The 111,892-nt window shown below is 68.9% G+C and carries 110 protein-coding genes (2 of these 110 cut by a window edge); 52 read left to right on the forward strand and 58 right to left on the reverse strand.

Annotated features, from left to right (window positions below):
- The 3 genes from ABIE65_RS02120 to ABIE65_RS02130 form a co-directional block, all read left to right on the forward strand.
- Nucleotides 1-247, forward strand: partial view of a hypothetical protein gene (locus tag ABIE65_RS02120; RefSeq protein ID WP_354075206.1) — the 3' portion only. The gene continues 11 nt to the left of window position 1, outside the view; 247 of the gene's 258 nt are visible here — the last part of the coding sequence; its start codon lies off the left edge, out of view; it ends in the stop codon at nt 245-247.
- A complete protein-coding gene (locus ABIE65_RS02125) occupies nt 244-453 on the forward strand; it encodes an RSP_7527 family protein (protein WP_354075207.1) in 210 nt (69 codons plus the stop codon). The genes ABIE65_RS02120 and ABIE65_RS02125 overlap by 4 nt, the downstream gene beginning before the upstream one ends.
- A 255-nt stretch (nt 454-708) precedes the next feature.
- Nucleotides 709-1,092: a DUF6841 family protein gene (locus ABIE65_RS02130; protein ID WP_354075208.1), complete on the forward strand. Its 384-nt coding sequence runs from the start codon at nt 709-711 to the stop codon at nt 1,090-1,092.
- A 39-nt stretch (nt 1,093-1,131) separates the two neighbouring features.
- Here ABIE65_RS02130 and ABIE65_RS02135 read toward each other — a convergent pair whose 3' ends face one another.
- Nucleotides 1,132-3,042, reverse strand: coding sequence for an ATP-binding protein (locus tag ABIE65_RS02135; RefSeq protein ID WP_354075210.1), 1,911 nt, complete (start codon nt 3,040-3,042; stop codon nt 1,132-1,134).
- 396 nt (nt 3,043-3,438) lie between these two features.
- Between ABIE65_RS02135 and ABIE65_RS02140 the strand changes: the two genes are divergently transcribed.
- The 4 genes from ABIE65_RS02140 (at nt 3,439) to ABIE65_RS02155 (ending at nt 7,125) form a co-directional block, all read left to right on the forward strand.
- Entirely contained in the window at nt 3,439-5,265 is a 1,827-nt protein-coding gene (locus tag ABIE65_RS02140; protein ID WP_354075211.1) for a methyl-accepting chemotaxis protein, read from the forward strand.
- Between the two features lie 140 nt (nt 5,266-5,405).
- Complete coding sequence (locus ABIE65_RS02145) at nt 5,406-5,783, forward strand: DUF1622 domain-containing protein (RefSeq protein WP_354075212.1); 378 nt, start codon at nt 5,406-5,408, stop codon at nt 5,781-5,783.
- A gap of 90 nt (nt 5,784-5,873) precedes the next feature.
- Nucleotides 5,874-6,344: a hypothetical protein gene (locus ABIE65_RS02150; protein WP_354075213.1), complete on the forward strand. Its 471-nt coding sequence runs from the start codon at nt 5,874-5,876 to the stop codon at nt 6,342-6,344.
- Nucleotides 6,345-6,357: 13 nt separating this feature from the next.
- Nucleotides 6,358-7,125, forward strand: coding sequence for an OBAP family protein (locus ABIE65_RS02155; protein WP_354075214.1), 768 nt, complete (start codon nt 6,358-6,360; stop codon nt 7,123-7,125).
- 55 nt (nt 7,126-7,180) lie between these two features.
- Here the strand turns inward: ABIE65_RS02155 and ABIE65_RS02160 are convergent, their stop codons facing one another.
- The 3 genes from ABIE65_RS02160 to ABIE65_RS02170 form a co-directional block, all read right to left on the reverse strand.
- Nucleotides 7,181-8,890 (reverse strand): methyl-accepting chemotaxis protein, encoded by a 1,710-nt coding sequence (locus tag ABIE65_RS02160; protein WP_354075215.1) that lies wholly within the window; start codon nt 8,888-8,890, stop codon nt 7,181-7,183.
- Nucleotides 8,891-9,156: 266 nt separating this feature from the next.
- Nucleotides 9,157-10,596 carry a sensor histidine kinase gene (locus tag ABIE65_RS02165; protein WP_354075216.1) on the reverse strand — a complete coding sequence of 480 codons (1,440 nt, stop codon included), beginning with the start codon at nt 10,594-10,596 and terminating at the stop codon, nt 9,157-9,159.
- 3 nt (nt 10,597-10,599) lie between these two features.
- Nucleotides 10,600-11,319, reverse strand: a complete 720-nt coding sequence (locus ABIE65_RS02170; RefSeq protein ID WP_354075218.1) for a response regulator — start codon at nt 11,317-11,319, stop codon at nt 10,600-10,602.
- Between the two features lie 245 nt (nt 11,320-11,564).
- Between ABIE65_RS02170 and ABIE65_RS02175 the strand changes: the two genes are divergently transcribed.
- Nucleotides 11,565-12,143 carry a Spy/CpxP family protein refolding chaperone gene (locus ABIE65_RS02175; protein WP_354075220.1) on the forward strand — a complete coding sequence of 193 codons (579 nt, stop codon included), beginning with the start codon at nt 11,565-11,567 and terminating at the stop codon, nt 12,141-12,143.
- 125 nt (nt 12,144-12,268) lie between these two features.
- Nucleotides 12,269-12,715 (forward strand): YybH family protein, encoded by a 447-nt coding sequence (locus ABIE65_RS02180; protein ID WP_354075221.1) that lies wholly within the window; start codon nt 12,269-12,271, stop codon nt 12,713-12,715.
- A gap of 7 nt (nt 12,716-12,722) precedes the next feature.
- Here ABIE65_RS02180 and ABIE65_RS02185 read toward each other — a convergent pair whose 3' ends face one another.
- The 9 genes from ABIE65_RS02185 to coxB are packed head-to-tail and all read right to left on the reverse strand — an operon-like array spanning nt 12,723 to nt 20,396.
- Nucleotides 12,723-14,213: a carboxypeptidase M32 gene (locus ABIE65_RS02185; protein WP_354075222.1), complete on the reverse strand. Its 1,491-nt coding sequence runs from the start codon at nt 14,211-14,213 to the stop codon at nt 12,723-12,725.
- On the reverse strand, nt 14,210-14,965 hold the full coding sequence (locus tag ABIE65_RS02190; protein WP_354075223.1) for an SURF1 family protein: 756 nt from the start codon (nt 14,963-14,965) through the stop codon (nt 14,210-14,212). The genes ABIE65_RS02185 and ABIE65_RS02190 overlap by 4 nt, the downstream gene beginning before the upstream one ends.
- 3 nt (nt 14,966-14,968) lie before the next feature.
- On the reverse strand, nt 14,969-15,352 hold the full coding sequence (locus tag ABIE65_RS02195) for a DUF983 domain-containing protein (protein ID WP_354075224.1): 384 nt from the start codon (nt 15,350-15,352) through the stop codon (nt 14,969-14,971).
- Entirely contained in the window at nt 15,349-16,158 is an 810-nt protein-coding gene (locus ABIE65_RS02200) for a cytochrome c oxidase subunit 3 (RefSeq protein ID WP_354075225.1), read from the reverse strand. The genes ABIE65_RS02195 and ABIE65_RS02200 overlap by 4 nt, the downstream gene beginning before the upstream one ends.
- Before the next feature lie 41 nt (nt 16,159-16,199).
- Nucleotides 16,200-16,820: a cytochrome c oxidase assembly protein gene (locus ABIE65_RS02205; RefSeq protein WP_354075226.1), complete on the reverse strand. Its 621-nt coding sequence runs from the start codon at nt 16,818-16,820 to the stop codon at nt 16,200-16,202.
- Nucleotide 16,821: 1 nt separating this feature from the next.
- Complete coding sequence (locus ABIE65_RS02210) at nt 16,822-16,959, reverse strand: cytochrome c oxidase system small membrane protein (RefSeq protein ID WP_354075228.1); 138 nt, start codon at nt 16,957-16,959, stop codon at nt 16,822-16,824.
- A gap of 3 nt (nt 16,960-16,962) precedes the next feature.
- A complete protein-coding gene (locus ABIE65_RS02215) occupies nt 16,963-17,862 on the reverse strand; it encodes a heme o synthase (RefSeq protein WP_354075694.1) in 900 nt (299 codons plus the stop codon).
- A 41-nt stretch (nt 17,863-17,903) separates the two neighbouring features.
- On the reverse strand, nt 17,904-19,535 hold the full coding sequence (gene ctaD / locus ABIE65_RS02220; protein WP_354075229.1) for a cytochrome c oxidase subunit I: 1,632 nt from the start codon (nt 19,533-19,535) through the stop codon (nt 17,904-17,906).
- Nucleotides 19,536-19,586: 51 nt separating this feature from the next.
- Nucleotides 19,587-20,396 carry a cytochrome c oxidase subunit II gene (gene coxB / locus ABIE65_RS02225; protein WP_354075230.1) on the reverse strand — a complete coding sequence of 270 codons (810 nt, stop codon included), beginning with the start codon at nt 20,394-20,396 and terminating at the stop codon, nt 19,587-19,589.
- A 381-nt stretch (nt 20,397-20,777) separates the two neighbouring features.
- Here coxB and tldD point away from each other — a divergent pair, with 381 nt between their 5' ends.
- From tldD to ABIE65_RS02250, 5 genes are all read left to right on the forward strand, one after another.
- A complete protein-coding gene (gene tldD, locus ABIE65_RS02230; protein WP_354075231.1) occupies nt 20,778-22,211 on the forward strand; it encodes a metalloprotease TldD in 1,434 nt (477 codons plus the stop codon).
- A 15-nt stretch (nt 22,212-22,226) separates the two neighbouring features.
- Nucleotides 22,227-22,862: a DUF1289 domain-containing protein gene (locus ABIE65_RS02235; protein WP_354075232.1), complete on the forward strand. Its 636-nt coding sequence runs from the start codon at nt 22,227-22,229 to the stop codon at nt 22,860-22,862.
- 96 nt (nt 22,863-22,958) lie between these two features.
- Nucleotides 22,959-23,852 (forward strand): NAD(P)-dependent oxidoreductase, encoded by an 894-nt coding sequence (locus ABIE65_RS02240; RefSeq protein ID WP_354075234.1) that lies wholly within the window; start codon nt 22,959-22,961, stop codon nt 23,850-23,852.
- 121 nt (nt 23,853-23,973) lie between these two features.
- Nucleotides 23,974-24,921 (forward strand): 2-hydroxyacid dehydrogenase, encoded by a 948-nt coding sequence (locus ABIE65_RS02245; protein ID WP_354075235.1) that lies wholly within the window; start codon nt 23,974-23,976, stop codon nt 24,919-24,921.
- 28 nt (nt 24,922-24,949) lie between these two features.
- Nucleotides 24,950-26,011, forward strand: coding sequence for a 50S ribosomal protein L11 methyltransferase (locus ABIE65_RS02250; RefSeq protein WP_354075236.1), 1,062 nt, complete (start codon nt 24,950-24,952; stop codon nt 26,009-26,011).
- Between the two features lie 7 nt (nt 26,012-26,018).
- Here the strand turns inward: ABIE65_RS02250 and ABIE65_RS02255 are convergent, their stop codons facing one another.
- Complete coding sequence (locus tag ABIE65_RS02255; protein WP_354075237.1) at nt 26,019-26,618, reverse strand: glutathione S-transferase family protein; 600 nt, start codon at nt 26,616-26,618, stop codon at nt 26,019-26,021.
- 88 nt (nt 26,619-26,706) lie between these two features.
- Nucleotides 26,707-27,627: an NAD-dependent epimerase/dehydratase family protein gene (locus ABIE65_RS02260; protein WP_354075238.1), complete on the reverse strand. Its 921-nt coding sequence runs from the start codon at nt 27,625-27,627 to the stop codon at nt 26,707-26,709.
- Nucleotides 27,628-27,776: 149 nt separating this feature from the next.
- Between ABIE65_RS02260 and ABIE65_RS02265 the strand changes: the two genes are divergently transcribed.
- Together ABIE65_RS02265 and ABIE65_RS02270 are read left to right on the forward strand one after the other, a co-directional pair.
- Nucleotides 27,777-28,187, forward strand: coding sequence for a DUF4870 family protein (locus ABIE65_RS02265; protein ID WP_354075239.1), 411 nt, complete (start codon nt 27,777-27,779; stop codon nt 28,185-28,187).
- A 196-nt stretch (nt 28,188-28,383) separates the two neighbouring features.
- Nucleotides 28,384-28,893, forward strand: coding sequence for a hypothetical protein (locus tag ABIE65_RS02270; protein WP_354075240.1), 510 nt, complete (start codon nt 28,384-28,386; stop codon nt 28,891-28,893).
- Nucleotides 28,894-29,073: 180 nt separating this feature from the next.
- Here ABIE65_RS02270 and ABIE65_RS02275 read toward each other — a convergent pair whose 3' ends face one another.
- The 3 genes from ABIE65_RS02275 to ABIE65_RS02285 are packed head-to-tail and all read right to left on the reverse strand — an operon-like array spanning nt 29,074 to nt 31,863.
- A complete protein-coding gene (locus tag ABIE65_RS02275) occupies nt 29,074-29,865 on the reverse strand; it encodes an SDR family oxidoreductase (protein WP_354075241.1) in 792 nt (263 codons plus the stop codon).
- A gap of 36 nt (nt 29,866-29,901) precedes the next feature.
- Nucleotides 29,902-30,618: an arginyltransferase gene (locus ABIE65_RS02280; protein ID WP_354075242.1), complete on the reverse strand. Its 717-nt coding sequence runs from the start codon at nt 30,616-30,618 to the stop codon at nt 29,902-29,904.
- Nucleotides 30,619-30,669: 51 nt separating this feature from the next.
- Nucleotides 30,670-31,863 carry a flagellar motor protein MotB gene (locus ABIE65_RS02285; protein ID WP_354075243.1) on the reverse strand — a complete coding sequence of 398 codons (1,194 nt, stop codon included), beginning with the start codon at nt 31,861-31,863 and terminating at the stop codon, nt 30,670-30,672.
- Between the two features lie 193 nt (nt 31,864-32,056).
- On the opposite strand from ABIE65_RS02285, the gene ABIE65_RS02290 reads away from it, so the two are divergent.
- From ABIE65_RS02290 to ABIE65_RS02300, 3 genes are all read left to right on the forward strand, one after another.
- A complete protein-coding gene (locus ABIE65_RS02290; protein ID WP_354075245.1) occupies nt 32,057-33,259 on the forward strand; it encodes a pyridoxal phosphate-dependent aminotransferase in 1,203 nt (400 codons plus the stop codon).
- A 139-nt stretch (nt 33,260-33,398) separates the two neighbouring features.
- Nucleotides 33,399-34,724, forward strand: coding sequence for an LLM class flavin-dependent oxidoreductase (locus ABIE65_RS02295; protein ID WP_354075246.1), 1,326 nt, complete (start codon nt 33,399-33,401; stop codon nt 34,722-34,724).
- 118 nt (nt 34,725-34,842) lie between these two features.
- Nucleotides 34,843-36,714, forward strand: a complete 1,872-nt coding sequence (locus ABIE65_RS02300; RefSeq protein WP_354075247.1) for an HWE histidine kinase domain-containing protein — start codon at nt 34,843-34,845, stop codon at nt 36,712-36,714.
- Here ABIE65_RS02300 and ABIE65_RS02305 read toward each other — a convergent pair.
- Complete coding sequence (locus ABIE65_RS02305) at nt 36,711-37,823, reverse strand: M48 family metallopeptidase (RefSeq protein WP_354075248.1); 1,113 nt, start codon at nt 37,821-37,823, stop codon at nt 36,711-36,713. The two genes, ABIE65_RS02300 and ABIE65_RS02305, sit on opposite strands and share 4 nt — an antisense overlap.
- Before the next feature lies 1 nt (nt 37,824).
- The gene (locus ABIE65_RS02310) at nt 37,825-38,955 is read right to left on the reverse strand and encodes a YjgN family protein (protein WP_354075249.1); all 1,131 of its coding nucleotides are present in this window, start codon (nt 38,953-38,955) and stop codon (nt 37,825-37,827) included.
- A gap of 275 nt (nt 38,956-39,230) precedes the next feature.
- Here ABIE65_RS02310 and ABIE65_RS02315 point away from each other — a divergent pair, with 275 nt between their 5' ends.
- The 3 genes from ABIE65_RS02315 to ABIE65_RS02325 are packed head-to-tail and all read left to right on the forward strand — an operon-like array spanning nt 39,231 to nt 41,262.
- Entirely contained in the window at nt 39,231-40,151 is a 921-nt protein-coding gene (locus ABIE65_RS02315; protein WP_354075250.1) for a ketopantoate reductase family protein, read from the forward strand.
- Nucleotides 40,151-40,492, forward strand: a complete 342-nt coding sequence (locus tag ABIE65_RS02320; protein WP_354075251.1) for a hypothetical protein — start codon at nt 40,151-40,153, stop codon at nt 40,490-40,492. Before ABIE65_RS02315 ends, ABIE65_RS02320 begins: the two co-directional genes overlap by 1 nt.
- Nucleotides 40,489-41,262 carry an NUDIX hydrolase gene (locus ABIE65_RS02325; protein WP_354075252.1) on the forward strand — a complete coding sequence of 258 codons (774 nt, stop codon included), beginning with the start codon at nt 40,489-40,491 and terminating at the stop codon, nt 41,260-41,262. Before ABIE65_RS02320 ends, ABIE65_RS02325 begins: the two co-directional genes overlap by 4 nt.
- A gap of 293 nt (nt 41,263-41,555) precedes the next feature.
- Here the strand turns inward: ABIE65_RS02325 and ABIE65_RS02330 are convergent, their stop codons facing one another.
- Both ABIE65_RS02330 and aceB read right to left on the reverse strand, forming a co-directional pair.
- Nucleotides 41,556-42,077, reverse strand: coding sequence for a YdcF family protein (locus ABIE65_RS02330; RefSeq protein WP_354075696.1), 522 nt, complete (start codon nt 42,075-42,077; stop codon nt 41,556-41,558).
- 34 nt (nt 42,078-42,111) lie between these two features.
- Nucleotides 42,112-43,731, reverse strand: coding sequence for a malate synthase A (gene aceB / locus ABIE65_RS02335; protein WP_354075253.1), 1,620 nt, complete (start codon nt 43,729-43,731; stop codon nt 42,112-42,114).
- Between the two features lie 127 nt (nt 43,732-43,858).
- On the opposite strand from aceB, the gene ABIE65_RS02340 reads away from it, so the two are divergent.
- On the forward strand, nt 43,859-44,434 hold the full coding sequence (locus tag ABIE65_RS02340) for a sigma-70 family RNA polymerase sigma factor (protein ID WP_354075254.1): 576 nt from the start codon (nt 43,859-43,861) through the stop codon (nt 44,432-44,434).
- Complete coding sequence (locus ABIE65_RS02345) at nt 44,431-45,231, forward strand: anti-sigma factor family protein (RefSeq protein WP_354075255.1); 801 nt, start codon at nt 44,431-44,433, stop codon at nt 45,229-45,231. Before ABIE65_RS02340 ends, ABIE65_RS02345 begins: the two co-directional genes overlap by 4 nt.
- 136 nt (nt 45,232-45,367) lie before the next feature.
- On the opposite strand, the gene ABIE65_RS02350 is transcribed toward ABIE65_RS02345, so the two are convergent.
- Nucleotides 45,368-45,898 (reverse strand): bactofilin family protein, encoded by a 531-nt coding sequence (locus ABIE65_RS02350; protein WP_354075257.1) that lies wholly within the window; start codon nt 45,896-45,898, stop codon nt 45,368-45,370.
- A gap of 459 nt (nt 45,899-46,357) precedes the next feature.
- On the opposite strand from ABIE65_RS02350, the gene ABIE65_RS02355 reads away from it, so the two are divergent.
- Nucleotides 46,358-46,537, forward strand: a complete 180-nt coding sequence (locus tag ABIE65_RS02355) for a hypothetical protein (protein ID WP_354075258.1) — start codon at nt 46,358-46,360, stop codon at nt 46,535-46,537.
- Here ABIE65_RS02355 and ABIE65_RS02360 read toward each other — a convergent pair.
- Complete coding sequence (locus tag ABIE65_RS02360) at nt 46,513-47,145, reverse strand: TetR family transcriptional regulator (protein ID WP_354075260.1); 633 nt, start codon at nt 47,143-47,145, stop codon at nt 46,513-46,515. The genes ABIE65_RS02355 and ABIE65_RS02360 overlap by 25 nt on opposite strands.
- A 179-nt stretch (nt 47,146-47,324) precedes the next feature.
- On the opposite strand from ABIE65_RS02360, the gene ABIE65_RS02365 reads away from it, so the two are divergent.
- The 9 genes from ABIE65_RS02365 (at nt 47,325) to ABIE65_RS02405 (ending at nt 57,366) form a co-directional block, all read left to right on the forward strand.
- On the forward strand, nt 47,325-48,539 hold the full coding sequence (locus ABIE65_RS02365; RefSeq protein WP_354075262.1) for an efflux RND transporter periplasmic adaptor subunit: 1,215 nt from the start codon (nt 47,325-47,327) through the stop codon (nt 48,537-48,539).
- Nucleotides 48,536-51,673 carry an efflux RND transporter permease subunit gene (locus tag ABIE65_RS02370; protein WP_354075263.1) on the forward strand — a complete coding sequence of 1,046 codons (3,138 nt, stop codon included), beginning with the start codon at nt 48,536-48,538 and terminating at the stop codon, nt 51,671-51,673. Before ABIE65_RS02365 ends, ABIE65_RS02370 begins: the two co-directional genes overlap by 4 nt.
- Complete coding sequence (locus tag ABIE65_RS02375; RefSeq protein WP_354075264.1) at nt 51,666-53,138, forward strand: efflux transporter outer membrane subunit; 1,473 nt, start codon at nt 51,666-51,668, stop codon at nt 53,136-53,138. Before ABIE65_RS02370 ends, ABIE65_RS02375 begins: the two co-directional genes overlap by 8 nt.
- A gap of 147 nt (nt 53,139-53,285) precedes the next feature.
- Nucleotides 53,286-54,248, forward strand: a complete 963-nt coding sequence (locus ABIE65_RS02380; RefSeq protein ID WP_354075266.1) for a hypothetical protein — start codon at nt 53,286-53,288, stop codon at nt 54,246-54,248.
- Complete coding sequence (locus ABIE65_RS02385; protein WP_354075267.1) at nt 54,245-54,556, forward strand: hypothetical protein; 312 nt, start codon at nt 54,245-54,247, stop codon at nt 54,554-54,556. Before ABIE65_RS02380 ends, ABIE65_RS02385 begins: the two co-directional genes overlap by 4 nt.
- Before the next feature lie 87 nt (nt 54,557-54,643).
- Nucleotides 54,644-55,186 (forward strand): sigma-70 family RNA polymerase sigma factor, encoded by a 543-nt coding sequence (locus ABIE65_RS02390; protein ID WP_354075268.1) that lies wholly within the window; start codon nt 54,644-54,646, stop codon nt 55,184-55,186.
- Entirely contained in the window at nt 55,170-55,943 is a 774-nt protein-coding gene (locus ABIE65_RS02395) for an anti-sigma factor family protein (RefSeq protein ID WP_354075269.1), read from the forward strand. Before ABIE65_RS02390 ends, ABIE65_RS02395 begins: the two co-directional genes overlap by 17 nt.
- 37 nt (nt 55,944-55,980) lie before the next feature.
- Complete coding sequence (locus ABIE65_RS02400) at nt 55,981-56,697, forward strand: Bax inhibitor-1/YccA family protein (protein ID WP_354075270.1); 717 nt, start codon at nt 55,981-55,983, stop codon at nt 56,695-56,697.
- A gap of 30 nt (nt 56,698-56,727) precedes the next feature.
- On the forward strand, nt 56,728-57,366 hold the full coding sequence (locus ABIE65_RS02405; protein WP_354075271.1) for a DUF2076 domain-containing protein: 639 nt from the start codon (nt 56,728-56,730) through the stop codon (nt 57,364-57,366).
- A 30-nt stretch (nt 57,367-57,396) separates the two neighbouring features.
- Here the strand turns inward: ABIE65_RS02405 and ABIE65_RS02410 are convergent, their stop codons facing one another.
- The 5 genes from ABIE65_RS02410 to ABIE65_RS02430 all read right to left on the reverse strand — a co-directional run bounded on the left by ABIE65_RS02410 (nt 57,397) and on the right by ABIE65_RS02430 (nt 62,425).
- Entirely contained in the window at nt 57,397-58,533 is a 1,137-nt protein-coding gene (locus ABIE65_RS02410) for an epoxide hydrolase family protein (protein WP_354075272.1), read from the reverse strand.
- Between the two features lie 69 nt (nt 58,534-58,602).
- A complete protein-coding gene (locus ABIE65_RS02415) occupies nt 58,603-60,567 on the reverse strand; it encodes a sensor histidine kinase (protein WP_354075273.1) in 1,965 nt (654 codons plus the stop codon).
- 22 nt (nt 60,568-60,589) lie between these two features.
- The gene (locus tag ABIE65_RS02420) at nt 60,590-60,937 is read right to left on the reverse strand and encodes a cupredoxin domain-containing protein (RefSeq protein WP_354075274.1); all 348 of its coding nucleotides are present in this window, start codon (nt 60,935-60,937) and stop codon (nt 60,590-60,592) included.
- The gene (locus tag ABIE65_RS02425) at nt 60,934-61,992 is read right to left on the reverse strand and encodes a catalase family peroxidase (RefSeq protein ID WP_354075275.1); all 1,059 of its coding nucleotides are present in this window, start codon (nt 61,990-61,992) and stop codon (nt 60,934-60,936) included. The genes ABIE65_RS02420 and ABIE65_RS02425 overlap by 4 nt, the downstream gene beginning before the upstream one ends.
- 115 nt (nt 61,993-62,107) lie before the next feature.
- Nucleotides 62,108-62,425 carry a hypothetical protein gene (locus tag ABIE65_RS02430; RefSeq protein WP_354075276.1) on the reverse strand — a complete coding sequence of 106 codons (318 nt, stop codon included), beginning with the start codon at nt 62,423-62,425 and terminating at the stop codon, nt 62,108-62,110.
- 303 nt (nt 62,426-62,728) lie between these two features.
- Here ABIE65_RS02430 and ABIE65_RS02435 point away from each other — a divergent pair, with 303 nt between their 5' ends.
- The 8 genes from ABIE65_RS02435 (at nt 62,729) to phnE (ending at nt 70,959) form a co-directional block, all read left to right on the forward strand.
- Nucleotides 62,729-63,883, forward strand: coding sequence for a Re/Si-specific NAD(P)(+) transhydrogenase subunit alpha (locus ABIE65_RS02435; protein WP_354075277.1), 1,155 nt, complete (start codon nt 62,729-62,731; stop codon nt 63,881-63,883).
- Nucleotides 63,883-64,302 (forward strand): NAD(P) transhydrogenase subunit alpha part 2, encoded by a 420-nt coding sequence (locus ABIE65_RS02440; RefSeq protein WP_354075278.1) that lies wholly within the window; start codon nt 63,883-63,885, stop codon nt 64,300-64,302. The genes ABIE65_RS02435 and ABIE65_RS02440 overlap by 1 nt, the downstream gene beginning before the upstream one ends.
- Nucleotides 64,303-64,309: 7 nt before the next feature.
- Nucleotides 64,310-65,707, forward strand: a complete 1,398-nt coding sequence (locus ABIE65_RS02445) for an NAD(P)(+) transhydrogenase (Re/Si-specific) subunit beta (RefSeq protein ID WP_354075279.1) — start codon at nt 64,310-64,312, stop codon at nt 65,705-65,707.
- Nucleotides 65,708-65,828: 121 nt separating this feature from the next.
- Nucleotides 65,829-66,809, forward strand: a complete 981-nt coding sequence (locus ABIE65_RS02450) for an MBL fold metallo-hydrolase (RefSeq protein WP_354075280.1) — start codon at nt 65,829-65,831, stop codon at nt 66,807-66,809.
- Between the two features lie 100 nt (nt 66,810-66,909).
- Nucleotides 66,910-67,863: a calcium/sodium antiporter gene (locus ABIE65_RS02455; protein WP_354075281.1), complete on the forward strand. Its 954-nt coding sequence runs from the start codon at nt 66,910-66,912 to the stop codon at nt 67,861-67,863.
- A 130-nt stretch (nt 67,864-67,993) separates the two neighbouring features.
- The gene (gene phnC, locus ABIE65_RS02460; RefSeq protein WP_354075282.1) at nt 67,994-68,917 is read left to right on the forward strand and encodes a phosphonate ABC transporter ATP-binding protein; all 924 of its coding nucleotides are present in this window, start codon (nt 67,994-67,996) and stop codon (nt 68,915-68,917) included.
- A 55-nt stretch (nt 68,918-68,972) separates the two neighbouring features.
- A complete protein-coding gene (gene phnD / locus ABIE65_RS02465) occupies nt 68,973-69,962 on the forward strand; it encodes a phosphonate ABC transporter substrate-binding protein (protein WP_354075283.1) in 990 nt (329 codons plus the stop codon).
- A 172-nt stretch (nt 69,963-70,134) separates the two neighbouring features.
- A complete protein-coding gene (gene phnE, locus ABIE65_RS02470; RefSeq protein ID WP_354075284.1) occupies nt 70,135-70,959 on the forward strand; it encodes a phosphonate ABC transporter, permease protein PhnE in 825 nt (274 codons plus the stop codon).
- A 6-nt stretch (nt 70,960-70,965) separates the two neighbouring features.
- Here phnE and ABIE65_RS02475 read toward each other — a convergent pair whose 3' ends face one another.
- From ABIE65_RS02475 to ABIE65_RS02500, 6 genes are all read right to left on the reverse strand, one after another.
- Nucleotides 70,966-73,212, reverse strand: coding sequence for a xanthine dehydrogenase family protein molybdopterin-binding subunit (locus ABIE65_RS02475; protein WP_354075285.1), 2,247 nt, complete (start codon nt 73,210-73,212; stop codon nt 70,966-70,968).
- Nucleotides 73,209-74,192, reverse strand: coding sequence for an FAD binding domain-containing protein (locus tag ABIE65_RS02480; RefSeq protein ID WP_354075286.1), 984 nt, complete (start codon nt 74,190-74,192; stop codon nt 73,209-73,211). The genes ABIE65_RS02475 and ABIE65_RS02480 overlap by 4 nt, the downstream gene beginning before the upstream one ends.
- On the reverse strand, nt 74,189-74,707 hold the full coding sequence (locus ABIE65_RS02485) for a (2Fe-2S)-binding protein (RefSeq protein WP_502918495.1): 519 nt from the start codon (nt 74,705-74,707) through the stop codon (nt 74,189-74,191). The genes ABIE65_RS02480 and ABIE65_RS02485 overlap by 4 nt, the downstream gene beginning before the upstream one ends.
- A 116-nt stretch (nt 74,708-74,823) precedes the next feature.
- Nucleotides 74,824-75,513, reverse strand: a complete 690-nt coding sequence (locus ABIE65_RS02490) for a DUF1294 domain-containing protein (protein WP_354075287.1) — start codon at nt 75,511-75,513, stop codon at nt 74,824-74,826.
- 36 nt (nt 75,514-75,549) lie between these two features.
- A complete protein-coding gene (locus ABIE65_RS02495) occupies nt 75,550-76,221 on the reverse strand; it encodes a response regulator transcription factor (RefSeq protein WP_354075289.1) in 672 nt (223 codons plus the stop codon).
- Nucleotides 76,222-76,272: 51 nt separating this feature from the next.
- Nucleotides 76,273-76,953 (reverse strand): hypothetical protein, encoded by a 681-nt coding sequence (locus ABIE65_RS02500; RefSeq protein ID WP_354075291.1) that lies wholly within the window; start codon nt 76,951-76,953, stop codon nt 76,273-76,275.
- Nucleotides 76,954-77,133: 180 nt separating this feature from the next.
- Between ABIE65_RS02500 and ABIE65_RS02505 the strand changes: the two genes are divergently transcribed.
- The 6 genes from ABIE65_RS02505 (at nt 77,134) to ABIE65_RS02530 (ending at nt 83,725) form a co-directional block, all read left to right on the forward strand.
- Nucleotides 77,134-77,637, forward strand: coding sequence for a hypothetical protein (locus tag ABIE65_RS02505; RefSeq protein ID WP_354075292.1), 504 nt, complete (start codon nt 77,134-77,136; stop codon nt 77,635-77,637).
- Between the two features lie 218 nt (nt 77,638-77,855).
- On the forward strand, nt 77,856-78,590 hold the full coding sequence (locus tag ABIE65_RS02510; protein ID WP_354075293.1) for a fimbria/pilus periplasmic chaperone: 735 nt from the start codon (nt 77,856-77,858) through the stop codon (nt 78,588-78,590).
- Nucleotides 78,591-78,680: 90 nt separating this feature from the next.
- Nucleotides 78,681-81,077: a fimbria/pilus outer membrane usher protein gene (locus tag ABIE65_RS02515; protein ID WP_354075294.1), complete on the forward strand. Its 2,397-nt coding sequence runs from the start codon at nt 78,681-78,683 to the stop codon at nt 81,075-81,077.
- Between the two features lie 10 nt (nt 81,078-81,087).
- A complete protein-coding gene (locus ABIE65_RS02520) occupies nt 81,088-81,975 on the forward strand; it encodes a hypothetical protein (protein WP_354075295.1) in 888 nt (295 codons plus the stop codon).
- Between the two features lie 90 nt (nt 81,976-82,065).
- Nucleotides 82,066-82,494 carry a hypothetical protein gene (locus ABIE65_RS02525; protein WP_354075296.1) on the forward strand — a complete coding sequence of 143 codons (429 nt, stop codon included), beginning with the start codon at nt 82,066-82,068 and terminating at the stop codon, nt 82,492-82,494.
- 280 nt (nt 82,495-82,774) lie between these two features.
- A complete protein-coding gene (locus ABIE65_RS02530) occupies nt 82,775-83,725 on the forward strand; it encodes a class I SAM-dependent methyltransferase (protein ID WP_354075297.1) in 951 nt (316 codons plus the stop codon).
- Nucleotides 83,726-83,743: 18 nt separating this feature from the next.
- Here the strand turns inward: ABIE65_RS02530 and ABIE65_RS02535 are convergent, their stop codons facing one another.
- Both ABIE65_RS02535 and ABIE65_RS02540 read right to left on the reverse strand, forming a co-directional pair.
- Entirely contained in the window at nt 83,744-84,700 is a 957-nt protein-coding gene (locus ABIE65_RS02535) for a polysaccharide deacetylase family protein (protein ID WP_354075298.1), read from the reverse strand.
- Nucleotides 84,697-85,548: a formyltransferase family protein gene (locus ABIE65_RS02540; RefSeq protein ID WP_354075299.1), complete on the reverse strand. Its 852-nt coding sequence runs from the start codon at nt 85,546-85,548 to the stop codon at nt 84,697-84,699. Before ABIE65_RS02540 ends, ABIE65_RS02535 begins: the two co-directional genes overlap by 4 nt.
- A 169-nt stretch (nt 85,549-85,717) precedes the next feature.
- Between ABIE65_RS02540 and ABIE65_RS02545 the strand changes: the two genes are divergently transcribed.
- Nucleotides 85,718-87,073: a surface carbohydrate biosynthesis protein gene (locus tag ABIE65_RS02545; RefSeq protein WP_354075300.1), complete on the forward strand. Its 1,356-nt coding sequence runs from the start codon at nt 85,718-85,720 to the stop codon at nt 87,071-87,073.
- Between the two features lie 4 nt (nt 87,074-87,077).
- Here the strand turns inward: ABIE65_RS02545 and ABIE65_RS02550 are convergent, their stop codons facing one another.
- A complete protein-coding gene (locus ABIE65_RS02550; protein ID WP_354075301.1) occupies nt 87,078-87,794 on the reverse strand; it encodes an acylneuraminate cytidylyltransferase family protein in 717 nt (238 codons plus the stop codon).
- Between the two features lie 125 nt (nt 87,795-87,919).
- Between ABIE65_RS02550 and ABIE65_RS02555 the strand changes: the two genes are divergently transcribed.
- Together ABIE65_RS02555 and ABIE65_RS02560 are read left to right on the forward strand one after the other, a co-directional pair.
- On the forward strand, nt 87,920-88,936 hold the full coding sequence (locus ABIE65_RS02555; RefSeq protein WP_354075303.1) for a class I SAM-dependent methyltransferase: 1,017 nt from the start codon (nt 87,920-87,922) through the stop codon (nt 88,934-88,936).
- A gap of 49 nt (nt 88,937-88,985) precedes the next feature.
- A complete protein-coding gene (locus ABIE65_RS02560; RefSeq protein ID WP_354075305.1) occupies nt 88,986-90,689 on the forward strand; it encodes an ABC transporter ATP-binding protein in 1,704 nt (567 codons plus the stop codon).
- Here ABIE65_RS02560 and ABIE65_RS02565 read toward each other — a convergent pair.
- A complete protein-coding gene (locus ABIE65_RS02565; RefSeq protein ID WP_354075306.1) occupies nt 90,686-91,366 on the reverse strand; it encodes a uracil-DNA glycosylase in 681 nt (226 codons plus the stop codon). The genes ABIE65_RS02560 and ABIE65_RS02565 overlap by 4 nt on opposite strands.
- Nucleotides 91,363-92,061 carry a TetR/AcrR family transcriptional regulator gene (locus ABIE65_RS02570; protein ID WP_354075307.1) on the reverse strand — a complete coding sequence of 233 codons (699 nt, stop codon included), beginning with the start codon at nt 92,059-92,061 and terminating at the stop codon, nt 91,363-91,365. The genes ABIE65_RS02565 and ABIE65_RS02570 overlap by 4 nt, the downstream gene beginning before the upstream one ends.
- A gap of 77 nt (nt 92,062-92,138) precedes the next feature.
- Between ABIE65_RS02570 and ABIE65_RS02575 the strand changes: the two genes are divergently transcribed.
- The gene (locus ABIE65_RS02575; protein ID WP_354075308.1) at nt 92,139-93,215 is read left to right on the forward strand and encodes a TauD/TfdA family dioxygenase; all 1,077 of its coding nucleotides are present in this window, start codon (nt 92,139-92,141) and stop codon (nt 93,213-93,215) included.
- 80 nt (nt 93,216-93,295) lie between these two features.
- Here ABIE65_RS02575 and ABIE65_RS02580 read toward each other — a convergent pair whose 3' ends face one another.
- The 18 genes from ABIE65_RS02580 to ABIE65_RS02665 all read right to left on the reverse strand — a co-directional run.
- Complete coding sequence (locus ABIE65_RS02580; protein ID WP_354075310.1) at nt 93,296-94,240, reverse strand: type II secretion system F family protein; 945 nt, start codon at nt 94,238-94,240, stop codon at nt 93,296-93,298.
- A gap of 12 nt (nt 94,241-94,252) precedes the next feature.
- Nucleotides 94,253-95,251 carry a type II secretion system F family protein gene (locus ABIE65_RS02585; protein ID WP_354075311.1) on the reverse strand — a complete coding sequence of 333 codons (999 nt, stop codon included), beginning with the start codon at nt 95,249-95,251 and terminating at the stop codon, nt 94,253-94,255.
- Nucleotides 95,230-96,984 (reverse strand): TadA family conjugal transfer-associated ATPase, encoded by a 1,755-nt coding sequence (locus tag ABIE65_RS02590; protein ID WP_354075313.1) that lies wholly within the window; start codon nt 96,982-96,984, stop codon nt 95,230-95,232. The genes ABIE65_RS02585 and ABIE65_RS02590 overlap by 22 nt, the downstream gene beginning before the upstream one ends.
- An 8-nt stretch (nt 96,985-96,992) precedes the next feature.
- Nucleotides 96,993-98,192: a CpaE/TadZ family protein gene (locus ABIE65_RS02595; protein WP_354075314.1), complete on the reverse strand. Its 1,200-nt coding sequence runs from the start codon at nt 98,190-98,192 to the stop codon at nt 96,993-96,995.
- Nucleotides 98,192-98,884 (reverse strand): CpaD family pilus assembly lipoprotein, encoded by a 693-nt coding sequence (locus tag ABIE65_RS02600; RefSeq protein WP_354075315.1) that lies wholly within the window; start codon nt 98,882-98,884, stop codon nt 98,192-98,194. Before ABIE65_RS02600 ends, ABIE65_RS02595 begins: the two co-directional genes overlap by 1 nt.
- Nucleotides 98,885-98,892: 8 nt before the next feature.
- The gene (locus ABIE65_RS02605) at nt 98,893-100,317 is read right to left on the reverse strand and encodes a type II and III secretion system protein family protein (protein WP_354075316.1); all 1,425 of its coding nucleotides are present in this window, start codon (nt 100,315-100,317) and stop codon (nt 98,893-98,895) included.
- 31 nt (nt 100,318-100,348) lie between these two features.
- Nucleotides 100,349-101,236 carry a Flp pilus assembly protein CpaB gene (gene cpaB / locus ABIE65_RS02610; protein ID WP_354075317.1) on the reverse strand — a complete coding sequence of 296 codons (888 nt, stop codon included), beginning with the start codon at nt 101,234-101,236 and terminating at the stop codon, nt 100,349-100,351.
- A 24-nt stretch (nt 101,237-101,260) separates the two neighbouring features.
- Nucleotides 101,261-101,743: an A24 family peptidase gene (locus ABIE65_RS02615; RefSeq protein WP_354075318.1), complete on the reverse strand. Its 483-nt coding sequence runs from the start codon at nt 101,741-101,743 to the stop codon at nt 101,261-101,263.
- A gap of 328 nt (nt 101,744-102,071) precedes the next feature.
- Nucleotides 102,072-102,254: a Flp family type IVb pilin gene (locus ABIE65_RS02620; protein ID WP_354075319.1), complete on the reverse strand. Its 183-nt coding sequence runs from the start codon at nt 102,252-102,254 to the stop codon at nt 102,072-102,074.
- A 217-nt stretch (nt 102,255-102,471) separates the two neighbouring features.
- Nucleotides 102,472-103,485 (reverse strand): ABC transporter ATP-binding protein, encoded by a 1,014-nt coding sequence (locus ABIE65_RS02625; protein ID WP_354075321.1) that lies wholly within the window; start codon nt 103,483-103,485, stop codon nt 102,472-102,474.
- Nucleotides 103,486-103,494: 9 nt separating this feature from the next.
- Nucleotides 103,495-104,547, reverse strand: coding sequence for an ABC transporter ATP-binding protein (locus ABIE65_RS02630; protein WP_354075323.1), 1,053 nt, complete (start codon nt 104,545-104,547; stop codon nt 103,495-103,497).
- Between the two features lie 78 nt (nt 104,548-104,625).
- Complete coding sequence (locus ABIE65_RS02635) at nt 104,626-105,519, reverse strand: ABC transporter permease (RefSeq protein ID WP_354075324.1); 894 nt, start codon at nt 105,517-105,519, stop codon at nt 104,626-104,628.
- Nucleotides 105,520-105,567: 48 nt separating this feature from the next.
- Nucleotides 105,568-106,515: an ABC transporter permease gene (locus ABIE65_RS02640; protein ID WP_354075325.1), complete on the reverse strand. Its 948-nt coding sequence runs from the start codon at nt 106,513-106,515 to the stop codon at nt 105,568-105,570.
- A 138-nt stretch (nt 106,516-106,653) separates the two neighbouring features.
- The gene (locus ABIE65_RS02645) at nt 106,654-108,258 is read right to left on the reverse strand and encodes an ABC transporter substrate-binding protein (protein ID WP_354075326.1); all 1,605 of its coding nucleotides are present in this window, start codon (nt 108,256-108,258) and stop codon (nt 106,654-106,656) included.
- Nucleotides 108,259-108,472: 214 nt separating this feature from the next.
- Nucleotides 108,473-109,444: a zinc-binding dehydrogenase gene (locus ABIE65_RS02650; protein WP_354075327.1), complete on the reverse strand. Its 972-nt coding sequence runs from the start codon at nt 109,442-109,444 to the stop codon at nt 108,473-108,475.
- 31 nt (nt 109,445-109,475) lie between these two features.
- Nucleotides 109,476-110,279 (reverse strand): DUF4197 domain-containing protein, encoded by an 804-nt coding sequence (locus ABIE65_RS02655; RefSeq protein ID WP_354075328.1) that lies wholly within the window; start codon nt 110,277-110,279, stop codon nt 109,476-109,478.
- Between the two features lie 107 nt (nt 110,280-110,386).
- A complete protein-coding gene (locus ABIE65_RS02660; RefSeq protein ID WP_354075329.1) occupies nt 110,387-111,442 on the reverse strand; it encodes an Ldh family oxidoreductase in 1,056 nt (351 codons plus the stop codon).
- A gap of 40 nt (nt 111,443-111,482) precedes the next feature.
- Nucleotides 111,483-111,892: the end of an amidohydrolase family protein gene (locus tag ABIE65_RS02665; RefSeq protein WP_354075330.1), read on the reverse strand. 625 nt of this gene lie beyond the right edge of the window; the window shows 410 of its 1,035 coding nt (coding positions 626-1,035); its start codon lies beyond the right edge, outside the window — the gene reads right to left on this strand; the stop codon is at nt 111,483-111,485.

Here is a 111,892-nt window from a genome sequence, read left to right on the forward strand (position 1 = left end):
AATCTACCCGACCCAAGGCCGCCCGGCCGCAACGGCCTTCGCACCCGCGAATAACCACAGCCCGCTCGACACCAGCGTGGTCCTGACCTCGGCCCGTGGCTGTATGTCGGACGAGGCCTATCACGGCGTCGTTCTGTCCGCCGCACTGCGGTCCGGCATGACCTACCTGCGCACCCATGCCCCCGCCCTCGCCCAGCGGCTGGTACAGCCGGCCGGCCGCCCCGGTGTCTATGGAGGCACGCGATGAGCCAGGAAAAGTTCGCGTATCGGCATATCTCCTCCATGGAGATGACGCACTACCTGAACGAGGCACGGCGTGAGCGGGCCGAAGTGATGGCGCAGCTGACCGCCCGGGCCGGGAGCTGGATCCGCGGCCTGTTCAGCGGCACGACGCGCGGCCAGTCCGCAGGCCGGAACGTCGACGTCGGTCGTATGGCGGCGCGCGGCCGCTGACATATGCATCGTTTCCGTAACGACCGCAGCCGCACGGGCCGATCCCGCCGGGATCGATTCCCCTGCATCGACCACGGCGGAGCCGCCGGCGCCGCGAACCGACCGCACTGACGGCCGGAGCGCCGACGGCTCCCCCACCACAGAAACTTCTAGGACGCGAAGCGCCCGCCGCCGCCCGCCATTGCGCTCGGCATGCCGCCGCCCGATCCTGCGACCCACCGGCAACGGCCGGTACACGGACGGGAGGAACGCGGCATGGCCCAGGACGCCGCCGTCGCAGCAGCGACGGCCGTACTCGACGCCTTCATGGATGCGCTCAATCGCGGCGACGAAGCCGGGGTCAACGAGGCCTTCAACTTCCCGCACGTCCGCATCGCCAGCGGCCGCGTCGCGATCTTCGAGAAGCGCGGCGACTACGGCCTGGACATCTTCCGGGCGCGCGCCGGCGACGGCTGGCACCATTCCGCCTGGGACGAGCGCAGCGTCATCCAGTCCGGCCCCGATAAGGTGCATTTCGCCGTCGTCTTCAGCCGCTACACGGCCGACGGCCGACGGCTCGGCAGCTTCCCTTCGGTTTGGATCGTGACCTGCGTCGACGGCCACTGGGGCGTCCAGGCCCGGTCGAGCTTCGCGCGGTAGCGAGGCAACCGGTCTCAACCGCCTGGTGTTGCCGCGGCATCAGGCAGCCGAAGCCTCGACGTCGGAACCGGCAGCGTACGGCCGCGGCGCTCGCCGCGCCAACCGATCTGGGGGCAGGGTCACGATGACGGACGTACCGTGGCCGATCCGGCTCCTCACCTCGATGGTTCCGCCATGCTGTTCGACGAGGCGCTTCGTCAGGGAGAGCCCGAGGCCGGTGCCCTCCTGTTGCACTCGCGCGAGCCGGCTGTCCGCCTGCCAGAACGGCTCGAAGAGATGCGCCTGGTCGGCCTCCGAGATTCCGACGCCCGTATCGTCAACCCGAATCTCGATCTCGCCCGCCGCAGTCACCGACGCACCGATCCGAACGGTGCCGTGGTCGGGCGTGAACTTGATCGCGTTGGTCGCCAGATTGAGCAGGACCTGGAGCGTGCGGCGGCGGTCGATGTACGCCGTGAGCGCCTCGTCGCCAAAGACGACGCGGAAGTCGATCCGTTTTGCGTCCGCGCGCGGCCGGAGCATCGTCTGACATTCCTCGATCAGTTGGTCGAGGAGAACCTCTTCGTCGGACAGGACCATCCGGTCGGCCTCGAGCGAGGAGAAGTCCAGTATGTCGTTGATGAGCTGCAGCAGGTGCTGCCCACTGTTCGCAATGTCGTCCACATATTCGCGATAGCTGTCGTGGCCGAGCGGGCCGAACATCTCGCTCCGCATGATGTCGGCGAAGCCGATCACCGCGTTCAGCGGCGTCCTCAACTCGTGGCTCATGACCGCCAGGAAGTCGCGTTTCGCGGCGTCGGCCGCCGTCGCCGTCGCGAGCGCCTGCTGCAACTGGCGTTCGCCCTCCTTTATCGGCGTTATATCGATCGATACGCCGTCCCAGACGGTACTGCCGTCGGGATGCCGCTCGGGGACGGCCTTTCCCTGCATCCAGATCGTACGGCCATCCCGCTCGACGCGATAAACGCATGACCAGGGCACCAGCTTCTCACGCGACTCCGCGATGGAAGCGCGCATGAGGGCCCTGTCCGCCGGATGGACATGACGAAGCCGCGCCATTGCGTCGGCATAGACCTCGTCCGCAGTGACGCCGTAGATGTCGAACACGCTTTCGCTGATGAAAGTGAAGCTCTGCGTGCCATCGGCGTCGATCTTCAACTGGAACACCACCCCCGGCACGTGCGCCGCGATCCGCCTCAGGACCTCGTTTCGCTCACGCGTGGCGCGCTCCCGAAGATATCTATCGGTGACGTCGCTGGTGGTCCCCCGGTAGCCCGCGAAGGCGCCGGTCGGGTCGCTCACCGGCTTGCCGCTGCCGCTCCAGTACAGTTCGCGGCCGTCCCTGAATCGCACCCGGTAGGTGAGGTCATGATATGGCTTCCGCGCCGCGACCTTCTCCTCGAGCAATTCCGTGCCGTCCACGACGAGTCCGATCCGATCGAGCTCCTGAGGCAGAAGACCGATCATCTCCGATTCGGGGATGCCGGTGATCTTCTCGAATCGCGGCGATACATAGGTGTAGCGGCCAGCGGCATCGCGCTCCCACAGCCAGCCGGTGCTGGTCTCCGCGATGTCGCGCAGCCTCTGCTCGCGTTCCATCACCCGCTTGGTCTCGGCCGCGGTGATCCTGTTCAGCGCGTGCAGAAAATCCATCCCGGTCGCGAGGCCGAGATAGGCACCGCGGCGCGTAACCACGAACGCTTCGGGCACCTGATCGCCGGTATTGGTGAAGCTCGCTTCGAGAACAAGAGGCAGCGGCAAGTCGGCATCGACCATGGGCGGTGCCGGATCCATGAGTCGGGTCACCGGCTTGCGATCGAACAATTCCTCCATGAACGGCTTGGCCATCCTCGTCAGAAACTGCGTGCGGTTGACGAGACCGACCGGCGTGCCTCCGTCGGTGACGGCCAATGCCGGCCATTCCGGACGTTCCTTCAGAAGTTCCCGCACCGCGGCGCAACTCTCGGCCGCCGGAACCGAGGGCACGCTTCGGATGATCGAAGTCGCCGTCGTGCCTGGTCCCACACTGGAGAGATCGCGGCCGGAGGGGGTCCCGCCGGCCGGAAGAGAAGGAACGATGGTCACGCTACCTCGCACACGATAGGAATTCTGCCGCCTCGCGCCGGTCGGAAGATGACCGAGGCTGCCCTAACGATTAGTCAACAATCGCAGGATGGGCGGCAGCGCCGGGACCCACCACTACAAATTCTCAGCGGGCCCCCGATGATCAATCGATCAACAGACAAAGTATTGCAGTTTGATTACGGAATGTCTTTTTCACGCTAACGCGCTCTTCAGAAAATACTGGCATAGCAGCGGCAAGTTCTCGTTGGTCCAGGTGTAACAATGTTGTCGCGCATTTTTCGTCGCCGGATCGAGGTCAAGCTCGGAGCCGCGCTGGCGCTCGCCCTGGGCCTCGGCCTGCTTGCGCTCGGCTCGACCGCGCTGGGCACGCTCGACCGGCTCGTTGCAGACTATCGGGTACGCGTGGGCATGTCCGACGCCTTGAACGAAGAGCTCCGCACCGCGATAACCGAGCTGCAGTCCCAGTATCTCGACATCCCCCGGATGCTCGACAGCGATGCGGTCTCCGCCGTGGCCGGTTGGGCGAGAGCCCGACCCGGAATGCAGGAGCGCCTGCACGAAGGGCGCGACGCCCTGGTCGCACGCTACCCCGGACGATCCCAGCGACGGGACGTGCAGAAGCAGGGACAAGTGCTGATCGAGGAACATCCGGACGGCGTGAGCGTCTCGTTCGGGGTCTTCACCAACGGCGCCTTCGCCGAAGCCGTGCGGGAACTGCGTATCACGACCAGCGACCCCGCCCCGATCGCCGCGGAGGCGCGAACCGTCATGGCCGAAGCAGGCGACGCCGGAGCGCTGGAACGACGTCGGCAGATGCTGTTCTCTCGTTTGGCCGACGCCGCATTGGAGGCGGAGGCGGCGCGAAATGCCCTTGTCGGCCGCGTCGACGAGATCAACCGCAAAGACGGCCAGATCATCGGCCACACCGAGGAAGCCCGGCGCCGCATGCTTCTGCTCTCGGTCGCCGTGCTCGCCGCAACGCTTCTGGCCCTGCTGCTCGTGGCCCGGTTCATCGTCATTCGGCCTTTGCGGAGCGCGACGGGCCTTTTGAGAGCGGTGATCGACGGTGCCGAAATCGAAGTGGGCCAGCCGTCGCGCCTCGACGAGATCGGCGACCTGGGCCGCGGCGTCGTCCGCCTGCAGCAGACGCTGGCCGACAACCGCCGGCTGACGCAGCAGCAGTCGGAGGAGCAGGCCGCGCGCGACGCCGAGCGCGCGGAACGTGAGCGCCGGGCACGGGCGTTCGAGGCGGCGACGCTGTCCTTCAGCGAGGTCCTGCGCGATCTGACGCACGGTCTCACCGCTTGTTCGCAGGACATGCAGCGGACGGCACGTGCCATGGCGCACACGGCCGTGGAGACGAAGACGCGGGCCGCGTCGGTACGTCGCGCCGCGGACGATGCGGCCGCCAGCAGCCAGGCGGTAGCGGCCGCCTCCGAGCAGCTGGCCGCCAGCACGCAGGAAATCGACCGGCAGCTGGTGCTGTCGGGGCGCGTCGCCGATGCCGCTGCAACCGATGCGGGGCGCACCAGCGACAGTTTCGGGACGCTCACGCGGGCGGCGGCACGGATCGATTCCATCCGCGGACGCATCGCCGGCGTCGCCTCGCAGACGACCCTGCTGGCATTGAACGCCTCTATCGAGTCCGCGCGCGCCGGAGAGGCCGGCCGCGGCTTCGCCGTCGTCGCGAGCGAAATCCGAACGCTGGCGCAGCAGACGGAGCGCGCGACGGGCGAGATCAGTGACGACGTGCAGTCGATGCAGGCGGCGATGACGGCCGCGCGGGCTGCCGTCGGCGCGATCGGCGGCACCGTCGACGAGATGCGCCAGATCGAGCGCACCATCGCGGCGGCCGTCGAAGGCCAGGGCGCCGCCGTCGCCGAGATCGCGCACAGCATACAGGCGGCGGCGGCCGGGACGAGCGCCGTATCGCTGCACATCGCCGGCGTGGAATCGGACGCGGAGACCACGGAACGCGCCGCGGAGCAGGCGGTGACCGCCGCCGAGGTGCTGGCACGCCGAATCGGGGAGCTTCAGGCCGCGGTGCGGTCCTATCTGGAAGCCGGCAGGGCGGAGTTCGCCGCCTGATCCGCGACGGTCTCGACGCCATGCGAGTCGATGGGGCTAAGTGCGTCGATCGGACGGTCGACGCGGCGGCTCCGTACGATGGGAACGCAAGCGTCGGCGCGGACGTCCTTCACGCATGACGACGTCACGGGAACCACCGCATGGACGAATTTCTCGCGCCGCTGCTGCACTGGATCATCCGTACCCTTGAATGGGGCGGGATCGCCGTCATCGTGATCGGCACCGCGAGCGCCAGCATCGCCTATCTCGGCCGCCAGATGCGTGGCGGAGACGGCGATGAGAACTACCGGACTTTCCGCACCGGCCTCAGCCGGGCAATCCTGCTCGGCCTCGAGTTCCTGGTGGCCGCGGACATCATCAACACCGTGGCCATCGAACCGACGCTCGACAGCGTCGCCGTCCTGGGCGGCATCGTTCTGATCCGTACCTTCCTCAGCATGTCGCTGGAGGTCGAGATCGACGGGCGCTGGCCGTGGCAGCGCTGGCGCGAGCCGCAGAGCGGCGCGGACAAACGGTAGCGCGACCACCGTCGCGACAAATCGCTGCCCACGCGGGGATCACAGGGGCGGCTGCCGGGAACATTCGGCCGTCTCGGCGGTTGTCCCGCCATGATGACCCATCGCGACTTCATCCCCGATACCACCGAGCGCGTGGTGGCGCGCACCGCCGGGCACGTGAACCGGCGCATCGCGCAGCAGATGGAGGCTTCGGTCGCGCGATGCGCGGACCGGCCGGATCGCATCGCGCGGCGGCTCGCCGAACTCGACCGTGAATGGGACGTGGAGCGCGCGCTGGAGGCGAACGCCGCCAGCCTCGCGCTCTGCGGCGTCCTGCTGGGCGTGACGGCCGACCGCCGTTTCCTCGCCCTTCCCGCCCTGGTGACGGCCTTCCTCCTGCAGCACGCGGTGCAGGGCTGGTGCCCGCCGCTGCCGGTGCTCCGGCGCCTTGGCATCCGGACGGCGACCGAGATCGCCCGCGAACGATACGCCCTGAAATATCTGCGGGGCGACTTCGGCGAGCCGCCCGCCGGCGGGACGGCGCCGGAGCGGGCGCGCCGGGCGCTCGCCGCCGCCCACTGAGGAGAAAGAGACCATGCCCAGGCGCCAGACGATTTCCGCCGCAGCCGTCGTCCTGATCGCAGCGGGCTGCACGGGGGCCGGCGAGAGCGGGCCGACGGCGCGGGCACCGGGGGCGCCGGAAAGCACCAAGACCAGCCTGCTCGAGGCGGGCGCCACAGCACTGCAGCGCGACGCGCCCACCGACGCACTCGACGTCTATCTGGTCGGCTTCCATCCCATGAAGGCGGAGCCTGCCCACCAGATGGAGGCGCACCATTTCTGCCGGCAGGTGAACGAAGACTTCATGCAGTGCGCGCTCTACGACGGCAACACCGCGGACGCGAACCTGACCGGCATCGAATACATTGTATCCGAGCGCCTGTTCGAGGAACTGCCGGCGGAAGAGAAGCCGTACTGGCACCCGCACAACGGCGAGATCCTGTCGGGGCAGCTGGTGGCGCCGGGCCTGCCCACCGCCGCCGAACACGAACTGATGCGCGGCAAGATCAACAGCTACGGCAAGACCTGGCACACCTGGGACACCGGCCGCAGCGCAGAAGCGGCATCGCTGCCGCTGGGCGAGCCGAAGCTCGCCTGGTCCTTCAGCCGCTTCGGCGAGGCACGCGAAGGTCTGGTGGAGGCACGCGACCGGCGCATGGGGATCGATACGGAGGAGCGGCGCGCCGCCCGCCAGGATCTCGTGCCCCTCGCCCGCCCGCAGTCGGGCGTGGACGCCCTGAAGGGCCGCTTCGGCGGCGACACCCGGCCGATACCGGGCGTGGTCGCGAAGGACGGTGGCTGATCCGACAGACCGACGCGCGCGCCTGCGGCGCCGAGGCGCCCGGGTGCGGTCGGCGTCAGGCGGCACGGACCTGCGACAGGAAGGTGTCGACCCCGGCCCGGAGTTCGCTCGCCGTCTTCGCGAGTTCCTGCGCGCTGGACAGGACCTGCGCCGAGGCCGAACCGCCCTCGGCCGCCGCCTGACTGACCTGGGCGATCGCACCGTTCACCTCCGCAGTGCCCTGCGCAGCCTGCTGGACGTTGCGGGCGATCTCCTGCGTGGCGGCGTTCTGCTCCTCGACGGCCGAGGCGATGCCTGCCGCCGTCTCGCGATTGTCGGCGACTAGGCGGGAGATTTCGACGATGGCCGTGGCGGTATCCGTGGTGCCGCGCTGGACCGACTGGATCTGCGACGAAATCTCCTCCGTCGCCTTCGCCGTCTGGGTGGCCAGCGCCTTCACCTCGGTCGCCACGACCGCGAAGCCCTTGCCCGCCTCGCCGGCGCGCGCCGCCTCGATCGTCGCATTGAGCGCGAGGAGATTCGTCTGGCTGGCGATCGAGTTGATCAGGCCGACGACCTCGCCGATACGCTCCACGGCGCCGCTGAGCTGCAGCACCGTATCGCTGGTCCGTCCGGCGCTGGCGACGGCAGCGTCCGCCGACTGAGCCGACTGGGCGACCTGCTGCCCGATCTCCTGGACCGATGTCGCCAGTTCTTCGCAGGCCGTCGCCACCGTCTCGACGTTGGTCGACGCCTGGGTCGACGCCGCCGACACGTTCGCCGCCTGCGCGTTCGTCTCCTCGAGAGACGCGGTCAGCGTCTGCGCCGCCGCCTCAAGTTCGGTCGCCGCCGAGGTGATGGTCTGCACGGCGACACCGACGCCCGCCTCAAGGGTGTCCGCCATGGCGTGCAGGGCGCGGCGCTGCTCGTCCCTGGCGCGCGCCTCCTGGGCGACGACCTGCGCCTCCATCTCCTTGGTCCGCAGCATGTTCTCCTTGAAAACCTTCATCGTCTCGGCGACGTCGCCGATCTCGTCGCGGCGGCCGACGCCGAAGATGTAGACCTTGAGGTCGCCCTCGGCGAGGCTGCGCAGGCAGGCGATGGCCCGGCGGATGGGCGCGACGACGCCGTAGCGAGAAATTGCGAAGCCCACTGCGATGCCGAGCACGAGGCCGATGCCCGAGACGACCATCAGAAGCAGGCTGACCTGCTCGTAGGTCGCCGTCGCCTCCGCAGAGATTTTCGCGCCCTTGTCACCGGTAAAATTCACGTATTCGTTGACGGCATTGCGCAGCCCGGTCGCCTTTGCCTTGCTGTCCTGCACCGATGTCAGGATCGCCTTCTGGCTCTCGCCGATCTCGACGCCACCTCCCACCCGCTTCGCGACGGCAAGTGTGTCGTCGAGTTCCGCGGCATACTCGCTCCAGCGTGCCTCGACATCGACGAGAAGTTCCAGCTGGCGTGGGCCGGCGCTGGCACGCACGGCTTCGAGCCGCTTGCTGAACGCTGCGCGTTCCGCTGCGACGGCCTTCTCGGCCTCCGCCACCACCTCGGGCGAGGGATTGGCGGCCAAGCTGAACTCCGCACGGTTCAAAGCCAGCGCGTTCACGATCAGGCCCATGCCCGATTTCATCTCGTCACCGGCCAGTTCGATCTCGTTCCCGGCGCTGTTCATCTGCCTCAGCGCATCCACGCCGACGCCGGCGACGCCCACGACGACGGCGCCGAGCAGGCCGACGATGGCGAACACCTTCGTGGAAATTCGATAGTCAGAAAGCTTCTTCACGACAGCCTCCTACGGCTCAACCTTGGATCTGCAGCGAGCACGTCTCGGCCGTGGTGCGTCGCTTTCCGGAGCAAGTCTTAGGCGGGCTTTCATAACGAGGTGTGAAAAAGAGCATGTCAGATAATCTATGATTGCGGACAATCTGTCCCTGAACCGGTCCAGATCATGAAATCCCGGCCCATGGATAGGCTGTGCGATTTAGTCGCGGGTTTGAGCCGCGTTGCGGAACCGTTCCGGCTTCGACATGGCAACAGGCGCGCGCTGTCCTAAGAGGTACCGAAGCCGCCCTCGGGAGCGGCGAGTGTCACGATCTGCCGCAGCCCACCTTCCGGCCGGTTCTCCAGAGCGATCTCGCCGCCGTGGGCGCGGACGATGGTCTGGGCGACGGTGAGGCCCAGGCCGGTGCCGCCGGTGGCGCGGCTCCGCGACGCTTCGAGGCGGTAGAAGGGTGCGAAGACCTTCTCGTGCTCGGCCTCCGGGATGCCGGGGCCGCGGTCGTCGATGACGACGACGAGCCGGCTTCCGCGGCGTTCTGCGCGCACGTCGGCGCTGACGCCATAGGTTACAGCGTTGCCGATCAGGTTGGCGAAGGCGCGGCGCAGTGCCACGGCGCGGCCCTCCATCGGCAGCGGGCCGGGCACGTCGAGCGTGACCGCATGGCCGCCGTCGCGCACGTTCTCGCAGACCTGGGCGAGCAGCACGGCGAGGTCCAGGCGAGTGCGCGGCTCGTCGCCGGCCTCCTCGCGGACGAAGGCGATGGTCGACGACAGGATCGCCTCCATCTCGTCCAGGTCGCGCAGCATCTTGGTGCGCTGTTCCTCGTCGTCGACGAACTCGGCGCGCAGCTTCAGGCGCGTGATCGGCGTGCGCAGGTCGTGCGAGGCGGCCGCCATGGCGTAGAGGCGTTCCTCGACGAAGCGGCGGATGCGCCGCTGCATGCGGTTGAAGGCCTGGGCGGCGCGGCGGATCTCCTCCGGCCCCTCCTCGGGCAGCGGCGGTGCCGCGGCGTCGCCGCCGAGCCGGTCGGCAGCCGCGGCGAAACGCGCCAGAGACGCGGTGACCCAGCGGGCGATCAGCAGCGCCAGCAGCCCCAGGCCCAGCGTCAGCGCCGCCAGGGTCAGGCCGAGGCTGACCAGCCCGTCGTTCGGCGACCGGTCGCCCTCCAGCACGGCGAACAGGTCGATATAGCCTTCGTCGAGTTCCACCCGGACCTGCAGCCCTTCCGTCTTCGGCGGCGGGCGGCTGCGGCGCCGGTCGAGGCCTCGCTCGGGCCGCCCGTCGCCCCAGGGATCGTCGAGGCCGAGATCGGGCGGTGACGCCGAGGGTTCCGGCGGACGGTAGTAGCCGCGCGAGACGCCGATCCGCTTCGGCACGATCGGCGCCATGACGGTGCGCAGCCGCTCCTCGATCCAGCCGTCGAGCCAGCCCGGTTCCAGGTCTGCCGGCGGCCGCCCCTCGACCCAGCGCACGTGCAGCCAGGGACGGTCGACGGCGCGGGCGCCGCTCGCCCGCAGCTCGGGCGGCAGGCCGGCGACCAGCAGGGCGGCGTTGGCGATGCGTTGCTGCGCCTGGTAGGGGCCACGCCGGGGCGGGTCGCCGAAGGCGCCGCCCAGCGAGAGGCCGGCCGTCACCGCCAGGATCAGCACGACGCCGGCGATCAGCGTCAGGCCAATGCGCCCGGCCAGCGTCCGCGGCAGCAGGCGCACCGATCAGCGCTCCACGGACGGTGTGAACATATAGCCGCCGCTGCGCACGGTCTTGATCAGTTCCGGGCGCGCCGGATCGGGCTCGATCTTACGGCGCAGGCGGCTGACCTGGACGTCGATGCTGCGGTCGAATGGCGAGGACTCGCGCCCGCGCGTCAGGTCGAGCAGCTGCTCGCGGCTGAGCACGCGCTGCGGCCGTTCGGCCAATGCCAGCAGCAGGTCGAATTCGCCGGAGGTCAGCTCCACCGGCTGGCCGTCCGGTCCCGTCAGGGTGCGGCCGCCAGTATCGAGGGACCAGCCGGCGAAGGACAGGACGGAGGCCGGCGCCTCGCCCTCCCCCGCCCGTGGCGCAGCACCCGCGCGGCGCATGACGGCGCGGATGCGCGCCAGCAGTTCGCGCGGGTTGAACGGCTTCGCCACATAATCGTCGGCGCCGACCTCCAGTCCAATGATGCGGTCGATGTCCTCGCCCATGGCGGTCAGCATGATCACCGGCATGTCGGACTTGCCACGCAGCTCGCGGCAAAGGGTCAGGCCGTCGTCGCCCGGCATCATCAGATCGAGCACAACCAGGTCGATGCGCCGGTCGCGCAGGACGGCCCACATCGCTTTCCCGTCGGCGGCGGTCTCCACGCGAAAGCCGTGGCGCACCAGGAAGCGCGCCAGCAGGTCGCGTATTTCGCGGTCGTCGTCGACGACGAGGATCTGCGGCTGGTTTTCCATGAGGGCGATCATACAGGTCCCGCACGGCGCCCGGGCGCCGCTGTGTAACGAAATGTTTCGGCGCCCTCGCCCGCAACGGCCCGTAACAAATATGGCCGTTGGCGCAATGAACCGGCACAGGCCGCACACGCCCCCGCAACGCGTGGCCCCTAATTTCTGCATCGTTGGCATCACGGGAAGGCAACCCGGCACGATGCCAGCCCAACACCGGCGCCAGACGCCGGGGATCACGAACGGAGGACTCCATGAAGCGCATTTATCAGGTCACTGCACTGGCCGGCACCATCCTGGCCGGCGCCGGCGGGCTCGCCTTCGCCGCGGCCGACCACGACGGCATGCGCGGCGAGCGGGGCCGTCCCGGCCACCACCACATGCACAAGGGCGGCCATGGCGGCGGCCATGGCTATCACAAGGTCGGCTACCACAAGGGTGGCTTCGGCCCCGGCTTCTCGATGCGGCACATCGACGGCTCGCTCGCCTTCCTGAAGGCCGAGTTGAAGATCACCGACGCCCAGGAGCCGCAGTGGCAGAAGGTCGACGCAGCGATCCGCTCGGCGGCCGACCGCATGCAGTCCCTGCGCCCCGACCGCGGCGAGCGCGGACCCAAGGCCGAGGGTGCCGAGCGCGGCCCGCGGGCCGAGCGGCAGGAACGTCCGCAGCTGAACCCGGTCGAGCGCCTGGAGCGCATGGAGAAGATGGCGAGTGCGGCCAGCGAGAGCGCCCGCGAAGTCCGCACCGCGCTCGCACCGCTCTACGACTCCATGTCCGAGGACCAGAAGGAGACCGCCGACAAGCTGCTCCGCCGGATGCCGTTCCGCCGCTAACGCGACGGTTCCGGCCGGGCTGCCCGCCCCGGCGCGTTGACTCCCCCGCAAGCTGCGCCGGGGCGGGACACCATCCTTCCATGCTACGCTCCCCGCTCCGGCACCACCGGGACGGGGAGCGACGCATGTTCGGCTTCGACACGCCGCGCGAGGACCACGAGACCATCCGGCGCTGGTTCGCCGACTGGGGTGCGTGCGTCGCGTCGAAAGATTTCGATGGCGCCCGCGCCTATTTCGACGAAGCGGCCCTGGGCTTCGGCACCTGGATGGATATGGTCGAAGGGCTGGACCGGCTCGAGGCCGAGCAGTGGCGCAGCATCTGGCCGAACATCGCCGACTTCCACCACGACACCGACACGCTGCGCAGTGCCGTCTCGCCGGACCGGCTGATGGCGACCGGCATGCTGATCTGGACGTCGACCGGCTTCGAGCAGAACGGCACCCCCTACGCGCGGCCCGGCCGGACGACGGCTGTCCTGGTGCGCGATGCGGTCGACGCACCCTGGCGCGCGATCCACACGCACGTGTCGCTGTTCCGCGGCGTGCCGCAGCGGTCGTACGGACCGCTGTGAGGGCCCGTCAGCCGAGGTAGCGCCGCTCCAGGTGGCGGCGGAACGAGGCCGGGTCGAGCGGCCGGCCGGTGGCGTGCTCGAGCAGGGCGTCGGCCGATCCGTCGAACGACGCGCGGGCATGGACGTGCTCGCGCAGCCAGCCGACCAGCGGGGCGAAGTCGCCGCGGCCGATCGCCTCGCGCAGGCCGGGATGCGCCGCCTGCGCCGCCTCGAACAGCTGCGCCGCTCCCATCGCGCCCAGCGTATAGCTGGGGAAATAGCCCCAGGCGCCGTCGGGCCAGTGGATGTCCTGGAGGCAGCCGCGACGGTCGTCGGGCGGGCGGATGCCGAGGAGCTTCTCCATGCCCTCGCCCCATGCCTCGGGCAGGTCGGCGAGGTCGAGGCTGCCGCCGATCAGCGCCTGCTCGAGCCGGTAGCGCAGGATGATGTGCGCCGGATAGGTCACCTCGTCGGCGTCGACGCGGATGAAGCCGGGCGCCACGCGGATGTTGGCGCGGTAGAGATTGTCGGGCGTCCAGGCCTCGCCGTCGACGCCGAAGGCCTCGCGCAGGAGCGGCGCCACGAAGCCGGCAAATTCCCGGCTGCGGCAGGCCTGCATCTCGATGATCAGCGACTGGCTCTCGTGCACCGCCATGCCGCCATCCTGGCCGACGGGCTGATAGCGCCATTCCTTGGGGAGGCCCTGTTCGTAGAGCGCGTGTCCGGTCTCGTGCAGCACCCCCATCAGCGCCGAGGCGTAGTCGTCCTCATCGTAGCGCGTGGTGATGCGCGAATCGTCGGGCACGCCGCCCGAGAAGGGGTGGAGGCTGACGTCCAGGCGACCACGGTCGAAGTCGAATCCCAGGGTGCGCATCATGCGCTCCCCCAGGGCGCGCTGCGCCGCAACGGGGAAACGCCCCTCGGTCGGCAGCGGCGGCGGCCCCTGGCGGTCGAGGATGCGCGACAGCAGGTCGGGCAGCCAACTCTCCAGGTCGGCGAAGACCGCATCGATCCGCGCCGCCGGGCGGCCGGGGTCGAACTCGTCGAGCAGCGCGTCGTAGGGCGCCAGGCCCAGCCGCTCGCCCTTGGCGACCGCCGCCTCGCGGGTCAGGTCGAGCACCTCGCGCAGATGCGGCAGCAGCGTCGGGAAGTCCGAGTCGGCACGCGCCGTGCGCCAGACCGTCTCGCAGCGCGTGACGGCCCGCGACAGCGCCTCGACGAGCCGGCCGGGAACGGCCGTCGCATGGTCGTAGCGGCGCCGCATCAGGCGCAGGTTCGCCGCCTGCCACGGATCCAGCCGGTCGGCGGCTTCCGCCGCGGCGAGCAGATCGCCGACGGCAGGGTCGGTCTGCATTTCGTGGGCAATCAGGCGCAGCGTGGCGAGCTGTTCGCCGCGGGCCTCCGCACCGCCGGCCGGCATGATCACCGACTGGTCCCAATGCAGCATCCCGAGCGCGCCGCCCACCTTCGACATGCGGGCGAAGCGGCGTTCCAGTTCGGCGTAGCTCTCGGCGCTCATGGCTGCTCCCGTTCGTCGTGCGGCACGGGGTCGGGGTCGCGCCGCAGACCATAGGCCAGATAGACCCCGAGCAGCGTCACGGCCAGTCCGAACCAAGTCATCGCATACTGGAAGTGGTTGCGCGGCAGGTCGAAGCGGTCGCCTGAGGCGATCGGCGAACCTGCCGGCGGCGGTGCCGCCCCGGCAATGGGCGCCGCCGCGACATAGACGTCGGCCACCCCCTGCCCCGGCGGCAGGCCGGCGGCGGCGGCCATCGCGGTCGGGTCGATTCGATACCAGGCGTTACCGGCGGGATCGTTGTCCGGCGTGAAGAAGTTGCCCTCGGGCGGCAGGCGGACGACGCCCTCGATCGCCCCTTCGGTCGGGCCCGCGACGGCCGGCGGCATGTTGCCTCTCCGGTCGCGCGCCGCCATGGGCACCCAGCCGCGGTCGACGATCACCCAACCGCCGTCGGACAGCAGGAACGGCGCCACCACGTGCCAGCCGGCGCGGCCGGCATCGGTACGGCCGCCGAGCCAGAGCAGGGTATCGGGCTGGAAGCGGCCTTCGAGGCGGACGCGGACGAACTCGTCGCGCGGCAGGGCGGCGGCGGATGCCACAGTGACCGGCGGCGCCGACAGCTGCGCCTCGATCCGTGCGATCAGGTCGTCCTTCCACTGGGTGCGCTGCAGCTGCCAGAAGCCGAGCGCCAGGAGGATCGGGACGGAGACCAGGACGAAGAGCGTGGGGAACAGCCCCGGGCGAAACCGCATGGTTCAGACCGAGTCGTCGGGGGCCGCCGTGGACCGGTGCCGGTACTGCATTGCCACGAAGAAGGCCTTGAGGGGCCGCAGCAATCCGACGATCGCGCCGATGATGATAGGCGGCCAGAGGACGAGGTGCAGCCAGTAGGGCGGCTCGAGCTTGGCCTCTGTGATCAGCGCGGCCGGTACGATCAGCGCCCCGATCACGAAGATCAGGATGACCGCCGGCCCGTCGCCGGAATCATGGTGCCTTAGGTCGAGGCCGCAGGATTCGCAGCGCTCGCGGACGGTCAGGAAGCCGTCATAGAGACGGCCCCGGCCGCATCGCGGACACCTGCAGCGCAATGCGGCCTGGAGACTGGACGGGGCGTTTTCGATGTGCCCCGCCCCGCTCACGCGCCGAAGTACCAGTAGACGAAGATGAAGAGGAACAGCCAGACCACGTCGACGAAGTGCCAGTACCAAGCGGCGGCCTCGAAGCCGAAATGCTGCTCGGGGGTGAAGTGGCCTTTCATCGCACGGAACAGACAGACCGCGAGGAAGATCGTGCCGACGATGACGTGGAAGCCGTGGAAGCCGGTGGCCATGTAGAAGGTCGACGAATAGATGCCGTCCTTGAAGCCGAAGGTCGCCTCGTAATACTCCAGCGCCTGAAGGCTGCTGAAGAACAGGCCGAGCGCCACGGTACAGGCCAGACCCTGGATCAGCCCCTTGCGGTTGCCCTCGAGCAGCGCGTGGTGGGCCCAGGTCACGGTGCAGCCCGACAGCAGCAGCACCAGCGTGTTCAGGAACGGCACCTCGAAGGCGTGGAAGACCTCGACGCCCTCGGGCGGCCAGACGCCGCCGGTCGCCTCGGTCGGATACAGCGCCGCGTGGAAGAAGGCCCAGAAGAAGGCGGCGAAGAACATCACCTCGGAGGCGATGAACAGCACCATGCCGTAGCGCAGGCCGATGGCGACGACGGGATTGTGGTAGCCGGCGAAGGATTCGCGCAGGACGCTGCGCCACCAGCCGAACATCGTCGTGACGATCATCAGCACGCCGAGCGCCGCCAGCAACCACGTGCCGCCATGCATGTAGATGACCATGCCGGTGGCGAAGACGCCGCCCGACAGGGCGCCCACGAACGGCCACGGGCTCGGGTCGACGAGGTGGTAGGGATGTTTGGGTTCGCTGTGCCCTGCGGCGTGGCTGTCTGCCATCTTCGGTCTGCTCCGGCTCACATGCTCGCTGATTGCTGGCCTCAGCCGCCGCCGTTCCCGGCCACGACACTGGCGGTCCGCGCTCCGGGCCGATCAGGCTTCGGCTGGCCGGCGTCCGGCGCGGGGTAGAAGGTATACGACAATGTTATGGTGCCGACATCATCCAGATTGCGGTCTTCGGCGATCGCCGGATCGACGAAGAAGGTGACGGGCATGTCGATGCTCTCGCCCGGCTCCAGGCGCTGCTCGGTGAAGCAGAAGCACTGGATCTTGCTGAAATAGAGCCCGGCCTTCTGCGGCGTGACGTTGTAGACGGCCGTGCCGACGATGGGCCGGCTGCTCCGGTTCTCCGCCCGGTAGAAGGCGAGCCCCTGCTCGCCGACCTTCACGCGCACCTCGTGCTGCTCGGGCCGGAAGGCCCAGGGCAGCGCCGGGTTCACGTCGGCGTTGAAGCGGATGACCATCTCGCGGTCGAGCACCCTGCCGTCGGTCGCTTCCGCCACCTGGGTGGTGCCGCCATAGCCCGTGACCTGGCAGAAGAGCTGGTACAGCGGCACCGAGGCGTAGGCCATCATGCCCATGCCGGCGACGATCGCGACCAGCGGCAGCGCCACGCGGGCGTTGCGGCTGTCGATCGGCCTACGGGACTCGGGCGCGCTCATGTCAGCTCCCCATCCTGGCGATCGTGATGAAGTAGAACAGGACGACCAGAGCCACCAGCACGGCCAGCAGCGCGAGATTGCGACCGCGCCGGGCCCGGTGCATCTCCGACCGCGCCGGCTTCTTGCGCTCGTCCGCCATGCCTCAGATCCCCCGGCCGACGGCGCCGTCGACGAGCAGCATCGCGAACAGCAGGAACAGATAGAGGATCGAGTAGCGGAACAGCTGCCGCGCCGCGCGCTCGCCCGTCTCGCGCCAGACGCGCCATGCGCAGAGCAGGAAGATCGCGCCGAGCAGGGCGGCGACGCCACCATAGAGCCAGCCGGCGAGGCCGACGAGGGCCGGGGCGACCCCGAGAGGCGCCAGGATCAGGCTGTAGATCAGGATCTGCCGCCGGGTCTCCCGGTCGCCTGCGACGACGGGCAGCATCGGTACGCCGGCCCGCGCATAGTCGCCGCTGCGGTACAGCGCCAGCGCCCAGAAGTGCGGCGGCGTCCACATGAAGATCAGGGCGAACAGCAGGATCGATTCCATGCTGATGCTGCCGGTGACGGCGGCCCAACCGACCATCGGCGGGAAGGCGCCGGCCGCGCCGCCGATCACGATGTTCTGCGGCGTGCGCCGCTTCAGCCACATCGTGTAGACGAAGACGTAGAAGGCGATGGTCAGGGCCAGCAGGGCGGCCGCGACGTGATTGACGGCGAGGCCCATCACCGTGACCGAGCCGACCGCCAGCACGATCCCGAAGCCAAGTGCCTCGTTCGGTGCGACGAGACCAGCCGGGATCGGCCGCGACTGGGTGCGGGTCATGACCGCGTCGATGTCGCGGTCGTACCACATGTTGATCGCACCGGACGCGCCGGCGCCGACCGCGACGCACAGGATAGCGGTGAGCGCCAGGACGGGATGCAGGTGCCCCGGCGCCAGCAGCATCCCGGTGAGCGCGGTGAAGACGACGAGCGACATCACCCGCGGCTTCAGCAGTGCCAGCATCGCCGAAACGGGCGGGCCGTCCGTGAGGACGACCCGCTGCTCCGTGACCATTCTCGTACCCGTGTCTGCCAAGATGCCCTCTCCAGCGCCCCTCAGTGCGCCGACCCGGCCTTGATCACCGGCAGTTCGTCGAACGTGTGGAACGGCGGCGGCGAAGCGACGGTCCATTCCAGCGTCGTAGCGCCGGCACCCCACGGATTCGGCTCAGCCTTACGGCCGAACTTGAACGTGTAGATCATGATGCCGACGAAGAGCAGGGCGCCCGCGAAGGAAATGTAGGAGCCGAGCGAAGAGACGAGGTTCCAGCCGGCGAACGCGTCGGGATAGTCGATGTAGCGGCGCGGCATGCCCGACAGGCCCAGGAAGTGCTGCGGGAAGAAGGTCAGGTTGACGCCGATGAACGTCACCCAGAAGTGCACCTTGCCCCAGAACTCCGGATACTGGTGGCCGCTCATCTTGCCGATCCAGTAGTAGATGCCGGCGAAGATGCCGAACACCGCGCCCAGCGACAGCACGTAGTGGAAGTGCGCGACCACGTAGTAGGTGTCGTGCAGCGCCAGGTCCATGCCCGCGTTGGAGAGGACGACGCCGGTGACGCCGCCGACGGTGAACAGGAAGATGAAGCCGATTGCCCAGAGCATCGGCGTGTCGAAGCGGATCGACCCGCCCCACATCGTCGCGATCCAGGAGAAGATCTTCACGCCGGTCGGCACCGCGATGACCATGGTGGCCGCCGTGAAATAGGCCCGCGTGTCGACGTCCAGGCCGACCGTGTACATGTGGTGCGCCCACACGACGAAGCCGACGAAGCCGATCGCGACCATGGCGTAGGCCATGCCGAGATAGCCGAACACCGGCTTGCGCGAGAAGGTCGAGACGATCTGGCTGATGATGCCGAAGGCCGGCAGGATCATGATGTAGACTTCGGGGTGGCCGAAGAACCAGAACAGGTGCTGGAACAGCAGCGGGTCGCCGCCGCCCTCGGGCGAGAAGAAGGCCGTGCCGAAGTTGCGGTCGGTCAGCAGCATCGTGATCGCGCCGCCGAGCACCGGCACCGCCAGCAGCAGCAGGAAGGCGGTGATCAGCATCGACCAGACGAACAGCGGCATCTTGTGCAGGGTCATGCCCGGCGCGCGCATGTTCATGATGGTCGTGATGAAGTTGATCGCACCCAGGATCGACGAGGCACCCGCCAGATGCAGCGCGAAGATGCCCATGTCGACCGCGGGTCCCGGATGGCCCAGCGCGGCGGACAGCGGCGGGTAGATCGTCCAGCCGGTGCCGGCGCCGCCGCCGACGAAGGGCGAGGCGAGCAGCAGCAGGAAGGCCGGGACGATAAGCCAGAAGCTGATGTTGTTCATGCGCGGGAACGCCATGTCCGGCGCGCCGATCATCAGCGGCACGAACCAGTTGCCGAAGCCGCCGATCAGCGCCGGCATCACCACGAAGAAGACCATGATGAGGCCGTGCGCGGTGATCAGCACGTTCCAGAACTGCCCGTCGGCGCCGCCGGCGGCGTCGGTCAGGAACTGGACGCCCGGCTCCTGCAGCTCCATGCGCATGATCACAGAGAACAGCCCGCCGATCAGGCCGGCGATCACCGAGAAGATGAGGTAGAGCGTGCCGATGTCCTTGTGGTTCGTCGAGAAGAACCAGCGGACGAAGAAGCCCGGCTTGTGGTCGTGGTCGTCGTGGGCGTCGTGCCCGTGCGCGGTGTATGCCATCTCTGCAGCCCCGTGTGCTTACCGTGCGCCCGGATCAACCGGGCGCGCCTGCTAGCGTGCGTCCATGCCTCCGGCCGACGCGACGCGCCGTTCCGGCATATCGGCCCTCGCGAACTTCTGCTGGGCGTCGGCCACCCATGCGGCGTAGGCCTCCTTCGATACGGCGTGCACCTCGATCGGCATGTAGGCGTGCCGCACGCCACAGAGTTCGGAGCACTGGCCGTAGTAGACGCCCTCGCGGTCGATCCGTACCCAGGTCTCGTTGAGACGGCCCGGCACGGCGTCGAGCTTCACGCCGAACGACGGCACCGTCCAGGAATGCAGGACGTCCGAGGCCGTGATCAGCAGGCGGATGTTCGTGTCCACCGGCAGCACGATCGGATTGTTCGTCGCGAGGAGGCGCGGCTGCTCCGGCTGGCGCTGATCGTCCTCCAGCATGAGGCTGTCGAACGTGAAGTTGCCGTTGTCCGGATATTCGTAGGACCAGTACCACTGCCGGCCGATCGCCTTCAGCGTCAGCTCCGCCTCGTCCGTACGGTCGAGATAGTAGAGCAGCTTGAAGGAGGGAACGGCGATCACGACCAGGATGATCACCGGAATGCCCGTCCAGAGGACCTCGATCAGCGTGTTGTGCGAGGTCTTGGTCGGTTCCGGGTTCCGCTTCTCGTTGAAGCGGACCATCACATAGATCAGGAGCCCCAACACGAAGAGGGTGATCAGCGTGATGATCACCAGCAGCAGGTTGTGGAAATCCGCGATTCGCTCCGCTTGCGGCGTCGCGGCCGGCTGCAGGCCGAGCTCCCATGGCCGCGGCTGCTGTGCCGATGCTGGACCGGCCAGGACGGCGAGAGCCGCCGTCATCAGGACCGTCCGCAACCGATCCGACTTCCGTAGGATCATCCCCTGCGTACCTCTCGATCGCTTATGGTCTCCAGGGCCGAGGGCGTCACAGCCGCGACCCGGAGTGTTCCAACATACGCCAGCAGACCGCCGTATCCGTGCGACCTGATGTCGCTCGATTGTCCGGTCTTGCCACGCCCCGCCCGCCGTCGCCGGGCCGTTCTCACGGTAGCCCAAACGCAGCGCGCACCTATATAACAGGCAGCCGTTGCGCGCCCAAGCCCGAACCAGACGCCCGTCCGCGGCCGGCTGCCGCGTCGGGGCGGCGACTTCGGCAACGGCGGTATCGTCGCCCGATCTGCACACGACCTGCTCGACCACCTGCACCGATACGGGGACCACATGACCTGGATCAATGCGACCGACGAAATCTTCTTCGGCAATACCGGGCTCGACCGCGACCGCGTGACGCGCATCGTCGCGGAGGCGCTCGACGGTGCCGACGACGGCGAGCTTTTCCTCGAGCACGCCGCGTCCGAGAGCCTCGTCTTCGACGACGGCCGGCTGCGCTCGGCCAGCTTCGACGTCAGCCGCGGCTTCGGTCTGCGTTCCGTCGCGGGCGAGGCCGCCGGCTACGCCCACGCCTCCGACCTCAGCGAGGAAGCGATCCGCCGCGCCGCGGAGACGGTGAAGGCGGTGCATGCCGGCCACGGCGGCACCCTGGCCGAGCCGCCGCAGGCGACGAATCGGGCGCTCTACACCGACGTGAACCCGCTTCAGCAGGTGCCCTTCGAGACGAAGGTCAAGCTGCTGGCGGAGATCGACGCCTATGCGCGCAGCCGCGACCCGCGCGTGCGCCAGGTGTCGGTCTCGCTCGGCGGCGAGTGGCAGGCGGTGCAGATCCTGCGTGCCGATGGTCACCGGGTGGGCGACATCCGTCCGCTGGTGCGCGTCAACGTCTCGGTGACCGTCGCCGACGGCGACAAGATGGAGAGCGGCTCGCACGGCGCCGGCGGCCGGCGCGGCTACGACATGTATATAGATCCCGCGCACTGGCACGCCGCGGTGGACGAGGCGCTGCGCCAAGCGGTGCTGAAGCTCGACGCCGTCGCGGCGCCCGCGGGCGAGATGCCGGTCGTGCTCGGGCCCGGCTGGCCCGGCGTGATGCTGCACGAGGCGGTCGGCCACGGTCTCGAGGGCGACTTCAACCGCAAGAAGACATCGGCCTTCGCAGGCCTGTTCGGCGAGCGGATTGCCGCACCGGGCGTGACCGTGGTGGACGACGGCACCCTGCCCGACCGGCGCGGCTCGATCAGCGTCGACGACGAGGGCACGCCGTCGAACCGGACCGTGCTGATCGAGGACGGGCGCCTCGTCGGCTTCATGCAGGACCGGATGAACGCGCGCCTGATGGGCATGCGGCCGACCGGCAACGGCCGGCGCCAGTCCTTCGCGCACATCCCCATGCCGCGCATGACCAACACCTACATGCTGGGCGGCGACCGCGACCCGGCGGAGATCATCGCCTCGGTGAAGCGCGGCCTCTACGCCGTCAATTTCGGCGGCGGCCAGGTCGACATCACCAGCGGCAAGTTCGTGTTCTCCGCCTCCGAGGCCTACCTGATCGAGGACGGCAAGGTGACCGCCCCGGTCAAGGGCGCCACCCTGATCGGCAACGGCGCAGACGCCCTCACCCGCATCGACATGATCGGCAACGACATGAAGATGGACGAGGGCATCGGCACCTGCGGCAAGGAGGGCCAGGGCGTGCCGGTCGGCGTCGGCCAGCCGACGCTGCGGATCGACAAGCTGACGGTGGGCGGCACGGCCGCATAGGCCGGGCGAGCACGCATGGGCAAGAAGAAGAAGATCGCCTCGCCCTGCATCGGGGTCTGCAAGATCGACCGCGCCAGCGGCTTCTGCGTCGGCTGCGCCCGCACGCCGGCGGAGATCCGCCGCTGGAAGCGCGGCGACGAGGATGAGAAGCGTCTGATTCTCGCCGCACTGGCCGGGCGCATGCCGGCCGCGACCCCGGGCAAGCTGCGCACGCATACCGGCGGCTGCCATTGCGGCAACATCGCCGTGGCCTTCGAGACGCGCCGCAAGCGCAAGGCCCTGCGGCCGCGCGCCTGCCAGTGCGGGTTCTGTCGTGCCCATGGCGCGCGCACCGTCGCCGATCCCGAGGGCGCGCTGCGCGTCGCGGTGGCGGACACGGCGCGGTGCAGCCTCTACCGCTTCGGGCTGCAGACCGCCGATTACCTGATCTGCCGCGACTGCGGGGTATACGTCGCCGCCGTCATGCGCGACGGCGACGCGGCGTGGGCGACGCTGAACATCAACGCCCTCGCGGACGCCGCGAAGTTTCCGAAGAAGACCTTGCCCGTCGACTACGACGCGGAGGACGTCGCCGGCCGGGTCGCACGGCGGCGCACGGCCTGGACGCCGGTCATCGACCTCAGCCTGGGCGGGCGGCGGGAGGCCGCCTGAAGCACGGTCGTGGCGTCGTCCCGGCGCCGTCCTCCCCTTGCCGCCGCGGCGGGGCGCGCTGCATAGTCCCGCCGCCGACCAAGGAGGGACGAACGGATGGCTGACAAGAAACCGGTTCTGGGCTTCATCGGTCTCGGCGTCATGGGCAAGCCCATGTGCCGCAACCTGGCTCTCAAGTCCGGAACGAAGGTGATCGCGGCCGACCTGCGGCCCGAGCCGCTCGCCGAACTGGCCGCGGACGGCGTCGAGGCGGCGCAGTCCATCCCCGACCTCGTCGGCAAGTGCGACATCATCTTCCTGTCGCTGCCCGGCGAGAAGGAGGTGCGGCAGATCTGCCTCGGTGCCGGCGGCCTGATCGAGCATGTCCGCGAGGGCCAGACGGTGGTCGACACGAGCACCGCGCCGGTGACCCTGTCGCAGGAACTCGGCAAGCGCTTCGCCGAGAAGGGCGTCGACTTCGCCGACGCGCCGGTGGCGCGCACGCGCCAGGCGGCGATCGACGGCACGCTGGCGATCACGGTGGGCGGCGACGCCGCCGTTCTGGAGCGCATCCGGCCCTACCTCGCCTGCATGGCGAACGAGATCACCCACTGCGGCGGCCACGGCGCCGGCGAGGCGGTGAAGCTGCTGAACAACATGCTGGTGACGATGACCACGGTGGCGCTCGCCGAGGCGGTCACGGTGGCGCGCGAATCGGGCGTCGTATCCGACAAGGTGCTGTTCGAGGCGATGAGCAAGGGTTCGGCCGACAGCTTCGTGCTGCGCAACCACGGCATGAAGTCGCTGCTGCCGGACGACCACCCGCTGCGCGCCTTCCCGGTCACCTACATGCTGAAGGACCTGAGCTACGCCCTCCAGCTCGCCGAGAATGCCGGCCTCAGCCTGCGCAGCGCCAACGTGGTGAAGGGGCTGCTGGAGCGGACGATCGAACTCGGCCACGGCGAGAAGTACCACACGGCCGTCGTGAAGGCGGTCGAAGAGAAGGCCTGAGGAGACCGGGCCGGGGGCGCCTTCCCGGCCCGCGAACCTCGCCCTTGTGCCCTGCCCTTGCGGCGACGATCATCTGCGCCGACTGCCGCGCGCGCCATGCGCGACCGAGGAGAAGCCGCCAATGGACAAGCCCGAACTGCTGGTGGTCGCCCGCCAGCCCGACTATCTGCTCGACGATCTCGCGAAGGATTTCGTCCTGCACCGCCTCGACGTGGCGGCGGATCCCGACAGGCTGGTCGAGGAGGTCGGCCCACGCATCCGCGGCGCGCTCGCCGGCGGCATGAAGGGTCCGGACGCGGCGCTGATCGCTCGCCTGCCGAAGCTGGAGATCATCTCGTCGAACAGCGTCGGCTACGACGCGACGGACGTGCCGGCGGCGCATGCGCGCAACGTCATCGTGACCCATACGCCGGACGTCCTGACCGACGATGTCGCCGATCTCGCCATGACGCTGATGCTGATGATCGGCCGGCGCATCGGCGAGGCCGAACGCTTCATCCGCGAGGGCCGCTGGCCGCAGGGCCCGATGCCGCTCGCCGTGAAGGTCAGCGGCAAGCGCCTGGGCATCGTCGGCATGGGCCGCATCGGCACCGCCGTGGCGCGCCGCGCCACCGGCTTCGGCATGGATATCGCCTATACCGACATCGTGGTAAAGGGCAACGCGCCCTACGCCTTTGTGCCCAGCCTGCACGACCTCGCCCGGCAGAGCGATTTCCTTCTCGTCTCCTGCGTCGGCGGGCCGACGACGCGCGGACTGATCGATGCCGCCGTGCTCGACGCGCTCGGGCCGAAGAGCTTCCTCGTCAACATCGCCCGCGGCACCATCGTGAACGAGCCGGACCTGGTGAAGGCGCTGAAGGAGAAGCGGATCGCCGGCGCCGGCCTCGACGTCTTCTTCGACGAGCCGCACGCCCCGCCGGAGCTGTTCGAGATGGACAACGTCGTCATCACGCCGCACGTCGCCAGCGCCACCAACGAGACGCGCCGCGCCATGGCCGATCTCGTCGCCGCCAACCTGCGCGCGCACTTCTCCGGCCGCCCGGTACTGACCCCAGTGCCGAAGGGGTGATCCGCAGGATGACGAGGGACAACCTGTCGTGAATTCCACGCCCCCGGTGCCGACAGGACGTCCGCAAGACGATCCGCGGGTGATGGTCCATCTCGCGATGGTCATGCTCGCCAAGGACAAGCCCGACGAGGCTCGCCGGCTGGCCGGAAGGGCGCTCGCCCTCGAGCCGCATTGCGGCGAGATCGTCGCGCGGGCGACCGAGGTCCTCAATCGGGCGGTACCCGACTGGCACTTCTCGATCGTCCGCGACCAGGGCCGGAACGACGCCTATGAGACGGCGCTCGTCCGCATGGTGAAGCCGGACGACCTGGTGCTGGAGATCGGGGCGGGGTCCGGCCTGCTGTCGATGATGGCGGCGCGCGCGGGAGCACGGCGCGTCGTCGCCTGCGAGATGATGCCGGCCGTCGCCGAGGCGGCCGAGATCGTCGTCCGGCACAACGGCCTCTCCGACCGCGTGCGGATCGTCGCGAAGCACTCCAAGGACCTGGCCGTCGGGCCGGACTTGCCCGAGCCGGCGGATCTGCTGGTCCAGGAGATCATCTCGAACGACGTTCTCGGGCAGAGCGTGTCACAGGCGATCGAGGACGCGTCGCGCCGGTTGCTGAAGCCGGGTGCGCGCATGATCCCGGCGGCGGCGACCGTCAGGGTGGCCCTGGCGCAGGATGCGCGGGCCGATCGGCGCAGGACAGGACCGGTGTCCGGCTTCGACCTGTCGCCCTTCAACCGGGTGGCGCCGCCAAGATACAGGCTCTCCGCAGACGACGACCGGCTGACGATGCGTAGCGCGCCGGCCGATCTGGCGACTTACGATTTCCAGGGCGGCGGCCCCTTCCCACGCACCTCGCATCGCGCCGAACTGACCGCCGACGGCGGGCCGGTGACCGGAGTCGTGCAGTGGATGCGGCTGCAGATGGACGACGCCGGGGAGGTCTTCTACGAGAACAGGCCCGGCCCCGGCAGCACCTCCGCCTGGGCGGTGCTGCACCACTGCCTGCCGGAACCCATCGAGAGCCACCCCGGCCAGCGCTTCGCCGTGGTCGGCAGCGACGACCGCAAGCGGCTGCTGATCTGGGCCGATCCGATCGACTGAGGCGGCGTCAGACCATCGGCACGTGCCCCGGCTGCGCCGCCACCCGGTCCAGCCAGGCGCGGACGGCAGGATAGGCGGAAAGGTCGAAGCCGCCCTCGTGCGCGACATGGGTGTAAGCGTAGAGGGCGATGTCGGCGATCGTGTAGCGCCCGCCGGCGAACCAGTCGCGCTTCGAAAGCTCGCCTTCCATGACGCCGAGCGCCGCATAGCCGCCCGGCCGCTTCTCGTCGAGCCTGGCGCGATATTCCTCCGGCTGCTTCAGATAGTGCAGCCAGTAGCGCGAGGTCGCGATGTAGGGCTCGTGGCTGTATTGCTCGAAGAACAGCCACTGCATGACGAAGGCGCGCTGCAGCCGGTCCTCCGGCATCCACGGCGTCCCTTCGGCCAGCCAGCAGAGCATGGCGTTCGACTCGGCCAGATGGACGCCGGGCTCGACCTCGAGCAACGGCACCCGGCCGTTGGGGTTCTTCGCCAGGAAGGCGGGCGTGCGCGTCTCGCCGCCCGGAACGTTCATCTCGACCCACCGGTACGGGATGCCGCGCAGCTCCATCAGCAGCCGCGGCTTATAGCAGTTGCCCGACTGGCGGTCGCCGTAGAGCGTCAGCATCGCACCCCTCCCCTGCGTGATGGAGCGATGCTAGCCGCCGCGGGCCGGGCCGCAAACGAGCGTTGCTAATGCCCCGGATCAAAGCCGCTCATGCGACCGCCGCCTGCCGCTTCAGCCACGCCGCATAGGCGGCGAAGCCCTCGGCCAGGCCGATGCGCGCCGCGAATCCGAGGTCGGCCGCCGCGGCCTCGCAGGCGATCGGGCCCTTGGCGTCCTCGCCCGGGAACGGCCCGGAACCGATCTCGATATCGGCGGCGGGCAGCACCTGCCGGACGATGTCGGCGATCTCCCGCAGGGTGCGATGGCCGCCGGGCCCGATATTGTAGGCGTGGCGCGGCAGCGTCTCGGCGAACAGCGCCCGGACGACGCCTTCGACGATGTCGTCGACATGGATGTACTCGCGCATCGCGTCGCCGCCGTGCGGCAGCCGCGTCGGCACGCCCTTCAATGCATCGGTGAGCATGTCCCGCACCAGGCAGTCGGTCGTGCGCCGCGGGCCATAGACGGTACCGAGGCGCAGCGAGGTGCCCTCGAAGCGCCCGCCCGCCACGTAGCCCCGCATGATCGCCTCGCCCGCCACCTTGCTGGCGCCGTACGGATCGTAGGCGTTGAGCGGTGCGGCCTCGGTCACCGGCCGGTCGACCGGCTGCGGTCCGTAGGCGGCGCGCGACGAGGCGAAGACCACGCGCCGCACGCCGAACCCGGCGGCGGCCGCGCACAGGGTCATCGTGCCCTGGACGTTGACGGTGAAGACGTGGTGCGGCCGGTCGTTCGCCACCATGGGGCCGGAAATGCCGCCGAAATGCGCGATGGTCTCGACGCCGTGAGCCTTCAGCACGCGATAGAACGCATGCACGTCGTTGATGTCTGCCGCGGTCGCCGGAAACGGGGCGTCCTTCGCCGCCACCAGGTCCATGCCGACAACCGCGTGACCTTCCGCCGCCAGCCGGCGGGCCAGAGCGAACCCGACCAGGCCGTTGGCGCCGGTGACGAGGATGCTGCCGCTCATGCCGCCACCTCCCGCTCGGGGTCGACGGCGCAGGGTGCGGCATGCGGCTGGCGGGGATCGTTCGGCACGGGCGTCTCCGGGCTGGTTCTTCGCTCTCCTGGACACAAGATCCATGCCATGCTCGGACGGTCCAAAGCCATGGAGAAGTCGTGACCCAGGGACGCATCCGCCCTTCCGTACCGGACGGAGGGTCGAACGGTGGATTGAACGGCGGCTCCGGCGGCGGCCGCGACAGCCGCGTCGTGATGGCGCACGTCATCTATGCGCTCTACGCCCTCGGCCTGTTCACGGTGCTCGGCACCGCCGTCGTCGGCGTGGTTCTGGCCTATTTCAATCGCGACGCGGGATACGGCACCTGGCTGGCCGGCCATGCGCGCTGGCAGATCCGGACCTTCTGGTTCGGACTGCTGTTTTATACGATCGGTGCGATCACGACGTGGATCCTGATCGGCTGGCCGATCCTTCTGTTCACCACCGTCTGGTTCGTCTGGCGGATAGCCAAAGGGTGGCTGCGCCTGGCGCACGGCGAGCCGATCGGAGGTGCCGTCGAAGTGAGCTGACGCGGGCAGGACCGCGCAAGGAAGCGGCAGGCGCGATATTTGCGCCACTGTGCGCCGGGTCACACCGCGCGAGGGGCTTACCACTTGATAAAGCGTGAGTTTCCGCTCATCTTCGGGATACTTGACTAATGTCGAGTAAATTTTCGGTATCTCCGGGCGCAGGGAGCGAGCGGACGATACCGGGGGGAGTTGGGAAATGATCGTGGAGTGGCTGGAGATCCTGGCCGGCGTGGTCGGCGCCATCGGCGTCATCGCGGCCTTCGTCCTGGGCTATCGCGCGCCACGCGCAACCGAGCCGCAGTTCACGCTTCGCATTCAGCCGCGACCCGTCGCGGACAACACCTACCCGGCCTCGCTGATCGCCAGCAATCCCGGCGACCAGCCGATCATCCTGCGCGCGCTGGTCGTGCAGAACCCGGACCGCGGCCTGTTCTTCGTCACCGACCCGTCGCGCCGCAACGGCCCGGACGGCGGCGAGGTCTCGGACGTGCTGGCGATCGACCTGGAGGTTCTGCCGGAGCGTGCCGCGGAGATCGACTTCTATGTCGGCCGCAGCCCGAAGGGTTCGCGCGAGCTGGCGGTCGACGTGGAGTTCTCCAACATCCGCACGCCCTCCGTCGTCCGCTCCGAACTCCTGCGCGCGGCCTTCCCGCGCGGCAGCCGGGAAGCGTCACACGGGTTCAAAGCCCATCCCGGCACCGCGTGATGCGGGTCCTGCAGATGCGTGCCGTGCCGTTCGTCGTCTACGTCGTCGGCGTATTGCTGGCGCTGGGCGGGGGTCCGTCGACCTGAGCCACCCGTCTGGCGGGAAGAGACGGGTCAGCAACGAAAGAGGGCGGCGCCGCCATGCGGTCGCCGCCCTTCGACCGTCCCGGCCCGAAGCCGGTCAGACGACCGGAGACCGCCCGCCATCGACGTTGATCGCGGTGCCGGTGATGTAGGAGCCCGCGTCGGAAGCCAGGAAGGCCGCCATGTTGGCGAATTCCTCGGACGTGCCGAGCCGGCCCATCGGCACCGCCATCTTCTTCGCGAAGTTCGCGATGAACTCCGGATAGGGCATGTCGGGCGCCTCCTTGGCGTGCCGGCGCGCCCACTGGTCGCTGTCGATGTAGCCGGTGCAGAGCGCGTTCACGAGGACGTTGTGGGGCGCCCCTTCGAACGACAGCGCCTTCGTCATCGCCATGCCCGCCGCCCGGGTGACCGAGGTCGGCGCGGAACCGCCGCCGGGCGCCTTCGCACCGACGTTCAGCACGTTGATGATCCGGCCCCACTGCCGCTCGCGCATGCCCGGCAGCGCCAGCCTGATCAGACGGATCGCCGCGAACAGCTTCAGGTCGAAATCGGCCTGCCACACATCGTCGGTGATGTCGTCGAACTTGCCGGTCTGCGACGTGCCGGCATTGTTCACCAGGATGTCGATCTTGCCGAGCGCCGCCGCCGCGGCGTCGAACGTCGCCTTGACCTGGGCCGCGTCGCGCACGTCGCAGGCGAGCCCCACGACCTTGCGGCCCGGGGCATAGGCCTCGATCTCGGACTTGGCCGCGTCCAGCCGTTCCTGCCGCCGCGCCACGATTGCGATGTCCGCTCCGCATTCGGCGAAACGCTTCGCCATCGCCTTGCCCAGGCCCATGCTGCCGCCGGTGATCAGCGCCGCGCGGCCGTCCATCCTGAGTTCCATGTTCCGCCCCTTCTCCTGATTGTGCCGATCCGCCCTTCAGAGCGGTTGCCAGCGGCCGTCCACCAGGGCATCGACCGCGGGGAAGCGCCGCTTGTAGTCCATGGTCGCACTACCGTCGACCCAGTAGCCCAGATAGACGTAGGGCAGCCCGATCATGCGCGCGTGGCCGACCAGCCAGAGGATGGCCTGGGTGCCGAGGCTGCGCCGCGGCTGGGCCGGGTCGAAGAAGCTGTAGGCTGCCGACAGGGCGTCCGCGGTCCGGTCAACGAGCAGGCCGCCGACCAGCGTCCCCTCGACGTCGCGCGTCTCGACCAGCCATGTCTGGACCGGCGAATCCTCGACCATGTCGCGATAGTCGGCGAAGCTCATCTCGGCCATGTCGCTGCTGCCATGACGCTGCCGCTGATAGGCCAGGAACAGCCGGTACTGCTCGCGCGTCGCGCGTGCCGGCAGGACGGCGTAGTGGAGATCCTCGTTGCCCCGCGCCACGCGCCGCAGGGAGCGCGTCGGCTGAAATGCTTCGACGTGGATCCGCACCGGCACGCATTTGCGGCAGCCGCGGCAGGCGGGTCGATAGGCGAAGCCGTGGCTGCGCCGGAAACCGGCACGCGACAGATCGGCGAACAACGCCTCGCCGTCCGGGCCGCCCAGTTCGACGACCAGCTTCCGCTCCGCACCGCCCGAGAGATAGGGACACGAGACCGGGGCCGTCGCGAAGAACTGGTGTATCGGTCTTATGGGGTGGAATTTCATCGCGTCCGCTGTGGCGTCGCCATCAGTGGAACTATAGGGCAGCCCCACGCCCTAGGGAACCGCAGGCTCCCGGCGAACCTCAACCCGCACCACCGCCTGGCGGGCTTCGGCCTGCGGCGCGGGGCCGCGGGCGTCGTTCGTCGGCACCGCCTGCGCGCGCTGCGCCGGCGCCACCGGCACCGCCGCCTGCCGGGACTGGATCTGGCGCAGCAGGGTGATGCTGATCCGGCGGTTGCGCGCGGCGGCGGGATCGGCGGGTACGAGGGGATCGGTATCGGCGAGGCCGGCCACACGCGCGATCCGCGCCCCCGGCAGGCCGAGTTCCACGAGCGCCCGCCGGCTGGCGTTGGCCCGGTCCGCCGACAGCTCCCAGTTGCCGTAGGTCCGGCCGCTGGCGAAAGGCGCCGAGTCCGTATGGCCGACCACGGAAATCTTGTGCGGCAGCTTGCTGACCGCGAGGACGATCTTGCCGAGCAGTTCGCGCGCCTGCGGGTACATCTGGCTGCCGCCGAGGGGGAACATCGCGACCTTATCCTGATCGGCGATCTGGATGCGCAGGCCCTCGGCCGTCTGGTCGATGATCAGGCTCTGCTTGAAGTCCTTGAGTTCGGGCGTCGTCTCGATGGCCTGGCGCAGTTCCTCGACCGCCTTCTCGAACTGCTGCTTCTCGGCGAGCGCCGCCGCACGGGCCGCCGCCTTCGGGTCCATCTCGTCGACCTTCATGTCCCGGGCGCGGCTGCGCGTGTCCTGCGAGTCGCTGCCGTCGTCGAAACGGCGCTGCCGGCGATCGTCGCGATCCGACTCGCTGTCCTGGGAGCCGGCGTCCCGATCCTCGGAATTGTAGCTGCCGTCCCTGTCCGACTCGCCGTCGAACTCGCCGGCCATCTCGCGGTCGCCGCTCTCCTCGCCCTCGCGCTCGGCGACCATCGGGTCCGGCGGGATATCGGAGAAGACGACGGGCGGGCCACCGACCGACGCCATGGCGCCCTCGCTCATGGTCTTGCCGCCCATGACACCGCCGGCACCGCTGCGGCTGTCCGAGACATTGGTCGGCGCGAAATAGTTCGAGATGCCCTGGCGCTGCTGCTCGGTCGTCGCATTCAGCAGCCAAAGCAGCAGGAAGAAGGCCATCATCGCCGTCACGAAGTCGGCGTAGGCCACCTTCCACGCGCCGCCATGGTGGCCGCCGGCCACCTTCTTGACGCGCTTGATGACGATGGTCGCGCCGCCGTTGTCCTTAGCCATCGCGGCCGTCGCTGTATTCGGACTTCGACAAGTGCGGCGATCCCGGGCGCTGCTGTGAACACTGCGCGGCCGGGCGGCCGGCGCGAGCGGATACTGGCGCAAACGGGGTTAAGGGGACCTTTCCGCGTTGCACCAGACCCGGCGCAGGCATAAGGTCCGCGCGTTTCTGAGCAGTCGACTCGAGAGAAAAGCCATGTCGATCGTCGCCAAGCGTCTGTCGCTGATCAAGCCGTCACCGACGGTGGCACTGAACACCAAAGCGATGGAGCTCGCCGCGGCCGGGGAGGACGTCATCGGCCTCGCCGCCGGCGAACCGGACTTCGCCACGCCCGAGAACATCGCGAATGCTGGCATCCGCGCGATTCAGACCGGCGACACCAAATACACCGCGCCCGACGGCCGCCGCGAGCTGAAGGAGGCCGTCTGCCGCAAGTTCAAGCGCGAGAACGGCCTGGACTACAAGCCCGAGCAGATCACCATCGGCAACGGCGGCAAGCACGTCCTCTACAACACCTTCGTCGCCAGCCTCGACCCCGACGACGAGGTGATCATCCCCGCGCCCTACTGGACCTCCTATCCGGACATGGTGCTGATGGCCGGCGGCAAGCCCGTCGTCGTCGCGTGCGGCGAGGAGAACGGCTTCCGCCTGACGGCCGCCCAGCTCGAAGCGGCGATCACGCCGAAGACCAAGTGGCTGATCCTGAACTCGCCGTCGAACCCGACCGGCGCCGGCTACCACTGGTCGGACATGAAGGCGCTGACCGACGTGCTGCTGAAGCATCCGCATGTCTGGGTACTGACCGACGACATGTACGAGCACATCGTCTATGACGGGTTCGAGTTCTGCACGCCCGCCCAGGTCGAGCCGAAGCTGTACGACCGGACGCTGACCTGCAACGGCGTGTCGAAGTCCTATTCGATGACCGGCTGGCGCATCGGCTATGCCGGCGGCCCGGTCGAACTGATCAAGGCGATCGGCAAGGTCCAGTCTCAGTCGACGACCAACCCCTCCTCGATCAGCCAGACCGCGGCGGTCGAGGCACTCGACGGGCCGCAGGACTTCATCAAGGAGCGGGCGGAGCGTTTCCGCCAGCGCCGCGACCTCGTCGTCTCGATGCTGAACCAGGCCTCCGGCCTGACCTGCCGCCGGCCGGAGGGCGCCTTCTACGTCTATCCGAGCTGTGCGGGCACGATCGGCAAGACCACGCCGTCCGGCAAGAAGATCGAGAGCGACGACGATTTTGCCGCCTACCTGCTGGAGGCGGAGAAGGTCGTGGTCGTTCCCGGCAGCGCCTTCGGCCTGTCGCCCTACTTCCGCATCTCCTACGCCACCAAGGACGAGACGTTGGAAGAGGCCGGCCGCCGCATCCAGCGCGCCTGCGCCGCCCTGCGGTAGTTCGCGCCATTTCCCGTGTCATGCCCGGGCTCGACCCGGGCATCCAGGGCCGCAGGCTTGCGCCGGCGGCCCTGGGTTGCTGGGTCAAGCCCGGCAACGACACGTGATAGGCTGAAGCAGGTCGAGGAGCATTTAGCCGATGTCAGCCCGCCAGCTCCGCCTCGGCGCGTTCCTGCGCCCCGCCAGCATCCATACCGGGGCGTGGCGCTATCCCGGCGCCTTCCCGGACGCGAACTTCAACTTTGCGCACTACAAGCGCTTCGCCCGCAAGCTCGAAGAGGGCAAGTTCGACGCGCTGTTCATGGCGGACCACCTGGCGCTGCTGAACATGCCGGTCGACGCGCTGAAGCGCAGCGCCACCTCGACCTCGTTCGAGCCCTTCACCCTGCTGCCCGCTCTCGCTGCGGTGACCGAGCATCTCGGCCTGATCGCGACGGCGTCCACCACCTATGAGGAACCCTTCCACGTCGCCCGGCGCTTTGCATCGCTCGACCATATCAGCGGCGGGCGGGCCGGCTGGAACCTCGTCACCACGTCCAATCCCGACGCGGCGCTGAACTTCGGCCTCGACGCCGACGTCGAGCACGGCGAGCGCTACAAGCGCGGCCGCGAATTCTACGACGTCGTCACCGGCCTGTGGGACAGCTGGGCCGACGACGCCTTCGTGCGCGACGTGGAGAGCGGCACCTATTTCGATCCCGAAAAGATGCACGTCCTGAACCACAAGGGCGAGCATTTCTCGGTGCGCGGGCCGCTGCACATCGCCCGGCCGGTCCAGGGCTGGCCGGTGATCGTCCAGGCGGGCGCCTCGGACGTGGGACGGCAGACGGCGGCCGAGATCGCCGAGGTCGTCTTCACCAGCCAGCGCACCCTGGCCGACGGCCAGCGCTTCCTGGCGGACGTGAAGGGCCGCGCCGCAGCGGCCGGTCGCGATCCCGAGCACATCAAGATCCTGCCCGGCGCCTTTGTCGTGCTCGGCGAGACCGTGGCGGAGGCGCGGGCCAAGCGCGCCCACCTGGACAGCCTCGTCCACTACGACAGCGGCATCGCCTCGCTCTCCGTGGCGCTGGGCACCGATGCATCGAAATTCGATCCCGACGCGCCGCTGCCGGACGACATCCCGGAGACCAACACCTCCAAGAGCGGCCGCGAGCGCGCCATCGCGCTGGCCCGCGCCGAAAGCCTGACCGTGCGCCGGCTGGCGGAACGGATCGGCGGCTATTCCGGCCTGGAGATGACGGGCACGCCGGAGACCGTGGCCGACATGATGGAGGAGTGGCTGGTCGAGCGCGGCAGCGACGGCTTCAACGTCATGTTCCCCTACCTGCCCGGCGGCCTCGACGACTTCGTCGACAAGGTGGTGCCGGAACTCCAGCGCCGCGGCATCTTCCGCCGCGAATACGAGGGGACGACGCTGCGCGAGAATCTCGGCCTGCCGCGCCCGCCGAACCGCTTCTTTCCATAGGCACGGAACGGCCCGCCTCACCGGTCGTTCAAGCATATCGAGTGTCATGGGAGTTGAGATGGGGGAGCGCCGGTCTCCGCCGACGAGTGTGCAGAGCCGCCCGGTCCCGCGCGGGGAAATGGGACGGCGGGTCCGGGAACACGACTGGGACTCGACCACTCTCGGCCCCGCCGACACATGGCCGACCGCCCTGCGCCTCTTGGTCGACCTGGTGCTGGATTCCCGCCAGCCGCGCTTCGTCGCGTGGGGCCCGGAACTCGTATCGATCTACAACGACGGCTACATCCCGATCCTCGGTGACAAGCATCCGGCGGCGCTGGCGCGGCCGTTCCGTGAGATCTGGGGCGAGATCTGGGACGAGTACGGTCCACTCGTCGAGGCGACGCTGCGCGGCGACGCGCAGTATTTCATCGACCAGCCGGTGGCGCTGACCGGTCGGGCGGGCCGGCCAATCAGTTGGTTCACCTTTTCCTGGACGCCGGTGCGCGACTCGGACGGGACCGTGGCCGGCCTGCTCTCGGTGGCGACCGAAACCACGGAGAAGGTGCTGGCGCAGCAGGCGCTGAAGGCCGCACAGGACGAACTTCTGCACCGCAACGAGCAGCGGTACCGTCAGCTCTTCGATTCGATCGACCAGGGCTTCTGCATCATCGAGATGATCTTCGACGCCGCCGGACAGGCGGTCGACTACCGCTTCGTGGAGGTCAACAACGCCTTCGAACGCCAGACGGGGCTCACCGGCGTCGTCGGACGGACGATGCGCAGGCTGACGCCGGGTCACGAACAGCACTGGTTCGACACCTACGGGCGCGTGGCGCGGACCGGGGAGGCGGAGCGGTTCGAACTGCCGGCGGCACAGCTCGGCCGCTATTTCGAGGTCTACGCCTTCCGCATCGGGCCCGCCGAAGACCGGCAGGTCGCCGTCCTGTTCAACGACATCGCCGAGCGCAAGCGGGCGGAGACGCACCAGAACCTGCTCCTCGCGGAACTCGATCACCGGGTGAAGAACGTCCTGGCGGTCGTGCAGTCCATCGTCCGCCAGAGCCTCCGCGGCGGGGACGTGGTCGACAGGGAGCGCCTGGGCGGGCGGCTCTCGGCACTGGCACGGTCGCACCGGCTGCTCGCCGACAGCCGCTGGGAAGGAGCCGTCCTGCGCCACCTGATCGCCGACACGGTGGCAGCCTACCGCGGTGGCGAACCCGACCGTGTGACGCTGACCGGACCAGGCTTAAAGGTCGTCCCCAAGGCGGCGCAGAGCCTCACGCTCGCGTTCCATGAGCTGACGACAAACGCCGCCAAGTACGGCGCCCTCTCCCGCTCCAGCGGAAGGGTCTCGATCGACTGGGAGATGGAGGGCACGGGACGGAGCCGGCAGCTCGTGCTGGCCTGGCGCGAAACAGGCGGGCCGCACATCGCATCGCCCCCCGACCGCCACGGCTTCGGCTCCCGGCTGATCGCGCAAACCGTCAGCTACGAACTGGGCGGGACGGTCGACCTCGACTTCCGGCCGTCCGGCCTGGTCGCGACCATGCGCCTGCCGGTCGACGCGCTGGTCGACAGCCAGCCGGCGCCTCCGGAAGCCCGCACCACCGCACTCACGCCCGCCTCGGGAACTCATGACCCGCTTCCGCTTGCCGGCAAACGCATCCTGGTAGCGGAGGACCAGTATTTGGTCGCCGCGGAGATCGGTGCGGCGATCGAGGACGCCGGCGGTATCGTCCTCGGGCCGATGCCGACGCTCCGCCTCGCACTGCAGGCGGCGGAGACGGAAGCGATCGACGCGGCATCGCTGGACATCAACCTCAACGGGGAGATGATCTGGCCCGCCGCGGCTGCCCTGCGGCGGCGCGGCGTTCCGCTGGTCCTGGTGACGGGCTACGCGTCGAGCCTCGAGATGCCCGCCGATCTGGCGGGCGCGGCGCGCCTCGAGAAGCCCGTGCACGCGCGGCAGATCCTGCACTGCCTGCGCGGGCTTCTGAGCGACGGTTAGCCGCCCGCCTTTTCGCAGATGTCCTTCAGCGCCCGCCACTCCGCATCGGTCAGGATGGGCGGCCCGGCGACCGCGCCTGCCGCCCCCTTCATCCGGTCGAGCCTTTCCGCGCTCATCGGGTGGCTGTCGAGAATGGTTCCCCGGCGCCCGTCGCCGGTGACGCGCACCAAGAGTTCGCCCATCCCCACCGGTGAGCGGCCGAGGGCGGTCATGGCGGCGACGGCGTAGTCGTCGGCCCGCCTCTCGGTATCCCGCGAGTAGGACGCGTCGAGTAGCGAGCGCGCCGCGACGATCACGGCACCGCCGCCGGTCACGTCGCCCAGGAGCAGGCCGAGGACGAAGGTCGTGCCGCCCGTCTGGATCAGACGGCGCATCGCGTCGCGGTGCTGCGCGTGGCCGATCTCGTGCGCGACGACACCGGCGATCTCGTCCGGCGCCTCGGCCTTGTCCAGCAATCCCGCGAACAGGTAGATCCGGCCGCCGGGCAGCGCGATCGCATTGGGCATGTCGGAGGCGAGCACGGCCCCCCGCAACGCCTCGCGCATCGCGTCCGTCGCCCCGCCGGCCACCGCCAGCGTACCGATGAGCTTGTCGAGCGCCGCGCGCCCCGCCGGGGTCTCGCAGGTCTCGCCGCCCAGAATGGCGCGGATCTGGCCGTCCACCGCCTCGCCCAGCCGCGCCTCGACCGCGTAGGGCACCAGGGGCGCCAGCCGGTCGGCAGCATAGGGAATGCCGTAGATCGCCATCACGAGGATCGAGCAGACCGCCGCCAGCGACCAGCCGACGATGCGCCCGGTCTGGCGCCGCTCACCGGCATCGAGGGCGCGGCAGCGCGCCAGAACGGCCCGTACCGCCGCCGGATCCTCGACCTCCAGCCGCGCCAGCATCGGCGCGGTCTCGTTGCGCAGCCGCAGGCGGCCGTGCCCGTCGGCACGCCGCATGCCGTCATAGGGCCAGGATGCGAGCACGGCGCCGTCCTCGACGATCTCCAGCCGGTCCGCGACGCGGAGTTGCACCTGCCGCCTGCGGTTCGACGTGCCGTCGTAGAACACGCCGGCCGGCGCCGTCTGTGCCGTCGCCCCCGTACCGTCCATGTCCATCGGACCCATCTCAGAGACCACCGATGTCGAGCCCGTCGGTGAGCCCCTCGCCCAGCGCATCGACCTGGTCGCCCTGGCCGACGATATCGTCGGCAACCCACAGGTTGTGCACCGTCGTCGTGCCGGCGACCTTCGCCCAGACGTCCCGGTTGAGATAGAGCCGGACGACGATCCCCATGGCGACCGCCATCAGCAGGTAGCCGACAACCGTGCCCAGCAGGAGGAAGGGATGCTGCGCCACGGCGGCGAACCGTTCATCCCCCGCCGGCAGGTCGACCAGGGACAGTGCGGCGAAGAGGACCGCGCCGCCCCAGGCGCCAAGCGCGACGCCCAGGAGGACGTACCACCCGACGACCTTCCAGAAGATACCGACCAGTGCGCCCTTAGCGAGCGACGACTCGAACCGCACGGCGCCGAAGCGGATGCCGCCCACCCACCAGCGCCACTCTATCGCCTTGTAGGCCGCGACGAGGAACGGCAGCGGCACGAGCAGCACACCCGTCGGCAGCAGCAGCCACAGCCACCAGCCCCGCTTGAAGAGGCTGCCGCCGGTGCCGTCGAAGCGCCCTTCCAGCGACCCGTAGGCGGTGTGGCGCAGTTTGTAGCGCTCCAGCGCCGCCTGCCGCCACGGCAGCGCCAACCCCAGCGTCAGGATCGTCGCCAGGCTCCACAGGCCGGCGCGCCAGGCATAGCTCCAGCCCGAGCCGCCCATCGAGAAGCGCAGGCCGCGCCAGACCGTCCGCGTCAGCCGGTAGCGCCGCGCCCGGTACATGGCGAACTGCGAGAAGAGGTAGAAGAACAGGAAGAGCGGGATGCTGGCGAAGCTCTGCAGCCGCTCGGCCTCGATGCCCAGGAGGAAATAGGCGAGGTAAACCGGCAGCAGGATCGCCAGCGCCACCAGAAAGCCAATCAGCAACTCCTTGGCGCGGCCGATATACTCCGCGGCGTCGCCGTCGACCGCCGTGTGCGACCAGAGGTGCCGGCGGATGTCGGTCGCCAGCCAGAAGCGGTAGAAGCCGAGCGTGAGCAGTTCCAGGAGCGCGCCTCGGGTCACCAACCGCCGGAAGACGGGCCGCTGCCCGGTGAAGGCGACGGGATGGGCCGGCGGAGCGGCCGCCGGCATGGGAATCGGTTCGTGCATCGCGGCCTCGCGGGCTGAACGACAGGAGCCGGCACGGCCGCCTCGCGGAAAGGTCTAACCCTTACGATCGATCATCAATCGCACGAAATCATTAACATGGAACCGCACCCGGCGAGGTGTCCGCGTCGCCGTGGCGCAACCGATCCGCGCGATGTGTGACGGAAACACGCCGGGCGGCAGATCGCGCCGGCGCGGCGCGGTCCGAAGGGGTCTTGCGCCCGCGCCGCCGCCCGGGCTTGATTGGGCGCAACAAACGGGATGGAGCGCATCGAGGCATGAAGATTGCGGTCATTGGCGCCGGCGGCGTCGGCGCCCCCTTCGGGATGGCGATGGCACTGGGCGGGCATGAGGTCACCTTCGTCGCGCGCGGCGCCCACCTGAAGGCGATGCGTGAGGAGGGCCTGCGCGTGGAAGGGCCGCTGGGCGACTTCCACCTGCCCGAGACGCGCGCCACCGACGACCCGGCCAGCGTCGGCCCGGTCGACGCCGTGCTCTTCTGCGTGAAGCTGTGGGACGTCGAGAGCGCCGGCGAGGCGATCAAGCCGCTCATCGGCCCCGACACCTTCGTCATTCCCATCCAGAACGGCATCGACGCGCCGGACCGGCTGATGCCGATCCTCGGCAAGGATCATGTCATGGGCGGCGTGGCGCTGATCGGCGGGCTGATCGAGCGGCCGGGCGTCGTGCGCCAGACCGGCAAGATGCGCAAAGTCATCTACGGCGAGCTCGACGGCAGCCGCAGCGACCGGGCCGAAGCGTTCCTGGCGGCATGCCAGGGTGCGGGCATGGACGCGGAACTGTCGGCCGACATCCGCCGCTCGCTCTGGGAGAAGATGGTCTTCCTCGTCTCCCTCTCCAGCGTCACGGCGATCACCCGCCTGCCGCTCGGCATCGCGCGCGAGGACGCGGACCTGCGCGCGCTGCTGCTCGACGTGGCACGGGAGACCGCCGCAGTCGGCGCCGCGGTCGGGGTGAAGCTGGCGGACGACTTCCCGGAGAACCGCCTCGCCTACATGGATACGCAGCCGGCGACGACGATGGCCTCGATGGCCAACGACCTGGTGCGCGGCAATCGGCTGGAACTGCCGTGGCTGGCCGGCAAGGTGGTGGAACTCGGCCGCACCTACGGCGTCGATACACCCGTCACCCGCACGATCTATGCGGCCCTGAAGCCCTATGTGAACGGCAAACCCTGATGTCCCCGAAGAAGAACCCGCTGAAGCTGAACAGCCTACAGCTGAAGACCCTCACCCTGCTGCAGGAGGTGGCGCGCCAGCCCGACCTCACCAGCACGGACGAGGCGACCGGCGAGACCGTGATCCGCTCGCTCCCGCATGCCCACGGCAACCACTTCCACATCGGCCGCGCCGTGGTGATGACCGCCGACGCGACCGGCCTCGGCAATCCCGCCGTCTGGGCGGCGCTGGGCCGCAAGGGCCTGATCCGCCAGGTCGAGAACGGCTATGCGATCACCGCCGCCGGTGCCGAATACGACACCGGCATGCGCGACCAGATCTTCCACGGAAGCGACCATTGAAGCAGACGGCACCGGAGGAGTCGGCACCCGAGGCCTCGGGCGGCGCCGCGACGCACCGCATCGGGCGCCTGCCGCGCAAGCCCGGCACGACCGGCATCAGGCCACGCGACGCCGCGGCCCTGATCCTGGTCAAGCGCGACGGACCGGAGCCGGCCGTGCTGATGGGCCACCGGCACCACAAGCACGTGTTCATGCCGAACACCTTCGTGTTCCCGGGCGGCCGGGTCGACATGGAGGATGCGCAGGTCCCCGTCGCCGCACCGCTGCGCCCGCCGGTCGCCGAGCGGCTGGAACGGCATGCGACGCGGCGGCGCGCCCGCGCGCTCGCCCTGGCGGCGATCCGCGAGGCGTTCGAGGAGACGGGCCTGACCATCGGCCGGCCCCCCGCCGCACCCGTCGACCAGGCGGCACTGGCCGACACGTGGCGGCCGTTCTTCGAGACCGGCCTCGCCCCGGCGCTCGACCTGCTCGACTACGTCTTCCGGGCCATCACGCCGCCCGGCGACGTGCGCCGTTTCAATGCACGGTTCTTCATCTGCGACGCTGCCCATGCGGCAGGCACCCTGGGCGGCAGCGGCGAACTGGTCGACCTGACCTGGCTGCCGATCGGCGAGGCGCTGACCACGCCCAACACGCCGGGGATCACGAAGCGCGTTCTCACCGAAGTGCAGCGCCTGCTTGCCGAATCCGACCCGTGGAACCTGCCGTCGGGCCATGCCGTGCCGCGCTATCACGCGGTCCACGGCCGCGAGCGGATCAGCTACGACTGACGCTGCAAATTTTATCGGCGCCGGTGCCGGGCCGCGGAACCGCGCCCGCCACCAAATGTTAATACGGGTACAAGACCGGCTCGAAAAGTCGCTGGGACCTTCGGCCAAAGGAACCCGGCGAGGCCGCACAGAATTCCGGGCGGGGGAATGGTGTCCCGCTCATCCGCGCCCACGGTCGGGGGCGGAGGCCGGACCGGTCTTTCTACACTTTCTACCTTCCGCCCCGGTACCGCCCGCACCTCTTTCGGCGGGTAGGCCGGGGCGGAAGCGCATTCCGGCCCTGCCCCATCCGTCTAGTCTTCCTGGGGTGCCAGTCCGAGCAGCCTGCGCCGCAGGCGCAACGCATACCAGGCATAGCCAAGCGTCTCCCGGCCGAGATAGTTCAGCCAGAGCCGGTAGCCGACCTCGTCGCGGCCACCTCCCGCACTCTCCCCCTGCCCCTGAATCCCATAGGCCCGGAACGCCAGCAGCGAACGCGGCAGATGCCAGCCATCGGTGACGATCAGCGCCCGCCGCCAGCCGCGCCGGCGCATCAGCGCCGCACAATAGCGGGCACTCTCATGCGTGTTTCGGGCGCAGCGTTCGGCGACGATGGCCGGTTCAGGCACCCCCATCTCGCGTGCGAGGGCGGCCATCGCCTCCGCCTCGGTCGGCGGGTGGCGGCCGAAGCCGCCCGTCACGATCATCGACTGGGCGAGGCCGGCGTGGAAGGCGGCGACGCCCCGCACGACCCGGCGGCGCAGCGCCGGACTCGGCGAACCGTCCCGCCGGACGGCTGCGCCGAGGACGATGATCGTGTCGAAACGGGGCGGTATGGCCGTGCCCTGCGCCGCGTGGACGCGAAGCCGGTCAGGACGCCAGCGTCACCACTCGCTCATAGGCCGGCAAGGTCAGGAACTCGCCGAATTCGTCGGCGGTGACCATGTCGTAGAAGAGTTCCGCCGCCTCGTCGTGCTTGCCGGTCGTCCAGGCGTCCTCGCCGACCTGGGCGCGCATCTTCGCGACCTCCTCGTCGAGCAGCCGGCGCACGAGGGCCGCGTCGATCACCGTGCCGGTCCCCGTGAACGTCGCCTTGTGGCGGATCCACTGCCAGACCTGGGCGCGGCTGATCTCGGCCGTGGCCGCATCCTCCATCAGGTTGTTGATCGGCACGCAGCCGATGCCGCGCAGCCACGGCTCGATGTAGAGCACGCCGACCGCGAGGTTGGTCCGCAGACCCGCCTCGGTGATCTGGCCCTCGGGGATCTTCAGCAGGTCGTCGGCCGTCACGTGGACGTCCTGGCGCTGGCGCGCGACCTGGTTCGGGTTCGGCATCTTGTCGTCGAACGCCGCCTTGGCGATCGGCACGAGCCCCGGATGCGCGACCCAGGTGCCGTCATGGCCGTCGCCGGCCTCGCGCTCCTTGTCGGCCTTCACCTTGGCGAGCGCCTCCTCGTTGGCCTTCTCGTCGCCGCGGATCGGAATCTGCGCGGCCATGCCGCCCATCGCGTGCGCACCGCGGCGGTGGCAGGTCTTGATCAGCAGCTGGCTGTAGGAGCGCATGAAGTGCGTGGTCATCGTGATCTGCGCGCGGTCGGGCAGCACGAAGTCCGGACGGTCGCGGAAACGCTTGATGAAGCTGAAGATATAGTCCCAGCGGCCGGCGTTCAGGCCGGCGATGTGGTCCTTCAGCTCATAGAGGATCTCGTCCATCTCGAACGAGGCGGTGATCGTTTCGATCAGGACCGTCGCCTTGATGGTACCGCGCGGCACGCCGAGCTTCTCCTGGGCGTGGACGAACACGTCGTTCCACAGGCGCGCCTCGACGTGGTTCTCCAGCTTCGGCAGGTAGAAATAGGTGCCGACGCCCTTCTGCTGCCGCGTCTTGACGTTGTGGAAGAAGTAGAGGCCGAAGTCGAACAGGCTGCCCGACATGCGCTTGCCGTCGACGGTCATGTGCGCCTCGGTCAGGTGCCAGCCGCGCGGCCGCACGATCAGGACCGCCGGCTTGTCCGACAGGGCGTAGTCCTTGCCGTTCGAGGGGTCGTGGAACGTGATCGACCCCTTGTTGGCGTCCGCCAGGTTGATCTGGCCGCTGATCAGGTTCGACCAGGTCGGCGTCGTCGCGTCCTCGAAGTCCGCCATGAAGACCTTCGCGCCGGAGTTCAGCGCGTTGATGACCATCTTGCGGTCTACCGGGCCGGTGATCTCGACGCGGCGGTCCTGCAGGTCGGCCGGCACGCCGGCGATCTTCCAGTCGCCGTCGCGGACCGCCTGGGTCTCCTTCAGGAAGTCGGGCAGCGCGCCGCCGCGGATCTTCGCGTCAGCCTCGACGCGGGCCGCGAGCAGTTCCTCGCGGCGATGGTTGAACGTCCGCTGCAGATCGGCGACGAAAGCGAGGGCCTCCGGCGTCAGGATCTCGTCGAAGCGGGGCTCCATCGCCCCCAGGATGGCGACGCCCGACGGCGTCTCGACGGTACTGCCGGCCATATCTCGTCTCCTTGCTCGCGCGTCTTTTCGTTCGGCGGGGCGCAGAAACTATCCGACGGGCCGACATCAAGTCCACTGCGCAAGTCCATCGCGCCCATCGGCCGGGGAACGGCGCGGGAATAAACCGTTGCAGGCGGCGTTAACGGCCCAAGATGATTCCGGGATCACCAATCACACGGCCGGCATGACCGACGGGCAGTTGCGCCAGACGCTCCATCTTCACGTCGTGCGCCTCAGGCGCTACGCGCATGCCCTGGTGCGCGACGCGGACCAGGCCGAAGACCTCGTCCAGGAGTGCCTGGCGACCGCCCTGGCCCAGGCGCATCGCTGGACGCCGGGGACCGACCTGCGGGCGTGGCTGTTCACCATCCTGCACAACCTGCATATCGGCGGGGTCCGCAAGCGTCTGCGCCAGGCGGAGCATGTCGATCTCGAATCGGTGGCGCACCTGCTGCCGCAGGCGCCGGCACAGACGCAGCGGCTGGAGTGGCTGGAAGCGCTCTGGGCGTTCGAGCAGTTGGAGCCGGATCAGCGCGAGGTCCTGCTGCTGACCGCGGTCGAGGGGTTCCGCTATCGGGAAACGGCCGACATCCTCGGCGTCGCCACGGGCACCGTGATGTCGCGCCTGTCGCGCGCGCGGCAGCGGATGCGCGACCTGCTGGCCCAGCGCGGCAAGCCGAACCTGCGTCTGGTGAAGTCATGACCGTCCACGACCGACCGACGGAAGAGGAGATCCACCGCTACGTCGACGGCGTCGCGGACGAGCGCACGGCGGCGCTGGTCGAGCGCTGGCTGGAGGACGAGCCGGCCGACCTGCGGCGCGTCGACGACTATCTCCGGCTCAACGAGGCATTGCACGTCGCCTTCGCCCGAACGCCCGACGGTCCGGCACGGCCGGGCCTCGACAAGGTCGAGCAGCAACTCGCCCGCAAGCTGGCGATCCGCCGCCTGAGCTGGAAGCTGCGCTTCGGCCGGCCGGGACTCGCCATGCTCGGCGGCGCGGCCGTGATCGCGGGGATGGCCTGGTTCGGCTCGACGCTCGTGTGGCACATGCCGCCCGGCTATGCCCACGAGGCCGTCGAAGCGCACCTGCTGTTCGTCTCGGACGACGAGCATCCCGTGGAGATACCGGCGGAGCGGCGGGCGGAACTGACTCGCTGGCTGTCCAAGCGCGTTGGCGTGCCGGTCCCGCTCCCGGACCTGACGGAAGCCGGCTACTACCTGCTCGGCGGCCGCCTCGTCACCAACCATCTGAAGCCGGCGGCACAGCTCATGTATGCGCGCGGCGACGGCCACCGCATCACGCTGTTCATCACGCGGGCGGACGGCGCGCAGGAGACGCTGGCGGAACTGTTCGAGGAGCAGCAGGTGCGCTTCGTCTGCTGGCAGCACGGCAGGGCGAGCTTCGCGCTGGTCGGCTCCGAGGATCCCAATCTCCTTCGGGCCCTCTCGGACCGGATCATGGCGAGCGCGCGCGACACGGAGCAGGCCAGGTCCTGATCGCGCCCCCGTCGGGGATCGGGACCGCCCGCGATCGTCGGCCCCGCCCCTAAAGAGCCCAAACGAAAAGGCCGTCCCTGGGGGACGGCCCTTCCTCGGATCCGATGGCCCCGGACACGGTGCCCGGGGTGCGGTTTCAGCTCTTGAGGGCAGCCGGCTCGACCGGACGCGGCGCCGACGGCGCGGCATCCGCAGACGAGGAGGAAGACGGCGTGGCCGGCTTCTTCGCCGCTTCCTTGCCGAGCACCTCGGTCTCGCCGGCGATTTCGCCGCCGGCCTCGATCGCCACCTGACCGTAGCGGATGTGGCCGGAGACCTTGCCGGTCGCATGGATGGTCAGGCGCTCGCGCGCCGTCAGGTCGCCCTCGAAAGTGCCGCGGACGTGGGCGCTGTCGATCTCGACCTTGCCGACGAACACGCCACCCTCGGCGATCTCGATGATGCGGCTGCGCATCGAGGCCTCGACATGCCCCTCGACGACGAGGGTGTCGCAATCCGCGATCTCGCCCTTAAGCCTTATATTCTTACCGACGATCAGCTTCGCACCCTCCTCCTCGGTGACACCGGGGGTGGGCGCACCCGGCGGGAATCCGGGGCGCGCGGCGCCTTCTCCGGGACCGATGCCACGATATGGGAAATTCGGAGTAGGGGTCTTCGCGTCCGCCATGGGTGCTCCTTGCTGCGTTCCGCGCGGTCCGGCCGCCGGTCCGCCGGTTGGTTCAGCGTCCTGCGACGGCCTGGGAGCCGCACCGACGCCGCCTGCCTGCTGAGACGGCGGCGTCCATTTCGCGCCTTCGTCACCCTCCGACTTACCGCCGAGAGGCTTGCCGAAGAGAGTGGGCTTCTTCATCCGTCAAACTCACTATTTTCGGCCGTCCCGTCGGGTGGACGCGCCCTCCACAGGAACCTCCGTCCGGGGAAAGGCTCCCCTCCGACATGGTCGATTCGATTCTTTGCAGGCCGGCCGGCCCTGGCCCCCGCCACCGACAACCGCAGGCGAATCAAAACAGAAAAATACCGCAGGTGCAATCGAGCCCGGCCAGCACTCGTTAACTTTCTGGGGATCAGTATGGGCGAGCGGGAACTGTCCCGCCCGCTGCCGGTTGGACCGGAGAGGGAGGTTTCGATGCAAGTGTCGTCGCTCCGGGCCACGTCAGCCGTCCGTATGCCCACCCCAGCCGCAACGGCCCGGGCCAGCCGGCCGCCCCGCTCCGGCATGCGCTTCACGCGCGGCCTGCTGATCGGGTCCGCCGCGAGCGGCACCATGTGGGTGCTCATCGGCTATGCGGTGTTCGCCGCACTCTGAGGGTCGTGGCGCAGGCCACGAAAGAACACGTCGATCATCGCCACGATATCCGTCTCGAGGTCATAGGCCTCCGGGTCGCGCAGCGAATCCATGCAGAACCCGTACATGGACGCGTGCAGCGCCTTCGCCGCGATCACGGGCGACACTTCCGGCGCGAGATGGCCGAGCGCGGCAGCGCGCTCCATGATCTCCAGGCTCTTCGCCATGAAGCCGCGGCGCTGCTCGCGCTGACGCTCGGCCGCGCTGCGCAGCTCTTCGACATATTCCGACTTCTGCGAGATGATGACGAAGACGCGCCGGCGGCGTTCGTCGTCCCGGACCGAGCGCATCGCCGAGATGCAGAGGTCGCGTAACGCGTCGAGCGGGCGATCCTCGGTTCCGGCCTGCGCCATCATCTCTTCGAGCGGCAGATCGGCACGCTGATGCATCGCCTGGAAGAGGTCGGACTTGTTCCGGAAATGCCAGTAGATCGCGCCCCGCGTCATGCCCGCGGCGCGCGCGATCTCCTCCAGCGACGTGCGCGACACCCCCTTCTCCAGGAACAGGCTCTCGGCCGCGTCGAGCAGCTGCTCGCGCGTGCGGGCCGCATCTTCCTTCGTTCGTCTCATCGCCGCCTCTCCCTGGTCCTGGTCACCGTTCTATCGCGCTCCCTCGCCATCCCGCCGCCGTAACATCCCGCAACAATGCCTCATATCTGCCGCCTTGAAATATACATGCAGGCATGTATGTTCAACGCCGATGGCTACCGCAGGTGCGAAGGCCACGCCACTTTGTTCGGATTATTTCCATGTCTCCGACGCCGATTTGCCGCGGGCCGCGCGCCCTGACGGCGGCGCTTCTCATCGGGCTTCTCGTCTCCGGCTGCGAGGAGAAGCAGGCGGCCCAGGCACCCGCAGCGCCGCCGCCGCCGCAGGTGGGCGTCTTGAAGGTGCAGCCGCAGAACGTGCCGCTCCAGTTCGAGTATGCGGGACGCACCGCCGGCTCACGCGAAATTGAGGTGCGCGCACGCGTCGGCGGGATCCTGCAGGAGCGAACCTATGTCGAGGGCCAGCGGGTCGAGGCGGGGAAGGTGCTGTTCCGCATCGACCCGGAGCCGTTCAAGGTGGCCCTGCAGCAGGCGGAAGCGCGCCTGAAGACCGAGCAGGCGGTGCTGCGCCAGGCTGATCGAACCTGGGCGCGCGTCTCCACGCTGTACAAGGACCGGGCGGTCAGCGGCCGCGAGCGGGACGAGGCGCAGTCGAGCCTGGAGACGAGCCGCGCCGGCGTCGCCCTCGCCGAGGCCGAAGTGCGCGCCGCGCGCATCAACCTCGACTACACCACCGTCACCGCGCCGATCGACGGCGTCACCAGCCGAGAGGCCTTGTCGGAAGGCAGCCTGGTCGGCACCACCGCCGACAACAGCCTGCTGACCCGGATCACGCAGCTCGATCCGATCTACGTCAACTTCGCCTATCCGGACGCCGAGGCGGCGGCGACGCGCCGCATGATCGACGAGGGTACCTACCGGACGCCGGAGGACCGGCGACTGACGGTCAGGGTCCGTCTCGGTGACGGCTCGCTGCACCCGCATGCCGGCTTCGTCGACTTCACCGACAGCGTGGTCGATCCGCAGACGGGCACGATCCGCGTACGGGCGACCGTGCCCAATCCCGACGAGACCCTGCTCCCCGGCCAGTTCGTGCGGGTGATCGTGGAGGGCATCAGCCGGCCCGACTCGATCGCCGTGCCGGAGCGCGCGGTCATGCAGGGGCCGCAGGGGGCCTTCCTCTATGCCGTCGGCGCCGACGGCAAGGCTCAGGTCAAGCCGGTGAAGCTCGGCCTGTCGACGCCCGCGGGCCGCATCATCGACTCGGGTATCGCCGGTGGCGAGCGGGTGGTGGTGGAGGGCGTGATCAAGGTCAGGCCCGGTCAGCCGGTGAAGGCGGTCGATCCCGGCCAGCTCGCCGCCGCGGAGCCTAAGGCTCCATCGGCGAAGACCACTGAAACCAAGGACGCCCGATGATCTCGCGCTTCTTCATCGATCGGCCGGTCTTCGCCTCGGTCCTCTCCATCGTGGTGGTGATCGCCGGCATCGTCGCAATGCGGGCCCTGCCGATCGCCCAGTATCCGGATATCGTGCCGCCCGAGGTCGTCGTCTCGGCCACGTATCCCGGCGCCAGCGCCGAAGTGCTGGCGACGACCGTCGCGGCACCGATGGAGCAGGAGATCAACGGCGTCGAGAACATGCTCTACATGCGCTCGTCGGCGTCGAGCAGCGGCCAGTTGAGCCTGACGGTCACCTTCGAGATCGGCACCGATCCCGACCAGGCGACCATCGACGTGAACAACCGGGTGCAGGCCGCCGAGGCGCGCCTGCCCGAGGAAGTGCGGCGCCAGGGCGTGACCGTGAAGAAGCGGTCCAGCTCGATCCTGCAGGTCGTCACGCTCTACTCGCCCGACGGGCGCTACGACCCGATCTATGTCAGCAACTACGCGCTGGTGAACGTCCTCGACGAACTGAAGCGCGTGCCGGGCGTCGGCGACGCGTCGCTGTTCGGGGCCAAGGACTATTCGATGCGCATCTGGCTGCGCCCGGACAAGCTGGCGCAGCTCGGCCTGACGCCCAGCGACGTGGCGGACGCCATTCGCGAGCAGAATTCGCAATTCGCCGCGGGTGCCTTCGGCCAGGAGCCGACGGCGGATGCACCGGACTTCACCTACACGGTCACGACGCGCGGCCGACTCGTCGAGGCGTCGGAGTTCGAGAACATCATCGTCCGGTCGGACGAGAACGGGGCTACCCTCCGGGTCCGCGACGTGGCCAGGGTCGAACTCGGCGCCCGCGATTACGGCTTCGCCGCCTCCTACAACGGCAAGCCGAGCATCGCGATCGGCATCTATCTGCAGCCCGGGGCCAACGCGCTCTCCACGACCCAGGGCGTCGCCGACAAGCTGGAAGAGATGTCGGCGCGCTTCCCCGAGGGCATCGCCTACGCCCTGCCCTTCGATACAACCAAGTTCGTCGAGGTCTCGATCGAGGAGGTCATCATGACCTTCGCCGAGGCCATCATCCTCGTCATCCTGGTCGTCTATCTGTTCCTGCAGAACGCGCGGGCGACGGTCATCCCGCTGGTCGCGGTGCCGGTATCGCTGATCGGCACCTTCGCCGGCATGTACCTGCTTGGCTTCTCGATCAACCTGCTGACCCTGTTCGGCATGGTGCTGGCCATCGGCATCGTCGTCGACGACGCCATCGTCGTGCTCGAGAACGTCGAGCGCATCATGCGCACGGAGAAGCTTCGACCGCGGGAAGCGGCGATCAAGGCGATGGAGGAGGTGACCGGTCCCGTCATCGCCATCGTGCTGGTGCTCTGCGCCGTGTTCGTGCCGATCGGCTTCATGGGCGGGCTGACCGGCGAGATGTACAAGCAGTTCGCCATCACCATCGCCGTCTCGGTCGCCATCTCCGGCTTCGTCGCCCTGACGCTCAGCCCGGCGCTCTGCGCCATCATGCTGAAGCAGTCGCACAGCGAGCCCGCCGCGCCGTTCCGCGTCTTCAACCGCTGGTTCGACCGGGTCACGGCCGGCTATACCGCGGGCGTCAGGTTCCTGATCCGCCGGACGTTCCTCGGCGTCCTGCTGTTCGCCGCGCTGATCGGCGTCACGGTGATGCTCTTCAACCGGATCCCCTCGGCGCTCGTGCCGGAGGAGGACCAGGGCTACATGTTCGCCATCGCCATCCTGCCACCCGGTGCGTCGCTGGACCGTACGCAGCAGGCGACGGACGAGATGACGCGTCGCCTGATGGCCCAGCCGCAGGTCGGCCACGTGGTGACCTTCGCCGGCTTCGACCTGCTGTCGCAGTCGCAGAAGACCAGCACGGGCATCTCCTTCATCAACCTGAAGGACTGGAGCGAGCGGCCGGAGCCGTCCGACAGTTCCAGCGCGCTCGCCGGCAAGTTCATGGGGATCAACGCGACGATCCCCGAGGCCATGGTCATCGCCATCAACCCGCCGCCGATCACCGGCATGAGCATCACCGGCGGCTTCGAAGGCTATCTCCAGAGCCGTGGCGGGGCGTCGCCCAAGGAGGTCGCCGACGTCACGGCCCGCCTGGTCGCCGCCGCCGCGCAGCGGCCGGAACTGACCGGTGTGCGGACCACCTTCACGACCAACGTGCCGCAGTACCATGTGGAACTCGACCGAGAGAAGGCGAAGGCGCTGAACGTGCCGATCGACGCCGTCTTCACGACCATGCAGAGCACGTTCGGCAGTCTGTACGTCAACGACTTCACGCTGTTCGGCCGCGTCTTCCGCGTCACCCTGCAGTCGGAAGCCGCGTTCCGCGAGAAGCCCGAAGACCTGCGCAACGTCTTCGTCCGCTCCTCCACCGGCGAGATGATCCCCCTCGACTCGCTGGTGACGGTCGAGCGTGTCATCGGTCCCGATCTGATCGAACGGTTCAACGCATTCACGGCGGCGAAGATCATGGGCGAGCCGGCGGCCGGCTACAGCTCAGGACAGGCCCTCACGGCGATCGAGGAGGTCGCGGCAGAGACGCTGCCCGCCGACTACACGCTCGGCTGGATCGGCTCGGCCTACCAGGAGAAGGCCGCCAGCGGCAGCGCCGCCCAAGCCTTCATCTTCGGCATCGTCATGGTCTTCCTGATCCTGGCGGCGCAGTACGAGAAATGGTCGCTGCCGCTGGCCGTGATCACCGCCGTCCCCTTCGCCGTCTTCGGGGCGCTGCTGGCCGTCTGGCTGCGCGGCCTGTCGAACGACGTCTACCTCCAGGTCGGCCTCGTCACGCTGGTCGGATTGTCGGCCAAGAACGCGATCCTGATCGTCGAATTCGCCGTCCTGTCGCACCAGCGCGGCATGAGCATCGTCGACGCCGCGAACGAGGCGGCGAAGCTGCGCTTCCGGCCGATCGTCATGACCTCCCTCGCCTTCATCCTGGGCTGCGTGCCGCTGGCGATCAGCACGGGCGCCGGCGCGGCCAGCCGCCACTCCATCGGGACGGGCGTCATCGGCGGCATGCTCGCCGCCACCTTCCTCGCGACCTTCATGGTGCCGATGTTCTTCAAGCTGATCGCCGGTGTCGGCGCCAAGCGGGAGGCGCGCCGCGCCCTCCGCCAGGAGCAGGCGCATGCCTGAGCCACGCCCGGTGCGCCTGCGCCGCTCCCCCCTCCTCGGCGGCGTCGCCCTCCTCGTCCTGCTGGCCGGCTGCACCGTCGGCCCCGACTATGAGCGGCCGCAGACCGAGCTGCCCGCCCGCTGGTCCGCCGCACCGTCGGCGAAGGTGGCGGACAGGGCGGCCGGCGCCCCAGCCGTCACCACGACCAGCGTGCAGCCGGACTGGTGGCGGCGTTTCGACGATCCGGTGCTGACCGTGTTGGTCGAGCGGGCACTGGCTGCCAACGAGGACATCCAGCTCGCCGCGGCGCGCGTCGCGGAGGCGCGGGCCAACCTCAGCTTCACACGCGCCGACCGGCTGCCCAGCCTCGGCGCCGAGGCGTCGGCCTCGCGGGTGCGCAGCAGCGGCGACCTGACGTCGCCGACCGTCGACCGCACGGTCAACGACTTCCGCCTCGCCAGCGTGCTGAGCTACGAGGTCGACCTATGGGGCCGCCTCGCCCGCTCCAACGAGGCGGCGCGCGCCGCGCTGCTCTCCACCCGGGCCGCGCGCGACGCCGTTCGCCTCGCCGTCGCCTCCGACACCGCGCTCGCCTATTTCAATCTGCGCTCGCTGGACGAGCAGCTGGCCATCGCCGAGCGGACCGTCACGTCGCGCTCCGAGTCGCTCGACCTCCAGCAGTCGCAGTTCGACGCGGGTGCCGTGACCGAACTCGAACTGCGCCAGGCCCAGGCGGAACTCGCGGCGGCCCAGGCGCAGGTGCCGCAGCTGCGCCGCGCCCGCGACGAGCAGGTGAACGCGCTCGCCGCGCTGCTCGGCAGTTCGCCGCGCGCGATCATCGAGGACGCCATGCCGCGCGGTTTGGAGATCGACCAGCTGCCGGTGCCGCCGCTGCGCCCGGAGCTGCAGCCGGCCGCGCTGCTGGAGCGGCGTCCCGACATCCGCGACGCCGAGCAGCAGCTGCGCGCGGCCAACGCGGAGATCGGCGTGGCGCGCGCGGCCTACTTCCCGACGCTCTCGCTCAGCGCACTGCTCGGTCTGGAGAGCCTGGAACTGGATCGTCTGTTCAGCGGCGGCGCGGGGACATGGCAGCTGCTCGGCAACTCGTCCGCGCCGCTCTTCGACTTCGGCCGGACGGAAGCCAACGTGCGGGCCGCCGAGGCGCGCCGCGAGCAGGCACAGTCGACCTATCGCGGCACCGTCCGCACCGCCTTCCGCGAGGTCGCGGACGCGGTCGGCGCGCAGCAGACCACGACGGAGCGCCTGGAGGCGGAGACCCGGCAGGTCCAGACGCGGCGCGACACGCTCGGCCTCGCGCGCCGCCGCTACGAGGCGGGCTATTCCAGCTATCTCGAGGTCCTGGACGCCCAGCGGACCCTTTTCCAGTCCGAACTCGACAGGGTCGACGCCCAGCGCGAACGCCTCGCCGCCACGGTCGACGTCTACAAGGCGCTCGGCGGCGGCTGGACTGCCGACGCACCGTAAGGGCACCCTCACCGGCCGCGTCAGGGTGTGATAGAGGCGATCACGGCACCGGCCCCGCCGGTGCTATGATCGTTCCCGCGTGGCCGGCGGGCGGAGCGACATCGGGCGTTCGATGACGCCGCCTCTCCGGCCGGGCGGGAGGGGCGCATGACGGGGTCGGTGCTGCTCGACATCGGGATCGGCCTGATGTTCGTCTATCTGTCGCTCAGCCTAATCGTCACGGCGGCGGCGGAACTCCTCAACAGTGTGGTCAACATCCGCGCGCAGCATCTCCGCAGGGGGATCGAACTTCTGCTGGACGACAGGCGGCTCGCGAAGGCCTTCTACGCGCATCCGCTGATCTCCGGCCTCACCACCCGACGACGCTGGCTGCGCTACGGCGGACGCGAGGGCGGCCCCTCCTACATCCCGCGCGAGATCTTCGTCGCCGTCCTGCAGGACGTGCTCGCCGAGAAATATCCCAACGTCGCCCACGCCGATCTCGCGGCGCTGATCGCGGCACTGCCCCCGAACAATTCGATGGAGCGCTCCATCAGCGCGCTGATGGCCTCGGCGCAGACCGCCGTCGCCGATGCGCAGGCGGCGACGGCCAAGTGGTTCGACGACGCGATGGAACGCGTCTCCGGCAACACCAAGCGCTTCTCGCAGATGGCGACCCTGGGGATCGGCCTGATCCTGGCGGTCGGGCTCGACGTCAGCACGATCGAACTGTTCCGTACGCTCGCGCGCGACGAGGTGCAGCGCACCGCATACCGCGAAGCGGCCATGGCCGCCGTCGCGCGCGGCACGCCCGCCACCGATGCCTGCCAAGCCGAACGCAAGGCCCAGGAACCCTACACCTCCGCGCCCGCCGCGGACCGGCCGGTGCTCGATGCGAAGATCGCCGCCGAATGCGTCGTCGAGGTCACGCGGACGGCGCTGAGCGACCTGCCCGGCGTGACCCTCGGCTGGCAGCGGGATCCCTTCGCCGACGTGCTGACCGGCGTGCGCGCCGTGCTCGGCTGGATCCTGACGGCCCTCGCCCTCTCCCTGGGCGCGCCCTTCTGGTTCGACCTGCTCTCGAAGGTGGTGCGGATCCGCGGCGCGGGCGTCAAGCCGGACGCGAAGTGACGACGCCCCGCCGGCGGTTCGCCGAATTCTTCGCCGCCCGCTGGCGCGGTGCGGTGCCGCTGCGGCGCGTCTTCTGGTGGGACATGCTGGTCGTCGGGTCGGCGATCAACGTCGCCGCGGCCATGGCGGCACTCCTGGCCCTGTCGCTCGGTGTTCCCGGCGCGGCGGCCGTGGCGCTCTTCCTCGCACCGCTGCCCTACAACCTGTTCCTGACCGCAGCGGTCTGGCGGACCGCCCCGCAAGACTCTTCAGGGATGGCGGCCAGGGCGGTCGCGACGGTCTGGTGCGTCGTCGTCACCTTGGTCTGACACGCGCGGCCGCGCGGCGGCGGCGCATTCCGAAAAGAAAATCGACCCGGCCGGGATTAACCGGCCCGATGGCGCCGTATACCGGACATGAGCCCGCCCGCCTCCCGCTTCGACGTCATCGGTCAGCTGGTGCCCCTGCGCCGCTATGCCCGGTCGCTGGCGCGCGACGAGAGCGATGCGGAAGACCTGGTGCACGACGCCCTCGTCCGGGCGTACGAGAAACGCGGTCAGTTCCGTCCGGGAAACAGCCTGCGCGGCTGGCTCCTGTCGATCGTCCACAACACCTTCGTCGACAGCGTGCGCGCCCGGCGCTCGGCGGTCGTGCGGCTGGAGCGGGCGGCGGAAACCGTGCCGGACCTGGGCCAGCCGACACAGGAGCATGCGGTCCGCCTCGCCGAGGTGCGGCGGACCTTCATGCAGCTGCCCGACGAACAGCGCGCCGCCCTTCACCTCGTGTCGATCGAGGGCCTGTCGTACCAGGAGGCGGCCGCCACCCTTGGGATACCCGTGGGCACGCTGATGTCGCGGCTCGGCCGCGGGCGCGCCGCGCTGCGCGCGATCGAGGAGGGCGACCGGCCCGGCGCCGCGCGGCTCAGGATCGTGGGAGGAACCGATGACCCCACCGACTGATCCGATCACCGATGCCGACCTGCAGGCCTATGTCGACGAGCAACTCGACGTGCCGCGGCGGATCGAGGTCGAGGCACATCTGTCGCATCATCCGACCGTGGCCGCCCGCATCATGTCGGACCTGCGCACGCGCGACGAACTGCGCCTTGCGCTGGCCGACAGGCCGACCTTCGCCCGCATCGCCACGGGAGAGGCGGCGCGCCGGCTCGAGCGGGGCCTGAGCCGCAGCCGTCTGCTCGACCGCTTCCGCCGGATCGCGGCGCTGCTCGTGGTGGGCGCGATCGGCTGGACGGCCCACGCCCAATTCGGCGCCACCCCGATCGGCGACGTGATCGCGTCGACCCCGCCGCCGCCCTTCGTCGAGGAGGCGGTCATGGCGCATCGCACGACGCTGGTGCGGGCGGGCATGCCGTCGCAGCCGGAGATCGCCGCATTCGATCGCGACGAGATACGCGCCGCCACGGGTATCGTCCTGCCGGTTCTGCCGGAACGATGGCGGATCGCCGACGTCCAAATCTTTCCGTCGAAGTTCGGCCCCAGCGTCGAGATGTCGATCAGGACCGAGGCCGCGATCCCGCTCTCGCTCTTCGCGGTGCGGCCCGGCGCCTTCGACGTACGCGACCCCGCCTCCGCCCCCTACGGCGACATGATGGCGGCCTACTGGCAGATCGGCGACGTCGCCTACGCGCTCGTCGCAGAGACCGGCGCGCCGGACCTGGACCGGGCGGCCGAGGGTCTCGCGAGGACCCTCTACTGACCCTTCTTCAACAACCCACTATCGACGGGAAACAGCGATGAACATGCCCAACTACGGCTGGCAGGCCGCCCCCACCCAGGCCGACTACGCCGCGTTCGACGAAGGCCTGCGCCGGCATATGCTTCGCGTCTACAACTATATCGGGCTGGGGCTCGTCCTGACCGGCATCGTCTCCTTCGTCGTCGGCACCACCCCCGCACTCTACGTGCCGATCTTCTCGACCCCGCTGAAGTGGGTGGCGATCTTCGCGCCCCTCGCCTTCGTGATGATCTTCTCCTTCCGCATCCAGTCGATGACGGCGGCCGGCGCGCAGGCCATGTACTGGGCGTTCTGCGCCGTCATGGGCGTCTCGCTCGCCTCGATCTTCCTGGTCTTCACCGGGACCAGCATCGCCCGGACCTTCTTCATCGCGGCGTCGATGTTCGGCGCGATGAGCCTCTACGGCTACACGACCAAGCGCGACCTCTCGAAGTTCGGCTCGTTCCTGATCATGGGACTGATCGGCGTGGTCATCGCCAGCGTGGTCAACATCTTCCTCGGCTCGAGCGCGCTCCAGTTCGCCGTGTCGGTCATCGGCATCCTGGTGTTCATCGGCCTGACCGCGTGGGACACCCAGCGTATCAAGACGGAATATGCCGAGCACGCCGGTGCCGAGGCGAACCAGAAGCTGGCCGTGATGGGCGCTTTCTCGCTCTATCTCAATTTCGTCAACATCTTCCAGCTTCTGCTGCACTTCACCGGCGAGCGCGAATAGGTCGCTCGGTCCGCAAGGGAGACGATCGAGATGGATAGCCAGGATCGCCGCGCCATCGAGGAGCTGTTCGGCCGGCTGGGCGAGGTCGAGCGGCAGGCCGGTCCGCGGGACGCCGAGTCGGAGACGTTCATCCGGCATCGCATCGCCGAGCAGCCCGGTGCGCCCTACTTCATGGCGCAGACGATCGTGATGCAGACCGCCGCCCTCGAAGCCGCGCAGCGGCGGATCGAGGAGTTGGAACGGCAGGCGCCATCCCGCTCCGCCGAAAGCACGGCGGGTTCGGGCGCAGGTCCGTGGGCGGGCTTCCTCGGCGCCCGCCAGGGAGCCGCCGCGACGCGCGGCGGCTCGCTCCCGGCCGCCGGTGGGGGGCGCGGCTCCATGCTGCCCGCCTCGCCGCCGGCTCAGCCGGCGGCAGCGGCGGCACCGACCGCCCGGGGCGGCGGCTTCCTCGCCGGGGCAGCACAGACGGCGATGGGCGTGGCGGGCGGCGTGCTGCTCGGCAACGCCCTCGCCGGCATGTTCGGCGGCAATCCAGCTGCGGCAGCGGCACCGGCCCCTGCCGAAGACGCGCCGGCCGACGAAACCGGGCACACCGACGAGCCTGGAGGCGAAGAGGGTGGCGGCTTTTTCGACTCGCTGTTCGGCGGCGGCGACGACGAACAGTTCTGATCTGGGCCGCGACGGTCCGCCGTTCCCGGGTCAGTCGAGGGCGCGTGCCCACGCCCGCAGGTCGTCGACAAACAGGCCCGGTTCTTCCATCGCCGCGAAATGGCCGCCGCGCGGCTGGTCCGTCCAGCGGGTCAGCGCGTAGCCGCGCTCGACCCAGCTGCGCGGCGGCGTCGGCGAGCGCGGGTCGCTGAACGCGGCGAAGGCCGTGGGCACGGTGACCCGCGTCCCCGCCGGCATCCGGCGCACCCCCTCCGCGGTGGCGCCGTTGTAGTACCAGGCCGCCGTGGTGAAGGCGTCGTTCATGACGTAGATCATCACGCAGGTCAGTAGCTGGTCCATGCTGAAGACCTCGTCGAACCGGCGCGTCCGCAGGTCGGCCCAGTCGTGGAAGCGCTCGACGATCCAGGCCGCCTGGGCCACCGGGTTGCCCGTCATCGCATAGGCCAGCGACTGCGGCTTGGTCATCTGCAGGTGCGAGTAGCCGCCGAGCCGCTGCTGCGTGTCGTCGAAGGCGGCCTTCCAGGCCAGCTCCTCGGCCCCCGCCGGCTCCGCATCCGGCTGGACCAGCAGGTAGTTCAGGTGGATACCGCGCACCGCCTCGGCATGCTCCAGCGCCAGCCAGGCACTGACGGCCGAACCCCAGTCGCCGCCCTGCGCCAGATAGCGCGGATAGCCGAAGCCCTCGCGCATCAGCCGGTCGAACAGGCGGGCCGTCGTGCGTGCGCCGATCGGGTAGGCCGGCTTGCCGGAGAAACCGAAGCCGGGCAGCGACGGCACGACCAGGTCGAACGCGTCCTCCGCCCGGCCGCCATGGCGCGACGGGAAGGCCAGCGGCTCGATCGCCTGCCAGAATTCGTGCACAGACCCTGGCCAGCCGTGCGTCAGGATCAGCGGCCGGCGTCCCTCCGCCTCGCCGACCACGTGCACGGCATGGACGTCGATGTCCTCGACGCGGACCTTGAACTGCGGAAAGCGGTTCAGGTCGGCCGCCGCGGCCTGGGCGTCGAAGCCGTCGACCCAGTAGGCGCACAGCGCCGCCAGGAAATCCGGATCGCAGCCATACCGCCAGCCGGCGTCGCGCGGCGACGGCGGCGCCTCGTAGCGCCGCACCGCCGCGCGCAGCGCGGCCAGCCGCGCCTCGTCCCAGACGACCTCAAACCGTTCCATGCGGCACCTCCGCGATCGGCGTGACCTGACCGATGATGCCGCGTTGCGTACCCGAGAGACAGGCTGCGCTTACGCCGCGGCCGAGAGAGCGGGATCGGCTGCCGGCAGGACGACCTCCACCGTGGTGCCCTCGCCCGGCCTGCTGCGGATCTCGAGGCGGCCGCCGTGCAGTTCGACCAGGGCCTTGGTCAGCGGCAGGCCCAGGCCGGTGCCCTCGTATTTCCGCGCCAGCCGGCTGTCGACCTGACTGAAGGCCTCCAGCGCCAGCGGAATCTCCTCCGGCGCCATGCCGATCCCGGTGTCGGAGACGGCGATGCGGACGAAGCCGGGCTCGTCCTGCGCTGCGCCGACGGCGATGCGCCCGCTCGCGGGCGTGAACTTGACGGCATTCGCGATCAGGTTCAGCAGGATCTGCCGCGCCCGGACCGGATCGGCCATCACCCGCAGCGGCGGCTCGGGCGCGACGACCTCGAAGTGCAGCGACGCACGCGTGCACTGGTCGTAGACCATCTTCCGGCAGGCGGCGAACAGGCTTGCGACGTCCAGGGGCACCGGCTCGACCTGCAGCTTGCCGGACTCGCTGCGCGCCACGTCCAGCACGTCGTTGATGACGCTCAGCAGGTGCCGGCCGCTTCCGAGGATGTCGTCCGCATACTCCTTGTACTTCGGCGCGAGCGGCCCGAACGCCTCCATCGACATCATCTCGGAGAAGCCGATCACGGCGTTCAGCGGCGTCCGCAGTTCGTGGCTCATGTTGGTGAGGAACTGCGTCTTGCTCCGGCTGCCCGCCTCGGCGCGCTCCTTGGCCGCCCGCAGCTCGCTCTCGCGCTCCTTGAGCGAGCTGATGTCGCCGATCATCGCGATCATGCCACCTTCGGCGGTCCGGCTGCGGCTGATGCGCAGCCAGCGGCCGCCGGCGATCTCCAGTTCGCAGACGGAAGGCAGCGGGTCGACGAGCAGCCGCTGCGTCACCGCCGCCGCGGTGCCGGCGGCGAACACGCCCTGCTCGATCGCGGTCGCGACGAGCGCCTCGAAGGATGCCCCCTCGGCGACGCGACCTTCGATCATGGGCGCGAACTTGGTCACCTGGCTGTTGGCGACCACCACCGCCCCCGACGCGTCCACGAGGACGACGCCGTCGCGAGAGTTCTCAATCGCGTCGACCAAGCGGCCTTGGGCATGGCGGCGCCGCGCCACCTCATCGGCCATCATCGACCGGATGCTGTCGCGCATCACCTCCATCGAGGCGAGCAGCGCCCCCAACTCGTCGCGGCTCGCGGTCGGGATCGGCGTGTCGAGTTCGCCGCGAGCGATCCGCGCCGCCACGTCGGAGGCCGCCCGTACCGGCCGCAGGATCATGCGGACGAGGAGGAAGGCGATCGCCGCGGCGACGATCAGGGCGACCACCGTGGCGGCCATATAGAACCGGCGGTTCTGCTCGATCACCCTCAGGGCGCGCTGCCGCCCGATGAACCCGTCGCCCGCGGCCAGGTTGACGAGGATGTCCAGCTGTTCGCGCGCGGCGTCCGCCGCCTGGTCGAGCAGCGGCCAGGCGTCCAGCCCCGCGCCGGCATCTCGCCGTACCGCGTCCCATCGGGCCACCGCCCTGCGGACCTCGGCCGCGGCTCCCTCGGCGCGCGCCGTCGCCGATCGGCCGGCGACGATGTCGAGGTCGTCGTACAGGTCGAGCAGGATCTCCTCGGAACGCTGCGACAGCCTCTCCCGGGCGACGGGATCGGCCTCCAGCGCCGAGCGGGCGGCGACCGCCTCCAGGGCGTTGAAGTTGGCGAGCGCCGCGCGGGCATAGTTGATCGCCATCAGGGGCTCGTCATAGGTGCGCGCGACCAGGCGGCCCGATTCGCCGATCCAGCGCACGCCCTGATAACCCAGCAGGCCGGTGATCGCGGCCATGGCGAGGAAGGCAAGGAAAATCTTCCGACGAAGGGTCGACGATAGCCCGCCAGCGCCGCGTCGCGCGGCCTTCGCCGGCGATCCGGAGGCGCTTTGCCGCTCGTCGATCAGCTGTTCAGACATGGTCGCCCGGGTCGCCCGTTGCCTACCTGACGTCGACGATCAGCCGCATCTTCGGATGGATGCCGCACAGCACATCGAAACGCCCCCGCTTGGGAAAGGACACGGCGACGATCTCGCCGGACTTCTGCTCGCCGGAATCGAACGTGAACCCGTCCGCCTCGATGTAGACGTGATGGAGCAGCCCGGCATCGTCGTTCTGGACGGCGACCGTGTCGCCGCGGGCGATCGTCAGGTGCGGCGGATCGAATGCGCGCCCCTTCTGCGACACGCGGTAGGTGGCACCGGCCAGCGCCACGCTGCCGCCGACTGCTAAGCCCCCGGCGAGCAGGACGGCGAGCACCCAGGCGCGGCTGCTTCGGCGCATCGTCACTGGGCGGCCTGCTCTTCGGGGGCGCGTATCGAAAAGGACTTGGCGTAGGCCCGCGACCGGGCCGTCAGCATCGGGTCCCCGGACGTGTCGATCCCGTCGACGAGGTTCAGGGGCGTGAAGAGCAGCCGCCGCTCCGTCGCGGGGTTGTCGGCGGCGATCCGGCGGATCGTCAGCGCGCCGAGATCGATCTGGCGACGGTCTTCCGGCCAGAGGATGGTTCCGTCGGTGATCGGATCGCCCGGATCGGCGATCTGGAGTATCAGCCGGAACTGGGCCGCTCCTCGTGCCAGCCGGTCCACCAACTCCGCCGCCAGGAAGTCCGCGGGGCGCGCGGCGGCCACGGCCGGATCGAGATGGTCGGTGCCGCCGACGGGCACGATCCGGTAGCGGCCATGGACCGATCGCCCCTCGGCATTCTCGAACCGGAACGCGTTCACGCCGAAGAAGGCCTCCGCCGCATAGCTCGACGGGATCGGCTTCGGATGATCGAGAAAGCGCCGGGCCGCCGGGTGCGCCGCCGCGAAGCGATCGAGCGGGGTCGGCGCGGCGACGTCCGGCCCGCTGGCAGCGGCCGCCTGCAGGAAACCGAGGAACGCCTCGGGCGTCGCGGCGGGGAAGCCGTCGTAGGAGTGGGCGACGATGTCGGTCGACCCCTCCGGCAGCAGGAACTTGAGGGATAGCCCGCGCGGGCTCGCATGCGGGGTGCCCGAGGCGACGGCGGGCGTCCCGGCGAAATCGGAGAAGCGGAAGACGACCGCGACCTCAACGCCCTGCATGTGCGGCGCCCGCGTGACCGCGCGCGCTTCGGGCGAGGCGATGAAGCTCCCTTCGCATACGAGGCCCTTGGCATGCACGGCACGATAGCCTTCGTGGACGCCGAACAGATCGTTGAACGCGTGGACGAGTCGCACCGGCGTCGAGGCCGGCGCCGCCTGGGCCGCCACCGGTACGGCCGCAAGGGCCGCGACCAGTGTCGCCAGGATCGCGGCACGCCGCACGATCACGGCGGCGGCACCGCATGCCGCGGGTACGGCGAGCTTGGACGGCAGGCTCATGAAAGCGACCCGAAGGATGACGGAGACCGGCTCGGCGGCGATCTGGCGCCACTACGGCGCGATCGCCATAGCCTGCGCGAACACGATTAATGCGGCGTAAAGCGCGCGCGCCGGGTCAGTGTTCGGCGTGGACCCCGTCCCAGTTCATCGCCGAGATCACGTGCGGCCAGATCCTGTCCCAGAATGCCGCCGACCGCGCGTCCGCGGCGTCGCAGCCGCAACGCTCGCAAAATCGCTCGAAGTCGAGGCCGCGCAGGGTCGCCTTCAGCCCGGCACTGGGCCCGCTCGGCCAGCAGGCCGCGAAGACGCCCTCCGAGCCGATTGACATGAAGGTTCCGGTGTCCTCATCGATGACCACGTTCGCCCAGTTCTGCGCATCGCGGATGAGGTACATCTCCGCATCGGCGAATGTTACCGAAGGCCTGTCTGGCATAGTGTCCTTCTGATCCCCGTTCTAGGTCCCGGCCTCGCGCGACATCTTTTGTTGTGGCATCCGGCTACACCGCCACTATCCCCGAAAATCGGTAGCGAACAAGTTTACAGTCGCAAAAGCTGTAGGCGGCCTCGTGGACAATATGTCCGGCGAAAATGTCCGGCTCCGTCCAGGCGCTGGCGGGGCGTGTCCTTGCAGAAACCCGGAAGCGACGCACGAGGCGGCATTGAAGTGCCGCCGTCCGCCACTGGAGGCCGGCCGTTCTTCGTGCAACTATCCCTGCCCTTTTCTGCGGAGCAGGCGATGAAGCTGGTCATTCCGAAGGAGCGCGACCTGCTGGAGCGGCGCATGGCCGGCAGTCCGGATGCCGTGAAGCGTCTGCGCGACCTGGGCTTCGAGGTGATCGTCGAGGCCGGTGCCGGCGCCGGTGCCGGCTTCCCGGACGCGGCGCTGCAGGAGGCGGGGGCGACGCTGACCGGCGACATCGCCGAGGCGCTGGGCGCGGCCGACGTGGTGCTGCGCGTGCGCGGGCCCGCGATGGAGGACGACGGCTGGGAGTTCCGGCGCATGCGACCCGGTGCCGTGCTGATCGGATTCCTGGCGCCGTGGCAGGCGCACGAGCGGATCGCCGCCTATGCCGAGCACGGCCTCGCCGCCTTCACGATGGAGTTCATGCCGCGCATTACCCGCGCCCAAGGCATGGACGCGCTGTCGTCCCAGGCGAACCTCGGCGGCTATGCGGCGGTGATCGAGGGTGCGCGCCTCTTCGGCCGCGCCTTCCCGATGATGGTGACGGCGGCGGGCACGATCGCTCCGGCGCGCGTGCTGATCCTGGGCGCCGGCGTCGCCGGGCTGCAGGCGATCGCCACGGCGCGTCGCCTCGGCGCCATCGTCTCGGCGATGGACGTGCGGCCGGCGGCGCGCGAACAGGTCGAGAGCCTGGGCGCCACCTTCGTCGAGGTCGACTCCGACGAGAAGCACCAGGCCGAGACCACCGCCGGCTACGCCCGCGAGATGAGCGCCAACTACCGCCAGCGCCAGGCCGGCAAGCTGCACGAGCACCTGAAGCGCATCGACGTGGTGGTGACCACCGCGCTGATCCCCGGCCGGCCGGCGCCGGTGCTGGTGACGGCCGAGATGGTCGCCGACATGAAGCCCGGCTCCGTCATCATCGACATGGCGGCCGAACAGGGCGGCAACTGCGAACTGTCCGAGAACGGCAGGACCGTGGTGAAACACGGCGTCACCATCGTCGGCGATGCCAACTTGGCCGGCCATGTCGCCGCCGACGCCAGCGCGCTCTACGCCCGCAACCTCGTGAACTTCCTCACCCTGATGGTCGACACCGAGCACAGGCTGCTCGAGCCGGACCGCGACGACGAGATCCTGAAGGCGACGCTCGTCTGCCGCGACGGACGCATCGTCAATCCCGTGCTGGCGCAGAAGGAGGCGTCCTGATGGCTACCGACACAATCGCCCAGGATGCGGCGACCTTCGCCCGCAAGATGGGGCGGCTCGCCGTGGAGGCGGAGCAGTTGGCCGGGCAGGCCTTCGACATCGCCAACCGGACCAGCCAGACCGCCGTCCACAGCACGGGCGCCGACCCGCTGCTGTTCGGCCTGACGGTCTTCGCGCTGGCCGCCTTCGTCGGCTACTACGTCGTCCTGAAGGTGACGCCGGCGCTGCATGCGCCGCTGATGTCGGTCACGAACGCGATCTCCGGCATCGTCATCGTCGGCGCCATGGTCGCGGCCGCACCGGCACTGTTCGGCGCCTCGAAGATCATGGGCTTCATCGCCGTGGTCCTGGCGTCGATCAACATCTTCGGCGGCTACATCATCACGCAGCGGATGCTGCAGAAGTTCCGCAAGCGGTGAGGCAGACATGAGCGGCGATATCGCGTCCTACGCCTACCTGCTGGCGGCGATCTGCTTCATCTTCTCGATCCGCGGCCTGTCGTCGCCGGAGACGGCGCGGATGGGCAACCTGATCGGCGTCGCCGGCATGACCATCGCCGTGGTCGCCACGCTGGCCACGCCCGAGGTGCCGACCTACGGCCTCGTCTTCGCCGGCATCATCGTCGGCGGCGTGATCGGCGCCTTCATCTCACTGCGCGCCAAATTCACGCAGCTGCCGCAGCTGGTCGCCCTGTTCAACAGCTTCGTCGGGCTGGCGGCGGTGTTCATCGCCGGCGGCGCAATGCACGCGCCGTCGCTCTACGGCATCGAGGTCGTCGGCGGCACCATGGGGATGGTCGACCTGATCGAGATCATGCTGTCGACCGTCATCGGCGCGATCACCTTCACCGGGTCCGTCCTCGCCTGGGCGAAGCTGGAGGGCAAGGTGCCCGGTACACCGATCACCTTTCCGGCGCAGAGTGCGGTCAACGGCTTCATCGCGCTGTTCCTGGTCATGGCTGGCTTCCTGTTCCTCGGGTTCGGCGGCGAGTCGCTGTTCTGGGCGGTGACCATCGTGGCACTGGTCTGGGGCGTCATGGTCGTGCTGCCGATCGGCGGCGCCGACATGCCGGTCGTCATCGCCGTGCTGAACTCGCTGTCGGGCTGGGCCTCGGTCGGTATCGGCTTCGCGTTGAACAACCCGCTGATGATCGTCACCGGCGCCCTGGTCGGCGCGTCCGGCATCATCCTGTCCTACATCATGTGCGCCGCGATGAACCGTTCGCTGCTCAGCGTCATGCTGGGCGGCTTCGGCGGCGAGCAGGCCGCCGCGGGCGCGGGCGCGGGCGCCGCGCACGGGCTGGTGAAGTCCGGCAATGCCGATGACGCCGCCTTCCTGCTGAAGAACGCCGGCTCCGTCGTCATCGTCCCGGGCTACGGCATGGCGGTCGCCCAGGCGCAGCACGCGCTGCGCGAGATGGTCGATCTGCTGGAGGCGCAGGGGGTGAAGGTGCGCTACGCCATCCACCCGGTCGCCGGCCGCATGCCGGGCCACATGAACGTGCTGCTGGCCGAGGCGAACGTCTCCTACGACAAGGTCTTCGAGATGGAGGCGATCAACCGCGACCTGCCGAACACCGACGTCGCCTTCGTCATCGGCGCCAACGACATCACCAACCCGGCCGCGCGCACCGACCCGTCCAGCCCGATCTTCGGCATGCCGGTGATCGACGTCGACAAGGCGCGCATGTGCATGTTCGTGAAGCGCTCGATGGCGTCGGGCTATGCGGGTGTGGAGAACCCGCTCTTCTACAACGACAACACGATGATGATCTTCGGCGATGCCAAGGCCGTATGCGAGAATGTCATCCGGGCGATGGGATGATCCCGCCCCGCGTCCGGCCGAACAGTCGTTCCGGCAGCGACCGGACGAAGGACGAGAAGGTGACGGCGACGCGCGGGGCCGGCCCGCGCAACGGCCGCACACGCCAGCGAAGGAGGCTGTCATGACCAAGGGTCTTCGCCTGTCACGCCGCACCGCCCTCGTCGCCACGGTCGGCGGCGCGATCGCGGCGCCGTTCATCCTGCGGGGCGGCCTCGCGCACGCCGCGGCACCGATGCTGGGCGCTGCCCGCCCCGACCACTATCGCTTCAAGCTGGGCGCGTTCGAGGTCACCACCCTGCTCGACGGCTATGTGCAGCTCGACGGCCCGCACCCGATCTTCGGCATGGACCAGAGCGCCGAGACGGTGCAGGCCTATGCGGCAGAACACCGCCTGCCGCCAACCAAGATGGAGATCAGCTTCACGCAGGTCCTGGTGAACACGGGCAAGGAGCTGGTGCTCTTCGACACAGGCAACCCGGATTCGCGCCGCCCGACCGCCGCCAATCTCGTCGCCGCCATGGCCTCCGCCGGCTACAAGCCGGAGCAGGTGGACGTCGTGGTGATCACCCACATGCACGGCGACCACATCGGCGGGCTGATGCGCGAGGGCAAGCCGGTCTTCCCGAACGCACGGATCGTCACCGGCGAGACCGAATACGACTTCTGGTCGAAGCCGGACCGCCTCAGTGGCGCCACGGAGGGGACGGCGAAGCTGGTCCAGGCGAACGTCGTGCCGCTCGCCGAGAAGACGACCTTCCTGAAGGACGGCGGCGAGGTCGTGCCCGGCATCCGTGCGGTCGCCGCCTTCGGCCATACGCCGGGCATGATGGGCTATCACGTCGAGAGCGACGGCAAGCGCTTCATGATCTTCGCCGACGTCACCAATCATTACGTGGTGTCGCTGCAGAAGCCGGAGTGGCACGTCCGCTTCGACATGGACAAGGACGCCGCGGTCGCGACGCGCAAGCGCGTGCTCGACATGTTGGCCGCCGACCGCATCCCGGCGAGTGGCTACCACATGCCCTTCCCGGCCGTCGGCTTCGTCGAGAAGGCGGGCGACGGCTATCGCTGGCTGCCGGCGAGCTACCAGCTGCGGGTGTGACGTCGCCGGGCGGGCACGCTAGGTGAAGGTCGGCGGTTGACGCCGCCGGCCGGCGCCCCACTTCCCGCTGCGACGTTTCCGCAGTCCGGCCCGGATCCTCATGCTCCTTCTCGAACTCGTCGGCGGCTTCGTGCTCCTGCTGGCCGGCGGCGAGGCCCTCGTCCGCGGCTCCGTCTCGGTAGCGCGCCGGCTCGGTGTCGCGCCGCTGGTCATCGGCCTCACCCTCGTCGGCTTCGGCACGTCGACGCCCGAACTGGTCACCAGCATCGAGGCGGCGCTGAAGGGTTCACCCGGCATCGCCGTCGGCAACATCGTCGGCAGCAACATCGCCAACGTCCTGCTGATCCTCGGTGCGGCGGCGCTCATCCGGCCGATCGCCTGCGACCCGCGCGCCTTCTACCGCGACGGTACCGTCCTGGCGGCGGCGACGCTGGTCTGCGTCCCCATCGCCCTGCTCGGCGGCCTCGGCCGCTTCGGCGGGCTGGTCCTCGTCGGCCTGCTCATCGCCTACATCGCCGGCACCTATTTCGCCGAGCGGACGGGCGGGAGCGCCTCCGCCGACCTGCACACCCGCGAAGCCGATCCGGCCGAGCCGGCCCACTTCTCCCTGCCGGTCGGCCTCGTCGTCGCACTCGGCGGCCTCGGGCTGATCGTCTTCGGCGCACAGCTGCTGGTCGGGGGTGCCGTCACCGTGGCGCGCGACTTTGGCGTGTCGGAGACGATCGTCGGCCTCACCCTGGTCGCCGTCGGCACCTCGCTCCCGGAACTGATGACCTCGGTCGTCGCCTCGCTGCGCGGCCAGTCCGACGTGGCCCTCGGCAACGTCATCGGCAGCAACATCTACAACATCCTGGGCATCCTCGGCGGCACCGCCGTCGTCACCCCCCTCACCTTCCCGCCCGAGATCGCCGCCCTCGACCTCTGGGTGATGGTCGCCGCCACCGCCCTGGTCATCGCCTTCGCCATCACCGGCTGGCGCGTCGGCCGCCGCGAGGGCGCCGTGCTGCTGCTGGCGTATGGCGGCTATGTGGCGTGGCTGGCAACCGGCGCCTGACGCAATCCTCGCCCAGGACTGCGGCAGACGGCACCGTCGCGCGGCCGTCATCTTACTTTCACGCAACCGTCGTGAAGCTGATACCGTCGCACTGGTAGGCAGCCGCATCTGCACAGGATGCGAGGCGCCTATGACGACGGCCCACAGCACGGCCGCCCGGATCGCCGCGGGCCCCCTCTCGAACGACGGTGCTCCCACCGCCATCGAGGTCCGCGGCCTGACCAAGAGTTTCACGCCGGCACGCCGCGCGCTCGACGGCGTCAGCCTGCGGATCGCGCCAGGCGAGATGGTGGCCCTGATCGGCCCCTCCGGCTCCGGCAAGTCCACGCTTCTCCGCCATTTCTCCGGCCTCACCGGTGCCGACGCCGGCACGGAGGGCGGTTCGGTGCACGTGCTCGGCACGCCCATGCAGCAGGACGGCCGGATGGCGCGCGACGCGCGCCGCATGCGCGGCCGCATCGGCTTCATCTTCCAGCAGTTCAACCTGGTTGGGCGGCTGTCGGTTCTGACCAATGTGCTGACTGGCACACTGGGCCGCATGCCGTTGTGGCGCAGCCTGCCGCGCCGCTTCCCGGTCGAGGATCAGCGGCAGGCGCTGGCGGCGCTCGCCCGGGTCGGCATTCCCGAATGCGCATTCCAGCGCGCCTCCACCCTGTCCGGCGGCCAGCAGCAGCGTGCCGCGATCGCCCGCGCCCTGGTGCAGCGCGCCGAGATCATCCTGGCCGACGAGCCGATCGCCTCGCTCGATCCGGCATCGGCGCGTCGGGTCATGGACACGCTGGCCGACATCAACCGCGCCGACGGCATCACGGTGGTCGTGTCGCTGCACCAGGTGTCCTACGCCCGCCGCTACTGCCCGCGCACGATCGCGCTGAAGGCCGGCCGCATCGTCTTCGACGGCCCGTCCGACGCGCTGAGCCAGGAGATGCTGGCCGACATCTACGGCGCCGAACTGGCCGACATCACCGACGACGAGGTGCAGGAGGGCCAGCGGCGCCCGCCGCCGCCGCGCGGCCGCCGTCCGACCGGCGCCTTCGCCGGCGCGGCCGTCTGAACCACCCGATCACGACTTCGATCCAACGCCCGCCTACCTACGAGGGGATATCCGCATGATCCGCAAGCTGACCCTGGCCGCCGTCCTGGCCGGCACCACCGCACTGGCCGCACTGACGCCGGCGAACGCCGAGATGACCGTCAAGGAACTGAACTTCGGCATCATCTCGACCGAATCCAGCCAGAACCTGAAGTCGGTCTGGGACCCGTTCCTGAAGGACATGGAGAAGCAGATCGGCGTGCCGGTTAAGGCGTTCTTCGCGCCCGACTATGCCGGCATCATCCAGGCGATGCGCTTCGGCAAGGTCGACATCGCGTGGTACGGCAACAAGTCCGCGATGGAAGCCGTCGACCGCGCCAACGGCGAGATCTTCGTCCAGACCGTCGCCGCCGACGGCTCGCCCGGCTACTGGTCGCTGCTGATCACGCACAAGGACCACAAGGAGCTCAACTCGGTCCAGGACGTGCTGAAGAACGCCAAGGACCTGACCTTCGGCAACGGCGATCCGAACTCGACCTCGGGCTTCCTGGTGCCGTCCTACTACGTCTTCGCCGTGAACAATGTCGATGCGAAGCAGGCGTTCAAGCGCATGGTCACGGCCAACCACGAGACCAACGCGATGGCCGTCGCCAACAAGCAGGTCGACGTCGCGACCAACAACACCGAGAGCATGGACCGGCTGAAGATCAACCAGCCCGACAAGTTCGAGCAGATCAAGGTGGTCTGGAAGTCGCCGCTGATCCCGTCCGACCCGATCGTCTGGCGCAAGGACCTGCCCGACGCCGACAAGCAGGAGCTGAAGAGCTTCTTCCTCGACTACGGCACGAAGAGCGCCGAGGAGAAGAAGGTCCTGGCGGGCCTCGCCTGGGCGCCGTTCAAGGAGTCGAGCAACAACCAGCTCCTGCCGATCCGCCAGCTCGAGCTGTTCCGCACCAAGACCAAGCTGCAGGCCGACGAGTCGATGGCCGCTGACGAGAAGAAGGCGAAGATGGCGGAGATCGACGCCCAGCTCGCCGCGCTCGAAAAGCAGATGGCGACCAACTGATCGCCTGACCGCGCGCTCCGAGGTGGCCGCTCCGCGGCCGCCTCGGTACGCGGGCCCAGCGTACGGCGCAGTCGGAAAGCCTCGCCCTGAGGAAGGCCGAGGGCCTGTCTCAAAGGGCGAGGCTTTCCGCACGGCCGGCAGCCAGCGCGCCCCTCTCAGCACGGATACCCCCATGGCCCACGCCCAGATCGCAACCGCGCCCCACCTGCCCGGCGCCATTCCGGCCCCGCCGCCGCGCGACGCGAAGCGCTCCGCGCTGACCCTGCTGGGGTGGGCCGCCTTCGCCGCCTTCCTCGCCTGGTCGTGGCAGGGCGCCGAGATGCGGCCGCTCGACCTCATCCGCGACTCCGGCAACATGGTCACGCTGGCCGGCGACTTCTTCCCGCCGAACTTCTCGCAGTGGCGCTTCTACGTGTCCGAGATGGTGACGACCATCCACCTCGCGGTGTGGGGCACCATCCTGGCGGTGATCGCGGCGATCCCGTTCGGCCTGATGTCGGCGGAGAACGTGGCGCCGGTCTGGCTGCGCCAGCCGGTACGGCGCCTGATGGACGCGCTACGCGCCATCAACGAGATCGTCTTCGCCATGCTGTTCGTCGTCGCGGTCGGCCTGGGCCCGTTCGCCGGCGTGCTGGCGCTCTTCGTCCACACCACCGGCGTGCTGGCCAAGCTCTTCTCCGAGGCCGTCGAGGCGATCGATCCGCGGCCGGTGGAGGGCATCCGCGCGACCGGCGCCCATCCGCTGGAGGAGATCGCCTTCGGCATCATCCCGCAGGTCATGCCGCTCTGGATCTCCTACGCGCTCTACCGCTTCGAGTCGAACGTGCGCTCCGCGACGGTGGTCGGCATGGTCGGCGCCGGCGGCATCGGCGTCGTGCTGTGGGAACAGATCCGCGGCTTCTACTTCGCCGAGACCTGCGCCGTGATCATCATCATCGTCGCCTCGGTGACGATCCTCGACGTGATCTCCAGCCGCCTGCGCAAGCTGTTCATCTGACCGGCGTCAGAGCAGCAGCTTCTCCGGCGTGATCGGCAGGTCGCGGATGCGGCGCCCGGTGGCGTGGAAGACGGCATTGGCGATGGCCGGGGCGACGCCGCAGATGGCGATCTCGGCCAGTCCCTTGGCGCCCAGCGGGTTGAAGTTGGTGTCCGAGCCCGGCACGAACGTCACGTCCAGCTCGCGCACGTCGGCGCAGACCGGCACCAGATACTCCGCCAGGTTCGCGTTCATCACCTTGCCGAAGCGCGGGTCCCACTCGCCCTGCTCCAGCAGCGCCATGCCGAGCCCCTGCACCATACCGCCGAGACACTGGCTGCGCGCCACCTTCGGATTGACGACGCGTCCCACGTCGTAGGCGCCGACCATGCGGGGCACGCGCACCGTGCCCAGGTCCGGGTCGACCTGCACCTCGACGAAGACGGCACCGAAGGCGGAGCTGGAGTAGTCATCGGTCTCCGAGCCCGGCGCGGAGGTCGCGGTCGCCTCCAAGTGCGTCAGGTTGTGCTGCTTCAGCAGGGCCTCGTAGGCGACGACGCGATAGGGCGGCTCGCGGCGCCCGATGCCGCCGTCATGCGCGACGACGTCGGCGATCGGCGCCCCGGCGAACGGCCCCTGCCGCGCGCAGGTCGCCAGCTCGCCGAGCTTGGCCTGCAACGCCCGGCAGGCCGCCGCCACCGCATTGCCGACGCTGGCCATGGTGATCGACCCGCCGTGCACCGGTGCCGACGGCATCGCCGTATCGCCCAGTTCGAAGCGGATCCGCTCCGGCGGCAGGCCCAGCGTATCGGCGGCGACCTGGGTCATCGAGGTATAGGTGCCCGGCCCCATGTCGGACGCGGCGGACCGCACGACGACGCTGCCGTCGGGATGAAGCGTCGCCGATGCCGAGGCGGCCGAACGGTTGGCGTGATAGACGGCGGTCGCCATGCCCCAGCCGATCAGCAGGTCGCCGTCGCGCATCGAGCGCGGCGCCGGGCTGCGGCGGTGCCAGCCGAACCGCTCGGCCGCGGTGGCGTAGCAGGCCTTCAGCTCCTTGCTCGACCAGGGCAGCCCCTTCGCCTGGTCGCGGTCGGCGTGGTTGCGCAGCCGGAGTTCGACCGGGTCCATCGCCAGCGCCACGGCCAACTCGTCCATCGCGCATTCCAGGCCGAACACGCCGGTCACGGTGCCCGGCCCGCGCATTGGGCACGGCGTGTTGGTGTTCAGCCGCCGCAGCCGGTAGCTGGTCCGCACGTCGTCGCAGGCATAGGTGCTGAGCGACGGCTTCACCGTCGTCTCGGCATATTCCTCGTAGACCGAGGTCTCGCCGCAGGCTTCATGCACCAGGGCGCGCAGGCGGCCGTCCGGGTCGGCACCCAGCATCAGGTGCTGGTCGGTGCGCGGCCGGAAGCCAACCGACTGGAACAGTTCGCGGCGGGTCAGTTCCAGCCGCACCGGCCGGTTCGCCGCACGCGCCGCGACCGCGGCGATGGTGACGTGCGGCCAGGTGCGCAGTCCGGATCCGAAGGCGCCGCCGACGAAGGGCGAGATGACCCGCACCGCGTCCTTCCCCATGCCGAAGACGTGCGCGATCTCGTTCGCCGCGTTGTTCACCCACTGAGTCTTGTCGTGCAGGGTCAGGCGGTCGCCGTCCCACTCCGCGATGGTGACGTGCGGCTCGATGGCGGCATGGAACTCGCGCGGCTGGCTGTAGCGCACGTCGACCGACACCGGCGCCTTGGCGAGCGCACCATCGGCGTCCCCCCGCCCGGCCTCCGCCGGCCGGCCGCCCTCCTCCGTCGCCTTGGCGGGTCGCTCGGGCTCCGCAGCATCGAAATCGGTCGCCTGCCCGTTCGCGGCATAGGTCACCGCGACCAGGCTGGCCGCATGCTCCGCCTGCTCCAGCGTCCGCGCGACGACCACCGCCACGGGCTGGCCGTTGAACAGGATATCGGGCCCCTGGAAGACGTGCAGCTGCTCGCCCGACTGCGGGTCCACCGGGGGCCGCGTCTTCATCTCCTTGTAGGGCAGGCGCGGCGCGTTCTCGTGCGTGACGACGCACAGCACGCCCGGCGCGGCCACGGCACGCGCCGTGTCGATCGCCTCGATCCGGCCGGCGGCGACGGTACTGTGCACCAGCGCGGCGTGCGCCAAATCCGGAATGTCGAACTCCGCCGCATAGCGCGCGGTGCCGCGCACCTTGTCGGGGCCGTCGACCCGGCTCAGCGGCTGCCCGATCACGCTGTTGGCGTTCGGAATGGTCGCGTTCATGCCACACCTCCCGCCTGCAGCAGCGCCCGCGTGACCGTCTTCCTGATCAGCGGGATCTTGAAGTCGTCGTGACCGTGGCCGACCGCACCTTCCGCGGCGAGCGCTCCGGCGGCTTCGGCCGCCGCCCGGTCCGGCGCCCGGCCGACGAGCACCCGCTCCACCTGCTCCAGGCGCCAGGGCACCGTCGCGACGCCCCCGGCGACGACGCGCGCCCCCGCGACGACGCCGTCCTCCAGGTCGAGCGCCACGGCGCAGGCCGCCAGCGCCCATTCGAAGCTGGCACGGTCGCGGACCTTCAGGAAGCAGGACCGCCGCCCGGCCGGTGCCGTCGGGATCTTGACCTCGGTGATCAGTTCGCCCGGCTTCAGCACCGTCTCGCGGTCGGGCCGGTCTCCGGGCAGACGGTAGAAATCGGCGATCGGCACGCTGCGCTCGCCGCCGGCGCCCTCCAGCACAACGCTCGCGTCCAGCGCCGTCAGCGCCGTCGCCAGGTCGGAAGGATGCGCCGCGATACAGTGGTCGCTGCCGCCCAGGACGGCGTTCAGCCGATTCTGGCCGCCCAGCGCCGCGCAGCCGGAACCCGGCTGCCGCTTGTTGCAGGGCGTCGTCGCGTCGCGGAAATAGAGGCAGCGCGCGCGCTGCAGCAGGTTGCCGCCGATCGTCGCCATGCGGCGCACCTGCGGCGAGGCCGTCTCCAGCAGCGCGTGGACCACCAGCGGCGCCTCCTCGCGCACCAGCGCGTCGTCGGCGACGTCGGCCAAGCGGGCGAGCGCGCCGATATGCAGCCCCTCATGGTCGGCTGCGATCCGGCGCAGGGGCAGGTTGCCGATGAACAGCAGCGTGTCCGGTTCCGCCACCCGCTCCTGCATCAGCTGGATCAGATCGGTGCCGCCGGCGATGAACGCGCCGTTCGCCGCCTGTCCAGCCTGCGCCAGGGCGGCGTTCACGTCGCGAACGGGGGCATAGGCGAAAGGCGTCATGAGCGACCTCCCGCGGCCGCACCGCTCTTCGCCGCCGCCGCGCGCACCGCGTCGACGATGTTCGTATAGGCGCCGCAGCGGCAGAGGTTGCCGCTCATCCATTCGCGGATCTCCGCGTCGGAACCCGCGTGCCCCTCCTCGATCAGCGCCACGGCCGACATGATCTGTCCCGGCGTGCAGTAGCCGCACTGGAAGCCGTCGTGCGCAACGAAGGCCTCCTGCACCGGATGCAGTTCGCCCTCGGGCGCCAGGCCCTCGATGGTGGTGATCTCGCGCCCGTCCTGCATGACAGCGAGGGTCAGGCAGGAGACGATGCGCTCGCCGTCGACCAGCACCGTGCAGGCGCCGCACTGGCCCAGGCTGCAGCCCTTCTTCGTGCCGGTCAGGTGCAGCCGGTCGCGCAGGGCGTCGAGCAGGGTGGTGCGCGGGTCGAAGCTCAGCGCGTGCTCCGCTCCGTTCACCATCAGCGTCACGTCGATGGCTTCTCGTATGGCCGCTGCGCGTGGCTCGGGCATGGGCTGCTCCTCGGCTTCGATGGGCTGGGCTGCGATGGGAGCGGAACAACGCAACGCCCCGGTCGTTCCCCGCGACGACGCAGATGCAGCATCCGCCGCACGAGGCAGCGGGCGCATCAGCCTCCTCCGATGCTCCCGCCGAGCGGCGAGCACAGGAAGAGCGCGACCGCCGCGTTTCCGGCGACGGTGCACCAGAACGCGACGCGGAACGGCACTTTGGCCGACTTGTGGCGCAGCAGCGCCTGCGCCAGCAGCGCACCGGGCCAGCCGCCGACGAACGCCAGCAGGTGGAGCATGCTCTCCGGCGTCCGCCGCCTCCCGCCGCGTGCCGCCGCCTTGTCCGCGGCATAGACCGCAAACGTCGCGACGCTGGCGATGGCATAGAGGCCGGGCAGCCACGCCGGCGCCGGCCAGAAGGCGGTGACGAGCAGGTAGAGGATCGCGAAGACCGGAATCACCAGCAGCGTCGCCGGATCCATCGCGACACGCGGCGCGGATGACCGTGCCGCGCGCCGTTCCGCCGCCCGCTCCGGCGGCGCGGCGTGCCTCGACCTTCGCCCCGCCTCCCTCTCAGGTCGCCTCGCAGGGCTGCGCGTCGAGCCGACGCGTCCGACGTTCCGCGCCCGCACCTTGCCGCGCTCACCGGATTCGACTTCGAACCACAGCCACTCGCCCACCTGCGGCCGGACCGTGCGCTGCGGGAAGGCCGAGATGTGCACGAAGACATCCGCCCCACCGCCCGACGGCGCGATGAACCCGAAACCGCGCGCGTCGTCCCAGCTCTTCAGCCGGCCCTCCAGCGTCATCCCCCTCGTCCCGCGTCGATCATCCCCAGATGGAGATCACCCGCAGCGCGCCGTGAACCGCGGCGGCGGAGGATCGCGACGGACGAAGGTGTGTTCGGGCAGCGCCAGTCCCATCCGCACCAACCCCGCGAGATTGCGGGCCTCCATCTTCTCCATGACCCGCGCCCGGTGCACCTCGACCGTGCGCGGGCTGATTCCGAGGATGGTGGCGACGGCCTTCGCGGAGTGACCTTCGACCAGCAGGCCGAACACCTCGTGCTCCCGCTCTGTCAGCCGCCCGACCCGATCGATAAGGTCGGATATCTCTCCCGTTCGATCGCCGGACCGGGTGCCTGCATTGCCGTCCAATGCCGACGCAATTCGGCGCACGAGTTCGTCGGGATCATAGGGCTTGGTCAGGAAATCGGTCGCCCCGGCCCGAATCGCCTTTACGGCACTGTCGAGATCACGCTGCGCCGTGAGCATAATGATGGGGGCGGCGCCGCCCCGGCGCCTGTAGGCACGGAGAACGTCGAATCCGTCCATCTCGTCCATCCTCACGTCGAGCAGGATGCAGGCGAAGAGCGGCAGATCCGGGGCGCCGAGCAACGCCCCTCCGGAGCCGAAGGTGCGGCTCATTGTGCCGCGCGACCGCAAAAGGGCCTCCACCGATTCCCGAACGTTCGGATCGTCGTCCACGATTGCAACGAGAGGGTGAAAGGATCTCATCCGCGCTCCACTCGCACAGGCCAGAGCAAACGCTTATGCTATGATCATTTATCAACTGTTAGCGGCGTCACGGCTGTGATCTGCGTCACTTCGTACGCCGAGGCGATCATCGAGCGACTGAATCCCGCGTACGAGTTCTTGAACGTTCCGGACGCTCTTTCGGATCAGGTCGAGGACCTCCGGCTGCGGCGCGCCGTGCTTCACCGCCTCACTGGCCGCGGATAGGAAGTTCAGCGCCGCGGTCGATGGCTGACGGACGTGGTGCAGCACGGCATCGATGGTCTCCGCCATGGCGGAGGATCGGAGACGGTCGACCTCGAGCAGGTCGGATCTCCGGATTGCCTGCGCACGGCCGACGCGTTCCGTACCGATCGCCGCAACCCATCCGGAGCCCCGCCGGCTCTCCGTCGCGGTGACCACGGCGACGATGCGCAGAGCGTCGGCGCCGGAGCCGACGACGACGTTCGCGATCACGGGCACAACCCCGCCGGGAGTACTTGCGCGGCCGCCGAGGTCGTTCAGGACGTGGCGGACCACCTCTGCCACCCGCCGCGCCGCTGCTTCCGCCGCCACGGCACCCAGTTCGGTCTCTAACAGACAGGACGCCCGATCGTTCAGAGCAACGCCACCGGCTTCATCAGAACGTATTAATGCAAACGGCGATTCATCGACATCCGCTTGACTTGAACGGATGTCGGCGCAACAGCTCCCCCTACCTTCTGTCACTTTCACCCCGGGTTGTCGTAGCCTCTGGTTAGCTACTGCATACCAGAAGATGCTTCCATACATGCTATGTAGCGCAAAATACGTACGTATTTAACCGAATTTTTAGCAAATCCGATTCCTGCGACTGTCGATCCAGCGGCCGGGGGGTACCCGCGGCCGCATCGGGATCGGAACGGGAGCAGAGACATGAAGAAGATTCTTGCGACGGCAGCGGCCTTGGTCGTCGGCGGTTTCGCGGCTCAGGCGAGCGCGGACAACTCGTTCAACTTCACCATCGAGGGACAGATCCCGGTGGTGTGCCAGGGCAACAACAACAGCCTCGCCACGACCGAGGCGGTGGACCTGACGATCGCCACCTCGCAGACCCTCGGCTCCGTCACCTATGTCTGCAACAGCGCGGGCGGCTTCACCCGCACCATCAGCTCGCAGAACGGCGGCTACATGTTCCGCGCCGGCACGTCGGGCACCGGCCCCAACCAAGTCGCCTATCAGCTGAGCAGCGGCGGCGGCTCCGGCCTCGGCTTCGCGGCCGAGCAGCTGACGGCGCCGAAGGTGACGAACGTCAGCGGCTCCACGGCCTTCATCTCCGGCCAGACCGGTGGCATCAGCGTCGTCGTCCCGCAGCCGACCGGCAACGTGTACGCCGGCACCTATTCGGACGTCGTGACGATCGCGGTCACCGCGAACTGATACGGTCTCGCCCACCGGCCCGAACCGCCGTATCCTGTAGCGGATCGGCCACATAGTGCGAGCACGGCGAGGGTGACTGCGCGAGCGCGCAGTCACCCTTTCCCGTCTGTGTTGCACCGCCGGATCAAGGCGGATATCTTTTATTAAGTAATTTTTCCCAAGCTCCCCTTTCGGTCGGGGACGCCTGTCGATTTGCGCAGACACGGGGGCAAGACGAGATGTTTCGAAGACTCGGCGGCGCGATCGGCATGGCCGTGATTGCGGCGCTCTGTGCTCCGACTGACGCCAGTGCCTTCCGGGTTGCCCCGATGGTGTACGAACTCGCGCCCTCCGGGTCGGGTACCTCCCAAGTCATCCGTGTCGAAAATACCGACGATCAGCCGATTACGCTGGAGATCCTCGTGAACCGGCGTTCGATCGCTCCGGACGGTACGGAGCAGCGGACTCCCGCGGAAGATGACTTCATCGTGTTTCCGCCGCAGACCGTCGTCCAGCCAGGCGAGACCCAGGCGTTCCGCCTGCAGTATATCGGACCCCAGAGCATTACCGAATCCTCGACGTACGCCATTACCGTGGCACAGCTGCCGATCGAGATCGGCGAAACTAACTTCCAAGGCATCCAGGTCGTCTACAACTTCACGACCACCGCGCACGTCGTCCCGCCGGGAGCCGAACCTGGATTGACCATCGTGGAGGCGGTAGCTGGCCCCGGGGCCGAACAGGTCACCGTTCGCCTGCGGAACGCCGGTAACAAGCACGCCTACATGACACCGCTGATCTGGGTGCTCCGCAACGGCCGTGGCGAGGAGATCGCGTTCAGGGACAACGATCTCATCGAGATCATCGGGATCTCCTTCATCCAGCCTGGCAAGACCCGCGAAATCGTCTTTCCGGTACCGGCAGGTTTCGCCGCCGCGGGTGGCTTGACCGCCATGTCGCGGCCGGTGGAATAGCGGCTGGATACGGGTGGACGCACCACAGTGCCGCGGATCCCAGCGCTGTGCGCCGCGCTTCTGGCTGGCGCTCTCGTTCTGCCGGCTCCGTTGCATGCACAGGCCGCGAACGACCTGCCGGACCTGCTCGCGCAACGGGTCGTGGAACTGAACGTTCCCCTGCTCGTCGGCGGCCGGTATGTCGGGGACATCGCTGCAGCCCTGTCCCCCGACGGCGAGGCACAGGTCGCGACCGCGCGCCTTCGCCAGCTGCTCGAACCGCTGGCCAATGCAGAGATCCTGGAGCGTCTGTCCGCGACCGCGGGCCCGGACGGACGGGCGTCCACCCAGGCGCTGCGCGACGCCGGCCTCGACATCCGCTTCGACCGCCAGTCGATCGAGTTGCGAGCGACCCTCGCCGGAGACGCCCGCCGCCTCACCTCGCTCTCCGCCTATGGTGCAGCAGACCAGACGCCCGCCGGGGCGGTTCCCCCGTCAGGCGTCTCGGCCGGTGTGACGTTCGGCGCCGCACAGACCTATGTCCACAGGTCGCTGGGCGGCGAAACCGGGTACGACGGTTTTCTCGGTTCCGCCCTTGGCTTCGTGAACGTCGGCGGCTTCGACGGCGTCTACCTCAGCTTCGAGGGCTTTTACGACGAGGACGCGGATGACCAGTGGCAGCGCGGCAACGTCACGCTGTTCCACGACGATTGGGATGAGGCGATCCGTTATGCCGCCGGTGACATCCTGCCGCTGACCGTGGGCTTGCAGGGCGCGGCGGCCATCGGCGGACTATCGGTGCAGCGCCTCTATGACGAGATCCAGCCCTACAAGAACGTCCGTCCCTCGGGTCGGCAGCGGTTCGTTCTGAACCGCGAATCGATCGTCGAGGTGGTAGTGAACGGCGCCACCGTCAGCACCCTCCGCCTCGCGCCGGGAAGCTACGACCTGCGCGACCTCCCCTTCTTTGACGGCCTCAACGACGTGAGGCTGGTCGTGGAGGACGAAACCGGCCGGCGGGAGATCGCGGCTTTCTCCGTGTTCTATGATCTAGACCTGCTGGCATCCGGGATCGACGAGTTCGGCTTCACCGCCGGCGCCCTCCAGGAGAGGGAGTCGCTCGGCGTCGAGTATCAGGACATTCCTGCCTTCACCGGCTTCTACCGTCAGGGCGTCAGCGAAGGGCTGACCCTCGGCGTGAACACGCAGGGATCCACCAAGCAGGGCATGCTTGGCGCTGAAGCGGTCGTCTCCACTCCCCTCGGTCTGATCGGCCTGCAGACCGCCGCCAGCACGGTGGAGGAGCGCGGCTTCGGCTATGCCGGAAGCCTCCTGTGGCGTTGGCGATCGAGCGGCGAACTCCTGGCGGACCATCAGTTCGATCTCGTCCTCGACGCGACGAGCAAGGACTTCGCCACCCTCGACGACCTGGATCCAAACAATTCGCGCGCGTGGTCGGTGAATGCGCGTTACCGCCTGCCGCTGCCCTGGGAGGTGAACGGCTCCTTCGGCGCGGGCTATACCGAGAGCCGGGGCAATCAGGCGGACGAGCTGAGCTTCAACGTCACGCTATCGCGCTTCTTCGGTCCCATCGGCGCCTTCGTCACGTACGACCACCGCGAGCTGTTCGGCGACGACGAGACGGAGGATCGCATCCTCCTGAGCCTGAGTTATCGGTTCGACCTTCGCCATTCCGCCCGCGCGCGCTACGATTCGCGGCGCGATGCCGTCACGACGCAGTTCGAACGCAACCTCCCGAACACGGTGGACGCGGTCGGCGGACGGGTCAGCATCACCCGCGACAATGATCAGGCGACGGCGCTTGGCGAGGTCCGGTACATCGGCAATCGCTTCGAGGGCGAATTCCGGCACGACCTGATCTCCGACGATATCGGCGGTGCGCGCCAGGACGAGACGACCACGGTCCGGGTGCGCACGGGCGTCGGTTTTTCCGGGGGCAAGGTCGCCGTCGGGCGCGATCCCGACCGCGGATTCGTCATCGTGGCGCCGCACAGGACGATCGCCGACAGCGACGTATCGGTGACGAACCGCTTTTCCCGCGGCGAGACCGCACGGACCGATTGGCTGGGTCCTGCGCTGGCCGCCATCGGCCGGCCCTACCAGCGCGACGAGTTCGCTCTCGTCGTTGCCGATCTTCCGACCGGCTACGACATCGGGTCCGGCAAGCTCGAGGTCTTCCCCGGCGCGCGCAGCGGGTATGTCTACACGGTCGGGACCGCGGCCTCGAACACCGTCATCGGTCGCCTGGAGGATCGGGCGGGCGCCCCGCTCTCCCTGATTTCCGGAGACCTCGTGCCTCTCGAGGGCGCGGAAGCGGAACCGGGCATATTCTTCACGAACCGCACCGGGCGGTTCGTTGCGGAAAGGCTGGCGCCGGGCAGGTATGCGCTCCTCCAGCGCGGCCGGTCCGCGCCGATTGGCGAGATCACCGTGCCGGACGACGCGCGCGGCCTGGTGGAAGTCGGCACGATAACCGTGGCGCGATGAGGTGACTCCGATGCGGAAACACGCCGTCGCTGCAGGTTTGGTCCTCCTCTGCTGGGTCGGGGCGGCCCAAGCCGAGTGCAACCTGCGCATCTCCGAGGTCCGGACGGGGAGCATCCTCGACTACGACCCGTTCCGGGCCGGCGGTTCCATCGGCCGCATGTTCGTCGAGGTGCAAAACCCCGGCAGTACGTCCTGCCGCGGCCGCCTCGTCCTGGAGACGCGCGGCTCGACGAATCTGGCGATGCACGGGCCCGGCGGCTCGCTCATCTACCGTCTGCGCGGGCCTCAACGGCAGTATGTGCGGACGACCGGTGCACCCGCCGACGGCGTACCGTTCGTTGCCGCCGCAGGGCGCCCGACCAGCGTCGACTTTCAGGTCGAGGTGAACGAGGGGCAGATGATGACGCCCGGCGTCTACCTCGACAATCTCCGGTTGGTGCTGCTGGACGCGGAAACGGATCAGGTTCTCCAGGAGGTGACCGGCGAACGGATCGCCGCGGAGGTCCTGCCGCGCGTCCAGAGCAACCTCGCCGGAACGGCGGGCGCCTTCTCCCCCGGCGCTACCTTCAGTTACATGGATTTCGGGATCCTGGAGACGGGCGAGAGCCAGTCGGCATTTCTCCAAGTGCGCGCGAATACCGCCGTACGCATTCGCGTCTCCTCGGAGAACGGTGGCGTTCTGAAGCACGTCGAACAGCCGGGCCTTCCCTCGGTCGCCTACACCGCGCGTCTCGACGGTGTCCCGGCCGACATGTCGGCCCCGATCGAGATCATGCGTCGTCCACCAGTCCGTTCGACCGGCACGAACTACGAGATCCGCGTTACGATCGGCGACGTGCGGAACAAGTTCGCCGGCCGCTATCGCGACACCGTGACCGTCGAGATCGACCCGCAGTAGACGATCACCCCCCCTTATTCTGGGGAGTTAGGGGCACGTTAACCGAACCGATGCATTCTTTCCTTCGGAATTGCCGTAGGAGATGCAGCGATGAAGCTCGGACATATCGCGATAGCGGCCGCACTCGCTGCCACGACGCCGGCAGGGGCGATGTCCATGGCTCACGCTGGCACCATCAGCTTCCGCATCCTCGCGGTGGTGCCCGTCTTCTGCGAAGCCGAGGTGGCCGGCACCGGCACGACGTCTGCCGGGCTGATTCAAACCAGCCTCAAGCAGCACTGCAACACCGATCACCTCCTGACCGTCTCGGTCGACCCGGAGATCGCGTCGCGTGCCGCGACCCTGCGGATCGTCCTCGACGGCGACGCCCGCTCCGCCGTTGGCCTGGGCAGCGCCGACTTCCCGCAGGCCGCGCGCTTCAACGGCCTGCGCCAGCTCTCCATCAGCACCTCCGGCCTGTCGCAGCGCGACTCCGAACGCCTGGCACGCAGCGTTACCGTCTCGGTTCAGCCAATCTGACCGCCGGCAGCACGGTCCTGGCTCAAACCAAACGCGCGCGCGTCGTCCCAGCTCTTCAGCCGACCTTCAAGACGCATCCCTCAACCTTCCGGTGCCTTCGTCGAGCGGCTGCATAGGTCGCCGCCGAACCCGCCGCAACACCTGCGCGGGCGCCTCCGTGAGGATTGTCGGCTGCGGCGATGCTTCGGCACTCGCAGATCGACACGGTCGCACCTATGTTGGCGCGCGCCGGGCGCTCGCGGCCGGGAGGGACGAAGCTGATGATGGGACCACACCAGAGATGAACACCACCGCCAGCGCCACCCGCGGCGTCCAGGGCCAGACCGCCTATGGCGGCATCGTGCTGCCGACCCATCACGAGATCGCCGAGACGATCGCGCCCTACGTCGTCGAGAGCCATCCGATTGACAGCGCAGCGTGGAAGGCCATCGCCGGGCCGGTGCAGCGCTACTTCTGGAAGAAGTACCACATCAAGCGGCTGCTGAAGCGCAACCCGCGCTCGCAGTCGAAGGTGCGGAACGAATACGAGGAGACCTGGGACTTCCGGGACTGGCCGTCGCCGGCCGACATGCGGATGAAGCTGACGCCGTGCACCTGGGGCGACCAGGGGCTGCACGTGCGCACGCACGGCACGAAGCGCGTGCACCTGCTGCTGCTGGCGCGGGTACTGCGCGCGCTGAAACCGAAGACTGTCCTGGAAGTGGGCGCCGGCAACGGCCTCAACATCCTGGTCCTGGCGGCGATGTTTCCGGAGATCCGGTTCACCTCGATCGACCTGACCCAGGCCGGCGTGGCGAAGGCACATGCGGCGCAGGCCGAGGAGACGCTTCCGCAGCTTCTGATGGAGTATGCGCCGGAGCCGGTGGTCGACCCCATCGCCCATCGCCGCGCCGACATTCGCCAGGGCGATGCCAGCCGCCTGGAGTTCGCCGACAATTCCTTCGATCTGGTCTACACGTCCCTCGCACTGGAGCAGATGCAGGCGGTGCGCGATGCCGCCGTCTCGGAGTGCGCCCGCGTCGCCAGCGGGCATGTCGTGAACGTCGAGCCGTTCCGCGAAGTCAACGACCGCGGGACGCGCAAGCACTACACGATCTTCAACAACTATCTCGACCTGAAGATCGCCGAACTGCCGCGCTTCGGGCTCGAGCCGAAGCTGACCTTCGACGACATCCCGCACAAGGTGACCATCGGCTACGGCCTCGCGGTCAGCAAGGTGCGCGGCAGCTGAAACGCGCGCCTCGCCGGCTCATGCCGGCGGCGCGGTCGGACCGTAATGCGCCCGGCCGTACGGAAAGGCGTTGCAGTCCCAGCGCGGCAGCGCCTGCGGCCGGCAGGAGAGGTCTGCCGCGGTGACGTCGCGCGGCTCGACGTTGAAGGAATAGCGCGCGCCCGCTTCGCTGAGCAGGCGCTCGGTCGTCGCGTCGAATGAGTGGAAGCCGCCATAGGGATAGCAGAACGTCTCGACCGGCGCATCCAGTACCTCCGCGAGCGCCCTGAACGAGGCATCGATCTCCGTCCACTGCTCCGGCTCGGAGAGCTTGCTCATCAGCAGGTGGTTGGCACCGTGGCTGCCGATCGTCATTCCGCCTTCCGCCATGCGCCGCAGTTGCGCCGCGTCGACGTAGAAGTCGTGCTTGATCGCCGCCTCCATGGCGGGGTCTATCCCGAAAGCCCCCATGAGCCGGTCCAGAACCGCCGCCCGGTGCTCATAGGAGATGAAGTAGTTCATCACCCGCTTGAAGGTGGTGGTGTCGGCGTCGTTGTCCTGGCGGGTGTAGGTCTGGCGGCGGAAGGCATCGATGGTACCGTGCGACAGCATCGTGTCGTCGACGAGGCGCATCGCCGCATCGAGCGCGCGGGTACCGCCGACGCGGCCGAGCAGGACGTGGATGCGGTGCACGTCGAGCAGCCGGTCGGAGCGCAAGATCGCCGACGGCGCATAGAACACGCCCCACAAGCCGCGCGCCGACAGTTCGTGGAAGACGTGGTCGTAGTGGTCCGAAAAGGCGTCGTCGAAGGTCAGCACGGCAGCGTCAGGCACCGGGCCGCCCTCCAGCGCTTCCACGAACGCGTCGCGCGAGACGAAGCCCACTGTCTCCTTCAGCCAGTCGAGCTGTCGGCGGAAGCCGTCGACGTGCAGGTAGCGGAAGTGCGGCATATCGGGCGGCACCGGCCGGACATAATGATACATCACGGCCTTCATCGCGCGGCTCCCTCATCCGCAGCCAACGGCTCGGACAGAATCGGCTGGCTGAGGATCGGGGCGGCGGCGTCGCGGCGCTCGCGGTCGGCGAGGTAGCGGTCGACCATGCCGTCGGCGAAGTTCCGGTAGACTTGAGCCGTCGCCGCTTCGGAGAAATCGCGCCGGCGATAGAGGCGCCCCCCCTCGGGTACAGGGATCTGTGGCAGCCGCTCCAGCCGGTCGAAATTGCGCACGATGGCGGCATAGGCAGACGCCATGTCGGCGATCAGCCGGTTGCCGATTTGGTGCGGCGTGTCGCCGGGAAACACGCGGGCGCGGATCTGATGGATCACCTCGCCAGTGTCGACGCCGGCGTCGATGTGCATGAAGGTGGCGCCGACGAATTCGGGCTCGCCGTTCACCAGCGGCCAGAAATTCGTGCCTGTCCCGCGATAGTAGGGCGACAGGCCGAGATGCACGTTCAGGAAACGGCCCGGAAAGGCCGACAGCAGCGGTTCGCGGACCAGCGAACAGCCGTAGGCCAGCATCAGGTCGGGGCGCAGCGCCACCGTCGCCTCGGCGCAGGCCGGGTCGTTGATGCCGCCGCGCGGCACCCGGACCGGGTTCGACCGATCAGGGACAATGCGGACGAAGGCGCCGAAGAAATCCTCCTCCGAGCGGGCACGCGCCACGATGTGCGCCTTCTGCTCGGCGGACACGTCGGGAGCGGCGACCAGATCAACCAGCGTGTTCTCGACGCCTTCGCACCAGCTCCGCGCCACGTCGATGCCGGGCGCGGCCGCGAGCGCCGTACGCAGGAAGGTGTGGCGGAGTTCGCTGCCGGTGAGGATGACGATGCGGCGGGTCACGGGTCTCGGCGGTGCAGGGGAACCTGAGGAGGGCGCGGATCCTGATCCTACAGCGACGACGCCGGGGAAGCGACACGCACGGCTTGCCGTTCGGCCGCCGACGCACGAAATGTGGCGCTCAGACCCACCCGACAGCCACCGGACGGAACGTGACGCCGCCGAGACGCCGATGACCGCTCCCGCATCGATCCTCCTGCCGGTCGAGGTGCAGTCGCGCGAACTCGACGCGAAACTGCTGCTCGCCTGCGTGGCGGCGGAACGCGGCCACACCGTTTTCTTCGGCTGCCGGACCCGGCTGCACCGCATGGCGCACCGCCTGCCCGCGTCGATCTACCTGGGCAAGGGCCTGACCAAACGGGCGCTGAAGGGGTTCCAGGCGATGGGCGCGCTCGGCCACCGGGTGATGGCCTGGGACGAGGAAGGCCTCGTCTACATGACCCCGGAGATGTACCGGCGCCGCAAGCTGGCACCCGCCACCCTGGCGCGCCCGGACACGCTGTTCGCCTGGGGCGAGGACAATGCCGAGATCTGGCGCGGCACCGACGGCTATCGGGGTCAGCCGATCGTGGTCAGCGGCAACGCGCGCGCCGACATGATGCGCCCCGAACTGCGCAGCTACCACGCCGCGGCGGCCGGCCGGCTGCGCGAGCGGTTCGGGCGCTTCGTTCTGGTCAACTCGGCCTTCGGCGGTGTGAACCATTGGGTACCCGCCATGTCCGGCTCGACCGAGGATACCGGCGTGCCGCTGCCGCCGGAACTGCTCGGAACCACCCGCGACCCGGCGATGAACGCGCACCGCAAGCGGCTGTTCGGCGCCTTCCTGGAGATGCTGGGCCCCCTCGCCGACGCGCTCGGGCCGGAGCGCGCCGTCGTCGTGCGACCGCACCCGTCGGAATCGCCCGACGCCTGGATCGCCGCCGCCGGCGGCCGGCCCAACGTGCACGTGCTGCACGAAGGACCGATCATCCCCTGGCTGCTGGCCACCGAAGCGGTGATCCAGAACGGCTGCCAGACGGCGGTAGAGGCATTCCTGCTCGACCGCCCGACCGTCGCCTACCGGCCGTACGTTCACGACCTCTACGAACTGCCGCTGCCCAACATGCTGAGCGCCGACGCGCGCACGTTCGACGAACTGGTCGACCTGCTGACCGCCGCCGGCACGCTGCGCCCGTCACAGGACGAGGCCCGGACGCACATCATCCGCCGCTACGTCACCGGCATCGACGGCGCGCTCGCGTCGGAGCGGATCGTCGACGCGCTGGCCGGTGCGACGGTCGCCGCCCGCCCGCCCGCGCTCGGCCGGCTGCGCGAGCAGATCCGCGCCCGCGCCCGCGGCGTGCGCCGGGCTCTGGGCATCGCCGCGGGCCAGAAGAACGGGCACGAGCGCTACCTGGCGCACATCTTCCCAGACCTCTCCGCGGCCGACGTCGAGGGCCGTATTGGACGTCTGACCGCGGCCACCGGCCGTTTCGGCGGCGTGCGTGTGGACCCGCTGGGGGACAACGTCTTCGCCCTCGCCGCCTGACGGGTCAGGTCTCTTCGTCCTCCAGCCGCCAGCGTCCCGTCTCGAGCATCGCCTCAAGAATCTGCAGGTCGAGCGGCGTATCCAGATTGGCGCTGCGCTCCGCCGGCATCACGAACGGCACCGTTCCGGCCGGGATGAACTTGCGGTCGCGGAGCAGCAGGTCGCGATCGATCAGGTAGAAGGCACCGTTGAGCGCGTAGAGGTCCGGCAGTTCCTGCCGCGGCCGACCGGACTCGCCGCCGAGATAGGATGCGACGCGCCCATCGGCGATCACCTGCATTTTCTGCGGATGCGGCCCCTCGTAGGGGCAGAGGCTGACCATGGCCGCGACGGGGTCGGTCCGCTCGCACGTGTCGAGCAGCCCCTCGAGGTCGCCGCGCGTGCGCAGCGGCGTGGTCACCTGCAGCAGCAGGATCCAGCCCGCAGGAATGCCGGCGCTCTCCACGAGTTGCGCCACCACGTCGGCGGAGCCGGCCGAGGCGGTCGCGAGATGCGCCGGCCGGAGCCCGGGTGCCGCCACGCCGAAGCGCTCGGCGACGGCATGCATCTCCGGCGCGTCGGTCGAGACCAGCGTCCGGTCGATCCGCGGGCAGCCGAGCGCCAGGCGGATCGTCCGCTCCAGCAGACTCATCCCACCCAACATGTACATGTTCTTGCCGGGGATGCCCTTCGATCCCCCGCGCACCGGTATGATCGCCGTCAGCGGCCGTCCCTTGAGCACCCTTTCCGCTCCCTTCTGCGGCGCGCGGCCGCATCGGCCCGCATGCGTGTGGCTTGCATCGCCGCCCGGCGGCAGTATGTAACGCGCGGGTCGCGCCGGCGCGACCACCGATCCGGGAGGGGATGATGGTTGCTGCGGAGGCCAGTCGCGGAGTCAGTCATGGTGCCGGTCCCCGGCACGACGACAGGGCCAGTGAAAAGGTCCCGGCCTGCGACCTGTGCGGATCCGCCGACGCCGTGGAAGTGGCGGCGGCGACGCCGGAGAATTGCCGGACCATGCTCTGCCGCCGCTGCGGCCTGATGTACGCCTCGCCGCGCTTCTCCGTCGACGTCCTCTCGACCTTCTACGACGACGAATTCCGCGGCGATGCCGGCGCCTTCGCGCGGGCCGGTGCTGCGGGCGTCGCGCGGGCCAAGACGGAAAAGGAGGAGCGGGTCGCGCGGGAATGGGCGGTGCCCCTGGTGACGCGCCATCTCGACCCGCGCGGCAAGCGGATCCTCGACCTGCGCTGCCGCACCGGCGCACTGTCCCAGGCGCTCGCCGAACGGGGCGCCGACATGTGGGCGGTCGACCCCTTCCGGCCCAACCTGGACCTCGCCGCCGCGCGTGGCCTGGAGCGGCTGTACGAGATCCCGGTCACCGGCTTCGACGATCTCGCAGCGTTCGAGGACGGCAGCTTCGACGCGGTCGTGGCACTCAGCATCCATGTGCTGGCGCATGTGCGTTCGCCGATGGCCTTCCTCGAGCGGGTGCATGCCCTGCTGAAGCCGGGCGGCCTGCTGATCATCGACGAGAAGGACGTGCTGGAGCCGCACCGGCAGTCGGGTCCCTCGGTGTTCACCTCGGGTCCCGTGCACAACTTCCATTTGACGATGGACACCTTCGACGCCTACTTCCGTGGCGCCGGCTTCGAGATCGTCCACAGCGGCCTGGACGGCGCCCGCTCGACGGCGTTCCGGCACATGGTCGGCGTCGCGCGCCGCCCTCTGGCGGGGGCCGCGGCAGCTGCGGCCCGGCCGCCGTGGACGGGCCGCACGATCGAGCAGCGGCTACGCCGCGTCGAGCGGATGATGCCGCTCCGGCGTCTGGGGTCTATGGTGCGCGCTTCCGGCAAGCGGCTGCGGAAGCTCCTCGCCGCGTGACGGGCCGGACGGCGGATCAGCATACTGCCCGAACATCGGACTCTGATTTGTGAAAAGCGTCTTCCGCATCTTCTTCAGTATCTACGCCAGCAAGCAGTTCAGGATCATCGGCTGCTTGGCCCTTGCAGCGCTGGTCGAGGCCGTCGGCTTGGCAACACTGCTACCCGTCCTCAATACCATAGGCGGCGGCGGCGAGAGCAAAGCGGGCGCGGTCCTGAACGACGTCTTCGCGCGGATCGGCCTGCATCCCGACATGCTGACGCTCACCCTGATCATCGTGATCCTGATGATCCTGAAGGCCGGGCTCAGCGTCCTAGCCATGAGTTACGTCGGCTATGCCGTCGCCGACCTCGCGACGAAGCTGCGGCTGGAACTGGTGGCGCGCCTGATCCGGGCGCGCTGGTCCTATTTCGTCGGGCAGCCCGTCGGGCGGATTTCCAACATCGCCGGGCTGGAGGTGACGCGATCGGCGGAAGCGTACCTGATGTCGGCACAAGCCATCACGCTGATGATACAGGCGGCCGGCTATACCGTGGTCGCCCTGTTCATCTCCTGGCCGATCGCCCTGGTCGCCATCGGCGGCGGCGGCGCGATGACCCTGCTGCTGCAGAGGTTCGTGCGCAAGACGCGCCGGGCGGGGCGCCGCCAGACCCAGCGAACGAGCGAACTCGTCATTCAGCTCAACGATGCCCTGGTCGGTATCAAGCCGCTGAAAGCGATGGCCCGTCACGCCCAGGTCATCCGCTTCCTGGAAGGCAAGATTGCCGAACTGCGGCGCGCGCTGCGCCAGCAGACGCTGTCGAAACAGATGACCAAGTACATTCAGGAGCCTTTACTGGTCATTTTCCTCGCGGTCGGCCTCTATGTAACGACGACCTTCTGGGGCATCCCGCTGTCGGAACTGCTGGTGATGGGCCTGCTGATCGAGCGGACGATAAGCAGCGTCGGTAAGGTGCAGCAGGAGGTGCAGAAGGCCGCGGCCGTCGAAAGTGCCTTCTGGTCGGTACACCGACTGGTGGAGGAAGCCGGCGCCGAAGCGGAAACTCACATCGGCACGCGGGGCCCCACGCTGACGAAAGGTTGCTCGTTCCGTCACGTCCACTTCTCGTTCGGCGACACCAAGGTGCTGAATGACGTTTCGATCGATATTCCCGCGGCGAGCGTCACGGTCATCACCGGCGGCTCCGGTGCGGGCAAGACCACGATGACCGACCTGTTGCTGGCACTGCACGCCCCGGACGGCGGCGAGATCCTGATCGACGGCGCGCCCCTCGGCGAGATCGACGTGGCGCAGTGGCGCAGCATGGTGGGCTACGTCCCGCAGGAACTCATCCTGTTCAACGATTCGATCGCCGCGAACGTGACCCTCGGTGACCCGACCCTGTCGGAGGAACGCGTAGTCGACGCCCTCACTGCGGCGGGCGCCCTCGATTTCGTCGAGAAGCTGCCCGACGGCATCCATACCCAGGTCGGCGAACGCGGCTCCCGGCTGTCGGGCGGGCAGCGTCAGCGGATCGCGATCGCGCGGGCACTGGTGCACGAGCCGAAGCTGCTGATCCTGGACGAGGTGACGAGCGCGCTCGACCCGGAGACCGAGGCGAGCATCTGCCGCAACATCCGCGCCCTCACTGCCCGCGGCATCACGGCGCTCGCGATCACCCACCGCGAGGCGTGGCTGGCCGCGGCCGATCGGGTCTATCACCTGGAGGAAGGCGTGGCCGAGCGGCTCCGGGTGGACCAGCCGGCCGCTTAGGCGGGGTCGGCACCCATCCGTTTCGCGACCGCCCGCAGCACGTCGTGGAACATCGCCTCGGTCAGCCGGCCGGTGTTCGTGTTGTAGCGCGAGCAGTGATAGCTGTCGGCGAGCACCAGCCCGGCCGGCAGCATGTGCTCCGCGCCGTGCCGGAAGGGATGGTCCTTCAGCCGCGCACCCAGCGTCGTCAGCACAGTCTCATGCGCCACTCGTCCGAGGGCCAGGATCACGCGCAGTGCCGGCAGCGCCGCGATCTCCGCCCGCAGGAAGGCGCGGCAGGTCGCGATCTCGCCGCCCGTCGGCTTGTTCGCCGGCGGCAGGCAGCGCACGGCATTGGTGATGCGGCAGCCGACCAGTTCCAGCCCGTCGTCGGCGCGCCGGTCGAACGTCCCGCGCGCCAGGCCGAAGCGGACGAGCGTCGGATAGAGCAGGTCGCCGGCATAGTCGCCGGTGAAGGGGCGCCCCGTCCGGTTGGCGCCCTTCAGGCCAGGCGCCAGCCCGACGACGAGCAGCCGCGCATCGGTCGAGCCGAACGGCGGCACCGGCGCGTTGTGCCAGTCGGGCCCGCACGACCGCCGCAACTCCTCGCGGAAGGCGACCAGTCGCGGACACAGCGGACAGTCGCGGTCCGGCAGCGTGCCGGGCGCGACGGCCGTCGGCGGGGCCGCACGCGTCAAGACAGGTCCGCCACGGCGACGACCTGATCGGAGGCGGGCAACGCCAGCGATCCGGCGATCATCTCGATCAGCGTGGCTGTGGTCATGGCGAGTGCGGCACGCGCCTCCGGGCCCGGATCGGCGGCCAGCATCCGCTCGCGCTCGGCGAGCGAATGGATGATCAGCGTCGTCGTCAGCGCCAGCCGCTCGCGCAGCACGGCGCGCGGAATCTCGGCCAGCAGCCACGGTACCAGCGCGGCGATGCGCCGGATGCCCTCGTCGTGGCGGCCGCGCACGATTTCCCACATGCGCAGCCCCGGCGTCGCATAGACCTGTGCGGTGAACCGGACATAGGCCTTGCCGTCCGGCCCACCGTCCACCTGCTCGGCGAACGGCAGCACCAGCGCCTCGGCGATGCGGCGCAGCGCTTCCGCCCGCGGCAGGGTGTCGACGCCGGCGATGAGTTCCAGGCGCCGCGCATTCACCACCGCCATGCGGCGCGCGAAGATCTCCCGGATCAGGTCGGTCTTCGTGCCGAAATGATACTGCAGCGCCGACGCGTTGCGCTGCCCCGCTTCCGCGGTGATCCGCGCGATCGAGACGCCGTCTATGCCGTGCTCGGCGAACAGGCGCTCCGCGGCATCGAGAATGCGCTCGCGGGTCTTCGCCTCGCCGCGCACCGGGCGATCGGAGTGGTCGTCGTCCAGAGGCCCCATGGGTCGATTCGCTTTCCTAATGCGAACGCATTAAATCTGCGTTAAGCTTACGCCAACATCCAGCGAGGAGGACGCCAATGGCTACGGCACCCGCCGACAATTTCACACCGCCCCGCCCCTTCGTCGAAGGGCCGTCGGCCTGGACCGGTGCCGAGATGCGCAAGACCGACGCGTGGATATACCGCCTGTCGGACGCCCAGATCGCCGAACTCGAGGCCGCGATGCGCGCGACCCAGGCGAAGGGCCTGGATATCGCCGCCATCGGACGCGACCAGTTCCCGCTTCCGACACTCGGATCCGAACTTCTGAAGATCGAAGACGAGATCGTCAACGGTCGCGGCTTCGTTCTCATCCGCGGCATCCCGGTGGAGCGCTACTCGGTCGCCGAGGCGGCGACCATCTATTACGGCCTAGGCAGTTGGCTCGGCAACGCGCGGTCGCAGAATGCCAAGGGGCACGTCCTCGGCCATGTGCGCGATCTTGGCCTGTCGGCGGAGAAGGACCCCAACGTCCGCATCTACCAGACGACCGAGCGCCAGACCTATCACACGGACTCCTGCGACATCGTCGGCCTGCTCTGCCTGAAGACGGCGAAATCCGGCGGCTTCAGCAGCATCGTCAGCTCGATGACCATCTACAACGTCATGGCGGCGAAGCGCCCGGATCTCGCGGCGCGGCTGATGCAGCCCTTCGCCACCGACCGGCGCGGCGAGGTGCCCGCGGGCAAGAAGCCCTATTTCGAGATCCCGGTGTTCAACGACTATGCGGGCAATCTCTCGGTGATCTACGCCCGCCGCTACATCGACTCGGCCCAGCGGTTCCCCGATGCGCGCCGGCTGACGGCGGAAGACGTCGAGGCGCTCGATTATTTCGACAGTCTCGCCAACGATTCCGAGCTGCGCCTCGACATGGAGTTCAAGCCGGGCGACATGCAGTTCCTGCACAATCACACCCTGCTGCACGACCGCACGGCCTATGTCGACTGGGACGAGCCGGAGAAGAAGCGCCACCTGCTGCGCCTGTGGCTGGCCGCGCCGAACGGCCGCGAACTGCCGCCGGTCTATGCCGAGCGGTACGGGACGGTGACTATCGGCGACCGCGGCGGGATCATCTGCGACGAAACCCGCCTGCACGCACCGCTGGATCCGGTCTGAGCCGGCGACGGTTCGGCCGGTCCGGCCGGTCCGGCTCGCACGACGAACGGCGGCGTCCCGCATCGCGGGCGCCGCCGTTTTCACATCTTCGAGAACATGTCGATCAGGTCGAGGATCGCCGGGCTGAGCAGGACCAGGAACAGCGCCGGGAGGATGAAGACGATCAGCGGCACCGTCATGATCGCCGGCAGCCGTGCCGCCTTCTCCTCCGCCTTGACCATGCGCTGGGTGCGCAGTTCGGCGGCGAGCACGCGCAGCGACTGGGCCAGCGGCGTGCCGAACCGCTCCGTCTGGATCAGCGTGTTCACCAGCGCCTGCACGCCGGGAACGGCGGCGGTGCGCTGCGCCAGATGCTCCAGCGCCTTGCGGCGCTCCGGCAGGAAGCGCAGTTCGATGACGGTGTGGCCGATCTCGTCGGCCATGGCCAGCGAGTTGCCGGCGATCTCGCGTGCGACGCGCTCCATCGCCGCGTCCAGCGACAGGCCGGCCTCGGTGCAGACGACCATCAGGTCGAGCGCGTCGGGCAGGTTCCGGCGCACCTCGGTGGCGCGCCGGGTGACGGCGTTGCGGATGAAGAGCTCCGGTGCATAGCTGCCGGCGAGCGCCGTCCCGATCACCGCGAGCAGCTTCATCGTCGCCGAAAGATTGAACATGTTCAGGCCGTAGACTGCGAAGACCGAGGTCGCCGCGACCCCGAGCGGCAGGACGATCTTGCAGAACAGATAGACGATGGTTGCGTCCGACCGGCGCCAGCCCGCCTGCGCCAGCCGCTCGGCGATCTGCTTTGCCTGGTTGCTGCGGAGAAGATCGAACTTCTCCACGGTCTTGCGCATGAACTGCGCCATGGATTCGCGGGTACCGGCGTTGCGCGTGGTCGAGCGCCGGGCGCCGCGCTGCGCTGCAACCGACTTGATCCGCGCGTCCATCGGATCGCGGCGGAACATCATGGCGACGACCAGGAAGACGAGCATCGTCGAGATCCCGGTCGCGAACAGGATCATCGTCTCGGTCGAGAGCCCCATCATCGGTTCCCGCTCCTAGATCTGGAACTTGGCCATGCGCGACATCACGAAGATGCCGAGCGCCTCGGTGCAGATCGCCGCCCCCAGCAGCATCTTGCCGCGCGGGTCCGTGAAGAGCGCCGACGCATAGTCGGGATTCAGCAGCATCATCGCGCCGAACAGCAGCACCGGCAGCGCGCCGACGATCCAGGCGCTGGCACGCGCCTCGGACGCCATGGCGCGGACCTTCTGCTGCATCTGGTGGCGCCGGCGGATGATGTCGGACAGGTTCTCCAGCGTCTCCGCCAGGTTGCCGCCCGTCTCGCGCTGTACACCCATGCTGATGACGAGAAAATTGAACTCCGGGATCTGCAGGCGGGCCGCGACCGACCACAGCGCCTCGTCCATGTTCTGGCCGAGCCGCACCTGATCGACCACCGCCTGGAACTCGCCCGCCACCGGGTCGGCCAGTTCCGTCGCGATCGACTTCATCGCCTCGCCGACCGGCAGACCGGAGCGGACGCCGCGCACGATCTGGTCGATCGCCTCGGGGAACTGGGTCAGGAACTTGTTGGTGCGCCGGTTGATCATCATGCCGAGCCACAGGTGCGGCAGCAGCAGGCCCAGCCCGACGCCGATGATCGCCGCGACCGGCAGGCCGAGCCCGGCGATCAGGACCGCACCGCCGAACGCGATCCCGCCGAGCACCAGGTTCAGCAGGATGTAGCCGCCGATCCCTAACCGGCTACCCGAACGACGCAGCCGGCCGGTCAGCGCCGCCTGCCGCGCCATGCCGCGGCCGAACAGCCCCTCCATCCGCTGCTGGCGGTTCAGGCGGTCGCGCCGCTGGATCGTCGCCGCCAGGTCGGAGTCGCCGTAGCTGGTCGACCGGATGGCCACCCGCTCCAGCCGCGCCTTCCGCTTCGCCGCCGTCTTGTCGTTGCCGGCGGTCGCGACCAGCAATGCGACGAAAGTGGCGAAGACGCCGCAGAAGATGGCGACGGCGATCGGATCTACCGCTGCGAGGGCAGGCATTCCATCGCCTCCAGGAGCTGCTTGTCGAAGCCGTACTGCTCGGCCCGCGGATGGAAGTTCGGGCGCAGGCCGCTGCACTTGAAGCGGCCCCGCAGCCGCCCGCTCGCGTCGTTGCCTTCGAACTCGAAGGTGTAGAGGTCCTGCGTGATGATCACGTCGCCTTCCATGCCGACGATCTCCGTCACGTGCGTGATGCGGCGCATGCCGTCGCGCATGCGGGAAATCTGCACGACCAGGTTGACGGCGTCGGCGATCTGCGTACGCACGGCGCGCGCCGGCAGGTCGATGCCGCTCATCGCGACCATGTTCTCCAGCCGGGTCAGCGCCTGGCGGGGGCGGTTGGCGTGCAGCGTGCACATCGACCCGTCATGGCCGGTGTTCATGGCCTGGAGCATGTCGATCGCCTCGCCGCCGCGAACCTCGCCGAGGATGATGCGGTCGGGACGCATACGCAGGGCGTTCTTCACGAGGTCGCGGACGTTGACCTCGCCATTGCCCTCGAGGTTGGCCGGACGGGTTTCCAAACGCACCACGTGCGGCTGCTGCAGCTGAAGTTCCGCCGCGTCCTCGATGGTCACGACCCGCTCGCCATGGTCGATCATCTGCGACATGGCGTTCAGCAGCGTCGTCTTACCGGAGCCGGTACCGCCCGAGATCAGCACGTTCAGCCGGCAGCGCGATGCGATCTTCAGCACGGTGCTCAGCGGCGCGGACGTGTTGCCCTGGGCGGCCATCGTGTCGAGGTTGATCGACTTCTTCGAGAACTTACGAATGGAGATGGACGGGCCGTCGATGGCCAGCGGCGGGATGATGATGTTGACGCGGCTGCCGTCCTCCAGGCGGGCGTCGACCAGCGGCACCGACTCGTCGACGCGGCGGCCGATGCGGCTGACGATGCGCGTCGCGACGTTCAGCACGTGCGCGTTGTCGCGGAACACCGCATTGGTGAGCTCGAGCTTGCCGCGGCGCTCGACATAGATCTGCTTCGGACCGTTCACCATGATGTCGGTCACCGCATCGTCCGCCAGCAGCGGCTCCAGCGGGCCGAGGCCCAGCATGTCGTCGATCAGGACCGTGACGAGTTCGCGCTGCTCGATCAGGTTCAGCTTCAGCCGCTGCTCGACGACGATCTCGCCGACCACCTCGGTGATCTGCGTAACCAGTTCCTTGCGCGGCAGCTGCGACGCCGCGGCGATGTCGAGCCGCTCCAGCAGGAGCGGCTGCACGACGCGCCGGGCGTCGTCGATCCGCGTCCGGCTGTTGCCCCGCTCGGCCGGCGCCCCTGCCTGGGCGGTGTGCGCGGCGATCGACGACTGGGCCGACGAACCGGATCCGCCGTACGCACCCTGTCCGCCCTGGGCGCCGGCATGGCCGCCACCGTAACCGCCTCCAAGGCTGCTCCCGGAGCCGCCGCCATGACCGCCACCGTATCCGCCGCTATGCCCGCCGCCGGCACGGCTCTGCTCGCTGAGCTCCTCCAGGACGACGGCGACGAGATCGCGCTGGGCCGCGAGGTCGAGCTTGAAGTCGCCGCTCGCCAGGACGTCGCCGACCGCCGCGCCGATCTGCTCCGCCAGCATGCGGCGCGGCATCGACGCGGTCACCGTCGCGGTCGCGTCGAGGCGCTCCGCGGCACGTTTCGTCGTCAGGCGAACGAGTTCGGCGAAGCGCGCGTCGCGGGCGCTGGCCACCGCGTCGCCGTCGATCACTCTGCCGTCCGGAGGCGTTACCATCTAAATCCTCACTTCCGATTCAGGCGCCAGAAGGGCCGCTTCGCCGGCTTCGTGGTGCCGACCAGCGTCGTCGTCAGAGCGCTGAGCGCCGCGGTCGCCGCCGAGCGCTTGTCCGACGCGAGCGCCGTTCCGAGGTTCGCGGCGGTCGACGCCGACTTGGCGTCGATCGGGATCGTGCAGTCGATCTTGCCGTCCAGGCCCTTCTCGAAGTCCGCCTTGGCGAGCTGGCCGCTCTTCCGGGTGCCGACCAGGTTCGCGACGATCAGCTGGCGCGCCTCGATTCCGGCGGCCCCGGCGAACCGCCGCACGCGATTGACGTCGCGCAGGCTCGCCAGCGACAGGTCGCACACGATGACGATCTCGCTCGCGACCGACAGCAGGTCCGGCTGCGCCACGACCAGGCGCGTCGGCATGTCGATGAAGATCGTGTCGTAGGTCTCCCCCAGCGCGGTCACCAGCTTGCGCACCGCCTGGGGCTCGATCGTCATCGCGTCGTCCAGGGGCTCCTCGCCGCCGAGCACCGCGAACCGCTCCGACGCCTTCACCACCGCGCGCTCCAGGAACACCTCGTCGATCCGGTCCGGATCGCTGAGCGCGTCGCGCAGACCGGTCCCCGGATCGAGGTCCAGCGACAGCGCCACCGTGCCGAGCTGCAAGTCCATGTCGACGAGACAGACCTTGCGCTGCAGCTGGTTGGCCGCGAGCCAGGCGCAGTTCATGGCGACGGTGGTCGCACCCACGCCGCCGCGCGAACCGACGAAGAGGATCGTCCGGGCACCCGACTTGGACTGCGGCGACAGCGTCGCCTCGGTCCGTGCGAGCGCGTCGCGGAAGGCCTCCGGCGTCGCCGGCTTGAGCAGATAGTCCGAGGCGCCCGCCCCCAGCATCCGGCGGTAGAACGCGACGTCGTTGACCGTGCCCAGAACGATGACCCGCGCCTCGCGCTCGAGCATGCCGATCAGGGCACGTACGTCGGCGTCGGGATCGTCGGAGTCGGCGACGTCGACGACCAGGATCCGCGGCGGATCGACGATCGCCAGTGCGCGTGCCGCCGTCGAAACCCCGCCCGACTGTACGCAGGAGGGCGGCCATCCGCGCTCGGCGGCGATCCGGCCAATGACCTCGCGCGTGACGTCGTCGCCGACGAAGGCGGCGAGCGGCTCACGCTCGACGTCCGCCGCGTTCGGGGCCGCTAGTGCTCGTCCCATCAGTTGGACCCTCCCGTGGTGGAGACCGTCTTGGCGCCGGACTTCGCGGCATCCTTGACCGCTTCGCGGTAGTTCCGGATCGTGCCGGCCATGCGCTCGCCGTCGGCCAAGCCCGGGTCACGGCCCTGGACCAGGTCGCCGGGGTCGGCCAGCATGCGTGCGAAGTTGACCGTCGTGGCGCAGCCGTGGTTGCTGGCCGGGGTGTTGGTGAAGTCGGCGCCGGTCTGCTTGCGGAAATCGGGGCAGTCGGGCAGCACGATGTCGTAGCGGCCGACATAGATGACCGCCCGCGCCGGATCGGTCGCCGGCACCGTGCCGGGAACGCCCTCGACCAGGGCGCCCGGGCGGAAGCCCTTCGCGTCCAGCCAGGCCGACAAGGCCTGCATCCGCTGGTCCGCCACCACCGCACCCGCAGCTGCCGGCGCCGTGTCGATATAGACCCGGGCGGCGGGGTCGTTGACGTAGGGTCGAACGAAGCGCTCGAGCGCGGCGATTTCGCCGGCAGGCGGCGTCGTCCTGCCGATGCCGAACTCGATCGCATGGCGCTCGATCTTCCACTCGGCCTGGGTCACCTTCTCGATGCCGGCGACCTCGGGATAGATCGCCTGGGACGAGCAGGCCGCCAGGAGAAGGCCGACGGCGACCGGCAGGATCCCTGCGCGAAGCCGGCGGTTTGCATGTTCGACGGTCATGACGATCCTCACTGCAGGACGAAGCCGTAGGGGCCGGCCAGGCGCCGCTGTCCGGGCAGGTTGTTCTCCGGCCGCTGCTGCGGGTTCGACATCACCTGGTTGGAGTCGAAGGCGGCCTTGTTACCGAAGATGCGCTCATAGTCGTTCGGCGGGACGAGGCCGTCGGTGGGCAGCGCCATCTTCTGCGAGACCGGCCGCACCACGTAGGGCGTCACGATGATGACCAGTTCCGTCTCGCCCCGCTGATAGACGTCCGAGCGAAAGAGCGGGCCGAGCACCGGCAGGTCGCCGAGCGCCGGAAACTTCGATGTCGTCTGGTCCTGCGACGACTGCAGCAGGCCGGCGATGGCGAAGCTCTGGCCCGATCCCAGTTCGACCGTCGTCTCGGCGCGCCGGGTCGAGAGCGCCGGGATGACGAAGTTGCTGATCGTGATCGATCCCGCAGCGGACAGCTCGCTGACCTCGGGGGTGACCGACAGGTTGATGCGGCCGTCGCTCAGCACGGTCGGCTTGAACGCGAGGCTGACGCCGAACTTCTTGTATTCGATCGAGATCGTCCCGCCGTCCTGCGGAACCGGGATCGGAAACTCGCCGCCCGCCAGGAAGCTGGCGGTCTCGCCGCTCATCGCGGTCAGGTTCGGCTCGGCCAGGACCGTCAGAAGACGTTCGTCCTCGAGCGCGTCGACCACCGTGTTGAGGTCGATCCCGCCGCCGGAGAGCAGGCCGTACAGCGCATTCGAACCATCGGTCCCGCGCCTGACGAGATTGGACGTCGGGAAGGTTTCGCCGCTCGGCACGGTCGCCGCGCCCTGCGCCACACCGAAGGTAAAGTCGCCGATCGAGGTGAACAGGTCCCAGCTGATGCCGAACCGCTTGGTGATGTCGCGCCGCACCTCGGCGACGCGGACGCGCAGGTTGACCTGCGTCGGCGCCAGCACCTTGAGGCGGTTGATCACCTTCTCCTCGCCGGCGAAGCCCGCGGCGACCTTGCGGGCCTCCTCCGCGTCCAGCGGATCGCGCACCGTGCCCTCGATCACGACGGAGTCGCCAAGCTGGCGGACGTTGACCGTGGCACCGCCGGTCGCCGAAGAGATGGCCTCGCGCAGCCGGTCGATGTTGAGGCTGACGGTGATCGGCATTCCGACGATCACCTTGTCGTCCTGGTCGACCGCGTAGAGCGAGGTCTCACCGGCGGCCTTGCCGAAGATGTAGATGATCTGCGGCGACTTGACCTGGACGTCGGCGATCGCGGGATCGGCGATGAACACGCCGGCCGCCGGACGATCGAGCCGGATCAGGCGGCCCTGGTGCATGTCGATCGTGAGCGGTGCCGCGTTCGGCGCGATCACCTTCGCGGCGTTGGTCACATCCGCCGAGCCGGCCACGAAGAGGGCGGCGGCAGCGGCAGCGATGAGCAGTTTCCTGGCGTGCATGACGGGTTCCTGGCGCTGATGGGGCCGCGTATCAGTAGGTGACCGGCTGCGGCGCCTGGCCGCCCCGGAGCACGAGGATCTCGCGCTCCTTGCGCTGGTCCTTCTTGACGCGCGCGTCCGGCAGGAGCGCGCTCACTTCGCTGTCGAGGGTGTAAGTCCGCTCGGCGCGGGGGATCGGGCCGACGGCGTTGGCGTCTTCGGCCAGCGCGCCCTCTTCGCTCTTGATGCTGCGCAGGCTGAGGGCGAGGCGGCCGAGTTCGCTCACCATCGCGATGACCTCGGCCTGCTTCGGGTTGACCTCGAGGGTCACGGTCTTCGCCGGCTGACCGGGCGTCCCCTCCTCGAAGTCGGTGCGCTGGTCGGTGGCGAGGATGCGCACGTTGTAGAGCACGGTCTCGCTCGCGCGCCGCTCGCGCTTGCTCTCCTCCGTTGTGTCGATGGCGTGCGTCAGGATCAGGTCGACGCGGTCGCCGGGAAAGATCAGGCCCGCGATGCCGGACGTCATGTTGATCGGCACGGTGACGGCGCGCATGCCGGGGGTCAGGATCGCGGCGAGGAAGCCGCGGTCGCCGGGCCGCACGATCCGCGCCGGGATCAGCGGCTCGCCCTTCGCGATCGACTGCCGGACGACGCTGCCCACCAGGTCCTGCTGATTCACCTGACCCTTGACGAAGTGGTCGGGCGAAACCGTGGTCTCGAGGATCGGCTGCCACCGCATGTGCTCGGGCTTCAGCACCATGCCGGCGGGCATGTTGTCGACGGCGACCAGCACCTCCGGCAGCTGCGGCACCGGCGCGAGATCGCGCGGCCCCACATTCGCGGCGGCACGTTCGGCGGCGATCCAGTTGCGAACCATCATCGTGGTCGCGCCGGCGGCGACGAGCGCCACGACGAGAAGGATGATCATGCGGGCGGACATAGGTTCAATCCCCTCGTTGCCGGCTCAGAGAGCCAGGAGTTGCGACGCGACGGCGATGCCGCCGACCGAGATGGCGATCCCGTAGGGCACGTCGCGCGACACGGTGAGCGTGGCGGCAGGGCCGGCGGACAGGCGCTGCAGGAGCGGACGGCACAGGACGGCCAGGGCGACGACGCCGCCCGCGATCGCGGTGACCAGAAGAAGCAGGGACAGGTGCGTCGGGCCGGCCCAGAGTGAGACGGCTGCGAGCAGCTTGACGTCGCCACCGCCGAACCAGCCGAGACCGAAGGCGACGATGCCGAGACCCAGGACGACCGCGGCGACCGCCAGCGACCAGACGGGGTCGGCCGACGGCGCGACCAGCGCGTAGGGCACGTAGAGGGCGGCGATCGCCAGATTCAGCCGGTTCGGAATGACGTAGTGCCGAAAGTCGCCGAAGGCCGCCCGAAAGAGCAGCACGACGAACAGGCCGATGCAGATCAGGGACAGCGTCGACAGCAGCGACATGAGGATCGGACTACCTTACGGGACCGGCGCGGCCTGTCGGAACGGACCGCGGGCGGGATGCGATAGGCCGGATGGTCCCGGAAAACGGTGAAGAAGCTGTAAATTGTCTGGATCGCGGGCCGCTCGACCGGCTGGTTCCGCCGGTGGGCCGGACCTTTTGTCCGGGCGACCCGATACCGCGTTACCGGCCGCGGCGACCGGGGTCGGCACCGTGATCGGTGCGCCAAAACGGCGAAAGCCGGGCGCCGGCTCCGAAACCCGAAGGTCTGGGGCCGGCCCCGGCTTTCTCGCCGAGGGCGGTGTCAATCCGGAGGACTGGCGCGCCGCCTCAGAGGTTGCCGCCGGCCGTCGTCAGGGCGGTGCCGATGTCGCCGAACAGGCTGTTCAGGCCGCCGGACAGGCTGCCGAGACCAGCCACGAGGGCCACGCCGACCAGAGCCGCGATCAGACCGTACTCGATGGCCGTCGCGCCCTCTTCGTCCTTCAGAAGGCTATTCAGAAACTTGACCATGCCGCTTCTCCCAGGGTTACGGGCAACGAGAAGAAGTTAGGGTCGAAAGCTGAATGAAGCGTAAATCCCATAAGATCGCGCGGATCGGAATGTGATTAGTACATGATGCCGCGGTCGCCCGGCGCGCTGCGGCGTCGATCGCCGCCGGAGCGGGCCCCAACGACGAGGGGCGCCGCATCGCTGCGGCGCCCCCGGTCTCCTTCGCTGCCCTCTCGGATCAGCGCAGGTGGCAGGAAACCATGTGTCCCGGCGAGACCATCTTGGGCACCGGCCGATCGACCTTGCAGCGTTCCACCGCATAGGGGCAGCGGGTGTGGAAGTGGCAGCCCGACGGCGGATTGACGGGACTCGGCACGTCGCCCTGGACGATCAGCTTCTTGCGCTTGCGCCGCGGATCCGGCACCGGCACGGCGGAAAGCAGCGCCTCGGTGTAGGGGTGCTGCGGATTCTTGAAGAGTTCGCGCGTCTCGGCGTACTCGACGATCTTGCCGAGATACATCACCGCGACGCGGTGGCTGATGTGCTCCACCACCGCGAGATCGTGCGCGATGAACAGGTAGGACAGCCCGAGCTCGTTCTGCAGGTCCATCAGCAGGTTGATGACCTGCGCCTGGATCGAGACGTCGAGCGCCGACACCGGCTCGTCGCCGATGATCAGCTTCGGGTTGAGCGCGAGCGCGCGGGCAATGCCGATTCGCTGACGCTGGCCGCCGGAGAATTCGTGCGGGTAGTTCCGCATCTGGCTCGAGCGCAGGCCGACTCGATCGAAGAGCTTGGCGACCATCGCCTCGCGTTCCTTCGATCCGGCGATGCCGTGCACCAGAAGCGGTTCGCCGACGATATCGCCCACCGACATGCGCGGGTTCAGCGAGGAATAGGGATCCTGGAAGATGATCTGCATCTCCCGCCGGTACGGCCGCAGTTCGCGCTTGCCGAGGTGGCTGATGTCGTGACCTTCGACCTTGATCTGGCCGGCGGTGGGTTCGACGAGCCGCATCAGCGCGCGCCCGACCGTCGACTTGCCGCAGCCCGATTCGCCCACGAGCCCCAGCGTCTCGCTGGGGCCGATCGAGAAGTCGACGCCGTCCACCGCGTAGACGTAGCCGGCGGTACGCCTGAGAACGCCCTTCTTGATCGGATAGTGCTTCTTGAGGCCGGTGACCTCGAGAACGGGGGGCGCCGCCCCCTTTGCGACCCCGACCGGGTCGGTTTCGGCCAACATGGCCACCATGGGTCTCTCCTAGATCTTGTCCGAGTTCCAGCAGGCAGCCCAGTGGCCCGGCTGCTTCTCGACGTAGGGCGGATACTCGGCCACGCAGCGCTCGTCGGCGAACTTGCAGCGCGGTGCGAAGGTGCAGCCGGGCGGCAGGTCGACGAGCGCCGGAACGATGCCGGGGATCTCCTCCAGCCGCTCGCCCTTGCTGCCCAGGTCCGTCAGGGTGTTGAGGCGCGGGACCGAGCCGAGCAGACCCTTGGTGTAGGGATGCTGCGGGTTCTCGAACAGGTCGAGAACATCCGCCTCTTCCACCTTGCGGCCGGCATACATGACGATCACGCGCTGCGCCGTCTCGGCGACGACGCCCAGGTCGTGCGTGATCAGCACCACCGCCGTGCCAGTCTTCTGCTGCAGCTCCAGGATCAGGTCGAGGATCTGCGCCTGGATGGTCACGTCGAGCGCCGTGGTCGGTTCGTCGGCGATCAGCACTTTGGGGTTGCACGACAGGGCCATCGCGATCATCGCACGCTGGCGCATGCCGCCCGAAAGCTGGTGCGGATACTCCTTCGCCCGCTGCTCCGGCTCCGGGATCTTGACGAAGCGCAGCATCTCCACCGCCTTCGCCATCGCCTGGCTCTTCGACATGTCCTGATGCAGGATCAGAGCCTCGCCGATCTGCTCCCCGATCGTGAGCACGGGGTTCAGAGACGTCATCGGCTCCTGGAAGATCATGGAGATGTCGTTGCCGCGGACGTCGCGCATCTCGTCTTCGCTGAGCTTCATCAGGTCGCGGTCGAGCAGCTGCACCGACCCGCCGACGATCCGGCCCGGCGGGGACGGGATCAGGCGCATGACCGACAGCGCGGTGATGCTCTTGCCGCAGCCCGACTCGCCGACGATGGCGAGGGTCTCGCCGGCCCTGACGTGGAACGAAAGATTGTCCACCGCCTTGACGATGCCGCGGCGCGTGTAGAACCAAGTCTGCAGCCCGTCGACCTGCAGGATTTTCGCCGCGTCGGCATGGGGCTCGATCGCGGGCGTTTCATGCGGCGAAACGGCGCTCGCGGATACCTCCATGTACATACCTCCCTTGTACTCTGCTGCCCGAGGGCCGGCGTCTGTGCCTGTTTTTCGTATCCGCCTCTTGCAGGGCGGTCAGCTGCGCTGGCGCGGATCCAGGATGTCGCGGACGGCGTCGCCGAGCAGGTTCGTGCCGAACACCGCGAGGCTGATCGCGAGGCCCGGGAAGATCACCAGCCAGGGTGCGGTGCGCACATATTCGGCTGCCGATTCCGACAGCATCCGACCCCAGGACGGATGCGGCTCCGGGATGCCGAGCCCGAGGAAGGACAACGAGGCCTCCGTCAGGATCGCCGAGCCGAGCTGCGCCGTGGCGAGCACGATGACCGGGGCAACGGTGTTGGGCAGGATGTGGCGCACGGCGACGCGCAGGTCGCTCATCCCCTGCGCCTTCGCCGCCTCGACGAACGGCATCTCGCGCAAGGCGAGCGTGTTGGCGCGTATGACGCGGGCGACGTGCGGTATGACCGGTATCGATATGGCGATGATCGTGTTTTCGAGGGACGGGCCGAGCGAAGCCGCCATCACCAGCGCCATCACCAGCAGCGGCAATGCCTGCATGATGTCGATGATGCGCTGGGTCACGAGATCGAACCAGCCGAGGAGGAAGCCGGACATCAGGCCGATCGCCACGCCGAAGAAGCAGCCGATCAGGGTCGAGCCCACGCCGACGGCGAGCGAGATGCGCGCCCCGTGGATGATCCGGCTCAGCATGTCGCGGCCCATGAAGTCGGCGCCGAGCAGATGCTCCTCCGTAGGAGGGGACAGCGACGACCGCGCATTGGTCGACGTCGGATCGTACATGGAGATGCTGTTAGCGAAGATGGCTGCCAGCACGAAGATGATGACCACGACCAGGCCGAACGCGCCCAGCGGGTATCGCCGCATGAGGTAGAGCGCGGAACTGCTCCATCCGGTCCTATTGGCGCCGGCGCGCTTCAGCTCCGCTTGATGGTCAATAGCCTGCACGGCAGGTCCTCCACAAAATCGACGTCCGCCCGTTAGATCGATGCGCGCTCAATCCGAGTATTTGATTCGCGGGTCGAGGGCGACGTAGAGCAGATCGACGATGAAGTTCACCACGACGGTCACCAGCGCGATCAGCATCACCAAGTTCTGCACGATCGGATAGTCGCGCCACTGGATGGCCTCGACCAGGAAGCGGGCGACGCCGGGGATGTTGAAGACGGTCTCGGTGACGATCAGGCCGCCGATCAGGAAGGCGGCCTCGATGCCGATGATGGTGACGACCGGCAGCACGGCGTTCCGCAGCGCGTGGTGGTAGTTGACCGACTTGTCGGAAGCCCCCTTTGATCGCGCCGTGCGGATGTAGTCCTGGCGCAGCACCTCGAGCATCGAAGACCGCGTCAGACGCATGATCAGCGCCGAACTGCGGAAGCCGACCGCCGCCGCCGGTATGGCGTACATCACGAGTTCGTCCCAGAAGGGCTGCGGCTCCCGGGTGTAGATCGGGATGGTGCCGAAGAACTGGACGAAGAACATCAGGATCAGCAGCGCCAGCCAGAAGGACGGCAACGACAGGCCGCTCAGACTCACGACCCGCAGGAAATAGTCCATCTTCGTGTCCTGGCGCACGGCGCTGATGACGCCCAGCGGCACGCCCAGGATGATCGAGAAGGCCAGCGCCAGCCCGGCCAGCTTCGCCGTGATCGGAATGCGCGGCAGGATCTCGTCCAGGGTCGAGCGCTCGGACACGTAGGAAAAGCCGAGATCGCCCTGCATCATGCCGCCGATCCAGCTGAGATACTGGAAGACGATCGGCTTATCGAGGCCGAGATCGGCCTCGATCTGCGCCTTGGCCGCGGGGTCGATGAAGCCGGCAGAGTCGAACAGGATGTCCGCGATGTTGCCCGGCACGAGCCGCAGCATCACGAAGATGATCACGGACATTCCGAACAGCGTCACCGCCATCAGGAAGAAGCGCCTGATCAGGTAAGGTATCACCGTACTGCTCCTGGGCGGACGTCCCCATCGTTCGTGGGGACGCCGCGAAGTCGGTTACCAGGGCGGTGCGGGACGGCGTGTCGCAGGACCGTCCCCACCGAATGCGCCGGGCGGGAATGCCCGCCCGGACGTTTCGACCTACTTTCGGTCGGCCAGCCAGACGTTGTCGTACCGGAAGCCGTTGTAGGAGCTGTTGGCCGAGGTCGTCAGGTTCTTCACCCAGGGCTGAAAGCAGGTCGCAGAACGGGCGTGATAGATGACCGGGCGCGCCGCATCTTCCTGCAGCTGCTTGTCGATCTCCCACACCAGCTTCTTGCGCTTCTCGATGTCGGTTTCCATCGACTGCTCGTCGAACTTCTTCTCGAGCTCCGGATTGCAGTACTGCGTGTAGTTACGCTCCGAGTCGCACTTGAAGTTCTCGTAGAAGGCGACATCGGGATCGTCGACGCCGATGCCGGTCAGGTTCATGCCGACCGTGTAGTCCTTCCGCGCGACCTTGGCGTGCCAGAGGCTCGTCTCGACCACCTCCAGCTCGGCATCCATGTAGATGTCCTTCAGCTGGTCGATCAGAATGACGGCCGGGTCGCGGTAGATCGCAATGTTGCGCGTCGAGACCTTGATCGGCAGCCGCTTGTCCGGACCATAGCCCAGCTCTTCCATCAGCTTGCGTGCCTCGGCACGGTTCTTCTCGACGTTTTTGCCGTAGCCGGCGACGGTCTCGAGGACCTCCGGAGGCATGCCCCACACGCCTTCCGGCGGCGGCAGCATCATGCCGCCCTGGTCGTCGTTGCCTTCGCTGATGATGTCGATGAAAGCCTGCCGGTCGAGCGCCAGCATCATGGCGCGCCGCATCTTCGGGTCGTTGAAGGGCGGCTTCTCGGCATTGACGATCAGGTTGCGGTTGACGTTGGTCGGCCGCACCTCGCAGATCGCGTCCGGCGCCTGCGACTTCACGTCCTTAAGCATCGGAATGGTGATGTCGGTCGTGTACGTCATGTCGAAGTCGCCGGCGACGAACGCCAGCATGCGGGTCGACCGGTTCTTGATGATCGTGAACTCGATCCCGTCGAGATAGGGCCTGCCCTTCTGCCAGTAGTCCGGGTTCTTCGTGAGCTTGATGTACTCGTTCTGCTTGAACTCGACGAACTTGAACGGCCCGGTACCGATCGGCTTGGTCCGCATCTCCGCCGGGGTCACATGGCACGGATAGACCGGCGTGTAGCCCGATGCGAGGAGCGCGATGAACGACGGCTGGCGCCGCTTCAGGTTGAACGTGACCTCATGGTCGCCGTTCGTCGTGACCTCGTCGAGATTGTGATACCAGACCTTGCGCGGGTTCTTGCGCAGCTTGGCGTCGCCCTTGCCCTGGACGAGATCGAAGGTGCACTTCACGTCCTTCGCGGTGAACGGCTTGCCGTCGTGCCACTTCACGCCTTCGCGGAGCTTGAACTTCAGCTTCTTTCCGTCGTCTTCCCAGGTCCAGCTCTCGCCGAGGTCAGGAACGATAGTGTCGAGGCTGCCGATGGGCTTCAACTGGTCGAAGATGACCAAGTTGTTCATCACGCTCATCATCGGCATGACGGTCGAGTTCGTCGCCTCCTCGTGGATAGAAAGCGACGGCGGCGAATCACGATGATAGATCTTGAAAATACCGCCGGACTTCTGCGCCAGTGCCGGCTGCACGATGCTCATGGCGCCCAGAACCGGGACCACCAGGGCAAGCGTCTTCGCTCCACGTCTCATAGGCCGTTTTACCTCCCGTCGACCGGAATCAGGAGGCACAACCACCAGCGTGAAGCTGGCGACGGCTATGCTCCCTGTTCGTCTTTTGATCGGGCCGCATGGGCGGCCCAACTGATTGGCGGCAATGCTGCCCGGCTACGGTCGTCCGGTCAATGTAGAAACGTATGTCTGTCCAGACATGACGGCGGGCAGCCACGCCGGCTCGCCGCTGCGGTCACACCGTCAGGACGATCTTGCCGAGGTGCGCGTTGGCCTTCATGCGGGCGAGCGCATCCGCTGCCTCGTCGAGCGCGAAGGTGCGGTCGATCGGCAGCGCCAGCGCCCCGCTCTCCACCGCGTCCCACAGGTCGGCCCGCATCCGGCGCACGATCTCGCGGATCTCCTCGGCCGAGCGGGTCCGGAAGGTCACGCCGATATAGTCGATGCGGCGCAGGGCGTGCAGGTCGAAGTCGAACTCGCCCTTGAAGCCGCCGAGCCGGCCGACGTTGACGATGCGCCCGAGGATCGCGGCCGCCTGCATGTTCTGGTTGGCGACATAGCCCGAGATCTGGTCGACGATCAGTTCGACGCCCTTACCGTCCGTCGCCGCGAGCACCGCATCGACCCAGCCGGGATCGCGGGAATCGAGGGCGAGGTCCGCGCCGAATTCGGACAGGCGCGCCCGCCGCTCGGCATTGGTCGAGGTGCCGATCACCAGCCGTGCGCCCATGTGCCTGGCGATCTTCATGCCGAGCAGGCCGACGCCGGAACTGGCGCCCTGGATCAGCACGGCGTCGCCCTTCTGCATGCGGCCGTTGGTGACGATGGCGTCGTGCATGGTCTGCAGCGCGACCGGCAGCGTCGCCGCCTGCTCCCAGCTCATGTTGTTCGCCGGCACCGGCGAGGCGCGCCCATAGTCGGTCACGGCATACTCGGCCCAACCGCCGCTGCCCGAGCACATCACCCGGTCGCCGACCTTCACGCCCGTCGCCTCGGCACCGCAGGCCACCACCTCGCCGGCCCATTCCAGGCCGATCACTGTCCCGGCGCCGCCGATGCGGCCGTGCGCATGGCCGCTCGCCACCAGCAGGTCGGCCCGGTTCAGGCCGCAGGCGCGGACCTTGACCAGCACTTCGTTCGGCTTCGGCTCCGGCGTCGGCACGTCGCGGACGCGCACGCCCTCTTCCGTCAGTACGGCTGCTTTCATGTGGTCGTCTCCCTGATGGACAGCGCCGCGCCTAACGGCCGAACACGTCGCGGAGCAGTTCCGTGGTTCGTGCGGCGGGATTGGTACGGATCGCGGCTTCCTGCTCGGCGATGTAGTGGAAGATGCCGTCGAGAGCCTTGCCGACGACGAAATCGGTGAAATCGAAGCCGGCGGCGCCCCCGCCCGTACCGCCGCCGAGAATGCCCCCGAGGCTGCCGCCGAGACCGCCCCCGAGACCGCCGGTCGCGCTGTTGCCCAGACTCTGCACCGCAGCATTGTAGGTCTGCACGGCGCCGACGTCGGCCAGCGCGCTGTCGACGATCGGCCGGAAGGCCTCGGTCAGCGGCTGCGTGGTCGTGCGCTTGAAATAGCGCGTCGCGGAATCCTTCGGTCCCGTTACGATGCCCCTGGCGTCGGTGACGGTCATCGCCGCGACGGCGTCGCCGAAGATGTCGGCTGCCCGGGGAGCCGCCGCCTCGGCCGCCCGGTTCATGCGCAGTTCCAGGTCGTCGAGCGTCTGCGACATGCCCATCGCCGCCATGGCCTTGCGCGCCGTTTCCAGGAAGCCCGGCAGCGGGATGCGGATCTTCGGGTCGCCATAGTAGCCGTCGGTGCGCCCGACCTGGGACACGGTTCGCGATGTCGCGACGCGCAGCGCCTCGCGCAGGCCGGAGTCGGCGCGGCTCTCGGACAGGCCCGCAGCGATCGAGCCGCCGCCCCCCGACGACGGGCTGCCCAGGAGGCTGCGGCCCTTCTCGAGCAGATTGCCCTGCGCCGCGGCGGGCACGGACCAGCCGAGCAGAAACACGACCGGCACGATCATCGCTGCACGCATGAGCCACTCCCGGGATGAGGTTTTACGGGCGCGAGCCTCGCACCGCCGTACCGCGAGGGCAAGGCGGCGGCGCATCCGTACCGCCCCTTCCCTCGCCGGTCTCGGCTCTACCCCTGCATGCCGAGCCGCTCGGTCACGCCGTAGCCGTCGGCCAAACCCTTGAGCTCGGCCCAGGTCTTGTCCTCGATGTCGAGTCCCTCGCTACCGCGCTGGGTCGCGCGATTGTGCTCGACCTCGCCCGGATAGAGCACCTGCTTGGTGTCGGCGTCGGTCGGCGTGGCCTTCAGATACTCGGCGAACTCCGTCACCTCGCGCTTGAAGGTCGCGAGCGGCCGGAACGCCTCGACGTTGAAGACCGCCATGAAGCAGCCGTCATTGTGCTTGCCCGTCGGTTCGACGCCGAAGCCCAGGCCGGGAAGGATGCCCGACAGGATCTCGACGATCGCCGACAGGCCGTAGCCCTTGTAGCCCTCGCTGCCGCCGAGCGGCAGCAGCACGCCGCCCTGCCCCAGAGCCCGCGGATCGGTCGTCTGCCTGCCGTCCTTGTCGAGCAGCCAGCCGGCCGGGATCGGCGTGCCGCGCGCCGCCGCAACCTTCAGCTTGCCGGCCGCAGCGGCCGAGGTCGCCATGTCGATGAACAGCGGCCCCTCCAGCTCCGACGGCACGGCGACGGAGATGGGATTGGTGCCGAGGCGCGGCTCGCGTCCGCCGAAGGGCGCCACCTGCTTGGGCGCGCGGCCCGAATCTGCCGTCATGATGGCGATCATGCCGGCCTTGGCCGCCATCAGCGGATAGTCGGCGACGCGGCCGACATGACTCTGGCGGAAGACGGTGCAGGCGGCGACGTTGGATTTGCGCGCCTTCTCGATGGTCAGGTTCATCGCATGCTCGCTGACCACGTAGCCGAAGCCCCAGTTGCCGTCGATCACGGTGGTGGTCGGCGACTCCTGCACGATGTCGATCGGCGCGCCGGGCACGATGTGCCCCTTCTTCACCCGGTCGATATAGACGGGGATCTGGATGATGCCGTGCGAATCGTGCCCGGCGAGGTTGGCGCCGATGCAGTGGCGCGCCACGACCTCCGCCTCGTGGGCGCTGGCGCCGGCGCATTGCAGCAGCGTGTCGGCGATCACCGTCGCGCGGTCGGCCATTACGATGGGCATGTGTGTCGTCTCCCTGTGGGGTCGCGTCTGGCGTGCATGATCACGCGAGACGATAGAAGCGGGTGGCCGTGTCGTGGAAGAGGGCGGCCTTCTCCTCGGCCGATGCGCCTGCGGCGATACGCTTGAACGCGTTCCAGAGGTTGGCGTAGCCGCAGGATTCCTTGTCGACGGGGAAGTTGCTCTCGAACATCGCCCGCTCGGGGCCGAACGCTTCGATCGCCGTCTCGACGAACGGGCGCCAGGCTGCCGCCAGGTCCTCAGACGACGGCGCCCGGTCGCGCGTGTGGAAGTCGAAGCCGCAGATCTTCATGCCGAGGCCGCCGAGCTTCACGTGGACGTTCGGATGGGCGGCGACTCGCTCGATGCCCGCCTTCCAGTCGGCGAAGACGGCATCGCGCCGCCCGGCATAAGGTCCGGCGCCGAGCGGCCCGCCCACATGGTTCAGCACGA

The sequence above is a fragment of the Constrictibacter sp. MBR-5 genome (genome assembly GCF_040549485.1).
GTDB lineage: Bacteria > Pseudomonadota > Alphaproteobacteria > JAJUGE01 > JAJUGE01 > Constrictibacter.

Bases quoted from the DNA above. Each gene is read 5' to 3' on its own strand.
- ABIE65_RS02125 (WP_354075207.1), top strand. From the start codon at position 244: ATGAGCCAGGAAAAGTTCGCGTATCGGCATATCTCCTCCATGGAGATG.
- ABIE65_RS02130 (WP_354075208.1), top strand. From the start codon at position 709: ATGGCCCAGGACGCCGCCGTCGCAGCAGCGACGGCCGTACTCGACGCC.
- ABIE65_RS02140 (WP_354075211.1), top strand. From the start codon at position 3,439: ATGTTGTCGCGCATTTTTCGTCGCCGGATCGAGGTCAAGCTCGGAGCC.
- ABIE65_RS02145 (WP_354075212.1), top strand. From the start codon at position 5,406: ATGGACGAATTTCTCGCGCCGCTGCTGCACTGGATCATCCGTACCCTT.
- ABIE65_RS02150 (WP_354075213.1), top strand. From the start codon at position 5,874: ATGATGACCCATCGCGACTTCATCCCCGATACCACCGAGCGCGTGGTG.
- ABIE65_RS02155 (WP_354075214.1), top strand. From the start codon at position 6,358: ATGCCCAGGCGCCAGACGATTTCCGCCGCAGCCGTCGTCCTGATCGCA.
- ABIE65_RS02170 (WP_354075218.1), bottom strand. From the start codon at position 11,319: ATGGAAAACCAGCCGCAGATCCTCGTCGTCGACGACGACCGCGAAATA.
- ABIE65_RS02175 (WP_354075220.1), top strand. From the start codon at position 11,565: ATGAAGCGCATTTATCAGGTCACTGCACTGGCCGGCACCATCCTGGCC.
- ABIE65_RS02180 (WP_354075221.1), top strand. From the start codon at position 12,269: ATGTTCGGCTTCGACACGCCGCGCGAGGACCACGAGACCATCCGGCGC.
- ABIE65_RS02185 (WP_354075222.1), bottom strand. From the start codon at position 14,213: ATGAGCGCCGAGAGCTACGCCGAACTGGAACGCCGCTTCGCCCGCATG.
- ABIE65_RS02190 (WP_354075223.1), bottom strand. From the start codon at position 14,965: ATGCGGTTTCGCCCGGGGCTGTTCCCCACGCTCTTCGTCCTGGTCTCC.
- ABIE65_RS02200 (WP_354075225.1), bottom strand. From the start codon at position 16,158: ATGGCAGACAGCCACGCCGCAGGGCACAGCGAACCCAAACATCCCTAC.
- ABIE65_RS02205 (WP_354075226.1), bottom strand. From the start codon at position 16,820: ATGAGCGCGCCCGAGTCCCGTAGGCCGATCGACAGCCGCAACGCCCGC.
- ABIE65_RS02210 (WP_354075228.1), bottom strand. From the start codon at position 16,959: ATGGCGGACGAGCGCAAGAAGCCGGCGCGGTCGGAGATGCACCGGGCC.
- ABIE65_RS02215 (WP_354075694.1), bottom strand. From the start codon at position 17,862: ATGGTCACGGAGCAGCGGGTCGTCCTCACGGACGGCCCGCCCGTTTCG.
- ctaD (WP_354075229.1), bottom strand. From the start codon at position 19,535: ATGGCATACACCGCGCACGGGCACGACGCCCACGACGACCACGACCAC.
- coxB (WP_354075230.1), bottom strand. From the start codon at position 20,396: ATGACGGCGGCTCTCGCCGTCCTGGCCGGTCCAGCATCGGCACAGCAG.
- tldD (WP_354075231.1), top strand. From the start codon at position 20,778: ATGACCTGGATCAATGCGACCGACGAAATCTTCTTCGGCAATACCGGG.
- ABIE65_RS02235 (WP_354075232.1), top strand. From the start codon at position 22,227: ATGGGCAAGAAGAAGAAGATCGCCTCGCCCTGCATCGGGGTCTGCAAG.
- ABIE65_RS02240 (WP_354075234.1), top strand. From the start codon at position 22,959: ATGGCTGACAAGAAACCGGTTCTGGGCTTCATCGGTCTCGGCGTCATG.
- ABIE65_RS02245 (WP_354075235.1), top strand. From the start codon at position 23,974: ATGGACAAGCCCGAACTGCTGGTGGTCGCCCGCCAGCCCGACTATCTG.
- ABIE65_RS02255 (WP_354075237.1), bottom strand. From the start codon at position 26,618: ATGCTGACGCTCTACGGCGACCGCCAGTCGGGCAACTGCTATAAGCCG.
- ABIE65_RS02260 (WP_354075238.1), bottom strand. From the start codon at position 27,627: ATGAGCGGCAGCATCCTCGTCACCGGCGCCAACGGCCTGGTCGGGTTC.
- ABIE65_RS02270 (WP_354075240.1), top strand. From the start codon at position 28,384: ATGATCGTGGAGTGGCTGGAGATCCTGGCCGGCGTGGTCGGCGCCATC.
- ABIE65_RS02275 (WP_354075241.1), bottom strand. From the start codon at position 29,865: ATGGAACTCAGGATGGACGGCCGCGCGGCGCTGATCACCGGCGGCAGC.
- ABIE65_RS02280 (WP_354075242.1), bottom strand. From the start codon at position 30,618: ATGAAATTCCACCCCATAAGACCGATACACCAGTTCTTCGCGACGGCC.
- ABIE65_RS02285 (WP_354075243.1), bottom strand. From the start codon at position 31,863: ATGGCTAAGGACAACGGCGGCGCGACCATCGTCATCAAGCGCGTCAAG.
- ABIE65_RS02290 (WP_354075245.1), top strand. From the start codon at position 32,057: ATGTCGATCGTCGCCAAGCGTCTGTCGCTGATCAAGCCGTCACCGACG.
- ABIE65_RS02295 (WP_354075246.1), top strand. From the start codon at position 33,399: ATGTCAGCCCGCCAGCTCCGCCTCGGCGCGTTCCTGCGCCCCGCCAGC.
- ABIE65_RS02300 (WP_354075247.1), top strand. From the start codon at position 34,843: ATGGGACGGCGGGTCCGGGAACACGACTGGGACTCGACCACTCTCGGC.
- ABIE65_RS02305 (WP_354075248.1), bottom strand. From the start codon at position 37,823: ATGGGTCCGATGGACATGGACGGTACGGGGGCGACGGCACAGACGGCG.
- ABIE65_RS02310 (WP_354075249.1), bottom strand. From the start codon at position 38,955: ATGCACGAACCGATTCCCATGCCGGCGGCCGCTCCGCCGGCCCATCCC.
- ABIE65_RS02315 (WP_354075250.1), top strand. From the start codon at position 39,231: ATGAAGATTGCGGTCATTGGCGCCGGCGGCGTCGGCGCCCCCTTCGGG.
- ABIE65_RS02320 (WP_354075251.1), top strand. From the start codon at position 40,151: ATGTCCCCGAAGAAGAACCCGCTGAAGCTGAACAGCCTACAGCTGAAG.
- aceB (WP_354075253.1), bottom strand. From the start codon at position 43,731: ATGGCCGGCAGTACCGTCGAGACGCCGTCGGGCGTCGCCATCCTGGGG.
- ABIE65_RS02345 (WP_354075255.1), top strand. From the start codon at position 44,431: ATGACCGTCCACGACCGACCGACGGAAGAGGAGATCCACCGCTACGTC.
- ABIE65_RS02350 (WP_354075257.1), bottom strand. From the start codon at position 45,898: ATGGCGGACGCGAAGACCCCTACTCCGAATTTCCCATATCGTGGCATC.
- ABIE65_RS02355 (WP_354075258.1), top strand. From the start codon at position 46,358: ATGCAAGTGTCGTCGCTCCGGGCCACGTCAGCCGTCCGTATGCCCACC.
- ABIE65_RS02360 (WP_354075260.1), bottom strand. From the start codon at position 47,145: ATGAGACGAACGAAGGAAGATGCGGCCCGCACGCGCGAGCAGCTGCTC.
- ABIE65_RS02365 (WP_354075262.1), top strand. From the start codon at position 47,325: ATGTCTCCGACGCCGATTTGCCGCGGGCCGCGCGCCCTGACGGCGGCG.
- ABIE65_RS02370 (WP_354075263.1), top strand. From the start codon at position 48,536: ATGATCTCGCGCTTCTTCATCGATCGGCCGGTCTTCGCCTCGGTCCTC.
- ABIE65_RS02375 (WP_354075264.1), top strand. From the start codon at position 51,666: ATGCCTGAGCCACGCCCGGTGCGCCTGCGCCGCTCCCCCCTCCTCGGC.
- ABIE65_RS02380 (WP_354075266.1), top strand. From the start codon at position 53,286: ATGACGGGGTCGGTGCTGCTCGACATCGGGATCGGCCTGATGTTCGTC.
- ABIE65_RS02390 (WP_354075268.1), top strand. From the start codon at position 54,644: ATGAGCCCGCCCGCCTCCCGCTTCGACGTCATCGGTCAGCTGGTGCCC.
- ABIE65_RS02395 (WP_354075269.1), top strand. From the start codon at position 55,170: ATGACCCCACCGACTGATCCGATCACCGATGCCGACCTGCAGGCCTAT.
- ABIE65_RS02400 (WP_354075270.1), top strand. From the start codon at position 55,981: ATGAACATGCCCAACTACGGCTGGCAGGCCGCCCCCACCCAGGCCGAC.
- ABIE65_RS02405 (WP_354075271.1), top strand. From the start codon at position 56,728: ATGGATAGCCAGGATCGCCGCGCCATCGAGGAGCTGTTCGGCCGGCTG.
- ABIE65_RS02410 (WP_354075272.1), bottom strand. From the start codon at position 58,533: ATGGAACGGTTTGAGGTCGTCTGGGACGAGGCGCGGCTGGCCGCGCTG.
- ABIE65_RS02415 (WP_354075273.1), bottom strand. From the start codon at position 60,567: ATGTCTGAACAGCTGATCGACGAGCGGCAAAGCGCCTCCGGATCGCCG.
- ABIE65_RS02425 (WP_354075275.1), bottom strand. From the start codon at position 61,992: ATGAGCCTGCCGTCCAAGCTCGCCGTACCCGCGGCATGCGGTGCCGCC.
- ABIE65_RS02430 (WP_354075276.1), bottom strand. From the start codon at position 62,425: ATGCCAGACAGGCCTTCGGTAACATTCGCCGATGCGGAGATGTACCTC.
- ABIE65_RS02435 (WP_354075277.1), top strand. From the start codon at position 62,729: ATGAAGCTGGTCATTCCGAAGGAGCGCGACCTGCTGGAGCGGCGCATG.
- ABIE65_RS02440 (WP_354075278.1), top strand. From the start codon at position 63,883: ATGGCTACCGACACAATCGCCCAGGATGCGGCGACCTTCGCCCGCAAG.
- ABIE65_RS02445 (WP_354075279.1), top strand. From the start codon at position 64,310: ATGAGCGGCGATATCGCGTCCTACGCCTACCTGCTGGCGGCGATCTGC.
- ABIE65_RS02450 (WP_354075280.1), top strand. From the start codon at position 65,829: ATGACCAAGGGTCTTCGCCTGTCACGCCGCACCGCCCTCGTCGCCACG.
- ABIE65_RS02455 (WP_354075281.1), top strand. From the start codon at position 66,910: ATGCTCCTTCTCGAACTCGTCGGCGGCTTCGTGCTCCTGCTGGCCGGC.
- phnC (WP_354075282.1), top strand. From the start codon at position 67,994: ATGACGACGGCCCACAGCACGGCCGCCCGGATCGCCGCGGGCCCCCTC.
- phnD (WP_354075283.1), top strand. From the start codon at position 68,973: ATGATCCGCAAGCTGACCCTGGCCGCCGTCCTGGCCGGCACCACCGCA.
- phnE (WP_354075284.1), top strand. From the start codon at position 70,135: ATGGCCCACGCCCAGATCGCAACCGCGCCCCACCTGCCCGGCGCCATT.
- ABIE65_RS02475 (WP_354075285.1), bottom strand. From the start codon at position 73,212: ATGAACGCGACCATTCCGAACGCCAACAGCGTGATCGGGCAGCCGCTG.
- ABIE65_RS02480 (WP_354075286.1), bottom strand. From the start codon at position 74,192: ATGACGCCTTTCGCCTATGCCCCCGTTCGCGACGTGAACGCCGCCCTG.
- ABIE65_RS02485 (WP_502918495.1), bottom strand. From the start codon at position 74,707: ATGCCCGAGCCACGCGCAGCGGCCATACGAGAAGCCATCGACGTGACG.
- ABIE65_RS02490 (WP_354075287.1), bottom strand. From the start codon at position 75,513: ATGACGCTGGAGGGCCGGCTGAAGAGCTGGGACGACGCGCGCGGTTTC.
- ABIE65_RS02495 (WP_354075289.1), bottom strand. From the start codon at position 76,221: ATGAGATCCTTTCACCCTCTCGTTGCAATCGTGGACGACGATCCGAAC.
- ABIE65_RS02505 (WP_354075292.1), top strand. From the start codon at position 77,134: ATGAAGAAGATTCTTGCGACGGCAGCGGCCTTGGTCGTCGGCGGTTTC.
- ABIE65_RS02510 (WP_354075293.1), top strand. From the start codon at position 77,856: ATGTTTCGAAGACTCGGCGGCGCGATCGGCATGGCCGTGATTGCGGCG.
- ABIE65_RS02520 (WP_354075295.1), top strand. From the start codon at position 81,088: ATGCGGAAACACGCCGTCGCTGCAGGTTTGGTCCTCCTCTGCTGGGTC.
- ABIE65_RS02525 (WP_354075296.1), top strand. From the start codon at position 82,066: ATGAAGCTCGGACATATCGCGATAGCGGCCGCACTCGCTGCCACGACG.
- ABIE65_RS02530 (WP_354075297.1), top strand. From the start codon at position 82,775: ATGAACACCACCGCCAGCGCCACCCGCGGCGTCCAGGGCCAGACCGCC.
- ABIE65_RS02535 (WP_354075298.1), bottom strand. From the start codon at position 84,700: ATGAAGGCCGTGATGTATCATTATGTCCGGCCGGTGCCGCCCGATATG.
- ABIE65_RS02545 (WP_354075300.1), top strand. From the start codon at position 85,718: ATGACCGCTCCCGCATCGATCCTCCTGCCGGTCGAGGTGCAGTCGCGC.
- ABIE65_RS02555 (WP_354075303.1), top strand. From the start codon at position 87,920: ATGGTTGCTGCGGAGGCCAGTCGCGGAGTCAGTCATGGTGCCGGTCCC.
- ABIE65_RS02570 (WP_354075307.1), bottom strand. From the start codon at position 92,061: ATGGGGCCTCTGGACGACGACCACTCCGATCGCCCGGTGCGCGGCGAG.
- ABIE65_RS02575 (WP_354075308.1), top strand. From the start codon at position 92,139: ATGGCTACGGCACCCGCCGACAATTTCACACCGCCCCGCCCCTTCGTC.
- ABIE65_RS02580 (WP_354075310.1), bottom strand. From the start codon at position 94,240: ATGATGGGGCTCTCGACCGAGACGATGATCCTGTTCGCGACCGGGATC.
- ABIE65_RS02585 (WP_354075311.1), bottom strand. From the start codon at position 95,251: ATGCCTGCCCTCGCAGCGGTAGATCCGATCGCCGTCGCCATCTTCTGC.
- ABIE65_RS02590 (WP_354075313.1), bottom strand. From the start codon at position 96,984: ATGGTAACGCCTCCGGACGGCAGAGTGATCGACGGCGACGCGGTGGCC.
- ABIE65_RS02595 (WP_354075314.1), bottom strand. From the start codon at position 98,192: ATGGGACGAGCACTAGCGGCCCCGAACGCGGCGGACGTCGAGCGTGAG.
- ABIE65_RS02600 (WP_354075315.1), bottom strand. From the start codon at position 98,884: ATGACCGTCGAACATGCAAACCGCCGGCTTCGCGCAGGGATCCTGCCG.
- ABIE65_RS02605 (WP_354075316.1), bottom strand. From the start codon at position 100,317: ATGCACGCCAGGAAACTGCTCATCGCTGCCGCTGCCGCCGCCCTCTTC.
- cpaB (WP_354075317.1), bottom strand. From the start codon at position 101,236: ATGTCCGCCCGCATGATCATCCTTCTCGTCGTGGCGCTCGTCGCCGCC.
- ABIE65_RS02615 (WP_354075318.1), bottom strand. From the start codon at position 101,743: ATGTCGCTGCTGTCGACGCTGTCCCTGATCTGCATCGGCCTGTTCGTC.
- ABIE65_RS02620 (WP_354075319.1), bottom strand. From the start codon at position 102,254: ATGGTCAAGTTTCTGAATAGCCTTCTGAAGGACGAAGAGGGCGCGACG.
- ABIE65_RS02625 (WP_354075321.1), bottom strand. From the start codon at position 103,485: ATGGTGGCCATGTTGGCCGAAACCGACCCGGTCGGGGTCGCAAAGGGG.
- ABIE65_RS02630 (WP_354075323.1), bottom strand. From the start codon at position 104,547: ATGGAGGTATCCGCGAGCGCCGTTTCGCCGCATGAAACGCCCGCGATC.
- ABIE65_RS02645 (WP_354075326.1), bottom strand. From the start codon at position 108,258: ATGAGACGTGGAGCGAAGACGCTTGCCCTGGTGGTCCCGGTTCTGGGC.
- ABIE65_RS02650 (WP_354075327.1), bottom strand. From the start codon at position 109,444: ATGAAAGCAGCCGTACTGACGGAAGAGGGCGTGCGCGTCCGCGACGTG.
- ABIE65_RS02655 (WP_354075328.1), bottom strand. From the start codon at position 110,279: ATGCGTGCAGCGATGATCGTGCCGGTCGTGTTTCTGCTCGGCTGGTCC.
- ABIE65_RS02660 (WP_354075329.1), bottom strand. From the start codon at position 111,442: ATGCCCATCGTAATGGCCGACCGCGCGACGGTGATCGCCGACACGCTG.